72 protein-coding genes, 1 tRNA gene and 5 pseudogenes (1 of these 78 cut by a window edge) are annotated in these 81162 nt (G+C 67.2%); 20 read left to right on the plus strand and 58 right to left on the minus strand.

Annotation, left to right across the window (positions count from 1 at the left end):
- Nucleotides 1–850: the 5' end (the start) of a prolyl oligopeptidase family serine peptidase gene (locus Q1K09_RS00475; protein ID WP_300342280.1), read on the minus strand. The gene continues 1202 nt to the left of window position 1, outside the view; only the first 850 of its 2052 coding nucleotides appear in the window; the start codon lies at nucleotides 848–850; its stop codon lies beyond the left edge, outside the window.
- Nucleotides 851–908: 58 nt separating this feature from the next.
- On the opposite strand from Q1K09_RS00475, the gene Q1K09_RS00480 reads away from it, so the two are divergent.
- A complete protein-coding gene (locus tag Q1K09_RS00480; protein ID WP_300342281.1) occupies nucleotides 909–1709 on the plus strand; it encodes an aminoglycoside N(3)-acetyltransferase in 801 nt (266 codons plus the stop codon).
- Between the two features lie 9 nt (nucleotides 1710–1718).
- On the opposite strand, the gene Q1K09_RS00485 is transcribed toward Q1K09_RS00480, so the two are convergent.
- Together Q1K09_RS00485 and mca are read right to left on the minus strand one after the other, a co-directional pair.
- On the minus strand, nucleotides 1719–2120 hold the full coding sequence (locus tag Q1K09_RS00485; protein ID WP_300342282.1) for a hypothetical protein: 402 nt from the start codon (nucleotides 2118–2120) through the stop codon (nucleotides 1719–1721).
- Between the two features lie 90 nt (nucleotides 2121–2210).
- Nucleotides 2211–3224: a mycothiol conjugate amidase Mca gene (gene mca / locus Q1K09_RS00490; RefSeq protein WP_300342284.1), complete on the minus strand. Its 1014-nt coding sequence runs from the start codon at nucleotides 3222–3224 to the stop codon at nucleotides 2211–2213.
- 21 nt (nucleotides 3225–3245) lie between these two features.
- Between mca and Q1K09_RS00495 the strand changes: the two genes are divergently transcribed.
- Both Q1K09_RS00495 and greA read left to right on the plus strand, forming a co-directional pair.
- Entirely contained in the window at nucleotides 3246–3686 is a 441-nt protein-coding gene (locus Q1K09_RS00495) for a DUF4307 domain-containing protein (RefSeq protein ID WP_300342286.1), read from the plus strand.
- Nucleotides 3687–3913: 227 nt separating this feature from the next.
- A complete protein-coding gene (gene greA, locus Q1K09_RS00500; RefSeq protein ID WP_300342288.1) occupies nucleotides 3914–4417 on the plus strand; it encodes a transcription elongation factor GreA in 504 nt (167 codons plus the stop codon).
- A 139-nt stretch (nucleotides 4418–4556) separates the two neighbouring features.
- Here greA and ilvA read toward each other — a convergent pair whose 3' ends face one another.
- The 3 genes from ilvA to Q1K09_RS00515 form a co-directional block, all read right to left on the minus strand.
- Nucleotides 4557–5831, minus strand: coding sequence for a threonine ammonia-lyase (gene ilvA, locus Q1K09_RS00505; protein WP_300342289.1), 1275 nt, complete (start codon nucleotides 5829–5831; stop codon nucleotides 4557–4559).
- Nucleotides 5828–7336, minus strand: a complete 1509-nt coding sequence (locus Q1K09_RS00510; protein ID WP_300342291.1) for an AI-2E family transporter — start codon at nucleotides 7334–7336, stop codon at nucleotides 5828–5830. The genes ilvA and Q1K09_RS00510 overlap by 4 nt, the downstream gene beginning before the upstream one ends.
- A 157-nt stretch (nucleotides 7337–7493) precedes the next feature.
- Nucleotides 7494–8399: a Bax inhibitor-1/YccA family protein gene (locus Q1K09_RS00515; RefSeq protein ID WP_300342293.1), complete on the minus strand. Its 906-nt coding sequence runs from the start codon at nucleotides 8397–8399 to the stop codon at nucleotides 7494–7496.
- A gap of 173 nt (nucleotides 8400–8572) precedes the next feature.
- Between Q1K09_RS00515 and Q1K09_RS00520 the strand changes: the two genes are divergently transcribed.
- Both Q1K09_RS00520 and Q1K09_RS00525 read left to right on the plus strand, forming a co-directional pair.
- On the plus strand, nucleotides 8573–9199 hold the full coding sequence (locus Q1K09_RS00520; protein WP_300342295.1) for a biotin transporter BioY: 627 nt from the start codon (nucleotides 8573–8575) through the stop codon (nucleotides 9197–9199).
- Nucleotides 9196–9825, plus strand: coding sequence for a CbiQ family ECF transporter T component (locus Q1K09_RS00525; protein ID WP_300342296.1), 630 nt, complete (start codon nucleotides 9196–9198; stop codon nucleotides 9823–9825). Before Q1K09_RS00520 ends, Q1K09_RS00525 begins: the two co-directional genes overlap by 4 nt.
- Before the next feature lie 32 nt (nucleotides 9826–9857).
- Here the strand turns inward: Q1K09_RS00525 and Q1K09_RS00530 are convergent.
- The 9 genes from Q1K09_RS00530 to Q1K09_RS00570 all read right to left on the minus strand — a co-directional run bounded on the left by Q1K09_RS00530 (nucleotide 9858) and on the right by Q1K09_RS00570 (nucleotide 18475).
- Nucleotides 9858–9931, minus strand: a tRNA-Leu gene (locus Q1K09_RS00530).
- A gap of 53 nt (nucleotides 9932–9984) precedes the next feature.
- Nucleotides 9985–11364, minus strand: coding sequence for an FAD-dependent oxidoreductase (locus Q1K09_RS00535; protein ID WP_300342298.1), 1380 nt, complete (start codon nucleotides 11362–11364; stop codon nucleotides 9985–9987).
- Between the two features lie 67 nt (nucleotides 11365–11431).
- Entirely contained in the window at nucleotides 11432–12946 is a 1515-nt protein-coding gene (locus Q1K09_RS00540) for a S8 family serine peptidase (RefSeq protein ID WP_300342300.1), read from the minus strand.
- Complete coding sequence (locus Q1K09_RS00545; RefSeq protein ID WP_300342301.1) at nucleotides 12943–13935, minus strand: Ppx/GppA phosphatase family protein; 993 nt, start codon at nucleotides 13933–13935, stop codon at nucleotides 12943–12945. The genes Q1K09_RS00540 and Q1K09_RS00545 overlap by 4 nt, the downstream gene beginning before the upstream one ends.
- Complete coding sequence (locus Q1K09_RS00550; RefSeq protein ID WP_300342303.1) at nucleotides 13932–14528, minus strand: DUF501 domain-containing protein; 597 nt, start codon at nucleotides 14526–14528, stop codon at nucleotides 13932–13934. The genes Q1K09_RS00545 and Q1K09_RS00550 overlap by 4 nt, the downstream gene beginning before the upstream one ends.
- 11 nt (nucleotides 14529–14539) lie before the next feature.
- A complete protein-coding gene (locus tag Q1K09_RS00555; protein ID WP_300342305.1) occupies nucleotides 14540–15157 on the minus strand; it encodes a septum formation initiator family protein in 618 nt (205 codons plus the stop codon).
- Between the two features lie 381 nt (nucleotides 15158–15538).
- Nucleotides 15539–16813, minus strand: coding sequence for a phosphopyruvate hydratase (gene eno, locus Q1K09_RS00560; protein ID WP_300342306.1), 1275 nt, complete (start codon nucleotides 16811–16813; stop codon nucleotides 15539–15541).
- Nucleotides 16814–16869: 56 nt separating this feature from the next.
- Nucleotides 16870–17313: a MazG nucleotide pyrophosphohydrolase domain-containing protein gene (locus Q1K09_RS00565; RefSeq protein ID WP_300342308.1), complete on the minus strand. Its 444-nt coding sequence runs from the start codon at nucleotides 17311–17313 to the stop codon at nucleotides 16870–16872.
- Between the two features lie 22 nt (nucleotides 17314–17335).
- Nucleotides 17336–18475, minus strand: coding sequence for an adenosine deaminase (locus Q1K09_RS00570; protein ID WP_300342310.1), 1140 nt, complete (start codon nucleotides 18473–18475; stop codon nucleotides 17336–17338).
- Between the two features lie 240 nt (nucleotides 18476–18715).
- Here Q1K09_RS00570 and Q1K09_RS00575 point away from each other — a divergent pair, with 240 nt between their 5' ends.
- Nucleotides 18716–20101, plus strand: coding sequence for an NCS2 family permease (locus tag Q1K09_RS00575; protein WP_300342403.1), 1386 nt, complete (start codon nucleotides 18716–18718; stop codon nucleotides 20099–20101).
- A gap of 25 nt (nucleotides 20102–20126) precedes the next feature.
- Here Q1K09_RS00575 and Q1K09_RS00580 read toward each other — a convergent pair whose 3' ends face one another.
- From Q1K09_RS00580 to Q1K09_RS00600, 5 genes are read right to left on the minus strand one after another with little or no spacing between them, the layout of a single operon-like run.
- On the minus strand, nucleotides 20127–20864 hold the full coding sequence (locus Q1K09_RS00580) for a DedA family protein (RefSeq protein WP_300342312.1): 738 nt from the start codon (nucleotides 20862–20864) through the stop codon (nucleotides 20127–20129).
- 29 nt (nucleotides 20865–20893) lie between these two features.
- A complete protein-coding gene (locus tag Q1K09_RS00585; protein ID WP_300342314.1) occupies nucleotides 20894–22231 on the minus strand; it encodes a thymidine phosphorylase in 1338 nt (445 codons plus the stop codon).
- Complete coding sequence (locus Q1K09_RS00590; RefSeq protein ID WP_300342315.1) at nucleotides 22228–22629, minus strand: cytidine deaminase; 402 nt, start codon at nucleotides 22627–22629, stop codon at nucleotides 22228–22230. Before Q1K09_RS00590 ends, Q1K09_RS00585 begins: the two co-directional genes overlap by 4 nt.
- Before the next feature lie 26 nt (nucleotides 22630–22655).
- The gene (locus tag Q1K09_RS00595) at nucleotides 22656–23954 is read right to left on the minus strand and encodes an amidohydrolase (protein WP_300342316.1); all 1299 of its coding nucleotides are present in this window, start codon (nucleotides 23952–23954) and stop codon (nucleotides 22656–22658) included.
- Nucleotides 23944–25062 carry a mannose-1-phosphate guanylyltransferase gene (locus tag Q1K09_RS00600; RefSeq protein ID WP_300342317.1) on the minus strand — a complete coding sequence of 373 codons (1119 nt, stop codon included), beginning with the start codon at nucleotides 25060–25062 and terminating at the stop codon, nucleotides 23944–23946. The genes Q1K09_RS00595 and Q1K09_RS00600 overlap by 11 nt, the downstream gene beginning before the upstream one ends.
- 325 nt (nucleotides 25063–25387) lie before the next feature.
- Between Q1K09_RS00600 and sdhC the strand changes: the two genes are divergently transcribed.
- The 4 genes from sdhC (at nucleotide 25388) to Q1K09_RS00620 (ending at nucleotide 28945) form a co-directional block, all read left to right on the plus strand.
- Nucleotides 25388–25792, plus strand: a complete 405-nt coding sequence (gene sdhC / locus Q1K09_RS00605; protein ID WP_300342318.1) for a succinate dehydrogenase, cytochrome b556 subunit — start codon at nucleotides 25388–25390, stop codon at nucleotides 25790–25792.
- A 1-nt stretch (nucleotide 25793) separates the two neighbouring features.
- Complete coding sequence (locus Q1K09_RS00610; protein WP_300342319.1) at nucleotides 25794–26303, plus strand: succinate dehydrogenase hydrophobic membrane anchor subunit; 510 nt, start codon at nucleotides 25794–25796, stop codon at nucleotides 26301–26303.
- Nucleotides 26304–26369: 66 nt separating this feature from the next.
- Nucleotides 26370–28157 carry a succinate dehydrogenase flavoprotein subunit gene (sdhA, locus tag Q1K09_RS00615; protein WP_300342320.1) on the plus strand — a complete coding sequence of 596 codons (1788 nt, stop codon included), beginning with the start codon at nucleotides 26370–26372 and terminating at the stop codon, nucleotides 28155–28157.
- Complete coding sequence (locus tag Q1K09_RS00620) at nucleotides 28157–28945, plus strand: succinate dehydrogenase iron-sulfur subunit (protein ID WP_300342321.1); 789 nt, start codon at nucleotides 28157–28159, stop codon at nucleotides 28943–28945. Before sdhA ends, Q1K09_RS00620 begins: the two co-directional genes overlap by 1 nt.
- Nucleotides 28946–29063: 118 nt before the next feature.
- Here Q1K09_RS00620 and hutH read toward each other — a convergent pair whose 3' ends face one another.
- The 4 genes from hutH to Q1K09_RS00640 form a co-directional block, all read right to left on the minus strand.
- Nucleotides 29064–30614: a histidine ammonia-lyase gene (gene hutH, locus Q1K09_RS00625; protein WP_300342322.1), complete on the minus strand. Its 1551-nt coding sequence runs from the start codon at nucleotides 30612–30614 to the stop codon at nucleotides 29064–29066.
- A 43-nt stretch (nucleotides 30615–30657) separates the two neighbouring features.
- Nucleotides 30658–31863: an imidazolonepropionase gene (hutI, locus tag Q1K09_RS00630; protein WP_300342323.1), complete on the minus strand. Its 1206-nt coding sequence runs from the start codon at nucleotides 31861–31863 to the stop codon at nucleotides 30658–30660.
- A 61-nt stretch (nucleotides 31864–31924) separates the two neighbouring features.
- Nucleotides 31925–33259 (minus strand): YjiH family protein, encoded by a 1335-nt coding sequence (locus Q1K09_RS00635; RefSeq protein ID WP_300342324.1) that lies wholly within the window; start codon nucleotides 33257–33259, stop codon nucleotides 31925–31927.
- Nucleotides 33260–33310: 51 nt separating this feature from the next.
- Nucleotides 33311–35002 carry a urocanate hydratase gene (locus Q1K09_RS00640; RefSeq protein ID WP_300342325.1) on the minus strand — a complete coding sequence of 564 codons (1692 nt, stop codon included), beginning with the start codon at nucleotides 35000–35002 and terminating at the stop codon, nucleotides 33311–33313.
- A 154-nt stretch (nucleotides 35003–35156) separates the two neighbouring features.
- Between Q1K09_RS00640 and hutG the strand changes: the two genes are divergently transcribed.
- Both hutG and Q1K09_RS00650 read left to right on the plus strand, forming a co-directional pair.
- Nucleotides 35157–36173 carry a formimidoylglutamase gene (hutG, locus tag Q1K09_RS00645; RefSeq protein WP_300342326.1) on the plus strand — a complete coding sequence of 339 codons (1017 nt, stop codon included), beginning with the start codon at nucleotides 35157–35159 and terminating at the stop codon, nucleotides 36171–36173.
- A 13-nt stretch (nucleotides 36174–36186) separates the two neighbouring features.
- Nucleotides 36187–36837 (plus strand): helix-turn-helix domain-containing protein, encoded by a 651-nt coding sequence (locus Q1K09_RS00650; protein ID WP_300342327.1) that lies wholly within the window; start codon nucleotides 36187–36189, stop codon nucleotides 36835–36837.
- A gap of 54 nt (nucleotides 36838–36891) precedes the next feature.
- Here Q1K09_RS00650 and Q1K09_RS00655 read toward each other — a convergent pair whose 3' ends face one another.
- The 5 genes from Q1K09_RS00655 to Q1K09_RS00675 all read right to left on the minus strand — a co-directional run bounded on the left by Q1K09_RS00655 (nucleotide 36892) and on the right by Q1K09_RS00675 (nucleotide 41706).
- The gene (locus Q1K09_RS00655; RefSeq protein ID WP_300342328.1) at nucleotides 36892–37905 is read right to left on the minus strand and encodes a dipeptidase; all 1014 of its coding nucleotides are present in this window, start codon (nucleotides 37903–37905) and stop codon (nucleotides 36892–36894) included.
- Between the two features lie 35 nt (nucleotides 37906–37940).
- Nucleotides 37941–39053 carry a YihY/virulence factor BrkB family protein gene (locus Q1K09_RS00660; RefSeq protein WP_300342329.1) on the minus strand — a complete coding sequence of 371 codons (1113 nt, stop codon included), beginning with the start codon at nucleotides 39051–39053 and terminating at the stop codon, nucleotides 37941–37943.
- Between the two features lie 3 nt (nucleotides 39054–39056).
- On the minus strand, nucleotides 39057–40091 hold the full coding sequence (gene trpS / locus Q1K09_RS00665; RefSeq protein WP_300342330.1) for a tryptophan--tRNA ligase: 1035 nt from the start codon (nucleotides 40089–40091) through the stop codon (nucleotides 39057–39059).
- Nucleotides 40092–40207: 116 nt separating this feature from the next.
- Nucleotides 40208–41086 (minus strand): exodeoxyribonuclease III, encoded by an 879-nt coding sequence (locus Q1K09_RS00670; RefSeq protein ID WP_300342405.1) that lies wholly within the window; start codon nucleotides 41084–41086, stop codon nucleotides 40208–40210.
- Between the two features lie 56 nt (nucleotides 41087–41142).
- Nucleotides 41143–41706 (minus strand): hypothetical protein, encoded by a 564-nt coding sequence (locus tag Q1K09_RS00675; protein WP_300342331.1) that lies wholly within the window; start codon nucleotides 41704–41706, stop codon nucleotides 41143–41145.
- A gap of 75 nt (nucleotides 41707–41781) precedes the next feature.
- Between Q1K09_RS00675 and Q1K09_RS00680 the strand changes: the two genes are divergently transcribed.
- Nucleotides 41782–42120 (plus strand): hypothetical protein, encoded by a 339-nt coding sequence (locus tag Q1K09_RS00680; RefSeq protein ID WP_300342332.1) that lies wholly within the window; start codon nucleotides 41782–41784, stop codon nucleotides 42118–42120.
- Here Q1K09_RS00680 and Q1K09_RS00685 read toward each other — a convergent pair whose 3' ends face one another.
- From Q1K09_RS00685 to Q1K09_RS00700, 4 genes are all read right to left on the minus strand, one after another.
- Complete coding sequence (locus Q1K09_RS00685) at nucleotides 42121–43560, minus strand: MFS transporter (RefSeq protein WP_300342333.1); 1440 nt, start codon at nucleotides 43558–43560, stop codon at nucleotides 42121–42123. It abuts the gene before it with no gap.
- Between the two features lie 121 nt (nucleotides 43561–43681).
- Entirely contained in the window at nucleotides 43682–44302 is a 621-nt protein-coding gene (locus Q1K09_RS00690; protein WP_300342334.1) for a hypothetical protein, read from the minus strand.
- A gap of 99 nt (nucleotides 44303–44401) precedes the next feature.
- Nucleotides 44402–45709 (minus strand): ABC transporter permease, encoded by a 1308-nt coding sequence (locus Q1K09_RS00695; protein WP_300342336.1) that lies wholly within the window; start codon nucleotides 45707–45709, stop codon nucleotides 44402–44404.
- A complete protein-coding gene (locus Q1K09_RS00700; protein ID WP_300342338.1) occupies nucleotides 45706–46497 on the minus strand; it encodes an ABC transporter ATP-binding protein in 792 nt (263 codons plus the stop codon). Before Q1K09_RS00700 ends, Q1K09_RS00695 begins: the two co-directional genes overlap by 4 nt.
- Before the next feature lie 187 nt (nucleotides 46498–46684).
- On the opposite strand from Q1K09_RS00700, the gene Q1K09_RS00705 reads away from it, so the two are divergent.
- On the plus strand, nucleotides 46685–47683 hold the full coding sequence (locus tag Q1K09_RS00705; protein WP_300342339.1) for an ABC transporter ATP-binding protein: 999 nt from the start codon (nucleotides 46685–46687) through the stop codon (nucleotides 47681–47683).
- On the plus strand, nucleotides 47676–49460 hold the full coding sequence (locus tag Q1K09_RS00710) for an ABC transporter permease (protein WP_300342340.1): 1785 nt from the start codon (nucleotides 47676–47678) through the stop codon (nucleotides 49458–49460). The genes Q1K09_RS00705 and Q1K09_RS00710 overlap by 8 nt, the downstream gene beginning before the upstream one ends.
- Before the next feature lie 242 nt (nucleotides 49461–49702).
- On the opposite strand, the gene Q1K09_RS00715 is transcribed toward Q1K09_RS00710, so the two are convergent.
- The 3 genes and pseudogenes from Q1K09_RS00715 to Q1K09_RS00725 form a co-directional block, all read right to left on the minus strand.
- Nucleotides 49703–50554, minus strand: a complete 852-nt coding sequence (locus Q1K09_RS00715) for an alpha/beta fold hydrolase (protein WP_300342342.1) — start codon at nucleotides 50552–50554, stop codon at nucleotides 49703–49705.
- Between the two features lie 142 nt (nucleotides 50555–50696).
- A pseudogene (locus Q1K09_RS00720) lies at nucleotides 50697–51488 on the minus strand (LLM class flavin-dependent oxidoreductase); the annotation flags it as partial.
- A gap of 34 nt (nucleotides 51489–51522) precedes the next feature.
- The gene (locus Q1K09_RS00725) at nucleotides 51523–51912 is read right to left on the minus strand and encodes a heavy metal-responsive transcriptional regulator (protein WP_005464729.1); all 390 of its coding nucleotides are present in this window, start codon (nucleotides 51910–51912) and stop codon (nucleotides 51523–51525) included.
- Between the two features lie 107 nt (nucleotides 51913–52019).
- On the opposite strand from Q1K09_RS00725, the gene merA reads away from it, so the two are divergent.
- Nucleotides 52020–53444, plus strand: a complete 1425-nt coding sequence (gene merA, locus Q1K09_RS00730; RefSeq protein ID WP_300342348.1) for a mercury(II) reductase — start codon at nucleotides 52020–52022, stop codon at nucleotides 53442–53444.
- Between the two features lie 369 nt (nucleotides 53445–53813).
- Here the strand turns inward: merA and Q1K09_RS00735 are convergent.
- The 8 genes and pseudogenes from Q1K09_RS00735 to Q1K09_RS00780 all read right to left on the minus strand — a co-directional run.
- Nucleotides 53814–54353 (minus strand): annotated as a pseudogene (locus Q1K09_RS00735) (hypothetical protein).
- Complete coding sequence (locus Q1K09_RS00740; protein ID WP_300342351.1) at nucleotides 54304–55578, minus strand: relaxase/mobilization nuclease domain-containing protein; 1275 nt, start codon at nucleotides 55576–55578, stop codon at nucleotides 54304–54306. The pseudogene Q1K09_RS00735 and the gene Q1K09_RS00740 overlap by 50 nt, the downstream one beginning before the upstream one ends.
- Nucleotides 55575–56165 carry a hypothetical protein gene (locus tag Q1K09_RS00745; protein WP_366908791.1) on the minus strand — a complete coding sequence of 197 codons (591 nt, stop codon included), beginning with the start codon at nucleotides 56163–56165 and terminating at the stop codon, nucleotides 55575–55577. Before Q1K09_RS00745 ends, Q1K09_RS00740 begins: the two co-directional genes overlap by 4 nt.
- Nucleotides 56162–57586 (minus strand): annotated as a pseudogene (locus Q1K09_RS00755) (Rep family protein). The gene Q1K09_RS00745 and the pseudogene Q1K09_RS00755 overlap by 4 nt, the downstream one beginning before the upstream one ends.
- A 252-nt stretch (nucleotides 57587–57838) precedes the next feature.
- A complete protein-coding gene (locus tag Q1K09_RS00760) occupies nucleotides 57839–58087 on the minus strand; it encodes a hypothetical protein (RefSeq protein ID WP_300342359.1) in 249 nt (82 codons plus the stop codon).
- Nucleotides 58087–58278, minus strand: coding sequence for a hypothetical protein (locus Q1K09_RS00765; RefSeq protein WP_300342361.1), 192 nt, complete (start codon nucleotides 58276–58278; stop codon nucleotides 58087–58089). The genes Q1K09_RS00760 and Q1K09_RS00765 overlap by 1 nt, the downstream gene beginning before the upstream one ends.
- 272 nt (nucleotides 58279–58550) lie before the next feature.
- Nucleotides 58551–59926, minus strand: a pseudogene (locus Q1K09_RS13040) (recombinase family protein).
- 105 nt (nucleotides 59927–60031) lie between these two features.
- Nucleotides 60032–60283 (minus strand): annotated as a pseudogene (locus tag Q1K09_RS00780) (LLM class flavin-dependent oxidoreductase); the annotation flags it as partial.
- Between the two features lie 117 nt (nucleotides 60284–60400).
- Between Q1K09_RS00780 and Q1K09_RS00785 the strand changes: the two are divergent.
- Nucleotides 60401–61276: a hypothetical protein gene (locus Q1K09_RS00785; protein WP_300342363.1), complete on the plus strand. Its 876-nt coding sequence runs from the start codon at nucleotides 60401–60403 to the stop codon at nucleotides 61274–61276.
- Here Q1K09_RS00785 and Q1K09_RS00790 read toward each other — a convergent pair.
- Entirely contained in the window at nucleotides 61269–62165 is an 897-nt protein-coding gene (locus Q1K09_RS00790) for a bifunctional methylenetetrahydrofolate dehydrogenase/methenyltetrahydrofolate cyclohydrolase (protein ID WP_300342365.1), read from the minus strand. The genes Q1K09_RS00785 and Q1K09_RS00790 overlap by 8 nt on opposite strands.
- Nucleotides 62162–63436 carry a serine hydroxymethyltransferase gene (gene glyA / locus Q1K09_RS00795; RefSeq protein ID WP_300342367.1) on the minus strand — a complete coding sequence of 425 codons (1275 nt, stop codon included), beginning with the start codon at nucleotides 63434–63436 and terminating at the stop codon, nucleotides 62162–62164. The genes Q1K09_RS00790 and glyA overlap by 4 nt, the downstream gene beginning before the upstream one ends.
- Before the next feature lie 102 nt (nucleotides 63437–63538).
- Here glyA and Q1K09_RS00800 point away from each other — a divergent pair, with 102 nt between their 5' ends.
- Complete coding sequence (locus Q1K09_RS00800; protein ID WP_300342369.1) at nucleotides 63539–63982, plus strand: Fur family transcriptional regulator; 444 nt, start codon at nucleotides 63539–63541, stop codon at nucleotides 63980–63982.
- Between the two features lie 54 nt (nucleotides 63983–64036).
- On the plus strand, nucleotides 64037–66313 hold the full coding sequence (gene katG, locus Q1K09_RS00805; RefSeq protein WP_300342371.1) for a catalase/peroxidase HPI: 2277 nt from the start codon (nucleotides 64037–64039) through the stop codon (nucleotides 66311–66313).
- A gap of 88 nt (nucleotides 66314–66401) precedes the next feature.
- On the opposite strand, the gene Q1K09_RS00810 is transcribed toward katG, so the two are convergent.
- From Q1K09_RS00810 to Q1K09_RS00865, 12 genes are all read right to left on the minus strand, one after another.
- Nucleotides 66402–66731 (minus strand): hypothetical protein, encoded by a 330-nt coding sequence (locus tag Q1K09_RS00810; RefSeq protein WP_300342372.1) that lies wholly within the window; start codon nucleotides 66729–66731, stop codon nucleotides 66402–66404.
- 182 nt (nucleotides 66732–66913) lie between these two features.
- Nucleotides 66914–67132, minus strand: coding sequence for a hypothetical protein (locus Q1K09_RS00815; protein ID WP_300342374.1), 219 nt, complete (start codon nucleotides 67130–67132; stop codon nucleotides 66914–66916).
- Nucleotides 67133–67370: 238 nt separating this feature from the next.
- The gene (locus Q1K09_RS00820) at nucleotides 67371–68372 is read right to left on the minus strand and encodes a hypothetical protein (RefSeq protein WP_300342375.1); all 1002 of its coding nucleotides are present in this window, start codon (nucleotides 68370–68372) and stop codon (nucleotides 67371–67373) included.
- A gap of 24 nt (nucleotides 68373–68396) precedes the next feature.
- Complete coding sequence (locus Q1K09_RS00825; RefSeq protein ID WP_300342377.1) at nucleotides 68397–69320, minus strand: hypothetical protein; 924 nt, start codon at nucleotides 69318–69320, stop codon at nucleotides 68397–68399.
- A gap of 190 nt (nucleotides 69321–69510) precedes the next feature.
- On the minus strand, nucleotides 69511–71202 hold the full coding sequence (locus Q1K09_RS00830; RefSeq protein ID WP_300342379.1) for an alpha-amylase family protein: 1692 nt from the start codon (nucleotides 71200–71202) through the stop codon (nucleotides 69511–69513).
- Nucleotides 71180–72211 carry a TIGR03557 family F420-dependent LLM class oxidoreductase gene (locus tag Q1K09_RS00835; RefSeq protein WP_366908796.1) on the minus strand — a complete coding sequence of 344 codons (1032 nt, stop codon included), beginning with the start codon at nucleotides 72209–72211 and terminating at the stop codon, nucleotides 71180–71182. The genes Q1K09_RS00830 and Q1K09_RS00835 overlap by 23 nt, the downstream gene beginning before the upstream one ends.
- 119 nt (nucleotides 72212–72330) lie before the next feature.
- Complete coding sequence (locus Q1K09_RS00840; protein ID WP_300342380.1) at nucleotides 72331–72855, minus strand: gamma carbonic anhydrase family protein; 525 nt, start codon at nucleotides 72853–72855, stop codon at nucleotides 72331–72333.
- Between the two features lie 16 nt (nucleotides 72856–72871).
- Nucleotides 72872–75091 (minus strand): NADP-dependent isocitrate dehydrogenase, encoded by a 2220-nt coding sequence (locus tag Q1K09_RS00845; protein WP_300342382.1) that lies wholly within the window; start codon nucleotides 75089–75091, stop codon nucleotides 72872–72874.
- 108 nt (nucleotides 75092–75199) lie between these two features.
- Entirely contained in the window at nucleotides 75200–76534 is a 1335-nt protein-coding gene (gene mgtE, locus Q1K09_RS00850) for a magnesium transporter (protein WP_300342384.1), read from the minus strand.
- Nucleotides 76535–76669: 135 nt separating this feature from the next.
- On the minus strand, nucleotides 76670–78304 hold the full coding sequence (gene purH / locus Q1K09_RS00855) for a bifunctional phosphoribosylaminoimidazolecarboxamide formyltransferase/IMP cyclohydrolase (RefSeq protein ID WP_300342386.1): 1635 nt from the start codon (nucleotides 78302–78304) through the stop codon (nucleotides 76670–76672).
- 68 nt (nucleotides 78305–78372) lie between these two features.
- Complete coding sequence (locus Q1K09_RS00860) at nucleotides 78373–79053, minus strand: response regulator transcription factor (RefSeq protein ID WP_300342388.1); 681 nt, start codon at nucleotides 79051–79053, stop codon at nucleotides 78373–78375.
- Nucleotides 79050–80303: an ATP-binding protein gene (locus Q1K09_RS00865; RefSeq protein WP_300342390.1), complete on the minus strand. Its 1254-nt coding sequence runs from the start codon at nucleotides 80301–80303 to the stop codon at nucleotides 79050–79052. Before Q1K09_RS00865 ends, Q1K09_RS00860 begins: the two co-directional genes overlap by 4 nt.
- Nucleotides 80304–80470: 167 nt before the next feature.
- Here Q1K09_RS00865 and phoU point away from each other — a divergent pair, with 167 nt between their 5' ends.
- The gene (phoU, locus tag Q1K09_RS00870; RefSeq protein ID WP_300342392.1) at nucleotides 80471–81127 is read left to right on the plus strand and encodes a phosphate signaling complex protein PhoU; all 657 of its coding nucleotides are present in this window, start codon (nucleotides 80471–80473) and stop codon (nucleotides 81125–81127) included.
- Nucleotides 81128–81162 lie beyond the last annotated feature (35 nt).

The following is an 81162-nucleotide window of genomic DNA, read 5'->3' on the forward strand; positions in this document are numbered from 1 at the left end:
TCAGCCTCCAGGGATTCCACCACCCGCTGCGGTCGCTGATGTAGACCAGCTCCTGGTCAGAGCGCCATTCAGGGTTGAGTACCGAGGTGGAAGCATCGCCGTCCACTACGGATTCCTCGACGACGACGCCGTCACGCACCTGACCGATGTGCAGCTGGGTTCCGTCCCAGGGCATTTGGGGATGCTCCCAGCTGATCCAGGCCAGCTGCGTGCCTCCGGGTGAGAGGCGGGGGTGGGCGAGGAACCGGGAGGAGGCTGTGACGCGCCGCAGAGCTGTGGGGTCCTCGGCTGCGCTGCCGTCGAGCGGGACTGAGGCGATGAATCGTTCGATCTCGGGGGCGCCGTCGTCCCCAGTCCGGTCGTGGTGCTGCTCGCAGATCCACCACACCTCGCGGCCGCCGTCGGCGAGCCTCACGGCGGAGGGCTCGGCGAACCGCACGGATGGGCCGTGGGCGCTGGGAACCTCCGGTCCCTCGGGGCTGATCGGGACAGGGTCCTCACCCTCGCGGAAGGCGTAGATGCGCTGGTCGTCGAAGTGGACGAAGAGAATCAGCGGTGCGCCGTCGTCGAGCTCGAGGGCGGTCCAGCTGGAGCCGCCGTACTCGTGGACCCGGGAGCGGGCGTTGAAGGGAGCGGGAAGGACGGTGACGGTCTGGGGCGATTCGGTCTGGGCTGTGACGGCCTCAGCTGTGCGCACAATGGTCTGCCGGCCGCACTCTGCGGCGAGCGCCTCGGTCCACCAGAGCTGCTCGCCGACCCACTGGGGGCTGCCCAGGCGGTTGCCGCCGACTGCCAGCTGTTCAGCAGTGATGGGCGAGGGCCAGGTGCCGTACGGAAGCGTGTGCGTCATCACTTCAGTCTAGTGACTGACGACGACGCCTGGCAGCCCGCGGGCATAGACTCCGAGCATGACTCAGCAGGCCCCGCACACTGTGAACAGCCTCGTCCGCGATCTGCAGGCATTGGGCCTGGCAGAGGGTGATGTGGTCATGGTGCACTCATCAATGCGCAGCCTGGGGTTCGTCGCCGGCGGTGCGCAGGCGGTGGTCATGGCGCTGCTGCAGGTGCTCGGGCCGGCAGGCACTCTGGTGGTGCCCACGCACGATCCGGAGAACTCAGACCCCGCAGGCTGGTGCAATCCGCCTGTGCCCGAATCCTGGTGGGAGACCATCCGCAGGAACCGGCCCGGGTTCGATCCGGCGACCACCCCGAGCAGGTGGATGGGCGTAATCGCCGAGTGCGTCCGCACCTGGCCCGGCAGCCGCCGCAGCGGGCATCCGCAGGTCTCGGTGGCTGCCGTGGGCCGGGAGGCTGCGACCATCACGTCCGAGCACCCCTTGGACGACCCGCATGGTGAGCGCTCACCGCTGGCCAAGATCTGGGCGGCCGGCGGCAAGGTCCTGCTGCTGGGCTGCGGCCACAGCTCCAATACCTCCCTGCATCTGGCAGAGACCCGGCAGCCGCAGGCTCCCACCACTGTCACCGGAGCCGCTGTACGCAGTCCCGACGGCGGCTCCAGATGGGCCAGCTGGGAGCAGATCGTCGCTGACGAGAGCGACTTCCACACGCTGGGCAAGGCATTCGAGGCGACCGGAATGGTGAGACGCGGCCGCATCGGCGAAGCTGCGGCCCGGCTGATGGATCAGCGGGAACTGGTCGATTTTGCGACCGGCTGGCTGGCCGCGCACCGTGGGCCGGGGCAGCAGTGAGGGTCGCTGCTAGGGGCGTTCCGCGTCCGGCTCGGCATCGGCTGCCGGGTCGGCAGCGGTTCCGAAGCGGGCCTGGGCTGCGGCCGTGCGGGCGCGCTGCTGGGCCTCGGAGATTCCGGCCGGGCTGATCCGGCTGTGCTGAACCTCGTGGGGGAACTCCGGCTCCTCGCCGGAACGCTCGGCCTGCACCTGATCGTGGTACTTCATCCGGCGCATCCGCTTGACCATATCGCGCACCACCAGGATGGCCAGGCCCACCATCAGCGCGGTGAACAGGAAGCCAGCGATCCCTGGGGTTATATCGGCCTCGGTGAGCCCGGGACGCAGGTCCGGGGCCTCACCGCCGCCACCGCCGCCGCCTGGCCACCAGTTGGTCAGCGCGGGGGTCATAGCCGGGATCGAAGTGTGCACACCCCTATTCTACGCCCTGTGGAGGCACCGGCCTATCGCACGCGGGGTCGATTCCCGAGGACTCGACCGTGAGGCATCGCGCCGCAGGGTTCAGGACTGCTCACGCAGTCCGGCGAAGAGGTCGTACTCCGGCAGCTCGGTCTCCACTGCAGATTCCACCAGCACGAAGTCGTCATAGGGCCACACCTCGCGCAGAAAGTCGTTGGGAGTGGCGAAGAAGAAGCCCTCCGGATCCACCTGGGTGCGGTGGGCCCGCAGCGCGGCGTCGCGCTTCTCCAGATAGTCCCCCACCGGGACCTTGGTGGTGACCTCGTGGGTGGTCAGCCAGTCGGGCCGGTCGCCCTTCTCATAGCGCAGCAGCCGCTCTTCGTAGGGGGACTCGATGCCGGCTTCCACCAGGGCCTCGTGCAGCGCGCGCAGCCGGCCAGGATTGAAGGCGCGGTCGTAGTAGAGCTTCTGCGGGGCCCACGGCTGGCCGCAGTCGGGATAGCGCTGCGGGTCTCCGGCGGCGTGGTAGGCCTCCACAGAGATCCGGTGGCTCATGATGTGGTCCGGGTGCGGATAGCCGCCGGATTCGTCGTAGCAGGTGATCACATGCGGCCGGAACCGGCGGATGAGCCGCACCAGCGGAGCGGCGGCCTGCTCAAGCGGCAGCGCCGCGAAGCACCCGAAGGGCAGCGGCGGCGTCGGGTCGCCCTCCGGCAGCCCAGAATCGGTGAAGCCGAGCCAGACGTGCTGCACCCCCAAGGCTTCAGCGGCCCGGCGCATCTCTTCGCGCCGCACGCCGGGCAGGTCCCGGTGGCACTGATGGATCTCTGCAGCGGCGGGGTTCAGCAGGTCTCCGAGTTCGCCTCCGGTGGCCGTGGCGACCATCACCTCGGCCCCGGCGTCCGCGTAGGCGGCCATCATCGCCGCCCCCTTGGAGGATTCATCGTCGGGGTGGGCGTGGACCGCCAGCAGCCTCAGACCGGTGGAGTCCGGCAGGCCCTGCGGCTGCTGGGGCGCCCGGCTCTGCAGCTCATCGGCAGCGGTCTCCGCCCGCGGGTCCCCGCTGGGCACTGAGCCGACCGTCGCAGATCCGTCAAAGAGGGTGGTGTCAGACATGAACACCTAGAATAGTCGGTGATGGCCTCACCCGATTCCCCCACCTCGACTGAGCGCGACTCGCCGCTGGCTCAGCGCTACGGGACCCCGCGTCGCCGCCTCTCACCGGCTGGGCAGAAGTGGGCCGTCATTGCCGCGCTGGGAGCAGCGCTGGCCGCCGCCGTGTGGTTCACCATAAGCTTGGGCGTCGGCCAGGTGGAGTACAAGGACGTCGGCTACACCATCGAGTCCGATACCCGCGCCTCAGTGGACTATGAGGTGACCAAAGACTTCGACGCCACCGTGCAGTGCATGCTGCACGTGCTGGATGATTCCTACGCGATCGTCGGGGCCCGGATCGTCACCATCGGTCCGCATGAAGGCTCCACCGCCGACGAACGCAGCCAGTACTTCCGGAGCGAGCTGCGCACCGAGCACCGCGGGGTTACCGGGATCGTCGACTCCTGCTGGGAACTGGACTGAGCGGCTGACCCGCGGCACAGGGATGAGACCCTGTTCACAGTGGGCATAACCCGCCGGAATCGTTGAGTTTCCCGCCGAGAACGCACTAGCATGTTGCCACACGCAACGAACCCCGCCAGGGACTCCCCGGCGGGGTCTCTGTTTACGGCCGGCCCACTCGGCACTATTGGGGCTGCTAGCCCCTGACGCCCCGTGGCCGGCCTGAGCACTTTGAAGGAGAAGACATCGTGTCAACGAACACCACCGACGTCGACGAGAACGCCCAGTGGCTGAGCCAAGAGGCCTATGACCGCCTCTCGGCCGAGTTGGAGCATCTCAAGGGGCCCGGCCGCCAGGAGATCGTTGACCGTATTGCCGCCGCCCGCGACGAGGGCGATCTGAAGGAGAACGGCGGCTACCACGCGGCCAAGGAGGAGCAGGGCAAGGCCGAGGCCCGCATCGCCTACCTGTCCAATCTGCTGGAGAACGCGCAGGTCGGCGAGGCGCCGAAGGGCGACGGCACCGTTCGTCCCGGCATGCTGGTGCGCGCCGTGGTCGCCGGCCGGGAGATGGAGTTCCTCTTCGGCAACCGTGAGATCGCCGGGGACACGGACCTTTCGGTCTACTCCGACGCCTCCCCCATGGGCGAAGCGATCAGCGGCGCCGCAGAGGGCGACAAGGTCAGCTACAAGGCCCCCAACGGCAGCGATATTGAGGTGGAGATCCTCTCCGCCGAGCCCTACACCGGCTGAAGCTCAGCTGGTGACGGAAGGAGGCCGGCCCCAGCGGTGAGCAGATGCGCTGCTGGGCGCAGCCTTCGGCCTCCGGCGGTGATGCGCCGCGGCACAGCTGGCTTGCGAGGGCCCGTCCGGGCCCGCTCGTGCAGGGGCGTCAGTTCATCACCAGCGGCTCGTAGCCCTCACCGCGCAGCGAGTTCAGCACCAGCGAGGAGTGCTCCTGGCCCTTGGTCTCCATATTGATCACGATGGAGACATCCCCCATGGACAGCTGCCCGCCGATGCGGGAATGATCCACGCCGATGACGTTGGCGTCGGTGTCGGCGATGATCCGGGAGATGATCGCCAGCTCCCCGGGACGGTCCTTGAGCATGAGTTTGACGGTCAGGAACCGGTCAGCAGCAGAGAGGCCGTGCTGGATGACCCGAAGCATCAGCATCGGGTCGATATTGCCCCCGGAGAGCACCGCCACAATATTGTTGGCCTCGACGTTGAGCTCATCCAGCTTGCCCTCCATCAGCGCGGCGACGCCGACTGCACCGGCGGGCTCCACCACCAGCTTGGAGCGCTCCATGAGGAAGATCAGCGCCTTGGCGATGGCGTCCTCGCTGACGGTGACGACCTCGTCGACCAGCTCTTTGATGATCTCGAAGGGGATCTCCCCGGGCCGGCCCACTGCGATCCCATCGGCGATGGTGCGCACCCCCTGCAGCGGCACCAGCGCGTCGGCTGCCAGCGAGGGCGGGTAGGCGGCGGCATTCTCCGCCTGCACACCGATCAGCGTGATGTCGCGGCCTCGCCGCGCCGCCTCCTGCTTCAGGGCCACAGCGGAGCCGGCGAGCAGGCCTCCCCCGCCGATGCCCATGATGACCGTGTCCACCTCCGGCTGCTGATCTAGAATCTCCAGGCCGAGGGTCCCCTGGCCGGCGACGACATCAGTGTTGTTGAACGGGTGGATGAACACCGCCCCGGACTCCTCGGAGAAGCGCTGTGCCTCGGCGAGCGCCTCATCCACATTGGATCCGTGCAGCACCACTTCGGCGCCGTGGTCCCGGGTGGCGGCCAGCTTCGGCAGCGCCACCCCGCGCGGCATGTAGATGGTCGCCCGAATCCCCAGCTTCTTCGCCGCAAGCGCCACCCCCTGGGCGTGGTTGCCTGCTGATGCTGCCACCACGCCGCGGGCCTTCTCCTCATCCGAGAGCCGGGCCATGCGCACGTAGGCGCCGCGGACTTTGAAGGATCCGGCGCGCTGCAGGTTCTCTGCCTTCAGGTGCACCGTGGCGTTGAGCATGCGTCCCAGGGCGCGCGAGTGCTCCATCGGGGTGTCGACGATGACGCCGGAGAGCAGGTCGCGGGCAGCTCGGACGTCAGAGAGCTGGACGCTGAGGTCCTTGCCGGGGAGCTCCTGCTGCTGGACGGTCTCGGTCATGAATCGGGGTCCTTCGTCGTCTTCGGTCCACTGGCCGGATCGTCGCCGTCGTGGACTTCCCCGCCCGGGGTGTCCGCAGCCTCGGCCTCCGGGCGCGCAGAGGGCTTCGGCCCGTCGTCGTCCTGGTAGCGGCGCAGAAACCGCGAGCGTTCCGGGTCCAGGCCGGGGATGGTCTCGAACAGCCTCTGCTTGATGGTATCCAGGCTGGCGCGATCCTCGGCCTCCACCTTCTCACGGTGGGCGGCACGCATCAGCGCCTCCTCCTTCACCGCGCGCTCCATGGCCAGTGCCTCGTCGTCTCCGCGCCACTCCTCCTTCACCAGGTATTGGGTAGCCCGGTTGATGAAGGCCAGCACCGGCACGGCGAACAGGGCACCGGGGATGCCCATCAGCGTAGTGCCCGCCGTGACTGCCAGCACCACTGCCAGCGGGTGCAGCCTCACGGCCTTGCCCATAATGACCGGCTGCAGCACATTGGACTCAATCTGCTGGACCAGGATCACCACGCCCAGCATCATCAGGGCAGTGAAGAAGTCATGCGCGACCCAGGCCAGCAGCACGGCGACGGCGCCGGTGACCACCGCACCGACCACAGGGACGAAGCCGCCGAAGAAGACCAGCACGGCGATGGGCAGCGGCAGCGGGACGTTGAGGATCACCGCACCGATGAAGATGCCGAGGGCGTCGACGAAGGCCACGAAGACCTGGACCCGCATATAGGTGCCCACAGCGGTCCAGCCGCGCCGGCCGGCGCCGTGGATGGCCGGACGGTGCTTCGAGGGCACGAAGACCACCAGAAAGTCCCAGATGCGGCGGCCGTCGGCGAGGAAGAAAATGAGGGTGAACAGCACCAGCACGGCGCCTACGGTGATATTGGTGGCCGCAGATCCGAAGCCGACCGCCGAGGACATGATGGTGTCCTGGTTCTGCTGGATCCAGCCGACGAATTCCTCGATGGCCTGGTTGAACTGGTCCGGAGAGACTTCCAGACCGAATCCCTGCGCGGTGCGGTCGGCCCAGTCGATGAGGTCGTAGATGCCGGACATGACCTGGTCGGTCATCTCGGTGAAGCCCTGGATGATCTGCTGGCCGACGAGCATCAGCAGGCCCACCACGACGCCGAGGAAGAGCAGGATCGCTGAGACCGCTGCCAGGATGCGGGGGAACTTCAGCCTCCGGAAGGCAGTGTGCAGCGGCTTCAGCAGGGTGGAGAGCAGCCCTGCGACCATCAGGGCGAACAGGATCAGCAGGACGTGGCTGAGCAGCCAGATGGCCACTCCGGCTGCGACCAGAATCATGATCGCTCGCCAGGACCAGGCGGCGGCGATCCGCACGCCCCAGGGGATGTCGTCCTGGATGCGCTGCTCCTCGGCCAGCCGGGGCGAGGCGAACTGCCCGGGGGGCTGGTCCCCGACCGCGGCAGGCTCAGCCTCCGGATGGGCGACTGCGTAGGTGGTCTCGGAGGACTGAGAGGGCCTGTCCTCAGGTGTCTGACCAGTGCTCATGGCCTCTATCCTGCCACGGAGGCCCTGATGGTTCCTGAGGCTCGGGGTGAAGGTGTCTCTGCGCGGCACCAGTCCGCAGGCGCATACGACGACGGCGGACCCGCCGTCGCATCCGCAGATGCGTCAGGCGGGCCCGCCGCAGCAGAGCAGGTGTGGCCTATTCGGCCATGGAGCGCAGGATCACGATAACCCGCAGGATCTCGATGTAGAGCCAGACCAGCGAGACGGTCAGGCCGAATGCCGCGGCCCAGCCGTACTTCTGCGCCACTCCGGCTTCCACGCCCTCCTGAATATTGGTGAAGTCCAGCACCAGGGAGTAGGTGGCCAGCAGGATGGCGAAGGCGCCGATGGCTACGCCGAGCCAGCCTGCCCGCATGCCGAACATTCCGATGTCGGTGAACATCACCAGGCCGAAGTTGATCAGGCTGAATACCAGGTAGGCGATCAGCGCTGTGAAGAACATCTTGTTCAGCTTCGGGGTGGCGCGCACCTTGCCGGACTTGAACAGCGCCAGCACGGTGCCGAAGACCACCAGGGTGGCCGTCACCGCCTGGAACGCGACCCCTGGGTAGGCCATCTCCAGGATCCAGGTGAACGCTCCGAGGAAGAAGCCCTGGGTGGCGGAGTAGGCCAGGATCAGTGCCGGGTTGGGCTCGCGCCGGAAGGCGTTGACCAGTCCCAGGACCAGTCCGCCGAGCACGGCCACCAGCGCCAGTGTCATCACCAGCGACGGCATCATGGTGGCCAGGGTGACGGCAGCGCCAGCACCGATCAGCAGCACCGCAAAGCTGGTGACGGTCTTGCGGATGACGTCGTCGTAGGTCATCGGGGCGCCCTCAGCCCCGGCGGCCTCGGGCAGGTTGTACTGCTGCTGGAGCTGCTCCGCGCTGGGGGCCGGCACTCCGTACTGCTGGGCGTAGGTCTGCTCCTGCCGCGGCATCTCGCGCACAGTGCCGGCACCAGAGTTCATGTAGAAGCGGCGGCGCTTGTCCGCGTTGAACTGATCAGGCATAGCTCCGGACCGGAATACCGGGTTGCTCGAGCTGCCGAAGTTGCTGGCCATAGTGGTTCCGCTCTCCTTTGTGGGTTCGTCATCACGGCGAATCCGTTGGTCTGTACAGTCTAACGGCTCGGACACCCCCGTGATTCCCGTCATAGTGCCGATGGCGGCGTGTGTGACTTTTTGTGGAGAGTCTCCAGTCTCCGTAGCTGGCCACCACCCGTAGGCTCAGCACTATGGGCACCCACCAGTCTCCTGCTCCCGCCACCGAATCTGCCTCTGGGCGTCCCGCCGCAGCGGCCCCGGCCGTCCGCAGCATCTCGGAGATGGCGGTCTTCGCGGCGCTGGTCGCCGTGCTGGGGCAGGTGGCGGCAATTCCGCTGGGGCCGGTGCCGATCACCCTGCAGACCATGGGGGTCATGCTGGCTGGGGCGGTGCTGGGACCGTGGCGTGGAGCAGGGTCGATGCTGCTGCTGAATGTGCTCACCGCCGCGGGGCTTCCGCTGATGGCGCAGGGCTCCGGCGGCCTGGGAGTGTTCGCGGGCCCGACGGCGGGCTTTGCGCTGGGCTTCGTCCCCGGGGCGCTGGCGGTGGGCCTGATCGTGCAGCACCGCTGGCCCCTGCGTGGGTGGCGCACCGCCGCCGGAGTCCTGGTGGGAGGCATCGGGGTGATCTATGCCTGCGGCATCCCCGTGATGGCCTGGCAGCTGGGTCTGAGCCTTCCTGAGGCCGCTGCGGCCAATGCGCTCTTCCTCCCCGGTGATGCGTTGAAGGCCACCTTCGCCGTGCTAGTGACCCATTCGCTTGCCCGGGCATACCCTGCCGCGTTCCGCGGGGTCAGCCGCCGGAGGGCGACATTGTGATTCCGATCTACCGGCCGGGGAGCTCGGCGCTGCACAGAATGCCGGCGGGGGCAAAGGTGGCAGTGCTTCTGGCGGCAGGGATCGCAGTGGCTCTGTGGCGGGACAGCCCCTGGGTGGCTGTCGCCGCCTGGGCGCTGGCAGCGGTGGGGTACGTGCTAGCCTTCGGGGCTCGGGCCGGTGCCGCCCAGCTGGCGGTGCGGATGTGGAGGCTGAAGTGGCTGGTTCTGCTGATTGCGGTACCGCAGCTGCTCTTCCTCACTGCCGGAGAGGCGGCCATCACCACTGCCCGCATCCTGGCCGTGGTGATCCTGGCTGGCCTGTTCACCCTCACCACGCGGGTCAGCGATGTGATGGAGCTGGTGCTGCGGCTGGTCCGGCCGGCAGAGCGGCTGGGGCTGGGACGGTGGGGATTCACTGCCGAGCGTGCAGCCCTGGCGATGTCGCTGACCATGCGGTCGGTGCCGGTGATATTCGGGTTCTATCAGGAGATACGGCGGGCACGGCAGGCGCGCGGGGCTCGCACCGGCCCGGCTGCCGCAGCGGCAATGACCACTCCCCTGCTGGTGATGACCCTGCAGCACGCAGAGGAGACCGGCGAAGCCCTGGCGGCCCGCGGCGTGCGCTGAGCAGGTCTGGGCCGCGCTGTGCGCGGCACGGGTCCCCCCACTGGGATTCGAACCCAGACTTGATCGATTTTAAGTCGACTGCCTCTGCCGGTTGGGCTATGGGGGGATGACGAAGGGGCCGTGGATGCACGGCCCCTTCATCGTATCTGCAGCCTGGATTCAGCCCTTGGACTTGGACTTCTCGCCTCCGCCGGCCGCTTCGAAGAACGCCTTGGTGGGGTTCTCCAGATCGCGCAGTCCGGTGAGGTCACGGCCGAAGACCATCTCGCTGGCCCACCCGCAGAGCACGCGAGCCTTGCGCTCCACAGTGGGGATGGCGTAGCCGTGGTATCCGCGGTGGGCAGCCCAGGCGAAGACCCCGCTGAGCTTGAGACCCATCGGGTTGCCCACGCCCTTGTAGAGACCCAGTCCGGCCACCGCACCCAGGGACTCGTGCTTGTACTCGGTGATCTCCCCGGTGCCGTAGCGGGCGGCCAGCAGGTTCTTCACCAGGTGCTTGGCCTGACGCACGGCGTGCTGGGCGTTGGGGACGCAGAAACCGCCTGGGCCGGCGCCGGTGAGGTCCGGGATCGCAGCGATGTCGCCGGCGGTCCAGGCGCCCTCGATCGCCTGACCGTCCTCGTTGAGGATCTGCAGGGTGGCCGAGCCGGTGATCCGTCCGCGTTCGTCCACCGGGAAGCTGGATGCCCGGGCTACGGCGTTGGCGGCCACTCCGGCAGTCCAGACCAGGGTGTCGGCGGCGAAGCGGTCCACCTCCGACTTGTCCTCCATGGAGATCAGGGTCAGCTCGCCGTCGACGGCCGAGCCCAGGGAGGTGTTCAGCAGCACCTCGATTCCGCGGCCGCGCAGGTGCTCCACCACGCCGACGGCCTGCTCCTCGGAGACTTCGGGCATGATTCTGCCCATCGCCTCGACCAGGACGATGCGCACATCCGACTGGGCCAGCCGAGGATTCTGATCCACTGCGGCGCGGATGATGTCCTCCATCTCAGCGATGCATTCGATGCCGGCGAAGCCTCCGCCGATGACCGCGAAGCTCAGCGCCCGGCGCTTGGCGGCCTCATCGGTCATAGTGGAGGCGGCCTCGAGGCGCTCCAGAATGTGATTGCGCAGACCGAGGGCTTCCTCAATTGTCTTCAGGCCGATGCCGTTCTCGGCCAGGCCCTCGATGGGGAAGGTGCGGGTGGTGGCGCCGGCGGCCATGACGATGTCCTGGTAGGGGACCTCGATGCTCTCACCCTCGTCGAGGCCGACGACGGCGGTCTTGGCATCGTGGTCCACACTGGTGACCTTGCCGGTGATGATCTCGGTGTCTTTCAGGTGGCGCCGGTGGGGCACCACAGCGTGGCGGGCCTCGATGTGGCCGCCGACCACTTCGGGCAGGAACGGCTGGTAGGTCATATAGGGAAGCGGGTCCACCAGGGTGACCACACCGCCGGATGCCTTGACCTTCTTCTGCAGTCGTTGGGCGACAGTGAGACCGACGTAGCCGCCGCCGACAATCAGGACGCGAGGTTTGTCTGAGAGCTTGAGTGCCATGGGCTCCATCCTATAGGGATTTCAGAGGCGATTCTCACCGGCGAACTGCCCGCAGGCAGCCGCAGAACTACTGGTCATCGCTGTGCTCGTCGGACTCGGAGTATCGCGATACCAGGTGCACCGCAGCTCCGGTGAGAAGCACCACCAGGGCGAGTCCGCCGATGACCAGCGCTGCCGGGCCGGCCCAGTCCTGGACTGTCCGCGCGGAGGAGGCCTGCGGTGCCTGACGGGGCTCTCCCTCTGGTCCCGGCACCACGCCGGAGTCTTCGGGGATATCCTCATGCTCGGCCGTCTCAGTCTCGGCCCGCCGGTGGACGCGGATCCAGTCCTCAAGGGTCTGGTAGTCGGCTGGGTCGAACTCCGGGGCGCTGCCGTTGACCGCTTCGGCCACGTTGAGCACCCCGTGCCCGTATTCGGGGTCAATCCCCTCAGAGCCGGCGGAGTCTGCGGTGGAGACCAGCCGGTGTTTGACCTCTGCAGCGGAGAGCTCAGGGTGTGCGGCCATGACCAGGGCCGCCGCTCCGGCGACGATGGGGGTCGCTCCGGATGTGCCCTCCCACATGGCGTAGCCGCCGTCGGGCAGCGCCCCGACCAGCGGTTCGGATGCTGCCGCCACGTCGATCGCGATGCCCTGGGAGGAGGAGTCCTCGCTGATGCTGCCGGATTCGTCCACCCCGGCCACGGTCAGCACTCCGGGAATGGTGGCCGGGGCGCCCACGGAGAAGTGGCCTGCGGCCCGGTTGCCGGCGGCGGCGACCACCAGCACGTCGTTCTGCTCGGCATGGAGGAACGCCTCGTCCCAGCTCTCGGGCCATTCCTGGCTGCCCGAGCCGATGGACATATTGATGATGTCCGCCCCGTTGTCCACCGCCCAGGTGACTGCCTGGGCGATCTGGTCCTCGGTGTTGGGCCCATGCGGGTTGGGGTCCTCCAGCACCAGTGAGATCGAGAGCAGGTCTGCCTCGGGCGCGACTCCCACCACACCAGCTGGGCGGTCGGCATCGGCGCCGTCGGGAATCTCCTCCTCGAGGTCCTCGTCGAGCTCCTCATCGGCTCCGGGGAAGCGGCGGGTCTCGTAGAACTCGTCGATGAGCTCCTCGTCGATCTCCTCCTCCCAGTCCTCGCCGTAGGTGTCCTCGAGGTCTGCTAAGAAGTCGTCGAACCATTCGTCCCACTCCTCCTCAGACATCTCTTGAAGGTCTTCACCTTCGGGCGGCTCCTCGGCGGGCTGTCCGCGGCCGGCCGCCAGGGAGGCGACCAGGGTGCCGTGCTCAGTGTTGGTCTGCTCCACCGGTCCGCCTTCGGAGTCGCCGCCGCCGGAGACGTCGGTGCCTCCGACCACCGCGCCCTCCAGTGTGGGGTGGGAAGCGTCGACGCCGGTGTCGATGACGGCGATGGTCACTCCCTCGCCCCGTGTGGTCTCCCAGGCGTCGCGGACGCCGTAGTCCTCGAGCCAGTATTGGTAGTCCCGCCACATATCGGCCTGAGCCTCGGGGGCGTGAACCACCGAGGGGACCGCGGCAGCCGGAGACAGCAGCAGAGCAGCGGTGAGTGCGGTGAGCGCGCGGCGGCCTCGGATCACTTCTCAGCCCCTGCCGGTGCGTGAATGCGGGCCGCCATGGACATGGCGATGCCGTCGAGGATGTCGTGCTCGCTGGCGATTGCGGAGGTGACGCGTCCGCCGGTGTGTTTGTTCAGGTAATCCAGAATGGTCCCCCAGATCAGCGCCCCGGCACCGATGACGTCCACCCGGCCTGGGTGCATGAACGGCATGGCTGCTCGCTGTTCGCGGGTGGAATTCACCAGCTGGTCGACGGACTGCTGGATAGTGTCCAGGTCCAACTCTGCGCCGTGGATGGCTTCGGCGTCGTAGTCCTCCAGCCCCAGGGCGTGGGCAGCCACCGTGGTCACCGTGCCGGCGACGCCGATGACGGTTTCGGTCTCATGCAGCGGCATCACCTGCGAGACGTCCTCCAAGAAGGAGAGTGTCTCGAACGCGGCCATGGAGCATTCGGTCTCCTGCGGCGGATCCGAGCGCATATGCCGCTCGGTGAACCGCACGCAGCCCATGTCGGTGGAGATGGCGTGCTCGGCGGCCTGCGGGGTGCCCAGCACGAACTCGGTGGAGCCGCCGCCGAGGTCGACCACCAGCACCTTCTTCTCCGGGTCCCAGTCCAGCACGCTGGCTGCTCCGGCGAATGAGAGTCCGGCCTCCTCGGAGCCGCGGATCACCTCCGGGCCGGCGAAGTCAGGGCACAGCGGGCTCAAGCGCTGGTGGACGCCGGCGAAGAACTCCTCACGGTTGGTCACATCCCGGGAGGCGGAGGTGGCCACAAACCGGATCTGCTCGACCCGGTGCCGGCGGATGAGCTCCGCATAGTCCTCCACCGCGGCGAAGGTGCGCTCCAGGGCCTGGGGTGAGAATTCTCCGGTGGTGTCCACGCCTTCGCCCAGGCGCACCACGGTCATCCGGCGCACGACGTCAGTGACCGACCCGCTGCCGGGCAGGTCGACGTCGGCGATGAGCAGCCGGATCGAGTTGGTTCCGCAGTCGATGGCGGCGACTCTCATGATGGATCCTTCTCTCGCAGCCGGCGTTCGTGCCGGCTGAGCTCTCGGGTGGGCACCTCGGCCTGGTGGTCCCAGGCAGTGTCACAGGTGCAGGTCTGCGGTGTCCATTCGTCGCTGATGAGGTCCAGGGTCTCGTCGCCCAGCGGATTGATGCCGGGGCCCACGGCCAGCCTGTGGCCCAGCAGCACGTGGAGGCATTTGACGCGTTCGGGCATGCCGCCGGCGCTGACGCCGTCGATCTCCCACACCGGTTCCAGGCCGGCGAGCTGCCGGATGCGCTCGCGTTCGCTGAGGTAGTTCCGGTGGGCTGCGGCATAGGCCTTGGCCAGCTCGGGATCCTCAGTGAGTCGCTGCGTCATCTCGGCCATCACCCCGGCAGCCTCCAGGCGGGAGACTGCGGTGGTCAGGGTGGGGTGGGTGAGGTAGAAGGTGGTGGGGAACGGGATGCCGCTGCTCAGCCGCGGTGCGGTGGCGGCCACCAAGGGGCTTCCGCAGCGGCAGCGGGCAGGGATCTCGACGACGTCGCGCACGGGTCTGCCCAGCTGAAGGCTGAGCGTATCGAGGTCTTCGGGGGTGGGTGCCGCGTCGTTCACAGCGCACCAGCCTACTCTGCTGCGGACTCGACCACGGACTCCCACAGCTCGTCGGTCCAGGCGGGGTCCTCCGGATCGGCGACGTCGGAGGCGGACTCGACCTCGACGTCGCTGAGGTCGCCCATCACGTGGTAGCGACGCTCACCGGGCATCACCAGGTTGATCCGCTCCCGGGCCTGCTGCCGGACGAATTCGGGGTCGTCCCAGCGCTGCAGCTCGGTGTAGAGCTCTCCTTGGCGCTGCTGCTCGGCGGCGATCTGTTCGCGCAGTTCGCTGATCTCGGCCTGCTGCTGCAGATAGGTGCGCACCGTGGGCACCAGGAAGGAGATGACCACCAGGGCGACGATGGTCAGCACGATCATCCGTCCGGAGAAGGTCCGCTCCGGCACTAGGGTCCGGGCGGAGACCGGGGTGCGCGACGAGGGCGCCGGTGCGGCGGGACGGGGCTTCTCCGCGCGGCGGGCCCGGCGGGCGGTGATCTCATCCGGTGTGCGGATCTCCCCGGAGACCTGCTCCCGTTCGGCCAGCCGACGCTGTTCGGCTTTGCGTGCCCGTGCTTGGGCCCGGCGCTGGCGCGCAGACTGAGCCGGCGCGGCCGGGGCGCCGTGGCTGCGCGCGTGTCGGGCCACTGAAGTCACCGCCTTGGGGAAGCGTGCGGATGGTCTGTAGCAGGCTGCGGCCTGCAGGACTTCAGCGTAGTCCGCGCACAGGCTAAACCCTGGCCCTGACACGCGAACTGTCACCACAATGCGATCCGCCGCCCGCGGGCCGGGACCTGCGCCCGGCCGCGGGACCAGCTTCACGTGCGAAGGCAGGCAAGGCTTTGCCTGCCGAGAGGCGAGCGGGGTTTCCCCCGCCGCCGGGACCAGCTTCAGGCGTGAAGCTCGGCGCCAGCCGAGCGAGAGGCGAGCGGGGTTTCCCCGCCGCCGGGACCAGCTTCAGGCGCGAAGGCCGCTGCCACCGCACGCGGCCGAGAGCGGCCGGGACCTGCGCCCGGCCGCGGGACCAGCTCAGTAACGCGGGAACGCTGACCGTCCGGCGTAGCGGGCGGCGTCGCCGAGCTCCTCCTCGATCCGCAGCAGCTGGTTGTATTTGGCCACACGTTCGGAGCGGGCCGGCGCCCCGGTTTTGATCTGTCCCGCGTTGACCGCCACGGCGATGTCGGCGATCGTCGTGTCCTCGGTCTCACCGGAGCGGTGACTGATCATGGTGGTGTAGCGGCTGCGCTGGGCCAGGGCGATGGCGTCCAGGGTCTCGGTCAGCGAGCCGATCTGGTTGACCTTCACCAGCAGCGAGTTGGCGGTCTGGGAGTCGATGCCCTTGGCCAGCCGGTCCGGGTTGGTGACGAACAGGTCGTCGCCGACCAGCTGGACCTTCTCTCCGATGGCCTCGGTGAGGGTCTTCCACCCGGACCAGTCGTCCTCGTCCAGCGGGTCCTCGATGCTGACCAGCGGGTAGGCCTCCACCAGCTCGCGGTAGTACTCGCTCATCTGCTCGGGGGTCTTCTGCTCGCCTTCGAAGGTGTAGGCGCCGTCGGAGTAGAACTCGCTGGCGGCCACATCCAGGGCGAGGGCGATGTCCTCTCCGGGGGTGTAGCCGGCTCGGGTGATGGCCTCGGTGATCAGGTCCAGTGCGTCGCGGTTGGAGGGCAGGTCGGGGGCGAAGCCGCCTTCGTCCCCCAGCCCGGTGGACAGGCTCTTCTCCTTCAGCAGGGCCTTCAGCGCGTGGTAGACCTCGACCCCGGCGCGCAGGGCCTCGGAGAAGGTGGCCGCACCGATCGGGGCGATCATGAACTCCTGAATGTCCACATTGGAGTCTGCGTGGGAGCCGCCGTTGAGGATGTTCATCATCGGCACCGGCAGCAGGTGCGCGTTGGGGCCGCCGAGGTACTTGGACAGCGGCAGGTCGGAGGCATCGGCTGCGGCCTTGGCCACCGCCAGCGAGACGCCCAGGATCGCATTGGCGCCCAGGCTGTTCTTGTTCTCCGTACCGTCCAGGTCCAGCAGCACCTGGTCGATGACCCGCTGCTCGGTGGCATCCAGACCTTCCAGCGCCGGGGCGATGACCTCGTTGACGGCTTTGACCGCACCGGTCACGCCTTTGCCGAGGTAGCGGGACTTGTCGCCGTCGCGGCGCTCGACTGCTTCGAAGGCGCCGGTGGAGGCTCCTGAGGGGACGGCGGCCTGGCCGAAGCTGCCGTCGTCGAGCAGCACGTCCACCTCTACGGTGGGGTTGCCCCGGGAGTCGAGGACCTCGCGGCCGAAGACGCTGGCGATCAGGGACATGTTTTCTCCTTCGTCAGGGGTGGTGTGGCCGAAGTCGCCGTTGACTCGGCTCCAGCCTATCGAACCTCGGCGGCGCCGGAGCCGGGCTGTCTGTGCTGCTCCTCGGTCTTCTCCTCGGCCTTGATCCGCTGCCAGGCGGCGTCGATCTCCTCCACGGTGGCTTCCTTGGGCTCCAGATGACCTTCGGGGGTGAACACGTGGGGGTTGCGGCGGATGAGTTTGGCGCTGATCGCCTCCGCGACGCCGTCGATGTCGAACTCGCCGCGCTCGGAGGCGATGGCGGCATGCAGCACCACTTGGAGCAGAATGTCACCCAGCTCCTTGCGCAGCGGCTCGCCGGTGACGCCCGCTGCGATCTCCTCGGAGACTTCCTGGGCCTCCTCCAGCAGATAGGGCGTCAGCGCCTCGTGGGTCAGCTGGGCTGTCCAGGGGCAGTGCTCCCGCAGGTCCGCGATGATCTGGACCAGCCGGGACATGTTCGGCAAGGCGTCCTGACTCATGCATCTTCCCCGCTGAGCGGCATCACTGCCAGGCTTCCAGAATGTGGGCGGCCAGCGCCTCGCGCTCCTCGTAGCCTAGAAAGCTGGACTCCAAGGCGTTGATCTGAAAATCCGCCAGCTCAGCCGGACCGTAGCTGAAGGTCTCGGCCAGAGCCGCCAGCTCGCCGGTGAGGGTCACCCCGGAAACCAGGCGGTTGTCGGTATTGACACCGACGTTGAAGCCCAGCTGGTAGAGCATGTCGAAGGGATGGTGGGACATCTCCACCTCGGACTGGCCGGTCAGCGCGCTCACTGCCCCGGTCTGCAGGTTTGAGGTGGGTGCGACCTCCAGGTGGATCTGCCGGTCCCGGACCCACCGGGCGACCTCGCCGAGCTCAACCTCGATCAGCTCCTCGCCGCCGTCGCCGATTTTGGAGCGGGAGCTCTCCCCGGTGGTCAGCCGGATGTCTTCGGCCACCCGGATGCCGTGACCCAGGCGCTGGGCCCTGCCGGAGACCAGCGCGTCACGCACAGACTCGACGCCGTCGGCCTCACCGGCGTGCACGGTGGCGGGCATCATCTGCTCGGCAAGCCGGGTGAAGGCCGGTGCGAACTTCGCTGCCGGGAACCCGGCTTCGGGTCCAGCGATGTCGAATCCGACCACTCCGCGCTCGCGGTGGCGCAGCGCCAGCTCCACCACCTCGGCGGCCTGGTCGGCCTGGCGCATGGCGGAGACCAGCTGACCGACGATGATCATCTGGTCCTGCTCGGCCAGGGCCTGGGCGCCGTCGTCGAGCCCCTCCTGGACCGCTTCAACCGCTTCATCAAGACTCAGCCCGCCGCGGGTGTGCTGCTCCGGGGCCCAGCGGACCTCGGCGTAGACCACGCCGTCGGCTGCGAGATCCTCCACATACTCCCGCGCGATGCGGCGCAGCGCCTCTGGGGTCTGCATCACCGCGGTGGTGTGGGCGAAGGCCTCCAGATACTTCACCAGATCCCCGGAGTCCGCGTTGGTCCGGAAGATCTCGGCCAGCTCCTCCGGATCGCTGCTGGGCAGCTCGTGGCCGATCTGCCCCGCCAGCTCGATCAGGGTGGCGGGCCGCAGAGCGCCGTCGAGGTGGTCGTGCAGCGACACCTTGGGCAGGTCACGGATCTGGGCTTCAAGGCCTGCAGTATTCGTCATAGGCCCCAGCGTATCGGTCCCCCGCCGGCTGTGTCCCGGCTCGCATCTCGGCCGCCCGGACTCGCCGGAGCCGCCGCAGGGGCGATAAAGTTCCCTTCCGTGCACCCTGAGCAGACTCCGAAGAATCAGTCCCCCTCCGACGTCGACGCCCCCGCCTCCGCCGAGGCCGGCGCAGCTGACCGCGGCGCGCCCCGCGGCTGGCTCGACCGCTACTTCCACATCAGCGAGCGCGGCTCCACTGTGGGGCGCGAGATCCGCGGCGGGCTGGCCACCTTCCTGGCCATGTCCTACATCATCGTGCTCAACCCGCTGATCATCGGCGCGGCGGCCGACTCGACGGGCCAGTACCTGGGCGGCGGCAGCGAGCCGAACCTGCCGGCAGTGGCTGCGGCGACCTCGCTGATCTCCGGTGTGCTGACCATTGTGATGGGCGTGGTGGGCAAGTTCCCCATGGCGGTGTCATCCTCCCTGGGGCTGAGTGCGTTCATCACCTACGGCATTGTGATGCTGCCGGGAATGACCTGGGCGGATGCGATGGGCCTGGTGGTGATCGAAGGTGTGATCCTGCTGGTGCTGGTGCTCACCGGATTCCGCTCAGCGATCTTCAACGCTGTGCCGCCGCCGCTGAAGATCGCCATCAGCGTGGGAATCGGACTGTTCATCGCGCTGATCGGCATGATGAACGCCGGATTCATCCAGAACACCGGCGGCGCAGCCCTGGAGCTGGGAGTCGGCGGCTTCGTCTTCGGCTGGCCGCTGCTGATCTTCCTGGTCGCGCTCTTCGCCCTGTTCGTGATGTGGTCGGCCAATGTCCGCGGCGCGATCCTGTATTCGATTGTCGCCGCCACTGTGCTGGCAATCACGGTGGAGTCGGTCCTGCGGGTGGGGCCGGCCACCGAGGAGCAGCCCTACGGCTGGGATCTGACCGTCCCCACGCTGGATCAGGACTGGTTCACCCTGCCGGACTTCTCACTGCTGGGCGAGTTCAATCTGCTCGGCTCCTGGCAGTCGGTGGGCGTGGTCGCCGCCACCCTGCTGGTCTTCACTCTGCTGCTGGCCAACTTCTTCGACCTGCTGGGCACGATGGTGGGTGTCTCCAACGCCGGAGGCATCAAGGATGAGCAGGGCGAGATCCCCTACTCCCGACGGATCATGGTCTCCGATGCCATCGGCACCATCGGCGGCGGAATGGGCTCCACCTCGGTGAACTCCGGCTTCATCGAGTCCACTGTGGGTGTGGGCGACGGCGCGCGTACCGGTCTGGCCAATGTGGTCACCGGCGCGCTGTTCCTGGCCACGATTGTGCTGGCCCCGCTGGCGGCGGTGATCCCCACTGAGGCGGCTTCGGCCACGCTGGTGCTGGTGGGCTTCCTGATGATGCAGCAGATTGTGCGCATCGACTGGAACGACCTGGAGATCGCGATTCCGGCGTTCATGACCGTGGTGATCATGCCGTTCAGCTATTCGATCACCAACGGCATCGGCGCCGGATTCGTCACCTTTGTGGTCATCAAGGTGCTGCGCGGGAAGTTCCGCGAGGTCCACCCGCTGATGTGCATCACCGCGGCGATGTTCATCCTCTACTTCGTCTCCGGGCCGATCCAGGACGCCCTCGGGGTCAGCTGAGGGCGGGGCAGGCCGAGGACCGGCGTCAGTCCTGCGGGTCCCCTGCCCCCTCCTCAGGTCCGTGCCGGCGGCGCCGCAGGTGCAGCGGCGGCTCGACGTCGATGGCGGCAGTGTCCTGGTAGCCCTCGGGGTCCAGCTCATAGCCGCGCCGGTCCATCCATCGGGTGAACCGGCGGAACAGGTGGTCAAAGATCCACCCGAGCAGGGCCGCCACTGCTATGCCGACCGCCAGCGAGACCAGGGTGTTGTCGAAGATCGCTCCGCCGGCGGCACCGATGCCCACGCACCAGAACGCCCACACGATCGATGCGGCGGCATCAATGATCAGGAACCGGCGCACCGAGAAGCCGGTGGTCCCGGCCACAAAGTTGATCGCGACCCGGCATCCGGGGACGAAACGACCGATGAAGATGAGGAAGACGCCGCGCTTGTCCAGCCCGTGACGGGCCCACAGCAGGGTCCGCTGCATTCCGGGCCGCCGCATCCACCGGAACCGCTCGGTTCCGATGGCCTGTCCGATCCGGTAGGCGATGTAGTCACCGAGCACTGCGCCGGCGGCGGCGACCGGAACCACCCAGAACCAGGCGGGGGTTCCCGGCTCGGTGTGCACCGAGCCCAGTCCCACCACCAGCGAGTCTGACGGCACCACGGGGAAGAACCCGTCGATGACGCAGAGCACGAACAGCCCGATGAGCGTCCACCACCCGGAGGCGGCGTCCAGGATGAGCTCATTGAGCACCGACATCAGTTCGCTGAAGTGCATCGCGCCTCAGTGGTGGCCGTTGGGCCAGGTCACAGGTCTTCTGCAGTGATTCGGCGGTGGATCAGCGTCGGCGCCGGCAGCTGCGTGCCCTCCGGCTCCACGGAGACCGCCTCGGTCAGGGCCTCCTCGGCCCGGGGGATGCGGTGCTCCTGGTCCGTGCACAGGGTCAGCAGCGGCTGCCCGGCGGTGACGGTGTCCCCGGGCTTGGCGTGGATACGCACTCCCGCGGCAGCCTGCACCGGGTCCTCCTTGCGGCTGCGGCCGGCTCCCAGCCGCCAGGCGGCGACTCCCACGGCGTAGGCGTCCAGCCGGCTGAGCACTCCGGAGGCCGGAGCAGTCACGGTGTGCTGGTGCCTCGGCTGCGGCAGGGGCGCATCGGGGTCTCCGCCCTGCGCGCTGATCATCTGCCGCCAGGAGTCCATGGCCTGCCCGCCGCGCAGGTGCTCTGCGGGGTCCACTCCAGTGATGCCGGCACCGGCGAGCATCTCAGCGGCCAGGGCCACGGTCAGGTCGACGACGTCGTCCGGTCCTCCCCCGGCCAGCACCTCCAGAGACTCTTCGACCTCCATGGCGTTGCCGGCGGTCATGCCCAGCGGTGTGCTCATCTCGGTCAGCAGCGCAGTGGTGCGCACCCCGGCGTCGGTGCCCAGGGCCACCATGGTGCGGGCCAGCTCCTCGGCGTCGTCGTGGGTCTTCATGAACGCCCCGCTGCCGACCTTGACGTCGAGCACCAGGGCATCGGTGCCTTCGGCGATCTTCTTGGACATGATGGAGCTGGCGATCAGCGGGATCGATTCCACTGTGCCGGTCACATCCCGCAGGGCGTAGAGCTTCTTGTCGGCCGGTGCCAGTGACGCACCGGCTGCGCAGATCACCGCGCCGACGGTGTCCAGCTGGTTCAGGATCTCCTGGTTGGACAGCTGAGCACGCCATCCGGGGATGGACTCCAGCTTGTCCAGGGTGCCGCCGGTGTGGCCGAGGCCGCGGCCGCTCAGCTGAGGCACAGGGACCCCGAAGGAGGCCACCAGGGGAGCCAGCGGCAGGGTGATCTTGTCCCCCACTCCGCCGGTGGAATGCTTGTCCGCGGTCAGTCTGCGGGTCCCGTCGGCCCGGGTGAGGCTGCTGAAGTTCATGCGCTCGCCGGAGGCGATCATCGCCTGGGTCCAGTCGGCGATCTCGGCGCGGTCCATTCCGCGCAGCAGCACGGCCATGGCCAGGGCGCTCATCTGCTCCTCGGCCACGTCGCCGGCGGTGTAGGCGGAGATGACCCAGCGGATCTGGTCTCCGCTGAGCCTGCCGCCGTCGCGCTTGGTGCGGATCACGTCCACCGCGTCATAGCTGGTCGGGTCTGTGGCGGCGCGGCTCACGCGCTGACCTCCTGCAGGTCGCTGGGCCCGAAGGCCTCGGGCAGGATCCCGTCGATACCGGTGATCCCGCGTGGGGTGAGGATGCGGAACTCCTCGGCGGCGAATTCGTTGAGCAGCTGACGGCAGCGTCCGCAGGGGGTGATGGTCTCTCCATCGGCGTTGACGCAGGTGAAGGCGGTCAGCTTCCCGCCTCCGGTCAGCTGCAGCTGCCCCACCAGGGTGCATTCGGCGCACAGCCCCACACCGTAGGAGGCGTTCTCCACATTGCAGCCGGTGATCACCCGGCCGTCCTCGGTCAGTGCCGCCGCGCCCACCGGATAGCCGGAATAGGGTGCGTAGGCGCGCTGCATTGCCTCGCGGGCCGCCTGGGTCAGTGCGGCGAAGTCTGTCTGGGCCATGAGAGCAATCCTACGGCGAGCAGGGCTCAGCGCCGGGCTCCGAGCTCAGCCACGGCGGTCTCGGCCACGGCGGCCATGACCTTCACGCCCACTGCGATGGCCCGCTCATCGGGTGCGTAGTCGCCGCGGTGCAGATCATAGGACTCCCCGTCCGGGGTGCGGGTGCCCAGCCGGAACATGGATCCGGGAACCTCCTGGGTCATCCAGCCGAAGTCCTCCCCGCCCATGGACTGCTCGGCCAGGGTGAGGCAGTTGGTGCCCAACACCTGCTTGGCGGCGGCGTCGATCATGGCGGTCTCGGTCTCCGAGTTGATCACCGGCGGCACGCCGCGGACGTGGTCGAGCTGAACGTCGACGCCGTAGGCGGCAGCGGCCTGCTGCACCACCGGGCCGAGCACCCCGCCAGCTTCCTTCCACGCCTCGGCGTCGAGGATGCGCATAGTTCCGTGCAGGGTCCCTTCGGAGGGGATGGCGTTGGCAGCGTTGCCGGCGTGGATGTGGCCCCAGACCAGGGAGACGCCGCTGCGGGCGTCGATGCGGCGGGCCAGCACCGCCGGCACCATGGTGGCGATATGCCCCAGCGCTCCGACCACGTCCTCGGTCAGGTGCGGCCGGGAGGTGTGCCCGCCGCGTCCGGTGACATCGATGCGCACCAGGTCTGAGGCTGAGGTGATGGCTCCGATGCGGGTGCCAATCGCCCCGACGGTCAGCTTCGGGTCGCAGTGCAGCGCGAAGATCCGCGGGACGGGGTTGAGCACGCCCTGGGCGACCACCTCCCGGGCCCCGCCGGGGAACTTCTCCTCAGCCGGCTGGAAGATCACCCGGATGCGGGCGGCGAGCCGACCCTGCTGGTGCAGCCGCTGACAAGTCAGGGCCAGGCCCAGCATCACCGTGGTGTGGATGTCGTGGCCGCAGGCGTGGGCGGCGTCGTCGTTCTCGGAGGCGTAGGGAAGCCCCGTGGTCTCGGTGATCGGCAGGGCGTCGATATCGCCCCGGAAGGCTGCGGCGATCGGGGCGTGCTCGTCGCCGACGTCGACGAACAGCCCGGTGGTCTCCTTCAGCATCTGCGGCTGCAGCCCGGCGGCGCGCAGCGCCTCGGCGATCCGCTCGGTGGTGCGCCGCTCCTGCCAGGAGAGCTCAGGGTGGCGGTGGATATCGCGCCGGAAGTCGATCAGCTGCTGCTCCAGCTCGGCGATGATCTCCCCGGTGCCGGGGGCCGGCTCGGTGGCGCCTTCGACCTCGGCGTCGACCCGAGCGGTGGTGTCCGAGTCTCCCTGCTCCGGACTCCGCTGTCTGCCGTCGGTGCTCACTCGCTCAGAGGACATCGGAATCTCCCTTCTCCTTCAGCGCCTCCACGGCCTTCTTCACGCTTTGAGCGTGGTCGGTGGTGGTCACCAGCAGCGCGTCCTCGGTGTCGACCACCACGATGTTCTCCACTCCGATCAGCGCCACCACCCGCTGGGTGTCGGAGACCACGACGCCGGAGGCGTCCTCGGAGTACACACGCGGCTTGGTGCCCAGCACGGTCATCGACTCCTGGTGGGCGGCCGGGTTCAGCCGTGCGATCGCGGCGAAGTCCCCGACGTCGTCCCAGGTGAACTCCCCGGGGATGACGGCCACGTCTCCCGCCTCAGCGGCCGGTTCGGCCACGGCGTAGTCGATGGCGGTCTTCGGCAGTGTGGGCCAGACGCGCTGCAGCACCTCCTCGCGCTGCTCGGTGTCCCAGGCGGCGGCGATCTCCTGCAGTCCGGCGTGCAGCTCGGGTTCGGCACGGGCCAGGTGCTGCAGCATCAGCGCCACCGGGCCGACGAACATCCCGGCGTTCCACAAGTAGTTCCCAGAGTCCACATACTGCTGGGCTGCCTCTTCACCGGGCTTCTCCACGAACTCGATCACGTGCCGGGCGTGCGGTGCGCCGTCGGCGGGATAGCGCTCCCCCACCCGGATGTAGCCGAAGCCGGTGGCCGGGTAGGTCGGTTTGATGCCGATGGTCACGATCCGCCCGGTGGCTGCGGTGGCCACTGCCTCCCGCACCGCTTCCTGGAAGACGTCCACCGGCGCGATCACCTGGTCGGCGGCGAAGGAGCCCATAATGATGCGCGGGTCACGGCGGTGCAGGATGGCGGCGGCCAAGCCGATGGCGGCGGCTGAGTCCTTCGGCTCAGGCTCCAGCACCAGATCTGCGTCATCAAGCTCGGGGATCTGGGCAGTGACGGCCTCGCGGTGCTTCTGCCCGGTGACCACCAGGACGCGGTCCTGCGCCACTGGGGTCAGCCGTTCGAAGGTGGAGCGGATCAGGGTGGTGCCGGAGCCGGTGAGGTCGTGCAGGAACTTCGGGGCGTCGGCCCGGGACAGGGGCCAGAGCCTGGTGCCCACCCCGCCTGCGGGGATCACGGCGTGGAAGCGTTGGAACGCGTCAGAGCTTGAAGTCACCCCACCAGACTAATGCCCAGCACCCGGTGGTCCCGGCGTCACAACTGAGACAGAAGATTGCATTTCTTCTACATCGTGTAGAAGTCGTCGTCGGCTGCCGCCATTCCGTAGCAGCTGGGCCGAAGCACTAAGATGGTCGGCGGCCTGACAGGCCTGTGACCTGCGCCACACAACCGCGCGTGAGGCACGGCGTGCCGTAGGCTTGTCAGGAGATCGCTCAACGCACGGGCGTCACAACTGAACAGCTCCCGCAGGCGATCGCACCGCACCCGAGTCAGCGGGACTTTCACCCCATGCGACCGACGCTTCGAAAGGTTAAGGACAGGTGACGCAGACAAAGACCTCCCCCGGCGGCAGGGGAACTCTCTATAAGGGCCGCGAAGGCATGTGGTCCTGGGTCGGCCACCGGATCACCGGTGTCGGCATCTTCTTCTTCCTATTGGTCCACGTGCTGGACACCTCGCTGGTGAGAGTGTCCCCGGAGGCCTACAACGCAGTGATCGGAGCCTATAAGCACCCGATCATGGTCCTCGGCGAGATCGGCCTGGTCGGCGCCATCGTCTTCCACGCCTTCAACGGGCTGCGGATCATCCTGGTCGACTTCTGGAAGCAGGGCACCCGCTACCACCGGCAGATGCTGTGGGCAGTGCTGGTGCTGTGGTTCGTGACGATGGTCGGCTTCTCCGTGCGCCATCTGATGACGTTCTTTGAGGGCTGGGAAGGTTTCTGAGATGACGACGACTAACTCTGACGCAGTGCTGCCGGCTCAGGGCATCGAAGCCCCCCGGTCCGGCCGCATCGACCCGAAGTACCTGCGCTCCAATCCTTCGGCCGGCTCCTTCGAGATGGTGGCCTGGGTGTTCATGCGCGTCTCCGGCGCGGCGCTGGTGGTGCTGATCTTCGTCCACCTGTGGGTCAACCTGATGGTCGGCGACGGGATCCACCAGATCGACTTCGCGTTCGTGGCCGGCAAATGGTCCAACCCGGTGTGGCAGTTCTGGGACCTGACCATGCTGTGGCTTGCCATGCTGCACGGCACCAACGGCATGCGCACCATCATCAATGACTACGCGGAGAAGGACTCCACCCGGCTGTGGCTGAAGTCGATCCTCTACCTGGCCGCCACGGTGATCATCATCCTGGGAACCATGGTGATCTTCACCTTCGAGGCGTGCCTGGTCAACGAGGCCGGCGAGCTGCTGGAGTACGCACCGGCCTTCTGCGAGAACGTCACGCAGTAGGCGTCCCCCGCGCAGCAGAACAGAACCCCTGACGCAAGCATCTAAGAGAAGAGAGCCGAACTGACCATGCAGGTTCATAAGTACGACGTCGTGATCGTCGGCGCCGGCGGTGCGGGCATGCGCGCCGCCATCGAGTCCGGCCAGCGCGCGCGCACCGCCGTGCTGACCAAGCTCTACCCCACCCGGTCCCACACCGGCGCGGCGCAGGGCGGCATGTGCGCCGCCCTGGCCAATGTGGAGGAGGACAACTGGGAGTGGCACACCTTTGACACGGTCAAGGGCGGAGACTACCTAGTGGACCAGGACGCGGCGGAGGTGATGGCCAAGGAGGCCATCGACGCTGTGCTGGACCTGGAGAAGATGGGGTTGCCGTTCAACCGCACCCCTGAGGGCAAGATCGATCAGCGCCGCTTCGGAGGGCACACCCGCGACCACGGCAAAGCCGCCGTGCGCCGGGCCTGCTACGCCGCCGACCGCACCGGTCACATGATCCTGCAGACCCTCTACCAGAACTGCGTCAAGCACAATGTGGAGTTCTTCAACGAGTACTACGTGCTGGACCTGATCACCGTGGAGGAGGAGGCCACACGCGACGACGGCACCACCTACAAGCAGAAGCGGGTGGCCGGGGTGGTCTCCTACGATCTGGCCTCCGGGGAGATCCACATCTTCCAGGCCAAGTCGGTGGTCTTCGCCTCCGGCGGTCTGGGCAAGATCTTCAAGACGACATCGAATGCCCACACCCTCACCGGCGACGGTATGGCCATCGCCTACCGGGCCGGCATCCCGCTGGAGGACATGGAGTTTGTCCAGTTCCACCCCACCGGCCTGGCCGGCCTGGGCATTCTGCTCTCCGAGGCCGCTCGCGGCGAAGGCGGCATCCTGCGCAACTCAGAGGGCGAACGCTTCATGGAGCGCTACGCGCCGACCATCAAGGATCTGGCTCCGCGCGACATTGTGGCCCGTTCCATGGCCAATGAGGTTCGCGAGGGCCGCGGCTGCGGGCCGAACAAGGACTATGTGCTGCTGGATCTGACCCACCTGGAGCCGGAGCACATCGACGCCAAGCTGCCGGATATCACTGAGTTTGCCCGGACCTACCTGGGTGTGGAGCCCTACACCGAGCCGGTGCCGGTCTTCCCGACCTGCCACTACGCCATGGGCGGGATCCCCACCAATATCAAGGCCGAGGTGCTGCAGGACAATGAGACGGTGGTGCCCGGGCTCTACGCCGCCGGCGAGGTCGCCTGCGTCTCGGTGCACGGCTCCAACCGGCTGGGCACCAATTCGCTGCTGGACATCAATGTCTTCGGCAAGCGGGCCGGAATCTACGCGGCCGAGTACGCCTCCGGCGCGGACTTTGTGGAGCTGCCCGAGGCCCCGCAGACCTTTGTGGAGGACCAGCTGAGCATGCTGCGGGACTCCTCCGGCTCCGAGCGGGTCGGCGCGATCCGCGCCGAGCTGCAGGAGACCATGGACGCCAATATGCAGGTGTTCCGCTCCGAGGAGACCATCAAGCAGGCTCTGAGCACCATTGGAGAGCTCAAGCGCCGCTACACCAACATCACCGTGCAGGACAAGGGCAAGCGCTTCAACCTGGATCTGCTGGAGGCCATTGAGCTGGGCTTCCTGCTGGACATGGCTGAGGTGATGACCGTCTCGGCGCTGCACCGCAAGGAGTCCCGCGGCGGGCACTACCGCGAGGACTACCCGGACCGCGACGACGAGAACTTCATGCTGCACTCGATGCTGTACAAGGACGAGAACGCTGAGACTGAAGGCATCTCCGGCATTCGTTTCGACACCAAGCCGGTGGTCTTCACCCGCTACGAGCCGATGGAGCGTAAGTACTGATGAGCACTCCCACCGTTGAGCAAGAACCCGCCTCGAAAGTCGATCTGGCGGAGTCCGGTGATGGCGCCGGCGCCGTTCAGAGCTTCGACATCACCCTGAAGGTCCGCCGCTACGACCCGGAGCGCTCCGAGGACGCCTGGTGGGATGAGTGGCAGCTGACCATGTACGGCACCGACCGTGTGCTGGACGCCCTGCACAAGGTCAAATGGGAGATCGACGGCTCCCTGACCTTCCGGCGGTCCTGCGCCCACGGCATCTGCGGCTCCGATGCGATGCGCATCAACGGCCGCAACCGGCTGGCCTGCAAGACCCTGCTGAAGGATCTGGACACCTCCAAGCCGATCACTGTGGAGGCCATCAAGGGTCTGCCGGTTGAGAAGGATCTCATTGTGGACATGGAGCCGTTCTTCCAGTCCTACCGCGAGATCATGCCTTTCCTGGTCAACAATTCGCCTGCCCCCACCGCGGAGCGGCTGCAGTCCCCGGAGGACCGTGCGCGGTTCGATGACACCACCAAGTGCATCCTCTGCGCGGCCTGCACCTCCTCCTGCCCAGTGTTCTGGACCGACGGCCAGTACTTCGGCCCTGCGGCGATCGTCAATGCCCACCGGTTCATCTTCGACTCCCGCGACGACGCCGGGGATATGCGCCTGGAGGTCCTCAATGACAAGGAGGGCGTGTGGCGCTGCCGCACCACCTTCAACTGCTCCGAGGCCTGCCCGCGCGGCATCGAGGTCACCAAGGCCATCCAGGAGGTCAAGACCGCGATCCTGACCCGGTCCATGTGACCGAATGCCGGCCGGTGGACATCGGCCGAAACGGACGAAGGCGGCACCCCCTGCTCAGGGTGCCGCCTTCGCCGTCTCTGCGCCGGCTCAGATGCCGGCGTCGTGCAGCACCTGCGGATCAGTCCAGCGGCACGGTATGGCTCAGTTCGACCACGGAGCCTGCAGCCGCGACGACGCTGCCGGAGGCGACCAGCTCTGCGGCTTCTGCCAACTCAGGGGCCAGAAACCGGTCCGCCCCTGGGCCGGGGACGCGGGTTCGCAGCGTCTCCAGCACTGCGCCGGTGGCCGGTGACGGGGCGACCTGCCGAAGGTCGATTCCCCGGGCTGCTGCGCAGATCTCCACGCCGAGCACCGCGGTAAGGTTCTCCAGAGCCTGCCGCAGCTTCCGCGCGGCGGACCATCCCATTGCAACGTGGTCTTCCTGCATGGCTGAGCTGGGGATGGAGTCCACACTGGCAGGTGCTGCCAGTCGTTTGGTCTCCGAGACCAGTGCGGCCTGAGTATAGTGGGCGATCATCATGCCGGAGTCGACACCGGGATCGTCGGCGAGGAACGGTGGGAGTCCCTGGTTCCGGCTGGTGTCCATCAGCCGGTCGGTTCGGCGTTCAGCGATCGAGGCCACGTCGGCTGTCACGATAGCCAGAAAGTCCAGGGCGTGTGCCAGGGGCGCACCATGGAAGTTGCCGTTGGATGAGACACCCCCGGAGTCCAGGACTACCGGATTGTCGATGGCTGCGCGCAGCTCCCGGCGGGCCACCTGGTAGGCATACTCCAGAGCGTCCCGGGCAGCGCCGTTCACCTGGGGTGCGCACCGCAGCGAATAGGCGTCCTGCACCAGATGGTCCGAGTCTCGGTGTGAGGCCACAATCCCCGAGTCCCGCAGGAGGGCTCTCATATTGCCGGCGCTCAACGTCTGACCCGGGTGCGGACGCAGCGGTTCGAAAAGCTCCGGCAGGAAGACCTGGTCGGTTCCGTGGAGGGCCTCCACGCTCATCGCAGCCGAAATGTCTGCAGCGGTGAGCAGGTTTTCCATATCCCGGAGTGCAAGGATGAGCATCCCCAGCATGCCGTCGGTCCCATTGATCAGTGCCAGGCCTTCCTTCTCCGCCAGCTCGACCGGCGCGATGCCGGCCTCGGCGAGCGCCTCAGCGGCGGGCATCGAGCGCCCCTGGCTGTCCAGGACCTCACCCTCTCCCATCGTCACCAGGGCGCATGCCGCCAAGGGAGCCAGGTCACCGGAGCAGCCCAGGGAGCCGTGCTCGGGCACCACCGGTGTGATGCCGGCGTTGAGGATGTCCAGGTAGGTGGTCAGCACCTGTGGCCGCACTCCGGTCCGGCCGGAGGCCAGGGTCTTGGCGCGCAGCAGCATCAGAGCGCGAACCACTTCCGTCTCGACGGGCCGGCCGATCCCGGCCGCATGAGAGCGGACCAGAGACTTCTGCAGCTGGGCGCGCAGCGGCTGCGGGATGTGCCGTTGGGCCAGTGCCCCAAAACCTGTGGACACCCCGTAGACCGGGCGATCCTGACCGGCAAGGGATTCGACGGCTCCTCTGGAGTCAGCGACGCTGCGGAGCGTGTCCTGGTCGATATCTACCCGAGCACCGAATCGGGCCACTGCCACGACCTCCGCCGGGCTCAGCGTCTCAGGATTCAGAACGACGGCTTCCACAGGTTTCCTTTCGGGTAGGGGTTCTTCGATGGGAGTGGTTCCATCAGCGCAGGCGTTGCCCCTTGCGCCACACCGCATATGTCATCGGCATCCCTGGACGGTAGGCCAAATGGATGGCTCTGGGTGCATCCAGCATGTGCAGATCGGCACGTTTGCCGACTTCGAGAGAGCCGACTTCGTGGTGAGCCCCCAGCGAGACCGCGGCGCTGAAGGTGGCGGCGCGGATCGCTTCCTTCAGGCTCAGACGCATCTGCAGCACGGCTGTGCTGACATTGAAGTTCATCGAGGTGGTGTAGCTGGTGCCGGGGTTGCAGTTGGAGGCCAGCGCGATGGGGACTCCTGCGTCAAGCAGCTGCCGGGCCGGGGCCAAGGGCTGACGGGTGGAGAGGTCGCAAGCCGGAAGGCATGTGGCCGTGGTCCCGGGGGTGCCTTCGGCCTGTCCGGCGTCCCAGTCCGTCCAGGTGTCATGCAGTGCATCGATGTCAGCTTCGCTGAGGTAATTGACATGGTCGACGCTGGCTGCGCCGAGCTCCACGGCCAATTGCACCCCGGGACCCGGGCCGAGCTGGTTTCCGTGAACTCGCAGTCCGAGTCCTGCCTCTTTCGCTGCGCTGAGCACCTGCCGCGACTGGTCGGCGGTGAAGGCTCCTTCCTCGCAGAAGACGTCGGCCCATTGGACGTGCCGGCGGACAGCCTCCAACATGGGGCCGGCTGCCAGGGCGGTGTAGGACTCCGCCTCCTCGCCCGGAGGGACGAGGTGGGCACCCAGGTAGGTGACGGCGTCGACCTCACCTGCCTGTCGCAGTTCGTCCAGCAGCCGGGCGTGCCGGGCTTCCTCATCCAGGCTGAGTCCGTAGCCGGTCTTCGTCTCCAGGTAGGTGGTTCCCCCCGCGACAGCCTCAGCGATGCGTCGGCTCACCAGGGTCTTCAGTCGTGCGTCGGAGGCGCTCCTGGTGGCTTCCATGGTGGTGCTGATCCCACCTGCGACGTAGTCGGCCCCCGCCATCCGCGCTTCAAACTCTTCACTGCGATCGCCGTCGAAGACCAGGTGGGTGTGGGAGTCCACCCAGCCGGGCAGCACAGCCCGGCCCGCGGCGTCGAATCTCTCGTCGGCCGCTGGGGCCCGGTCGGCGGATCCGATCCAGGCGATGCGGCCGCCCTCAATGACGAGCGCCGCATCATGCAGCACCCGGTCAGCCTGGTCCACTGTGACCAGTTCCCCAATATTCGTGACGAGCGTGGTGGTCATAGCGAGCTCCTCTCGCTGCGAAGCTGTGATGTGAAGGGTGAGAGGGTTTTCTGGTCAGTCCTCATGTGAGAGCCACGACGAGGTAGGCCAGCGGGGTGGCGATCACCAGCGACAGCACAACGCGCTGGAGCCAAATGACAAGCATGTGCCAGAGCTTCACCGGAATCTCTGTAGCCAGCACAGAGGGCACCATCGCGGAGAAGAAGATCACTGCCGAGACGCACAGTACACCGATGACCAGTCGCAGAACCTCGGACTCATGGCCGGCTACGAGCGTTGCCGGCAGGAACATCTCAGCCACGCCGACTGCGGCAGCTGTGGAGGCCAGCCCCGGGTCGGGCAGTTGGACGACCCAGGCAAAGGGATAGAAGAGATAGCCGATCCATTCGAAGACCGGGGTGTGAAGTGCCAGCACGAGTCCGATGAGCCCTACCGACATAATGGAGGGCAGGATCTGCATCGACATCAGCAGACCGTCTCGGAAGTTTGTGAGCACATTCTTCCACAGCGGCGGAGCAGTGCGCAGTGCCTGACCGGCCTCGCCCCAGGCCGCGTTGACCCGATCGTTGGTGATCCTCTGCTCGGGTTTGGGCTCGACGCCGGGATAGTAGTCCTCACCGATAGTGCGCAGCGGCGGGATGCGCACCACGATAGCGGTGACTGCGAAGGTCACCACCAGGGTGAGGAAGAAGTACCAGAGCCAGATGCCCATCAGGTCCAGGGTATTGGCCACCACGATCATGAAGGTGGCGGAGACCGTGGAGAACCCCGTGGCGATGATCACCGCCTCCTTGGCGTTGTACCGCCCGGTTTTGTACACCCGGTTGGTGATCAGCAGCCCGACTGAGTAGCTGCCCACGAAGGAGGCCACAGCATCGATGGCTGAGCGTCCGGGCGTTTGCCACAGCGGACGCATCACCGGGCGCAGCAGCACCCCGAGGAACTCCATGAGCCCGTAGCCGACCAGCAGGGCCAGGAAGATTGCGCCGACAGGCACCAGCAGCCCCACCGGGATGACCAGGGCGTTGTAGAGGAACGGTCCCAGATCCGGGTCGAAGAGCCACCCCGGCCCGTAGTTGAAGACAATCATCGACCCGGCCGCCAACCCAAGGATGTTGAGGAAAGCGAAGACTGTCCGCAGCGGTGACTGCCGCCACCGGCCTGAGACGAACGGGTAGGCCGTGCCGGCGGCGATCAGGGTTAGTGCGACATACCTGTCGGCCTCGCCGAGCACCTCGCGCAGAAAAGTCACGAGGTGATCCAGGGGAATCGTGCTGTTCTCACCGATGGTGATCGGGACGAAAAACATGAAGACGCCGATGCCGCTGTAGAGGAAGAACCGCCAGACAGCCGGGGGCCGCGCAGGGGTGGTCGGGGGAGTTTCTGCTGCGGTCATGATCTCTCGCTTACGGTTTCTCAAGGGCAGGTTGGTGACGTGAGCCTGTCCTCACCCGGCCGGGCTCATCGGGATGCGGACTCCGCGCTCGGCGGAGACCTGAGCGGCGCGCTCGTAGCCGGCGTCGACGTGCCGGATGACGCCTGTGGCTGGATCATTGGTCAGCAGTGCCTCGAGCTTGGCGGCAGCCAGCTCGGTGCCGTCAGCCACGCCCACCTGGCCGGCATGGATGGACCTGCCGATGCCCACTCCCCCGCCGTGGTGGATCGAGACCCAGGTCGCCCCGGAGCTGGCGGCGGTCAGCGCGTTCAGCAGCGGCCAGTCTGCGACGGCGTCCGAGCCGTCGAGCATCGCCTCCGTCTCACGGTAGGGGGAAGCCACTGATCCGGAATCGAGGTGGTCACGGCCGATGACGATCGGTGCCTTGACCTTCCCCTCGGCGACCAGTCGGTTGAACAGCAGTCCGGCCTTGTGGCGCTCCCCGTAGCCGAGCCAGCAGATCCGGGCGGGCAGTCCCTCGAACTCGACGTACTCTGCTGCGGCGTCGATCCACGTGTGCAGGTGCTTATTCTCTGGGAAGAGCTCTTTGATGGCCTCATCTGTGACGCGAATATCCTCTGGGTCTCCGGAGAGCGCCACCCAGCGGAATGGCCCCAGTCCCTCGCAGAACAGCGGTCGGATGTATGCCGGGACAAACCCGGGGAAATCGAATGCTCTCTGGTAACCGGCAGCACGGGCTTCGTCGCGGATGGAGTTGCCGTAGTCGAAGACCTCGGCGCCGAGGTCCTGGAAACCCACCATGGCTTCCACATGACGCGCCATGGACTCCTGAGCTTTCTTGGTGAAACCGGTCGGGTCCTCTTCGGCCGCAGACTGCCACTCCTCCACGGTGTAGTCCACAGGCAGATAGGACAACGGGTCGTGGGCTGAGGTCTGATCGGTGACGATGTCGAAGGAGACTTCCCCGGCTTTCTGGCGCTGCAGCAGGTCTGGGAAAACTTCGGCCGCGTTGCCCACATACCCCACCGACAGCGCCCGCTGCTCCTGCTTCGCTGCGGTGACCTTGGCCAGGGCTGTCTCGAGGTCGGTCTCCACCTCGTCGAGGTAGCGTTTGGACTTTCGGCGCCTCAGCCGTTCCTCTGAGACGTCCACTATGAGCACCGCTCCCCCATTGAGGGTCACCGCCAGCGGCTGTGCCCCGCCCATTCCTCCGCAGCCGCCGGTGAGGGTCAGCGTGCCGGCGAGAGTGTTCTTGAAGCGCTTTCGGCCGATGGCGGCGAAGGTCTCGAATGTGCCTTGGAGGATGCCTTGGGTGGCGATGTAGATCCACGAGCCGGCGGTCATCTGCCCGTACATCATCAGCCCCTCGGCTTCCAGCCTGCGGAACTCGGGCCAGGTGGCCCAGTCGCCGACCAGGTTGGAGTTGGCGATCAGCACCCGTGGGGCCCACGTGTTCGTCCGCAGGACGCCGACCGGCTTACCGGACTGAACCAGCAGAGTCTCGTCCTCTTCGAGATCTTTGAGCGTCTCCACGATCGCGTCATATGCCTCCCAGCTGCGGGCGGCCCGGCCAGTACCGCCGTAGACGACCAAGTCCTCAGGACGCTCGGCGACCTCGGGATCGAGATTGTTCATGAGCATGCGCAGCGGAGCCTCAGTCTGCCAAGACTTGGCCGATCGTTGGGGTCCTCGCGGAGCCCTGATCTGCCGGGAGGGGTCGTGCTGGGTGAAGCCTGAAGTCATCGGGAGCCTTTCCGTGGCCAAGACGTGCGAAGATTTCACTGCATGACATGCGATTTTCACACATTACAACTATGATCTGGGTTACATGCAAGTCCTGGGTGGCAGAATCTTCTGTGATCACCCGTTCCCGAGACCGAAAATGGGGCGAGTTTCTATGAGCAGGTTCGTTTCGGCAGCACCATGGACAGGGCGGGACGACGGGGAGGGGCCGGAGCATGCGCGGTGGCATTCTGCTGTTCGTCCGGCCGAGGAGCTCAGCAGCGCCGATCCCGATGAGCCTCGGCTTGAACCGGCCCAGATCCGGGTGCTGGGGTTCTGCTCCGACGAAGGAGTGCGACGCAATGGAGGGCGCCAGGGCGCCGCGCAGGGGCCGGCTGCGCTGCGCAGGGCCCTGGGTGCTGCGGCAGTGCACGGTCCCCTGGCCTCCGGCGAGCTGACAGTTGCGGACCATGGGGATGTTGTCGTGGACGGCACTGGCCTGGAAGATGGTCAGGCGGCGGCCGGCCAGGCGGTTGCCTCGGCACTCAACGCGCCCGGCACGTCTCTGACCGTCATCCTTGGCGGCGGACACGAGACAGCTTGGTCGTCCTACCTTGGGCTCCGGAGGTCACAGCTGCTGGGGTCAGCCTCCAGACCGCTGCGGTGGGGTGTGTTGAACCTGGACGCACATTTCGATCTGCGCCGGGAGGATCGTCCCACCTCCGGCACTCCGTTCCTGCAGATGGCCCGGGCTGAAGAGGAAGCCGGCCACGCTCCGCTGAACTACGCAGTGTTGGGAATAGCGCAGCCTGCCAACACCGGTGTTCTCTTTTCTCGCGCCCGGGAGCTGGGGGTGCGGTGGATGACTGATGTGGAGTGTGCCGAAGCCGGCGCTTCAGGGGTGAGCGCCTTCGTGGAGGAGTTCGCCGCCGAGGTGGATGTGCTCTATCTCAGCGTCGATCTTGACGTCCTCCCTGCGGCAGTTGCCCCGGGAGTTTCGGCCCCGGCAGCGCTGGGTGTCGACACCGGTCTGATCGCGGCTGCTGTGCGCGCCGCGGCTTCCAGCGGAAAGCTGCGACTCCTGGACGTGGTAGAGCTCAACCCTGCGCTTGATGTGGATCAACGGACTGCCAGGACTGCTGCCCGGCTGATCGATGAGGCAGTCCGTACAATGTACAGCGTTCACATCTGATGAGAGAAAGTGTATGCCGGAGTCTTCCACTCGTACCGTTCAGCGGGCGCTGACTCTGCTGGCAGCGGTGTGCGAGCAGGGCACTGCCAGCTTGGCTGAAGCAGCTCGGGAGGCTGACCTCTCAGCCAGCACTGCGCTGCGGCTGATGCGGACCCTTGAGGCTTCAGGCTTCCTTGCCCGCTCTGAGGACGGGATGTTTCGGCCAGGCCCGTGGCTGATCAGATTAGGCGCCAAGACGTTGAGTCGCGAGATGCTGATTCCGCTGAGTCAAGAGCCGATGGAGTCCGTGGTGAACGCCACGGGGGAATCGGTCTATCTCTCGGTTCCCGGTCTTCATGAGACGGCGATGTACATCGCCATCGTTGAGGGAACTTTTTCTGTGCGCCATACCAACTGGGTAGGGCGCACAGTTCCCATGGAGGGCTCCGCTGCGGGACAGGTGCTCCGCGGTGAAACGCCGGACACCGGTTACGTGGTGCTGCAGAACACAGTGGAGGATGATGTCACTGCGATCTGTGCCCCCATCTCTGCAGGAGGACGCGTCGTTGCCGCAATGAGCACTCTGGTTCCCACCTATCGCTTGGACGAGCAGCGACAACGTGCCTGCGGGAACGCGCTGGTGGAAGCGACGGCACGAGTCTCTGAGGCATTAGGAGCAGAGTAGTGCCAGCACCGGGCTCTGGGTGTCAGCAGAGCAGGACCGGGGCTCGGCTCCCCTTCATACTCCGGCGTCGTGCAGCACACGCACGGTGTTCTCCCACGTCAGCTTGGCCAGGTCCTGGTTCGACCAGCCCCGCTCCACCAGTGCGCTGAGCAGGGCGGGGTACTCGCTGACCCGCTCCAGGCCCTTCGGGCCGGCCGGGACGCCGTCGTAGTCTCCGCCCAGGCCGATGTGGTCGATGCCGGCCACCTCGCGGGCGTGCTCCAGGTGCGCGACGACGTCGTCGATCCCCGCCTGCTCGGGCTGGCTGCTGATGAACTTCGGCACGAAGGTGACCATCTGCACTCCCCCGTTGTCCCGCAGCCGCTGCAGCACCTCATCGGGCACATTGCGCGGATGGTCGTGGACGGCGCGGCAGGAGGAGTGGGAGAAGATCACCGGCATGGTGGTCACATCCAGTGCGTCATGCATGGTCTGTTCGTGCACGTGGGAGAGGTCCACCAGCATGCCGATGCGGTTCATCTCGGCCACCACCTCGCGGCCGAAGCGGGTCAGACCGTAGTTCACCGGCTCCCCGGTGGCTGAGGCGGCCCAGGCGGTGTTGTCATTGTGGGTCAGGGTCATATAGCTCACCCCGAGCCGGCGGAGCATGCGCAGCACTGCCAGGGAGCCGGCGATGCTGTGCCCGCCTTCAGCACCCAGCAGGGAGGCGATCCTGCCGGCGGCCCGCGCCTGGTCCACCTCGGCGGCGGTGACCGCCAGCTGCAGGTCGGCCGGGAAGGCCGCTGCCAGCCGGTAGACGCAGTCGATCTGCTCCAAGGTCGCGGCCACGGCCTCCGGCTCGGACAGGCTGGAGGGGACGTAGACCGACCAGAACTGGCCTCCGACGCCGCCGCGGCGCAGCGAGGGGATATCGGTGTGCAGCTCGGTGTTGCCCTCCCCTACGGAGGCAGCATGAATGTCATAGTTCCACTTCTCACGCAGCGCCCAGGGCAGGTCGTTGTGCCCGTCGAAGACCGGTGCGTCCTCAAGCACCTGGGCCAGCGTCTGTGATGCAGTGTATTCAGCCATGGTCCCAGCCTACGGCGTGGCGGCCGCCGCCAGGCTCAGCGACGTCGCTCACCGGCATCCGCTGCGGCCACCGCACCCCACGCTGAGGCCATCAGATACACCAGGCTGAACAGGTAGAAGTAGAAGAACAGGCCCAGCACCGTGGCGAAGGGCGCCAGCACGGGGTTGTCCGTGTCTGCGAAGTTCTGCAGCAGCTGGGTGGAGCCCAGCCGCAGCAGGGAGGCGCCGATTCCGGCGATGAGGGCGGACTGCCACAGCGCAGAGATCGGCATCACCAAGCGCGAGGCCACCCGCATCAGCAGCACTGCTACGATCATGTCCAGCACAAAGGAGATGCCCAGGGTGAAGTGCCCCACCGCGGCGCGCCAGAATCCTTCCGGGTCCCAGTGCATGAACTCCCAGACGGCGTCGATGAAGACCCGGGTGATCAGTCCGGCGGCAGCGGTGCTGACGATCACCAGCCCCAGCACGAGCATCAGCCCCAGGTCCCGGGCCTTGACCACCACCACGTTCTCCGCCATCAGCGGTCGTTCCCAGATGCTGCGGATGCCTGAGCGCAGTCCGTGCATCCAGGACAGCGAGGTCATCACGGTCAGGGCCAGGGAGACGGCCAGCCCCAGGCCCAGGCCGGAGGTGGAGAACAGGTCTGCTGGGGCGGCAATATGGTTCTCCCCAGAGCCGAGCACCCCGGGCAGCACAGTGTTGACTGCACTGACGATCAGCTGCTGGTACTCCTCATTGCCGCCGATGATCAGCCCGGCGATGGAGAAGCTGGCGAAGAGCATGGCCGCCACGGAGAAGAACATCATGTAGGCCGCCCCTGCGGCCATGACGGTGCCGTAGTGGAAGAAGAAGAGGTTCAGGGCCCGCAGCACCCGGGTGCGCTGGGCGCGAGCCAGTCCCCAGCCGATCAGCGGGCCGACCAGCCCCAGGCCTGATTTCCCGTCCCGGCGCGCCCGGCCGTAGGCCATCCGGGCCTGCAGCTCCTGCTGCTTCAGGGTCTCGATCTGAAGCGGGTTGACCTTGGCGCGGACCTCCTGGCCGTCGTCGAGCTTCTCCACTGTGGACCGCGCCGAGTCCAGAATCCCCCCGGTGGAGGTCCGTTCGGCGTGGCTGCGCGGACGCAGGCGGGAGGGGTAGTAGTCCATCTCTCAGTGGGCCGGCAGGAACCCGACCTTCTCGTAGACTTCGGCCAGAGTCGCGGAGGCGACCTGACGGGCTTTGGCAGCGCCCTTGGACAGCAGGGCATCCAGTTCAGCAGGGTCGTCCAGCAGCTGCTCGGCCCGGTCGCGCACCGGCCGCAGCCGCTCCACGGCGATGTCTGCCAGGTCCACTTTCAGGTGCCCGTACATCCGGCCCTGGTACTCGGCTTCGATCTCTGCCACCGGGCGTCCGGTCAGCGCCGAGTAGATGGTCAGCAGATTGGAGACCCCCGGCTTGGTCTCCGGGTCGAAGCGGATCTCGGTGCCGTCGTCGGTCACCGCCGATTTGATCTTCTTGGCGATCTGCTTATCGGTGTCCAGCAGGTTGAGCACTCCGTTGGGCGAGGAGGCAGACTTGGACATCTTGGCCCCAGGGTTCTGCAGGTCGTAGATCCGGGCGCCGTCGGCGGGGATCATCGGCTCCGGCACCCGGAAGGTCTCGCCGAAGCGGTGGTTGAACCGTTGTGCCAGGTTCCGGGTCAGCTCCACATGCTGCTTCTGGTCCTCCCCCACCGGCACCCCGTGGGGCTGGTAGAGCAGGATGTCTGCCGCCTGCAGCATCGGGTAGGTGAACAGTCCGACGCCGGCGGAGTCGACTCCCTGCTTGGCGGACTTGTCCTTGAACTGAGCCATCCGGGAGGCTTCGCCCATGCCGGTCAGGCAGGTCATGATCCATCCCAGCTGGGCGTGCTCGGGCACATGGGACTGCACGAACAGAGTGGAGCGGTCCGGGTCGATGCCTCCGGCGATGTACTGCGCGGCGGTGCGGCGGATCCGGGTGCGCAGCTCCTCAGGGTCCTGCGGCACGGTGATGGCGTGCATATCAGGGATGAAGAAGAATGCGTCGTAGGTCTCCTGGGTGCGCACCCAGTGGATAAGGGCGCCGAGGTAGTTGCCCAGGTGCAGCGAGTCCCCGGAGGGCTGCATCCCGGAGAGTACGCGGGCTCCGGCGGCCGGCTGGCTGCTGTGTGTCCCCTCAGTCATGGCTGCCATCCTATCTGCGCTGTGCTGCGGCTGGGCGCACCGGTGCGCCCAGCTGCGGATTCGTCTGGGTGTGCGGCCGGGGGCGGCGGCCCCCGAGGCGGGAAAGAAGGCCTGGTTCAGGGCAGCTGGTAGTCGATCACCAGCGGGGCGTGGTCGGACCAGCGCAGCGAGTAGTCCAGGGCGCGGTCCACCTTCGGGTTGCTCGCCCGCTGGGCGAGGTCGCCGGTGGCCATGTGGTAGTCGATCCGCCAGCCGGTGTCATTGTCGAAGGCTTTGCCCCGGTAGGACCACCAGGTGTAGGGCCCGTCCACTTCGCCGGCGAGCGATCGGGCGACGTCGACGTATCCGAGCTCGCCGAAGTATTTGTCGAAGTAGGCCCGCTCCTCCGGCAGGAATCCGGAGTTCTTCACGTTGCCCTTCCAGTTCTTGATGTCCAACTCGGTGTGGCCGACGTTGAGGTCGCCCATCACCAGGACGTGGTCGGTGCGCTCAGCCAGCTTGGGCAGGTACTCAAGCATGTACTGCAGGAACCGCATCTTGTGCTCCTGGCGCTGGGTGCCCACCTCCCCGGAGTGCACGTAGACGCTGACCACGGTCAGGGTGGTCCCGTCGGCGAGCTCGTAGTCGGCCTCCAGCCAGCGCCCGTCGTCCTCCGGGTGGCCCTCGCCGATGCCGGCGCGGGTGGCCAGCGGCGCCTGCCGGGAGAGGATCGCCACCCCGGCCCGGCCCTTGTCGGCGGCCTCATGCTCGTGGATGTGCCAGGTCTCGCCTGTGGGCTCGGTCATCTCTTCGGCCAGTTTGGTGAGGATGTCGCCGGTGGCGCGGATCTCCTGCAGGGCCAGGATGTCCAGGTCCCGGTGGGCCAGCCACTGCCCCATGCCTTTGCGGTGCGCGGCCCGGATGCCGTTGACATTGACCGTGCCGATCCGGGTGACCCCGGTCTGCTTGGGGTCGATGATCCGGTGGGGGTGCTCCCCGAAGTCCTTCTCCGGCATGGGTGCCTCAGCCACGTGCTCTCTCCTTCTGTCCTCCGGTTCGGCTCGCGTCGCGCTCAGCGGACGATGTCGCCTTCGATGGTCTCTCCGCCGCCGTCGTCGTCCTCTCCGCCGCGGCGCTGGCGGCCCACATGGTCAGCGAGCATATCGCGTCCGTTGTGCGCCGTGATCTCCACGGTCTCCAGTGCCCGGGCCACCATCTCCGTGTCGGTCTCAGTCCCCTTGTCCAGCTCCTGCCGGATGACTCGGGCCTGCACCTGCACAATCTTGAAGGAGTGGTCCAGCTTCAGGTTCCGGGTGTGGGTGTCCTCGTCGACGACGACGGCGCCAGGGGAGTCCTCCGAGCGGCGGGCTGCTGCATCGGCTCGGGCTGAGTCCACCGCGTCGGAGAACTTGCGGGTACCGCGCCGCACGGTGAGGACCACAATGGTGGCCAGCAGCAGCCATCCGGCGGCGATGACGACCAGGATCCAGCCGATGACGTCATTCTGGTTGGCGGCGAACAGCAGCGCGACCAGCAGCACGGTGATCATCACCGCGAATGCGATGCCGGTGCCGCGGCGTCCGGCGTTGCGCAGGGCGGCCTGCGCCCGCTCGGGAGTGGGCAGGGAGTCTGTCATGGTGACGATTCTTCCAGAGAGTCACCGTAGGGTGGAAACGGTGTCCTTCACCGATCAGACCCGTCAGGAGAGACAATGCCCCAGCTTCCCGAAAGTGTTCAGCAGCAGGGCCCGGAGCGCACCACCTGGATGCGCCGCTACAGCTTGGATCCGGCCCTGGCCGATGACTTCATCCAGTTCCTGACCTCGAAGGTGATCCCGGCCCGCGAGGAGCTGGGCTTCACCGTGGAGTCGATGTGGATCAGCCACGACAAGGCCGAGCTGACCTGGTTCGTCTCCCGTCCTGGTTCTGAGCAGGAGTACGAGGCCGCTGAGCGGGAGTGGGAGGACTCGCAGGTGCGCGCCGAGATCTTCGCCGACGCGCCGGCTGCGGTGCAGGCGAAGGATCTGCATCCGGTCACCCGGCTGCGCTGATCAGCTGCGCTGAGCACGCCGGGCCGCACCGGCGGCGGAGGCGATGCACAGCAGCATGAACCCTCCGATGGTCAGGGCGCTGACTGTCATTCCGAACTGGTGGCCTGCCTGCGCGGTGACACCGAAGTAGACGGCGGTCACAGCGGCCAGGCCCATGGCTGTGACCACCCGCTGCGCGCTCTGGGCCACTCCCCCGGCGGCGCCGGCCATATGTTCGGGCACATCCTGCATGGAGAGGGTCTGCGCGCTGGGGATGATCAGCGCCTGGGCGAAGCCGTTGAACCCCATGGCCAGCGCCACCCACCACAGGGAGCCGTAGCCGGTGTCCATCAGCCAGGCCGCTGCGGCGAGCACCACCATGGATCCTGCCGCGCTGATGCTGCCCAGCAGCAGCATTCGCGGGCCGCTGCGCTCCACCCGCTTACCGACCTGTGAGGCCAGCAGCACCACCATGATGGCGCTGGGCAGGGTCACCAGGCCGGCGAGGAAGGCCCCGTGTCCCAGGCCCTGTTGGACGTAGATGGCCACCACCGCCCAGATCCCCGGCATACCGGCGAAGAACAGGATGAGCACCGCAGAGTTCCACGTGTAGCTGGGCAGCGCGAACAGCCGCAGGTTCACCATGGGTGCTTCCGGGTCCCGGTCGCCGGTGCGCTTCTCCCACCACAGCCACAGGCCCAGCAGCGCGCTGCCGGCAGCAGCGAGGACGCCGCCGAGCAGGTTGGGGAACTGGATGAAGGGCAGCATGATCAGCACGATGGCGGCAGTGAGCAGCAGCGCTCCCACTGGGTCCAGGCGCGCCAGGCCGCGTGCGGATCCGGGGGCTGAGGTGGTGGTCTGCTTGTCCTCGTCGCGGGGCAGCCACAGAAAGGCCGCCAGCAGCCCTGTGACCACCACCGGTACGTTGACCAGAAACACCAGCCGCCAGGAGTGCGGCGGGGGCGCCAGGTCGATCAGCGCGCCTCCGATCAGGGGTCCGGCGGCGACGGCGAACCCGATGACGGTGCTCATCAGCCCGTAGGCCCGCCCTCTGGCGCTGCCGTGGAAGAGCCGCTGGATCATCCCGATGATCTGCGGCACCAGCATGGAGGCGCCCAGGCCCATGACGATGCGCAGCAGGTTGAGCGCCCCGGGGGTGGGCGCAAAGGCTGCCGCCAGTGAGGACAGCCCGAACAGGCTCACTCCGGCCAGGAAGAAGGCTCGCCGTCCCCATAGGTCACCGGCGCGGCCTGCGGGCACCAGGCCCACGCCGAAAGCCAGGGCGTAGCCGGCAAGCACCCACTGCAGGTCGGAGGAGCTGGCCCCCAGCCCCTCCTCCATTGCGGGAAGGGCGACCATCACGGAGGAGACACTCATCAGTGCCGCAAACAGCGGCAGCAGGAGGGCGATCATGACCCGAGCAGTAGGTGCCTGCTGTGTCCCATCTCCCTGATCCGTCACTGTGTCACTGTATACCGGAGATGGCCCATCGGAACGGCGTATGGCCGGACCAGCAGATGCCGGTCCGGCCATACGATGTCAGATATTCGCGATGCTCAGTGAGGCAGCGCTCACCTGCTGCTCACCTGTGCTGCTCCATATAGTCCCGCACTGGGGCGCTGAAGGCCAGCACCAACCAGAAGATGGTCACTGCCGCCCAGGCCACAGTGATGACCAGGGAGACCAGACCCATGCCGGAGGCCAGCATGGAAGTGTCCATAGCGAAGCCGCCGATGGTGAACACCAGGCCAACGATGGCCAGCACAATACCGGTGATCCGCGCCCAGCCCTTCACTTTGGCCAGACCGAAGTAGACCAGCAGGTACAGCCCGATGGCGATGAGACCGATCACTGCTGCCAGCACGACGCTGAACATAATGGCGCCGTCGACCATTTCCGGAGTAGCTCCCGGCTGACCGGCGATCTCCTCCTCGACAGCGGCGCGGACGTCGTCGCTGAAGAACGCAAAGAGACCCACCAGCTGGCTGAGGACGTAGAGACCCAAGGACGCCAGGGTCATGGTCTTCAGCTGCGAGTATTGCCGCGGCTCGTCCATTGGCGCGTTGTAGCTGGTCGACGGATCGTATCCGGAGGTGCCGTACTTGCTGCCGGGCTGGCCGGCATACGGGTCACCTCCTGGTCCCGGGCCCTGCGCCCCGGCGGCGCCCCACTGCGGGCTGTTGTCATTCGGCGGGGTACTCATGACTCCTCCTTGATGTGGTGCCGACTTCCCATGGAATACGTTTCCAAGGGAACCTGAATATGTGCTGAATGCAGTTTTCCGGTGGAGACGGTGCGCGTTTTACTCGTAGCGCAGCGCCTCGATCGGGTCCTTCTTCGCCGCGCGGGAGGCCGGCAGGGTCCCGGCCAGGAAGGCGATGACGATGATCAGCGCACAGATGCCGAGCAGGCCCAGGGGGTCGACGGCGTAGAGCACCAGGCCCGCCACATTGCTGAGCGGGCCGCCGGTGAGCCATGCGTTTCCGACCAGACCGACGATCACGCCGGCCCCGGCGCCGATGATCGAGCCCATCACACCGATCACCACCGCCTCCATGGAGAACAGCCCAAAAACCTTGCCGCTGGACATGCCCAGGGCCTTCATCAGGCCGATTTCGCGGGTACGTTCCTGCACGCTCATCAGCAGGGTGTTGACGATGCCGAAGCTGGCTGCCAGCAGCGCGATCAGCGCGAATCCGGACAGCACCCAGGTGACCGTGTCGATGATGCCCTGAATGACTCCCAGAAGATCCTCCAGGGTCATGCCCGCCAGGCCTTCCTCCTGCAGGGCAGCCTTGATCTCGGCCTCGTTCTCGGCCAGGTTCTCCACGTCGGCCACCGCCTGGATATAGGCCTCCTCCTGCTCCACCTCCAGGCCGGAGGTCTGGATGTCGTAGAGCTCCTGGTTCAGCGCCTGGGAGGGCATCGGCGCTCCGCCGATGCCGGAGATTGCCTGTTCGGAGACGCCGACGATCTCGGCTTCGAGGGTGGACTGCTCGCCGAGCATATTGGAGATCCCGATCTCCACGGTCTCACCCAGCACCGAGTTCGGGTCGACGTCCTCATAGGCCTCGGTGCTGTCGTCGAAGGCTGCCAGCCAGGTCTCCGGGACGGTGATCTCCATGGCATCCCGGTCCGGTCGCTCCCCGGCTGCCAGCTCCATGGCTCCGGCGTCGGCCGGCAAGCCGAGTTCATTCAGTGCGTACTGGTCGCCGTCGGGAGTCTCAAGGTAGTCGGCGGTGACGAAGACGATGGGGTCCACGTTCGTGATGCCGTCGATGGACTCGATGGTCTCGATGTCCTCTTCGGAGAGCATCTGCTGGCCCCACATCTGCTCGGAGCTGCCTCCGGCGTCGGGGTCATACTCCTGAGGTCCGGAGGTGGCGGCCTGCCCGGCCTCCATGTCTCCACCGGGCATCACGTAGATCTGGTCCTCTTCGCCGAAGCCGGCGACCATGTCATCGACGTACTGGTTGATGCCGGCTCCCAGTCCCGTGGTCAGGGCCAGGGTGAATGCGCCGATAACGATGGCCAGCACGGTCAGCGCCGTGCGCAGCTTCGAGCGCAGGGTATTGGCGAAAGCGGTCAGGGTGAGGTCGACGACGTTCATGCTCGGCCTCCCTTCCGGCGTCCGAAGGGCAGCAGGCCGCGCCGGCGGGGCTGCGGTGCCGCGGTGGGCACCTGCGGGGCGGCGGCGGAGGCGGGGGCAGCACCAGTCTCTTCGGCCACGATCATGCCGTCCTGCATGATCAGCCGGCGCTGGCACTTGGCGGCCAGGTCGTCGTCGTGGGTGACCACCACCAGGGTGATGCCGCGCTCACGGTGCAGCCCGAAGAGGATCTCCTCCACCGTCTCGGAGGTGGCAGAGTCCAGGTTTCCGGTGGGCTCATCGGCGAACAGCACCGAGGGATTGTTGATCAGCGCGCGGGCGATGCACACCCGCTGTTTCTGACCGCCGGAGAGGTCGGTGGCCTTATTGGTGGCCTTATCGGCCATCTCCAGCTGCTCCAGGGCATCCATACCGCGCTGATTGCGCTCAGACTTGGAGACCCCGGCGATCTTCAACGGCAGCGTGACGTTCTCCAACACCGTCTGGTTGGGGTTGAGGAAGAACTGCTGGAAGACGAAGCCGAAGGTCTCATTGCGCAGCCGGGAGACTTCCTTGGGCTTCAGCGCGGTGACCGGGCGGCCCTCCAAAGCCACCACCCCGCTGCTGGGGGCATCCAGCAGCGCCAGCAGGTGCATCAGGGTGGATTTGCCGGAGCCGGACTTGCCGACGATTGCCACGGACTCGCCCTGGTGGATCTCGAAGGTCAGGCCCTTGAGCGCATCGAACCGCGCGGGGCCCCGACCGTAGACCTTGACCAGGTTCTCCGTCTCGAGAACAGGTGAAGACATAGGTCCCTCTCATAGTTGTAGGGGTAGCTGATAGTCAGTCTTGCGGATGACGGGCCCCGGCACATCCCTCCCAGGGATGATTGAGCCGAGATCAGGGAAGAATCCGGGGAGACTCAGGGTGACCGACTTCACACCGGCAGGCACGCTTGCTAGCAAACTACTTTGTTGAGCGTGTAAACTATCCGCTATGTCCATTTCCTCCGTGACGGAGACCAGTGTGCCCACCGATGCCCCCGCGACCCCTGCGATCGAGGCAGTTGACCTGGTCAAGCGCTACGGCGATTTCACCGCCGTCGACGGGATCAGCTTCACTGTCACTCGGGGAGAGTCCTTCGGCCTGCTGGGCCCCAACGGTGCCGGGAAGTCCACCACCATGCGCATGATTGCGGCAGTGGCCTCCCGCACCTCCGGCCAGATGCGCGTTGCCGGCTTGGATCCGGAGCGCCAAGGCCCTGAGGTGCGTGCACGCTTGGGAGTGATCCCGCAGCAGGACAACCTGGACGAGGAGCTCACTGTCCGGGAGAACATCATCATGTACGGCCGCTACTTCGGCCTGCCGCGCCGGTACCTGCTGGCCAAGGCCGATGAGCTGCTGGAGTTCGCCCAGCTGACCCATAAGGCAGGAGCCCGCGTAGAGGACCTCTCCGGCGGCATGAAGCGCCGGCTGACCATTGCACGCGCCCTGGTCAATGAGCCGGAGGTGCTGCTGCTGGACGAGCCGACCACAGGCCTGGACCCGCAGGCACGGCATGTGCTGTGGGACAGACTGTTCCGACTCAAGGAGTCCGGCACCACTCTGGTGCTGACCACACACCACATGGACGAGGCCGAGCAGCTCTGCGACCGGCTGGTGGTGGTGGACCACGGACGCATCATGGCCGAGGGCTCCCCGCAGCAGCTGATCCGCGAGCACTCCACCCGCGAGGTGCTGGAGCTGCGCTTCGGCATGGACCGCAACGCCGAGCAGGCTGCGGTGCTGGAGGAGCTGCTCACCGGCTCGCAGGCCGCCGTCGGATTCAGCCATATCGAGGTGCTGCCCGACCGTCTGCTGGTCTACGCGCAGCAGGCCGAGTCTGCGATGGAGGCTATTCACAGCGCCGGTCACCGCCCCATGACCTCTTTGGTGCGCCGCTCCTCCTTGGAAGACGTGTTCCTGCGGCTGACAGGACGGACTCTCGTTGACTGAGACAGCGCAACGGACGACGGCGGCTGAGAATCCCGCACTGAACAAGGATCTGGTCACCGCTAAGGCCAAACGGTGGGGCGCGATCTACCAGGCGGAGGCGACGCTGCGCTCCATGCGCGCCTACGGCGGAGTGATCCTCTTCGCCTCCACCTTCCAGCCGATCATGTACATCCTGGCGATGGGACTGGGGCTGGGCGTGCTGGTCGGCGCTGAGACGGACTTCTCCGCCTATGGGGCCGAGAGCTACCTGATGTACATCGCCCCGGCCATCCTGGCCTCCACGGTAGCGATGACCGCCGGCATTGAGTTCACCTTCCCAGTGATGGAGGGATTCAAGTGGCGCCGGAAGTACTACGGCGCTCAGGCCACGGCTCTGACTCCGCAGCAGATCGCCCTGGGACACATCCTGGGAGTGAGCTGCCGGTTCGGGGTGCACGCGCTGATCTTCACCGCGGTCCTCTTCGCCTTCGGGGCGCTGCGCTCCCCGCTGGCAGTGCTGATGGTCTTCTCCGCCATGCTGGGCGGACTGGCCATAGGACTTCCCATCATGGCCTACATCTCCACCCTGCGCGATGAGAAGGGCCATGCCTCGATCATCCAGCGGTTCGTGATCATGCCGCTGTTCCTGTTCTCCGGCACGTTCTACCCGCTGACGAACCTGCCTCAGTTCCTGCAGGTCATCGGCTGGATCTCCCCGATCTGGCATGCCAATGAGATCGGCCGGGTGCTGGCCTTCGGTCAGCCGACCCCGCTGTGGCTGCTGGCGGTGCACATCGGCTACCTCACAGCCGTCGTCGTTCTTTCCTGGCTGGCGGTGCGGCGCGTGTTCATCCGGCGCTTGGGCAACAGCGAGTGGCGTGGACGGATTCCGGGGCTGAAGGCGGATCAGCGGCGCCAGGCCAAGCAGGACATCAGGGAATCTCAGGCCGGAAGCTATCGGCGCAGCGACGCTCCCCCGGCGGCGAGCTTTCGCCGCGGGGTGGCGGCCAACTACTACTCCGGCAATATCCGGGCGGTCTTCGCCCGTGGTCTGACGGCCATCCGGAACAACCGCGGCATCATCTTCCTCTCCGGGTTCCTGGAGCCGGTGCTGTTCCTGACCAGCTTCGGGCTGGGCGTTTCCCCGATGATCTCCGGCATCGAGGCGGACCAGGCGGGGCTTTCCACCCAGGACACCGTCAGCTACGCCGCCTATATTGCGCCCGCGCTGCTGGCGGTCTCGGCGATGAACGGTGCGGTCTTCGACTCCACCTGGAATGTGTTCTTCAAGCTGAAGATCACCAAGCTCTACCGCACCATGATGTCCACCTCCCTAGGCCCGGTGGACGTCGCGGTGGGCGAGATCTGCCTGGCGCTGTTCCGCGGGGGGATCTACGCCCTCGGCTTCCTGGGCGTGCTGCTGGTCGCGGGGCTGGTCTCTCCGATCTCGGCAGTGCTGATGTGGCTCACCGCCCTGTTCATCGCGCTGGGCTTCGCCTGCATCGGTATGGCGGCCACCAGCTTCATGAAGCGCTTCCAGCAGATGGACTGGATGATGATGGTGCTGGTGCCGATGTTCCTGTTCTCGGCGACCCTGTTCCCCATCAGCGTCTACCCCGCCGGGGTGCAGGCCCTCATCCAGGCCCTGCCGCTGTGGCACGGGGTGGAGCTGATGCGCGATATCGCGTTCTGGGAGTTCAGCAGCCTGACGTTGGTGCACGTCGGCTACTACCTGGTGATGGTCACCGTCGGTGGTGTGATCGCCACCTACAGGATGAAGGCCCTCTTCCTGCGCTGATCCGGAGCCGATCTCGCTCCCCCACTCCCCTCAACGACTGGCGGATTTACTGCCGCTGAGAGCCGCCCAGGCGCGCTGAGCGGCAGTAAATCCGCCATTCAACAACGGGATCTCGGGCCCGCGGGCCGCTCAGCCGGTGCGCCAGCCCAGCGGTTCGGCCACATGCTTCAGGATTGACTCGATCAGATGGGCGTTGTAGTCCACACCCAGCTGGTTGGGGCCGACTAACGAAGCGAAACCCTTCAAGAGGTCACTGACTCCAGGATCTTGCGTGCATGGGTCCACAGCAACGCGCCGCCCGCATCGGGGAAGACGATTCGTGTGGCTCCTGGAATGCGCCCTGCTAACGTCTCGCCATGATCCGGTGAATGAGTGAGGTCTCCGGCGCCGAAGAGGACCTGCACAGGACAAGCGATTGCGTCGAGATCAAGATCCCACGGGCGCATGGCGATGAGTGTGTCTCGCACATAGCCCGCACCACCGTTGTTGAAGCCTTCCTCGAGGCTGCGACGGTAGAGCGATAGAAACGGCTCTCTCCGGTAAAAGGCAGCATCTTCCGCGCCGGAACCGCTCAACACCATTTCCTCCATCGCGCGTGCAGAGAAACCTGCGAGGATCGCTGTCGCTTCCTCGGGCTTTGTCTGGGCGAGGTCGGATAGCATCGTCGCGTCCGGGGGCAGCATCGCGCGGATGAGAGGATGGGCGATCTCATCTGCAGGCGAGACGAGAGTAAGGCTTTCAGCGCCGCCAGCGCGAGCGAAGGCGAGTCCGAAAACAGCTCCCTGAGAGTTCGCTACAACTGCCACCCGTCGTGAGTGATCGCCGAGAACTGCCGAAACGAAAACCTGGTAGTCCGTTGCCGTTGAGGCGAGAGTTCTGTCCGGATCAGGCGTTGACTCCCCGATTCCGGGCCTGTCCATAGTCAGCATCTGCACATTCAGGGTGGAGAGCAGATCGCTTCCGAAGGTCATCAGCTTGCTTGTCGCGGCGCCTGCGATGAACAGAACTGGACGTCCTTCGGCCGGTCCGTAGCTTGTCCCAGAAAGGACTCGACCATCAGCTGTTATGACTCGATGTTGCTGCTCACTCTGCATGGATCAAGCGTATAAGGGTTCAACCGATCCGCCCTTCGCGGAGACGGCTTCGACAACTCGCAGAGTCGAACTCGGACCACGAAGGGCGGGGGCGTTCTGTCGTCACCGGGATCGAGATCGCGTCTCCCGACAGAACGCTTTGTTAGTTGTTTGGCTTCCAGCCCAGCTCGGGCGCAACATACTTGGCGAACGACTCCAAGATATGAACACAAAAAGCAACACCGAGCTGGTTGGGAACCGTCACCAGCAGCGTGTCGGCCTCGGCGACGGCGGTGTCCTTTGCCAGCTCCTCCACCAGCTCGTCCGGCTCTGCGGTATAGGAGCGGCCGAAGACCGCGCGGGTCTTCTCATCGATCATGCCGAACTGATCCTGGCTGTCGCGCTGTCCCAGGAAGTAGGCGCGGTCCTGATCGGAGACGATCGGGATGATGGACCGGCTCACCGATACCCGGGGCTGCCATCCGTGGCTGTGCTTCTCCCACTCTTCGCGGAAGACGCGGATCTGCTCAGCCTGCTGAACGTGCAGCGGCTCTCCGGACTCGTCGTCCTTCAATGTGGAGCTCATCAGGTTCATCCCGCGCGAGGCCGCCCACCGCGCGGTGGCGTTGGACCCGGCTCCCCACCAGATCCGCTGGCGCAGACCTTCCGAGTGCGGTTCGATCCGCAGCAGGCCCGGCGGGTTCGGGAACATGGGCTGCGGATTCGGCTCAGCGAAGCCCTCCCCCTGGAGCACCTGCAGCGCCACCTCGGCGTGCCGGCGGCCCATATCGGCGTCACTCTCGCCCTCAGCGGGGTGATAGCCGAAGTAGCGGAATCCGTCGATCACCTGCTCCGGCGAACCGCGGGAGATCCCCAGCTGCAGCCGCCCGCCGGCGATCAGATCTGCCGCACCGGCGTCCTCGGCGAAGTACATCGGATTCTCGTAGCGCATGTCGGGGTTGTGGAGTTGGCGCGAACGGCTCTGCCGTTTACAGGTATCGGCAGACCTGGTCCGCGCTGCACGAGTCGGGGTCGGGCTGCGCGGCGTCGTGCCTGAGCTCGGCGATGGTGTCTCGGAGCGCTGTGAGCTGGGCGATCTGCTGCTCGATCTCGGCGAGGCGCGCGTCGAGAAGGTCGCGCACGTGCTCGCAGGGAGCAGCGCCGCCGTCGCGGATTTCGAGGATCTGGCGGATCTGGGCGAGGGTGAGGCCCGCGGCCTGGCCGCGGTGGACGAAGTCGATCCGGGCGGCCGTCTCGGGCGCGTAGTCGCGGTATCCGGACGGCGTGCGCTCGGCCGGGGGCAGCAGGCCCTGCTCCTCGTAGAACCGCAGCGTCTTCGCCGTCGTTCCCGCCCGCTCGGCGAGTTCCCCGATGCGCATCGCAGACCCCCTGTTCTTTCGGCAGAAGTCCTCTTGACCTTCCCCTGCACTGGAAGGTCCAGTATGGCTGAGATAGACCGGAAGTCCAAGTATTGACAGGAGCTGCGATGCCCACGAAGTACGACCTCGCCATCATCGGATCGGGCGGCGGTGCGTTCGCCGCCGCGATCCGCGCGACCACGCTCGGCAAGTCGGTGGTGATGATCGAGCGCGGGACGCTCGGCGGCACCTGTGTGAACACCGGCTGCGTGCCGTCGAAGGCCCTGATCGCCGCGGCCGACGCATGGCACTCCGCGGCCGACGCCGCCGACCGGTTCCCGGGGATCGAGACGACGGCGGGGCCGGTGGACATGCCCGCCCTGATCGCCGGGAAGCAGGCGCTGGTCGAGTCGCTGCGGGGCGAGAAGTACTCCGACGTCGCCGACTCCTACGGGTGGGCCGTCCGCCGCGGGGACGCCGCGTTCGCCGGCACCCCCGACGCACCGGTCCTCCAGGTCGCCGAGGACGACGGCAGCACCGAGACGATCGAGGCCGCGCACTACCTGGTCGCGACTGGCTCTCGGCCGTGGGCCCCGCCGATCGACGGCCTGGACGAGACCGGGTACCTGACCTCGACCACGGCGATGGAGCTGACCGAACTCCCTGAGTCCCTGCTCGTGCTCGGCGGCGGCTACGTCGCCCTGGAGCAGGCGCAGCTGTTCGCCCGGCTCGGCTCCCAGGTCACCGTGCTGGCCCGGTCCCGGCTCGCGTCGAAGGAGGAGCCGGAGGTGTCCAGGACGTTGCAGGAGGTGTTCGCCGACGAGGGCATCCGGGTGGTCCGCCGCGCGCTGCCGACGCGGGTGTCCCGCGACGCCGCGACCGGGCAGGCCGTCGTCACCGCGGACGTCGCCGGCGGCCGGGAGGAGTTCCGCGCCGACCAGGTGCTCCTCGCCCTCGGACGACGACCGGCCACCGACGGGCTCGGCCTCGACGCGGTCGGGGTCAAGACCGGGGACCTCGGCGAGGTGGTCGTCTCCGACCGGATGCAGTCCTCCCACCCGCGGATCTGGGCCGCGGGCGACGTGACCGGCCACCCCGAATTCGTCTACGTCGCCGCCCAGCACGGCACCCTCGTCGCCGAGAACGCGTTCACCGACGCCGACCGGGCCGTGGACTACGCCCGGCTGCCGAGGGTCACGTTCACCGGCCCGGCGATCGGCGCGGTCGGGATGACCGAGAAGGACGTCGTCGCCGCCGGGATCCGCTGCGACTGCCGCGTCCTGCCCCTGCACCACGTGCCCCGCGCCCTGGTCAACCGCGACACCCGCGGCTTCGTCAAGATCGTCGTGGACGCCGACACGGGGAAGATCCTCGGCATCACCGCCGTCGCCAAGGACGCCGGCGAGCTCGCCGCCGCCGGGGTCCACGTGCTCGGCAAGACCGTCGCCGAGGTCGCCGACGCCTGGGCCCCCTACCTGACCATGGCCGAGGGCATCCGGATCGCCGCCAAGGCCTTCACCACCGATCCGTCGCTCCTGTCGTGCTGCGCGTGAACGCGCACGCAGACAATCGGGGGGAACGCTCAGCTGGGAGAGGAACAGACGATGAGCGGCGATAAGGGCCACGACTCGCATCGCGCGGGCGTGCTTGTCGGTGCTGGGACGGGCTTGCTCCTGTTGGCATGCTGCGCGCTTCCGCTGCTGATCTGCTGCGGCCTGCCTCTCCTCGCCGCGGGCGGAGCCCTTGCAGGTATCGGAGGTTTCCTCGGCAACCCTTGGCTCATCGGTGCCGGGATCGCAGTCGGGGTGGCCGTCACAGCGGCGATCGTCCTCCGGCGACTGCCGCGGCACCGACGTCGCTCGACCGGCGGCTGCGGCAATCGTTCGACTACTGACCGGGGTCAGTAGTTCGAGTGGCTCCAGTCATCGTCGCCAGCTCGGCCACGTCGGCATCCGGCGACCCTTCCAGGTCTCCACGAGACCAACAACCTAGCGGACGGACGCGAAGACCCCGTAGCCGGCCGCCGCGAGGCCCACGGCGATCACGAGCCAGCGCCCGATCCCGAGCCACACGCTACCGTCCACGTCCAGCGCCCACTGAGCGCCGGTGATGAGCCCGGCGATGCCCATCCAGAGCCCAGCGATGACGACCACCACCGGCAGGAGCGCGAGGCACATCGCGGCGGCGGCCGACCACAGCTGCCGGGCCTCCAGCTTCGCGGTGGCGGCGATGATCCGTTCGGCCCGCTCGTTCGACGCGTCGAGGTTCGCCGTCATCGTGGCCGAGGCTTCCCCGGCGACCTCCTCGACGGCCTTCTCGACCCGCTCCTCGGTGCGCTTCTCGATCCGCTGCACCGCGCCGCCGACCTGGCTAACGAGCTTCTGGTTCGCCTCGGCCTGCACCTTGAGCCCGTCAATCGCCGAGGCCGTAGCCGCGTGATTCTTCTGCGCTTCGGCGATCAAGCTCTGCGAGGCGCTCTGCAGCCGCCTCCCGTCGAGACTTTGCACGAACTCGCTTAGCGTGCTCTCGATCTCGCTCAGCCTGCTCTCGACGCTCGCGATCTGCGGCGACGTGCTGACGGACGGCTGCGAGGTCGACGCCCGGTCGATGCGATTGCTCATCTCCTCGTCCATGACCTTGACGAACTCCGCGAGCTTCTTCTGCTGCTCGGCCAGCCGGTCGATCCTCGCGTTCTGAGCCTCGACGGCGGCGAGGATCGAGTTCAAGGTCTCCGTCGTCTCGGGACTGCCGAGCTGCTGCGGCGATCCGCTCTGCACGTTCTGCTGCTTCAGCCTGTCGAGCGCTGCGCTCATGGTCCTGCTCCTTCTGCTGCTGGTGGTAGTCGAAGAACGCCTGCGCACCCTCCGGGGTGAAGTCCGCCGAGAGAGCGCTCGTGCGCTTGCGGCGCTCGGCACGCCCGGACTCGCCGCGGCGGTCCTCGATGTAGAGCGTCCAGGTCTCCTGACCGGCGCGCTTGCCCCGCTTGCTGACGGCGGTGTGCAGACGCATCCGCGGCACCCGCTCGCCGTCATCGCCGAGCTGCTGGTTCTGCTCCGCGATCACCGCTTCGAGACCGGCCTTGTCCACCGCCCGGGGATCGGCCAGGGCGGCGCTCATCCGGTCGCCCATCTCGCGGTCGAGCCCGCCCTCGGCGAAGTCTTCGCGGCGCAGCTCCCAGTCCTTCGGCGCGTGCTCCAGCGTCTTCACGACCGAGAGTCCGTGCTCACGCATCAGTTCGTCGTTCGCCGACTGCACGCCCCGCTGGTTCCCGGCCTTACGGTCGTGAAACGTCCGGTAGTCGGACAATGCTTTACCTGTCGCATTGTTGTGGTTGATCACGAGGATGTGGTTATGCGCCTTACCGCCGCGACCATCGGTGTGCGTTACCACGAGACAATCCGAGTTAGGGTGCATCTTCTTTGCGAGCTGATACCCGAGATCGTTCACCCGCTGCACGTGCTCGGGGTTCTTCGGGTCGAACTCCTCGTCGCTGAAGCTCTGCCGATAGTGCAGCGCCTCGACATCTCGCTTCGTGTTCTGCGTGAGCGCACGGGCGCGCGCCGAGAACGCGCCTGGGCCTCCGGGCACGTCGCACGTGACCGCGACCCCGCGCTCGTCCTCCCTGCCCCGGATGTAGCGCTCCGTGTCCGCGGCGCTGGTGCTCGGACTGTAGTGCGTGGTGCTCACGATGCCGTCCGATCCCCGAGCAGAGCGCGGACCTCGCGCAGCAGCTCGATCAGCTCGGGCACCTCCGCAGACAGCGTCACCGTCTCACCGGCCCGCGCGCGGCGGTCCAGGTCGTTGACGTTGATCGCCAGCGGGCGCACCTGGGCGGCCAGCTCCCGAGCATCAGCAGACGCCTGCACGCGGGACTCGACCCCGAGCAGGTGCGCGGCCACGGCAGCGTCCAGCTCCTCGCTCCGGGAGGCGTGCAGGGCATCGCGCACGACGCTCCGCACCCACGTGCTCGGAGCCAGCCCGAGCCGCTTCGCACGAGTGCGAAGCGCCCCGAGCGTGGCATCATCGAAGCGAGTATCGAGCCGCCCGCCGCTGCCACGACGACGCTTCGCGCCGCCGTGACTCTGCCGCACAGCCTCCGCATCAGCCCGACCGGTGTTCACCTGGGAGGCGGTCTGCTGCTCCACCTGTACGCCAGAGTGGCAAGCAGTAGACATGTCGGACACATCGCTCACGCTCGTGTCCTCCATGCCTGCTTGCGAGGGGCCTCCGGCCCCCTCGACCCCCTGGAAAAGTGCGTACTGATCGGTGCTCATGCGGTACCTCCGATCAGCGCCAGCGGCACGTCCGGGCTACGCACCGCGAGCCCGCTCAACAGCTCGACGACCGCGCCCTCAGCGTCGTGCTCCGCGGAGGTCTCCGGGCCGTAGGTGAGCTTGCGCGACGGAGCCACATGCTGGTGGTAGGCGTTGCCGTTGACACCCGGCGTGTGAGCGGCAGCCGGGAGGCTGCACTGATGCCACTCGTAGGGCTCGACCTTCCCGATGTGCTGCACGAGGTAGCGGTTGATGTCGTCGGCCCGGTAGACCTTCACGACCGACGCCAGGCGGCGGATGAACTGGTCCAGCGCCTCGTCCACGTTGCCCTTCTGTCGGGCTTAGTAGAAGAACTCGACCGGTTCGATGGTGGCCGTGATGACGATGAGGCGCGGAGCCACCTCGCCCTTGTTCTTGTAGCGGGCCTTCGCAGGCGAGGCGTTGTACGGATCGAGCAGCAGCAGCCAGTCGTTCGCGTCCATCGCCGAGGCCCGCAGGTCGTCCAGCAGCAGCACCTCCTCACCCCGCCAGTCATCGAGCGGGTTCCCCGTCGCGGCCCGATAGACCTGCCACCGCTCGCCGTGCGCGTTCGCCGCATTGATCGCCTCGGTGATGAAGTCCGTGGCGAACCTGGTCTTGCCGATACCGGCATCCCCGTGGATGTAGACGACCATTGTCGAGAACTCACCCGCGCGCAGCTTCGCGGCTGCCCGGTACGCGCGGCGCTGGCCATAGGCCGACAGCGCGTCGTCGATCTCCTGCTGATACCGAGAGTAGATGTCGAACAGGTCATCGGTGAGCATGATCTGATCGCGCGTGATCTCGCCCTGGAGCACCCGCTCGCGCATGTCCTCGAAGTTCTCGGCGACGACCTTGTTCTTCACGTGGGCGCGGCCCTTGAGCCACGCCTCCCGGCGCTGGGCGTCGATGCCGAGGTAGTTCGGACCGCGCACCGTGGCAACCTCCGACGGCGCGTACTGGTGCTTGTCCGCGTACTTCACGTGCGTCAGATACGACAGCATGTTGTCGTAGGCGTACCGGCCGCGACCCGGCTTCTCGACGTACTGTGGCTCGACACCGATTGCGAACGCCAGCCGATCCAGCGGCGCGCTCTTCGCACGGCTGGCGAACTTGATGACCGCGTGCAGGTGCTCGGGCTTCGGCTCGACCACGAGGGCCTTCTCCGTGTCGCTCCAGACCTCGCGCTCGTCCTTGTCGTGCACGATGCCGTAGGCCTCGGTGACCTCGCAGCCGATGGCCTCGAGCCGCTGCACCACGTAGGCGAGGATCGTCCCGGCCCCCTGCTGGAGCAGCGCGGCACCGTTCGGATCCTCGGCGGCCCAGGTCCAGTACGACGGATCGAGGCGCTGCGTGAGGCCGATGCTCGTCGGGTTGTTCTCCTGCTTAGCCACGACGACCACCCCCGCTGCAGGCGGCGCGGAGGGTCTCAGAGGGGGTGCGGCGCCTAAATGACCCCCTATTGACCCCCAAATGAGACCCTAAATGAACCCGTGGAATCACAGGGGCAGTGGGATGCGGGATCCGCATGTTGGCGCGGAAGTTGGAGCAAAGCGCGGCAATCGACAAGCCCTTGCCGCGCCCGTAGGAACGAATTAGGCTCCCGAAACTCTTGGAGTACGAAACCCAGACGAAGTTGCGGGCGTCGGCGTGCATCAGCGACCACCGCCCCGACCGTAGCGCTTGATCACGGCCTGGTGCGTGACGCCGAGTGCGTCGCCGATCCTGGCCCAGGTCACACGGTCGGCGCGGGCGTCGGCGACGGCGATCTCGACGGCTTCCTCCAGCACGGAGCGGAGCACGCCAAGGTCGTACAGGCGAGCCTCGGAGTCGGAGAGGGCGGGATCGCCCTGACGCCAGCGGAACGCCTCGACGTGATCGAGGGCAGCGGAGTTCGCGCTCATCAGCGACCACCGCCCATCACGGAAGCGACAGCGGCGCGCTGGCACGGGGTCAGCGGGGTGTGCGCCAGGCGCTCACCGGCGCGGCGACCGGCGGCACGGGCGGTGGCGATGACGTCATCCAGGCCCTCGACCTGGGTAGGAACCACTCGGCCCTGATCGAGGTCAGCGGTGCGGGTGTCCGTGGTGGACATGAAAAACTCCCGAAGATCGTTCTTCGGGAGTTCCAGGAGCCCTCACGCCTGGCGACCTTTCGGTCGGAGCTTCGACGGTGGCCTGCCCGTCGGGGATAGCTTTCAGTTCACCGGGGGTGTCTCACCCTCGCTCACACGAGGTTCACTCCGTTTACCTGCCCGGGGACGTGCCACCTCGCTGCCCCCGCGGACCACGAAGCGCCGTCCATTCGCCTCTGCAACTTTTCTACCATGAGTCGACTCACCATTGCAATGACGAGTCGACTCATGAGTCAGTCGCGACGCGGCTCTATCCGAATGAGGTCAGGGTCGAACTTCACGTGACCGGGCGCGATGGGCTCGATGGTCACCGTCACCAGCTCGTCCACGAGCATCCGGCGGCGGTCCACGTCCAGCTCCTTCCACTTCGACTCGACGACCTCGCGGCGCTCCGCGGTGCCGACCGGCTCGTCCACGTCCGCGAGCAACTTCGCCGCCGCCGACACCGAGCGGTCGAGCAGCTCCGCGTCGATCTCGTCGATGCGGGCCTTCACGTCGTTGATCGCCGCGGTGATCTCCAGCACGGGCTGGTGGATGTCTCGCAGCAGCGGGCTCAGTTCCTTGACACGCTCGACCAGGGCGTTCCGCTCGGTCAGCAGTTCCTCGCGGTCCGGCCCAGCGTCATCCTGCGGCATCACGAGGTCGTGCACGTCCGCCGAGGACAGCCGGGTGAGCACCGCCTCGGTGACCATCGCATCGACGGGCTCCCGTTGGCGGGTGAGGTGGAACTGCTCGCCACAGCGGTAGGTCGGCTGCTTGCGGCTGTTCGTCCCCGAGACAAGCGTCGCGCCGCACCTCCCGCACAGGCCGATCGAGGACAGAAGGTACTTCGGCTGGTTGCCCTGCCTCGCCGACCTCCGCACGTTGTCCTCCAGCTTCGCCACCGCGGCCCGCCACGTCTGCTCGCTGACGATGGGCGGGAACGCCCCGCCCTGCACCGGGTACAGCTCGCCCGAGGCGTAGTGCTTGATGTAGCCGCGTAGAGCGGGTTCGCCAGCAAGTACCGCACGGCATCGACGGAGAACGCCTGTCCGCGCGCGGTGACGTGCCCGGCACTGTTCAGGTCCTCGCGGATGCGCCGGATCGACAGCGCCGGTTCACCGAGGAACGCGTCGAATGCCCGCCGAACGGCCTCGGCCTCCTCCTCGATCAGTTCCCCCTCCCTCGTCCAGCCGAACGCCTTCCAGGTGGACGCCGGGATGCCTTCGGCCCGGTGTCGCTCGTTCGACCTGATCTGACGCTCAGCCTTGCGTCGCGCCTCGAACCGGGCGAGAGCGGCGAGCATCGTCGCCCGGAACTCCCCGTCCGCCGTCGAGAGGTCGATCTCGCCGTCAACGGTGACGACACGCAGGCCGAGGTCGATCAGGGTGTTGAGGTCCTTCGTGCTGCGCAGGAGACGGTCCATATCCACCGCGACGACCATCGAGAACCGGCCCGCTCGGGCGTCATCCAGCATCTCGGCCCACCGTGTGCCAGCGCGGCGCTTCTTCGTCGCCGACACCGCGTTGTCCTCGTAGACCTCGACGACCTGCCAGTCCTTGGCCTCGGCCAGCGCCCTGATCTTCTTCAGCTGCGTGTCTACCGTCCAGCGGTCGCCCTTGCGGTCCATGGAGGCACGGACGTACGCCGCGACCTCGTTCGTCCCCTCAGCGGTACCAGATCGACCATGTCACGAAGCTTACGTGAACGGGTGTTACAACCTCGACATGCGCTAGCGCATGTCGATCACGCCGGTGCCGATCTCGATCCGGCTCGTCTTAGCCCCCACGGCGGCCAGCAGCGGGAACGGGCTGGCCAGCTGGCGGGCGAAGTGGTGCACACGGAAGTAGGCTCCGTCAGCACCGAGCTCCTCGGCGGCCACCGCCAACTCCACCGACTGCAGCAGCGCCTCCTGGGCCGACCGCGTGCGCGAATGCGGCGAGGGCGTCCAGTGTCCGAAGGAGAGGAATCCGATATTTTTGCTCACACCAGCGGAAACCTCATCCCAGCTGGTGCTATTCCGCCACCTCCGCTGCTGACATAGTCTGAGCTTGATCAGAGGCGTCGGCCGCCGCGGTGGTGACACCACGGCTGAAACGCAGAAGTGACGAAGGCACCAATGGTTGTATGGGTGCGCCTGGGCTCCGCAGCAGCGGCCTCCGTGCTGTGCGCCGCCGCGCTGGGATGGTTCTGGACGACGATGGGCCTCACCGCGCGCACCCCGCTGTGGGGATTCGCCTGGCTGTGGATTCCGCTGCTCTGCTGCGGCGCGGCGGCAGGTCTCGTCGCTGCCGTGGTGCGCACGCGGACCGCCGCATGGTGGCGCGGCCCCGGACCGATTCTGCTGCTGCCGCTGCCCATCGAGGCCTGCAGCATCGCACCGCTGATGCTTGCCGGGGCCGACGGCGTTGTCGCGGCCCTCAGCAGCCTGCCGGTGCTTGTGCTCATCTGCGCTGTGCTGGCTGCCGCAGCGCTGGCTCCGGAACTCGTCGGGCGCGTACGGCAGGCACCGCCGCAGGAGCTTCGCAACGCCGCCGCCCCGTCACGATCGGCCCTGCGCCGGATGATGATCTGTGCGGCCGCTGGCCTCGGCGCCGGACTGCTGAGCGCCTGCCTGCTGGTGGCAGCAGCGTCAGTCACCGAAGGCCAATACGCTCTGCTTCTTCTGGTGCCGTTGCTGCCTGCGGCCGCAGCCATGACGTGCTGCGCCGCGGCGGGGGGTCTGGCAGCCGCTGCTGTGCGCCGCCGCCGGTGGCACCCGGCACCCGCGGCCGCACTGGGAGGGTTGGTGTGCTTCCTGCTGCTGCTCTGCGTTCTCACCGCAGCCGCGCCGCTGTTCGCCGCAGACCCCTCGGAGCGAACCCTGGGCTCCCCGCTGCTGGGAATCCTCACCCTGGTGTCGGCGGCCGGCGGAGTCACCACAGCTGCGGCGAGTCTGCGAGCCGCGGACCGCGCCGATCGCCGCGTCCCGCTCAGCTGAGCTGCTGCTCGGCTGAGAGCACCACGTTCTGCAGCAGCTCCACGCGGGTCATCGGCCCCACTCCCCCCGGGTTCGGGGAGTACCAGCTGGCCACCTGCTCAATACCGGGGGCGACGTCGCCATAGATCTGTGCCTTGCCGGTCTCCGGGTCCACCTCGCGGGTGACTCCCACATCCAGCACCACGACGCCGGGGGCGAGGTCTGCCGGATCGATCATATGCTTCACTCCGGCGGCGGCCACCACGACGTCGGCAGCAGCCAGATGCTCCTTCAGCGATCTGGTGCCGGTGTGGCACAGGGTCACGGTGGCGTTGACGGCCCGGCGGGTCAGCAGCAGCCCAATGGGACGGCCGATGGTCACCCCGCGCCCGACGACGACTACGTGCTTCCCGGCCAGATCGATCCCGTAGTGCTCCAGCAGGTCGATGCAGCCCTTCGGCGTGCACGGCAGAGGGGAGGTGACCGGTTCGTTGACGTTGGCCACCAGCCTGCCCAGGTTCATCGGGTGCAGGCCGTCGGCGTCCTTCTCCGGGGCGATGGCCTCCAGGATCCGCTGGGTGTCCAGGTGCTTCGGCAGCGGCAGCTGCACAATATAGCCGGTGCAGGCGTCGTCGTCGTTGAGCCGCTTCAGCTGGGCCAGCAGCTCATCCTCGGTGATGCTCTCCGGCAGCTGCACCTGGATGCTGTGGATCCCCACCTGCTCACAGTCGCGGTGCTTGCCTGCCACATAGGACTGGCTGGCGGGGTCCTCCCCCACCAGCACAGTGCCCAGCCCGGGGGTGATGCCGTGGGCCTTCAGGGTTTCCACGCGGCGGGCGAGGTCCGCTTTGATGGAGGCCGCTGTGGCACGGCCGTCGAGGATCTTGGTCTGCGTGGTCTCGGTGCTCACCAGTTCTCCAGTCCCTCGTAGAGCGGGAATTCGGACGCCAGGGCCGCCACCCGGTCCCCCAGCGCGGCTGTGTCGGCTCCGGGTTTCAGGGTCTCGGCGATGATGTCAGCGACCTCGCGGAACTGCTCGGCGGCGAAACCGCGGGAGGCCAGTGCGGGGGTGCCGATGCGCAGCCCGGAGGTGACCATGGGCGGGCGCGGATCATTGGGCACGGCATTGCGGTTGACGGTGATCCCGATGGAGTGCAGCAGGTCCTCGGCCTGCTTGCCGTCCAGCTCCGAGTCGCGCAGATCCACCAGCACCAGGTGCACGTCGGTGCCGCCGGTGAGCACTGAGACTCCGGCTTCGGCCACATCGCGAGCCACCAGACGCTCGGCCAGGATCTGAGCCCCCTCCACCGTGCGGCGCTGCCGCTGGGCGAATTCCTCGGTGCCGGCAATCTTGAATGCCACCGCCTTGGCGGCGATGGCATGCATCAGCGGGCCGCCCTGCTGGCCGGGGAAGACTGCCGAGTTGATCTTCTTCTTATGCTCTTCGGTGCACAGGATCATCCCGGAGCGGGGGCCGGCCAGGGTCTTGTGCACGGTGGTGGTGACGACGTCGGCATAGGGCACCGGGTTCGGGTGCAGCCCCGCGGCCACCAGCCCGGCGAAGTGGGCCATATCCACCCAGAGGACCGCACCGACCTCGTCAGCGATGGAGCGGAAGGCGGCGAAGTCCAGCTGCCGGGGGTAGGCCGACCAGCCTGCCACGATCATGTCCGGCTTCTCCGCCAGCGCCAGGTCGCGGACCTTGTCCATGTCGACCACGCCGGTCTCCGGGTCCACCTCATAGGCGACCACCTCGTAGAATTTCCCGGAGTGGTTGAGCTTCATCCCGTGAGTCAGGTGCCCGCCGTGGGCCAGGGAGAGACCCATGAGCTTGTCCCCGGGCTTGAGGAACGCGGTCATCACCGCCACATTGGCCTGGGCGCCGGCATGCGGCTGAACGTTGGCGTGATCAGCTCCGAAGAGCTCCTTGGCCCGCTCAATGGCCAGGTTCTCGGCCACATCGACGAACTCGCAGCCGCCGTAGTAGCGCCGGCCGGGATAGCCCTCGGCGTACTTGTTGGTCAGCACCGAGCCCTGCGCCTGAAGCACCGCCCGGGGCACGAAGTTCTCGGATGCGATCATCTCCAGGGTGCCGCGCTGGCGCCCCAGTTCATCGGAGATGGCCTGGGCGATCTCCGGATCGACCTCCGCCAGGGCTGCAGTGTTGATGTCAGTGCTCAAGACGTCTCCTCCGGGGCGCGTTGCATACCGCGGACAGTCTAACGCCGCGCCCACAGAGCGGGTTTATTGTGAACTATTCAGATCTGGGGCAAGATGCTTTCTATGACGACTGCGAACGACTGGCCGGCGGCGCTGCGGGAGTGCGGACTGCGCGTAACCCGTCAGCGGCTGGCAGTTCTGGACGCCGTCGCCGATCATCCGCACCTGTCCGCTGAGGCAGTCCACGCTGAGGTGGCCAGAGTGCTTCCGGAGATCACCGTGCAGTCGGTCTACACCGTGCTGCACGACCTCACCGCGCAGCAGCTGCTGCGCCGCTTCGACCCTCCGGGGTCGGCAGCCCGCTATGAGACTCGCACCCGGGACAATCACCACCACGCCCTGTGCACCGCCTGCGGGCGGATTGAAGACGTCGACTGCGTCCACGGTGAGGCCCCGTGCCTCCAGGCCCCGGAGGGTCTGGGCATGACCGTTGAAGCGGCCGACGTCGTCTTCCGCGGTGTCTGTCACGACTGCGCAGCAAAGGGTGAGGCAGCCGCAGCAGCCTGAGCCCGTCACAGACTCTGACCCGTAACCAGATCCGCACTCAACGAAAGGACCTTGATGAGTGACGTAACGACCGGTTGCCCCGTCATCCACGACGGCGGCGACGAGGCCGAGCGCCCGACCTACAACCCGACGGCGGGCGGTCCGGCGCACCCCACCCAGGGCTTCGGCAATAGGCACTGGTGGCCCAATCAGCTGAATCTGAAGATCCTGGCCAAGAATCCTGAGGTCATCGACCCTTACCGCGGTGAGGACTATGACTACGCCCGCGAGTTCCTCTCCCTGGATCTCGCCGAGGTGAAGAAGGACATCAATGAGGTGCTCACCACCTCGCAGGACTGGTGGCCGGCGGACTTCGGCCACTACGGCCCGCTGATCATCCGTATGGCCTGGCACTCGGCCGGCACCTACCGCGCGGTGGACGGCCGCGGCGGCGGCGGAACCGGCCAGCAGCGCTTCGCCCCGCTGAACTCGTGGCCGGACAACGTCGGCCTGGACAAGGCCCGTCGGCTGCTGTGGCCGGTGAAGAAGAAGTACGGCCGCAAGCTGTCCTGGGCCGATCTGATGATCCTGGCCGGCAACGTCGCCCTGGAGTCCATGGGCTTCAAGACGTTCGGCTTCGCCGGTGGCCGCGCCGATGTGTGGGAGCCGGAGGACGACGTCTACTGGGGCGCCGAGGAAGAATGGCTGGGCAGCAATAAGCGCTTCACCGGCGACCGCGAGCTGGAGAAGCCCCTGGGTGCGACCCATATGGGTCTGATCTACGTGAACCCGGAGGGCCCCGAGGGCGAGCCGGACCCGGTGAAGGCCGCCGAGGACATTCGCGTGACCTTCGCCCGCATGGGTATGAACGACGAGGAGACCGTGGCCCTGATCGCCGGCGGGCACACCTTCGGCAAGACCCACGGTGCGGCTCCGGACTCCAACCTGGGACCGGACCCGGAGATGGCTGACCTGGAGGAGCAGGGCCTGGGCTGGAAGAACGGTCACGGCACCGGCAAGGGTGATGACCAGATCAGCTCCGGGCTGGAGGTCACCTGGACCTACCACCCCACCCGCTGGGACAACGAGTTCTTCCACATTCTCTTCGCCTACGAGTGGGAGCTGTTCAAGTCCCCGGCAGGCGCCTGGCAGTGGCGGCCGAAGAACGGTGATGGCGACGGCCTGGTTCCGATGGCCCACAGCGACGGCAAGCGTGAGCCGCGGATGCTCACCACCGACCTCTCGCTGCGCTTCGATCCGGCCTATGAGAAGATCTCCCGCCGCTTCCATGAGGATCCGGAGGCGTTCCGCGAGGCCTTCGCCCGCGCGTGGTTCAAGCTGACTCACCGCGATATGGGGCCCAAGGCCCGCTATCTGGGCCCCGAGGTGCCGGAAGAGGATCTCATCTGGCAGGACCCGCTGCCGCCGGTGGATCACGAGCTGATCGACGACGCCGACGCCGCCAAGCTCAAGCAGGCTGTACTGGATTCGGGCCTGAGCGTCTCTGAGCTGGTCTCCACCGCTTGGGCTTCGGCATCCACCTTCCGCGGCGGAGACAAGCGCGGCGGTGCCAACGGTGCCCGGATCCGCCTGGCCCCGCAGAAGGACTGGGAGGTCAACAACCCCGAGCAGCTGGCCAAGGTCCTCGGTGTGCTGGAGGGCATCCAGGAGAGCTTCAACGCCGGCGCCGAGGGCAGCGGCAAGAAGGTCTCGCTGGCGGACCTGATCATCCTGGCCGGCAATGCGGCCGTGGAGAAGGCGGCAGCCGAGGCCGGTGTGCAGGTGGAGGTGCCCTTCCACCCCGGCCGCACCGACGCCACCCAGGAGCAGACTGACACCGAGTCCTTCGCCTATCTGGAGCCCATCGCTGACGGCTTCCGGAACTGGACGGGCCCCGACGCCACTGTGGAGGCCGAGCGGCTGCTGCTGGACAAGGCCAACCTGCTGACCCTGACTGCCCCGGAGATGACGGTGCTGGTCGGCGGAATGCGCGTGCTGGGCGCCAACTGGAACGGTTCGGAGTACGGCGTGTTCACCGACCGGGTCGGTGTGCTGACCAACGACTTCTTCGTCAACCTGCTGGACCTGGGCAAGACGTGGAAGCCGCTGGACTCCGGCAAGCACGCCTTTGAGGCCACCGACGACGCCACCGGCGAGGTCTTCGGCCGCGGGACCCGCGTGGACCTGGTCTTCGGCTCGAACTCCGAGCTGCGCGCCATCGCGGAGGTCTACGCCTGCGATGACGCCCGGGAGAAGTTCGTCCACGACTTCGTCAGGGCGTGGACGAAGGTCACCGAGCTGGACCGCTTCGACCTGCGGACTCCGGCTGGGAAGAACGCCGCCGCGGTCTGAGACCGCCGTCAGGCATAGAACGACCCCCTCCCAGAGTCGATTGGGAGGGGGTCGTTCTTTGTGCTGTGGGGCGTCAGCGAGTCAAACGTCAGAGCTCGCCTTCGTCCTCGCCGCCCTCGGCGCCGGCAGCACCATCGGTGGCCGGCGCGTCAGTGGCACCGTCCTCGGTCTCAGTGCCGAGGCCTCCGCCTTCAGCGCCGCCCTCAGCACCGGCCCCCTCTGCGCCGGTGCCCTCTGCGCCACTTTCAGCGCCACCTTCAGCGCCGGTGCCCTCAGCGCCGCCCTCTTCGACGCCGCCGTTCTCCTCAGCGGGAGCCTCGGCGCCGCCGCCGTCGTCGCAGGCGCTGAGCCCGAACAGTGCCAGGGCTCCGACTCCGACGATTCCGGTGGCGGTCTGAAGCTTGTTCTGTGCTGCCATGGAAGGAAACCTCCGTGGTTGCTTGTCTGCGGTAGTGGTATCAGCAGTATTCGGTTATCGGCCGTTCGGCCACCCCGTTCACGGGGGAGCCCCCTTCCGGGGGCCCGGTTGTGGGACCCGAAAGGGGGCTCGCTCCTGGGGCGAACCGGGAGTCAGTTCGGCTGGAGGCGAATCAGAAAGCGTTACCCTTCGCCGCCTTCAGCACCGCCTTCCTCCATGCCGCCCTCAGCGCCGCCTTCCTCCATGCCGCCTTCTTCTTCGACGCCGGCACCATCGTCGGCGGGGGGCTCTTCGGCGCCGCCGCCGCCGTTGTCACAGGCGGTCACGCCCAGAAGCGCCACGGAGCTGACTCCGAGGATGCCAGCAATGGAGCGAAGCTTGTTGTCATCGGTAGTAGCCATGTGGTGGTTACCTCCGTACATCATCTGCATCTGTAGTGGGGATGCTGGGCGGGCTTTCCGCCTCTCACACCGGGTGACCGTAGTCACTGCTTCCGGGTGATCTGACTCCATCATGAGCACACCCTCGCCCCCGAGGGAAGCGAAAACGGCGGCTTCAGGGGAACTATGGGCAGACTCCTAGCCAACGCTCAGACCCAACCCGTCATGGCCCAGAGTCTTTAAGGATCTGTCCAGATATTCACATCAAAGATTGCAGCAGCGCCTCGACCTCATCGGGGGCGATGACCTCTTCCTCGGCCGGCTCTTCGGGCTCGGAGGTCTCATTCCAGTCGGTGAAGGTGACCTCGAACCGTTCGCCGTCGACCTCGAGGACCAGCTGCTGCAGCAGCGGCTCGCCCTCCTCGGCAGCCACTGCGATCTCTACGGCGGCGTCCTGCTCTTCGGTGGTGTACACCCACACATTCTCGCCCTCGCGGGTGTCCACCGAGCCCTGCAGGTCGGCCTCGGCCAGTGCGTCCAGCTCAGCGCTCTGCAGGAAGCCGGAGCGCAGGTTCTCGATGAATTCGGAGGGAGTCTCCACGTGCCCGCGCCCAGTGGGGCCGAAGTTCGCCCAGGAGCCTTCAGCCTCGAACGCCTCCCGGATCTCTGCGGCACTGGGCGCCTCGACCTCCTCCGGGGCCTGGTGCTCGTACTCGGCCACTACGGAGTCCACACTCTGGTAGACGTCGTCGTCGAAGATGAGGAAGTCCAGCACCTCGCCTACGCGGTAGACGGAGCCCTCGCCCTCGCTGTTGCCGGAGATGGTCAGCCGCACCGGCTCTGACGCCTGCTCCCCAGGATCGCCTGTCTCTTCCTGCGTTTCCTGGTCCTCCGGGTCGGCCGCGCCGGCCTCGTCCTCCAGGGGGCCGTCCAGCTCGGCGTCCGCCCAGCCCAGCAGTGCGGGACTGACCTCTCCGGTGATGTGCACGGAGTCCTGGCTGGCGGATTCCTCCCAGATCTCCTCCTCGATCTCGGCGAAGTCAGGCACATCGGATGCGGAGCCATCAGGCTGCGCGCCCTCCTGGTCCTCGCTGTCCTCCCCGGCGATCTCGCCCGGCCGGTTCCCCTGGTCCTGGGCGCCGGAGGGGTCCAGATCCTCCTGCCCGGGATCGTCTGTGGTCTGGTCCGCCGGCGGCTGGCACGCCGAAAGCGTCAGCAGGCCCACGGACAGAATCGCTGTGCTCCGCCAGATCGTGGTCATCGGGCTGTCCTCCATCGTCGTTGATTACGGGCCGCTATCCTCGTCCTGCTCGTCGTTCTGATTCTGCGCGTTCTCGTTGCGTCCGGAATTCTGGTTCTGTCCGTCCTCGTCGTCGTCCTCGCCGCCGAGTCCGTCGGTGGGCCAGCCCTGCTCCTCGGCGATGGCCTCGAAGATCTCGTCGAGAGTGATGACGTTCTCCGGGACTTGCGGAGGCTCGGAGGCGTTCCAGTCTGTGAACTCGTAGGTGGAGTCCTCATCGCGTATGGAGAGCAGATAGGGCTCCCCCTCAGCGGCGACGACGAACTCGCTGTCTCCGCCGTCGGCGGAGTAGACCCAGACCGGCTGGCCCTCCACAGTCTCGGATGAGGCCTGCATGGCGGCGATGTCCTCGCCGTCGAGCTCCTGGCGCCAGGTGGTGATGAACTCCTCGGCGGAGAACACCTGGGGGTCCTCGGCGTCGTCGAACTGGACCCAGGCGTTGGCGACCACCTCTTCGATGAAGGCCTCGTCGACCGCCTCGGCCACCTCATCATCGAGTTCGCTGACCAGCAGGGCGGCGAAATCCTCCCCGCGGAAGTACTCCTCGCCGTCGACGGCGCGCTGGGTGAAGCTGGAGCCTCCGGCTGCGAAGCTCATCTCTGAGGCGCGGCCGTCCAGCGCGCCGGAGATCTGCAGCTCGCCGCGCGTATCCTCATCGAGGCCGTCGAAGAGCTCATCCAGGTCAGCCTCTCCGGCCTGGACGTCACCGGTGATGGTCACCGAGTCTGCGCTGAGCATGGCATCGAAGATGTCCTGCCGGAGCTCGCCGAACTCGGGCGGGTTTCCCGCATTCGCCTCCGCGCGCTCCCCGGTGGTCCCGGCCGGCTCGAAAGGGTTGTATCCGCAGCCGGTGAGGGCGCAGAGGACGGCGGCGGCAGACAGTGTGGTGACGGCTGGTGATCGCCTCACGGGTAGGCCTCCTTCAGGTTGTGGCGAGACTAGCGCCGGTGGCTGGACACTTCCTTGGTCCGCGCCGCGCAGAGCATCGGAGTCCAGGCACCGTGTGCGCGGCCCGGGAAGTGGGCTGACGGTGGTCTCCAAGCGTAGAGCCACCTGGCGACTCCGGCGGCGCTGGGCGCGCCGGGAACCCCGGAGCTGCTCAGAGCAGCCGCGGGTCATCCTCGCGGGTCAGCCGCAGCCACCGGTAGCCGTAGCCGTCGAGCTTCATATGCCCGGTGCGTTCGGAGCCCAAGGCGCAGGCCTGCTCCGACATCAGATCCACCAATCCGGTTCCGGGTTCCTCGTCCTCGAGGGTGAAGCTCACCGAGGTCGGTTCCGGTGCGAGGTTGTGCAGCAGCACCATCGAGCGGTCCTCCCAGGTGATGCGGTGGACCAGGACGGCCGGGTCTGCGGTGGAGAGGATCTCCACCCGGCCCCAGCCCAGCTCCGGGGATTCGCGGTAGCGCTTCGCCAGCCGGGTGATGTGGTGCAGCAGCGAATCCGGGTCGCGCCGGGCGTCGGCCGCATTGACGTGCTCGGGACCGAATAGCCCCTCGGTGATAGCCCGGGTGAGCTGGGAGGGCTTGGCCGCGGAGAAGCCGCCGTTCTTCTCCCTGCTCCACTGCATAGGTGCGCGCATCGCCTCGCGTCCCTCCAGGTCCAGGTTCTCCCCCATGCCGACCTCCTCTCCGTAGAACAGCACCGGGGTGCCTGGCAGCGCGAACAGCAGGGAGTAGGCCATCTTCAGCCGCCGCGGGTCGCCGTCGAACATGCCCGGCAGCCGGCGGCGCAGCCCACGCCCGAAGATTCGCATCTCCTCCTGCGGGACGAAGGCCTCCAGCACCTCCTCTCGCTCATCGTCGGGCAGCAGGTCCAGGGTCAGTTCGTCATGGTTGCGCAGGAAGTTGGCGTACTGGGGCTGCACCGCCAGATCAGCGGGCCGGGATCTCAGCGCTTCAGCCAAGGGGGCCGCCTGCTGGCGGGCCATCGCCACAAAGAGCTTCTGGTTGGTGTAGGAGTCGAACTGCATGGTCAGCTGGTCGCCGTGGGAGCCTCCGAAGAACTTGGCCTGCTCCTGGTGGGGCAGGTTGACCTCGCCCAGCAGGATCGCTGAGCCCTGGCCGGCGGCCCGGCGCTGCAGGAAGGCCCGCAGCGAGCGCAGGTAGTGATGCGGCTCATCGAATTCGTGCTCGTCGAATCCCTGTAGGGTGGTCTGGTTGATGGCGAACGGGACGGCGTCGACGCGGAATCCATCGACTCCCAGCTGCAGCCAGAATCCCATCATTTTGGCGATCTCGTCGCGCACCCGGGGGTTGGCGGTGTTCAGATCAGGCTGAGTGCGCAGGAAGTGATGGAGGTACCACTGGCCGGTCTTCTCATCCTTGGTCCAGATCCCGTCCTCCTGATCGGGGAACATGGTCTGGTCCGAGGTGTCCGGAGGAGGATCCGCCCGCCAGACGTAGAAGTCCCGGTAGGGGCTGGAGGTGGAGCGGCGGGCGCTGCGGAACCACGGGTGCTGATCCGATGTGTGGTTGATGACCAGATCGATGATGACCCGCAGGCCGCGGTCGTGGGCCAGGCGTATCAGCTCTACGAAGTCCCCGTGGTCGCCGTAGCGGGGGTCGACTCCGTACATATCCGCGATGTCGTAGCCGTTGTCTCTGCGCGGGGAGGGGTAGAAGGGCATCAGCCACAGGCAGTTCACCCCGATCTCAGCCAGGTAGTCGATGCGTTGGGCTATGCCGTGCAGGTCCCCGATCCCGTCGGAGTCCGAGTCCAGGAAACTCTCCGGGTCGATGCAGTAGCCGATCGCGTTCTTGTACCACAGGTCAGCGGTCTCGGTGATCCTCATGCGCGCTGGTCACGTCCTCTCGTCTGGTTCGGCCGAATCGGTCATCGCAGAGCTGGGAGGATCTGCTCACCTGCCACGTCCAGCCATCGGCGCTGCTGCTGCCCGACGTGGTGGAGGTAGAGGGCGTCACACTGCTCAGCCTCCTGGGCAATCCACTCGGCGTGCTGCTGCGCGGATTCTGAGGTCCACACCGAATCCAGCACCGCCTGGAGCGGGATATGCGCTGCGGCGGCGTCGAAGTGCTGCGGTGTGGGCAGGTCCTGATCCACCGGGGCCCGAAGGTGTGGGTGCGCCATTGGTGGTCGGCGATCTCCTCCGCCTGCTGGCGGGTCTCCGCCCAGCTCAGGTGCACCTGCAGCATCACCGGGCCCGCTCCCCCGGCCTCACGGTAGGCGCTCAGGGTCTCCCGGTGGGCAGCCTCGGGCTGATTCACGGTGATCATGCCGTCGGCCCAGGCGGCGGCCCGGCGGGCTGATTCCGGGCTGATGCAGGCGGCGTAGAGCGGCACCGGGGTCTGCGAGCGGTCATAGATGTAGGCGTCCTGCATCTGAGTGTGGCCGCTGTGGTGGTGGATCCACTCCCCGGTGTGCAGCCGGCGAATCAGTTCGGCGCTCTCCTCCAGCCGCTGGCGGCGCACCTCCTCGGGCGGCCAGGGGTCCGCGGTGATGTGCTCGTTCATGTTCTGTCCGGCCCCCAGGGCCATCCAGTAGCGGCCTTCGAACATTTCGCCCAGGGTGGCGGCGGCTTGGGCGACGACGGCGGGGTGGTAGCGCTGCCCCGGAGCGCAGACCGAGCCGATGGTGAACCGGGTCGAGGCCAAGGCAGCTCCCAGCCAAGAGAAGGCGAATCCGGAGTGGCCCTGGCGCTGGGACCAGGGCATGAAGTGGTCGGAGCACATGGCAGCCTCGAACCCGGCCGCTTCGGCGTGCTGGACCGCAGTCAGCAGCTCAGAGGGGGCGATCTGTTCGTGCGAGGCGTGGAAGCCGAGGACCGCCATGCCATCACTCACCCATCGTCTGCTGCGAAAGCTCTGTACGGCTGACTATGGGTGCGCGCCCGGCAGAAGGTGGGTGGACCCTGGATTCCAGCTGATCGCGCAGCGCCTCATCCGGGCGCTGACCTGGGGGTTTACTGCTGGTCGAGGGCTTGCAGGTGCTCGGTCTTGATCTGCAGGTACACCGCCGCGTTGCTGTGGAGGTGGTCAATCTCCTCCTGGGTCAGCTCGCGGCGGACCTTGGCCGGCACCCCCGCCACCAGCGAGCGCGGCGGAATCTGGGTGCCGCCGAGGATGACGGCTCCGGCGGCGATGAGGCACTCCTGGCCCACCTCCGCCCCGGAGAGCACTGTGGCGTTCATCCCCACCAGAGTGTGGTCTCCCAGAGTGCATCCGTGCACCACGGCCCCGTGGCCCACGGAGACGCCCGCTCCGATGCGGCAGGGTGAGTCGTCGTCGACGTGGACGGTGACATTGTCCTGCAGGTTGGTTCCGGCGCCTACAGTGATCGGGGCGCGGTCGCCGCGGACGGAGACCCCGTAGAAGGCGCTGGAGTCCTCAGCCATCGTGACGTCTCCGGTGATGGCGGCGGTGGGCGCCAGGAAGACCCGCTCGCCGAAGCGAGGGGTCTTCCCGGCGATGCTCAGCACATGTGCCATGAGCGAGAGCTTACTCTCAGCCGGCCAGGCCGTCGATGATCGCGTTGAGGGTCTTCGAGGGCCGCATGACGGCGAAGGCCTTCTGCTCATCGGGCCGGTAGTAGCCGCCGATGTCGGCCGGGGAGCCCTGCACCGCCAGCAGCTCCTCCACGATGGTCTCCTCCTGGCTGGCCAGCTGCTCGGCCACCGGCCCGAAGGTCTGGGCCAGTTCGGCATCTTCGCTCTGCTGCGCCAGCTCCTGGGCCCAGTAGAGCGCCAGGTAGAAGTGGGATCCACGGTTGTCGATGGTGCCCAGCTTCCGGCCCGGAGAGCGGTTCTCCATCAGGAAGGTGGCAGTGGCCCGGTCCAGTGCGGAGGCCAGCACCTTGGCCTTCGGGGCGGAGGCCTGCTCGGCGTACTTCTGCAGGGAGGGCACCAGCGCGAAGAACTCTCCGAGGGAGTCCCAGCGCAGGTAATTCTCCTCCACCAGCTGCTGCACGTGCTTCGGAGCCGACCCGCCGGCGCCGGTCTCGAACAGCCCGCCGCCGGCCATCAGCGGCACGATCGAGAGCATCTTCGCCGAGGTGCCCAGCTCCAGGATGGGGAACAGGTCCGTCAGGTAGTCGCGGAGCACGTTGCCGGTGACGCTGACGGTGTCCTCCCCGCGGCGGGCGCGGGCCACCGAGTATTTGGTGGCCTCCACCGGGTTGAGGATCTCGATGGTCAGTCCGGAGGTGTCGTGATCGGCCAGGTAGGTCTTGACCTTGGAGATCAGGTTGGCGTCGTGCGCGCGGTTCTCATCCAGCCAGAACACCGCCGGCGCGCCGGTCTCGCGGGCGCGGGCGACCGCCAGCTTCACCCAGTCGGCGATGGGGGCGTCCTTGGTCTGGCAGGCCCGCCAGATGTCCCCGGCCTCCACCTCGTGCTCGATGAGCACATCGCCGGCGCTGTTGACCACCTGCACGGTTCCGGCCTGGCTGATCTCGAAGGTTTTGTCGTGGGAGCCGTACTCCTCGGCCTTCTGCGCCATCAGGCCCACATTGGGAACCGTGCCCATGGTGGTGGGGTCGAAGGCGCCGTGGGCCTTGCAGTCATCGATGACGGCCTGGTACACCCCGGCGTAGGAGGAGTCGGGGATCACCGCGAGGGTGTCGTCCTTCTCGCCGCTGGGGCCCCATCCCTTGCCGCCGTTGCGGATGACGGCCGGCATAGAGGCGTCGATGATCACGTCGGAGGGGACGTGCAGGTTGGTGATCCCCTTGGAGTCATCGACCATGTACATCCGCGGGCCGGCCTCCAGCGCCTTCTGATACTCAGCCTGGATGGCCTCTCCCGTCTCGCCCAGCTTCTGGGCTCCGGAGAGGATGGAGGCCAGTCCGTCATTGGCGGAGAGACCGGCCTCGGCCAGCTGGTCGCCGAACTTCTCGAACAGAGTGGGGAAGAATGCCTGGACGATGTGGCCGAAGATGATCGGGTCGGAGACCTTCATCATGGTGGCCTTCAGGTGGGCGGAGAACAGCACGTCCATCTCCTGGGCGCGCTGCACCTGGGCGCGGAGGAACTCGTCGAGCGCCTTGGCGGACATGAAGGTGCCGTCGACCACCTCGCCGGCCTGGACCTTCAGGTCCTCCTTCAGCGCGGTGACGGTGCCGTCGGCGGCGACATGCTGGATGGTCAGGGTGTCCTCGGACTCCATGATGACCGACTGCTCATTGGAGGCGAAGTCGTTCTCCCCCATGGTGGCGACCTCTGTCTTGGAGTCGCTGCTCCACTCGCCCATGCGGTGCGGGTTGGAGCGGACGTACTGCTTGATGGAGGCGGGCGCCCGACGGTCGGAGTTTCCTTCGCGCAGGACCGGGTTGACGGCTGATCCCTTGACCCGGTCGTAGCGGGCCCGGATGTCCTTCTCCTCCTCGGTCTCCGGGGACTCCGGGTAGTCGGGCAGCTTGTAGCCGGCCTCCTGCAGCTCGGCGATGGCGGCCTTCAGCTGCGGGACCGAGGCTGAGATATTGGGCAGCTTGATGATATTGGCCTCGGGAGTCTTGGCCAGCTCACCCAACTCAGCCAGAGCATCCGCCTCGGCCTTGTCCTCACCGACGTAGTCCGGGAACTGGGCGATGATCCGCCCGGCCAGGGAGATGTCCCGGGTCTCCACCTCAACCCCGGCAGTGGAGGCGAAGGCCTCGATGATGGGCTTCAGCGAGAAGGTTGCCAGCATCGGGGCTTCGTCGGTGTTGGTGTAGATGATCTTTGCCATGGGGCGGCAGCTCCCTTGAGGTCTGTTGTGCGGTCAGTTGATGTGCGGGTCTCAATCTATCAATTCCGGCACCGGCCGGGCGCCGTCGCCGACGTCGGCTCCGTGGGCTCAGATGCCCAGAATCGCCATGGCGATCATGAAGTAGACGATCAGGCCGGTGGCGTCGACGAAGGTGGCGATGAACGGGTTGGCGAACACCGCGGGGTCGGCCCCCAGGGCTTTGCCCAGCAGGGGCATCAGACCGCCGGCGCTGGCTGCCAGGGTGCAGATGGCCACCAGGGTCAGGCCGATCACGGTGCCGATGTCCCATCCGTAGACCACTCCGGCCAGCACGAATCCCATGGTCCCCAGAGTGGAGCCCAGGGTGAGCCCCACCCGCACTTCGCGCCAGAGCACTTTGAACACGTCGCGGGTGCTGACATCGCCCAGCGCCAGGGCGCGGGTGATGGTGGTGGCCGCCTGGTTGCCGGTGTTTCCGCCGGTGCCGATGAGCAGCGGGACGAACAGCGCGAGTATGGTCACCGCCTCCAGCTGCTCTTCGAAGGCGCCGAGCACTGAGACGGTCAGCGCCGCGCCGACCCCCAGCACCAGCAGCCACACGATGCGGGAGCGCATAATGCGCAGCACCGGTGTGGACAGGTAGGGCCGGTGCAGCGGCTCGGCACCGCCGTGGCGGGCGGCGTCCTCGGACTCCTCACGCTCAATGATGCTCAGGGCGTCGTCGACGGTGAAGATCCCCACCACGCGGTGCTCGGAGTCGGTCACCGGCATGGCCAGGTGCTTGCGGTCGGCGCAGCGGCGGGCGGCGTCCTCGGCGTCATGGTCGGCGTCGACGGAGTCGGCGTCGTTCATGATCGTCTCCACCACAGTGTCCTCCTCCGCGATGAGGAGGTCCCGCAGGGACACCACGCCCTTGAGCAGGCGCTGCCGGTCCACCACCGGCAGGGTGTAGACGGTCTCGGCCTCGGCCCCAGCCCGCCGGACCTTCTGCAGGGCCTGGGCGACGGTCCAGTGCTCGGGGATCGCCACGAACTCCGGGCTCATCGCGCGCCCGATGGTCCCGGAGGGGTAGCCGAGGATGATGCTTGTCAGGGAGCGTTCGCGCGGGCCCAGGTGGCGCAGCATCTTCCGCGCCACTGAGGCGGGCATCTCGTCCATGAGCCGGACCCGGTCGTCGGGGTCCAGGGAGGCGAAGAAGTGCGCGACGTCGCCGTCCTGCAGCCCTTCGATGATCTCGTGCTGCAGGGCCTGGTCGAGCATGTCGAAGACCTCGACGGCGGTGTCCTTGGGCAGCAGCCGGAATGTGACGGCGCGGTCTTTGACCCCCAGGCGCTCCAGGAAGTCGACGACATCTCCGGGGTTGAGCTCGTCCAGGGCCAGCCGCAGGTCGCGCAGCTTCGCGTCCCGGATCAGGTCAGCGAGTTCGTCGAGCTGCTCGGTCATGGGTACCTCACCCCTTGGAAGGTTCTCGGCTCTGCTGGACGCGGCGTGCCCCGTACGGCGGTGCCGCGCCCGGACCGGCGGAGCACCTCGGGGCTAGGTACTGGATCGACGCATAGGCTTCAGGGTACCGAAGTCTCAGTGGTAGAAGTGCCGGGCTCCGGTGAGGTACATGGTCAGCCCGGCCTCGGCGGCTGCGGCGATGACCTCGCTGTCCCGCTGCGACCCGCCGGGTTGGACCACGGCAGTGATGCCTGCGGTGATCAGGCTCTGCAGCCCGTCGGCGAAGGGGAAGAACGCGTCAGAGGCGGCCACCGATCCGCGGGCGCGCTCCACGCCGTCGCCGCCTAAGGTGTTGGCCCGCTGCACGGCCAGTCGGCAGGAGTCCAACCGGTTGACCTGCCCCATGCCGATGCCGGTGGTCGCCCCGTCCTTGGCCAGCAGGATCGCGTTGGACTTCACTGAGCGCACCGCGCGCCAGGCGAACTGCAGGTCCGCCAGTGTCGCGTCGTCGGCCGGCTCGCCGGAGACCAGCTTCCAGTTCTCCGGGTTGTCGCCCTCGGCCTGCAGCGAGTCGGAGGCCTGCAGCAGCATTCCGCCGGAGATCTGCTTGTACTCCACCGCGTCCCGGCGGTGCTCCGGGTGCAGCTGCAGCAGCCGGACGTTCTTCTTGCGGGTGAGGATCTCCAGCGCCTCGGCGGCGAAGCTGGGCGCGACGACGACCTCGGTGAAGATCTCGGAGACGGTCTGGGCCATCTCTGCGCTGATCTCCCGGTTGGCGGCGATGACTCCGCCGAAGGCTGAGAGCGGGTCGCAGGCGTGGGCGGCCCGGTGTGCCTCGGCCACGGTGGCGCCGACGGCAACCCCGCATGGGTTGGCGTGCTTGATGATCGCCACCGCCGGTTCGCTGAAGTCGTATGCGGTGCGCACTGCCGCATCGGCGTCGACGTAGTTGTTGTAGCTCATCTCCTTGCCGTGCAGCACGGTGGCCTGCGCCAGTCCGGGGGCGCCGTCGTGCTCGGCGTAGAGCGCGGCCGGCTGGTGGGAGTTCTCTCCGTAGCGCAGGCCGGCCACCCGCTCCAGGGCCAGGCCTGCGTAGGGCGGGAAGGGGCGGCGGCGCGAGCCGGAGAGCGTGACCGGGGCAGGAATGGAGGTGGAGTCGAAGTCGGCGTCGAACTCTGTGGAGGTCCAGCGGGCCACTGCGGTGTCGTATGCCGCGGTGTAGGCGAAGGCCAGCGCGGCCAGGCGTTTGCGCTCGGCGAGGCTGAAGCCGCCCTTTTCAGCGGCGGCGACGGTCTCCGAGTAGCGCAGCGGATCCACCACGACGGCGACTGAGGCGTGGTTCTTGGCCGCGGCGCGGACCATGGAGGGCCCGCCGATGTCGATCTTCTCCACGATCTCGGACTCGGAGGCGCCGGAGGCCACCGTCTCGGCGAACGGGTAGAGATTGACCACCACCAGGTCGATGCCGGCGATGCCGTGCTCCTCCAGGGTGCGCTGGTGCTCCGGGTTGCTGCGGTCGGCCAGGATGCCGGCGTGAATGCGCGGGTGCAGGGTCTTGACCCGGCCGTCGAGCATCTCTGGGAACTCGGTGACCTCCTCGACGGCGGTGACCGGGACCCCCGCCTCGGAGATGCGGGCTGCGGTGGATCCGGTGGAGACGATCTCGACCCCTGCGGCGTGCAGCCCCTGGGCCAGGTCGGTGATCCCAGTCTTGTCGAACACTGAGATGAGAGCTCGTCGGATGGGCCGGATGTCGTCTGAGCTGCTCATGCGTGCTCCTTAGATTCGTGCCGTGCAGAGACCGCGAACCAGTCTAGCGCCGTGGCAGCCGGCCGTGCTCAGGCGTCGAACTTGTAGCCGAGCCCGCGCACGGTGACCAGCAGGCGCGGCTTGCCGGGGTCGTCCTCAATCTTGGAACGCAGCCTCTTGACGTGGACGTCCAGAGTCTTGGTGTCCCCCACGTAGTCGGTGCCCCAGACCCGGTCGATGATCTGCCCGCGGGTCAGCACCCGTCCGGCATTGCGGATGAGCATCTCCAGCAGCTCAAACTCCTTCAGCGGGAGATTGACCATCCGCCCGGCCAACTCCACGATGTGGCGCTCGATGTCCATCCGCACCGGTCCGGCCACGATGGTCGAGGAGTCGTCGAACTCCGGCTCCACATGCCGGCGCAGCACCGCCCGCACCCGGGCCAGCAGCTCGCGGGAGGAGTAGGGCTTGGTGACATAGTCGTCGGCGCCCAGCTCCAGGCCCACCACTTTGTCGATCTCGGAGTCCTTGGCGGTGAGCATGATCACCGGAACCTTGGAGCGCAGCCTGATCTGGCGGCACACTTCGGTGCCTGGCTGACCGGGGAGCATGAGGTCCAGAAGCACCAGGTCTGCACCTTCTTTGTCGAAGATCTCTACGGCGTCGAGACCGTCTTCAGCGACGACGACGTCGTACCCCTCCTTCTGCAGGGTGTAGGAGAGCGCCTCGGAGAACGAGGCCTCATCTTCGACGATCAGAATCCTGGTCACGCGTTTCCTCCCTCGTGTTCCCCACCAGCGCGCGGCGCGGTGCGATTAGCTTCTGTGAAGTCTTCAGTGGCTGCCAGCTGGGCGTCCAGCTCCTCCTGGCTGCCCAGGCCCCTGAGGTCGCTGAGTCCCTCCTCCAGCTCCGGCAGCCGGACGGTGAACGTGGAGCCTCTGCCCTGCTGGGACCACAGGGCTACTTCGCCGCCGTGGTTCCCGATGACGTGTTTGACGATGCTCAGGCCCAGTCCGGTTCCGCCGGTCTGCCGCGAGCGGGCGGCGTCGACCCGGTAGAAGCGTTCGAAGATGCGCTCCTGGTCCTCCGGGGCGATGCCGATGCCCTGGTCAGTGATGGTCACTTGGGCGATGCCGTCGCGGGAGGACAGTCCGATGCCCACCCGGGTGCCCTCCGGCGAGTAGCGCACCGCATTGTCGATGAGGTTGCGGAACGCCATGGTCAGCTGGTCGGCGTCGCCGTGGACCCGCCGCGGCAGGTGTCCGCCGACTCTCAGCTCGATGTTCTTAGCCTCGGCCGGAAGTCTGGAACGGTCCACCGCCTCAGCGATCACAGAGTTCAGGTCCACCGGGACGCCGGCATGGACGACGTTCTTGCCTTGGACGCGGGAGAGCTCGATGATGTCCTGCACCAGCACGGCCAGCCGGTTGGACTCCTTGTGCAGGCGCTGGGAGAACCGGCGAACAGCCTCTTCGTCACCGGCGGCGTCTTCGATGGTCTCGGCCAGCAGGCTGATGGCACCCACCGGGGTCTTCAGCTCGTGGGAGACGTTGGCGACGAAGTCATTGCGGACCGCTTCGGTGCGGGAGACTTCGGTGCGATCATCGGCCAGCACCAGAATGTATTCATCCCCCAGCGGCGCCACCCGCAGGCTGACCACTATGGAGGTCTCCCCCTGCAGACCGCGGGGCAGCTCGAGCTGCTCTTCGATGATGACGCCGTCGCCGCGCACCCGGGCCGTGAGCGCCAAGACTTCCTTATGCACCACAGTGTGGCCGCGGACCAGGCCGAAGGCGTAGGCGGCCGGGTTGGCGCGGACGACGCCGTCGACGGTGTCCACCACTATGTAGGCCAGCCCCAGGGAGGCCAGCACCTCGGTGGCGCCCTCGGGCATCGTGGGTTCGTCCACGTCGATGCCGGCGGCACGCTGGCGCTCACTGACTCTGAAGGCGTGCATGCCCACCACACCGATGGCCAGGCCGACGGCGCCGGTGAGTACCGCGATGAGCAGGGGGTCCACGATCCTCCAGCATAGGCGGGATGTTCACCAGCCTGTTGCTCTATGGTGGGGTGACCGTCAACAGTTCATACGCTGTTCACCTTCCCGTTGCTTCCGCGCCCCGGACCTGTTCATCCTTGCCAGGGAGGATTGCCGGTGGACCTGCGTGAGGAAAGGACAACATCACTATGCGCAAGCTTTTTCAGGAGGACCTCCACAACCTGGGCGGCCAGCTGACCGATATCGCGGTGCTGGTGGCCGAAGCGATGGAGAAGGCCTACCGCTCGTTCGAATCCGCTGATGTGCAGCTGGCTGAGGAGGTCATCGCTGCCGATGCGCGGATCGATTCGATGCAGCACGATCTGGACGAGAAGGCCATCGAGCTGCTGGCACTGCAGGGACCCGTGGCCTCCGATCTGCGGCTGGTGGTCGGCGCCCTGCGGATGTCCACCTCTTTGGAGCGGATGGGCGACCTGGCCCGGCACATCGCCCAGCTGACTCGTCTGCGTTACCCGGACACGGTGTCCCCGGAGCCGCTGGTGCCGGTCTACCGGGAGATGGCCCAGATGGACGTGTCCCTGGCGCAGAAGCTCGTTCAGCTGCTGGAGACCCGCGAGGTCTCCCTGCTGTCGGAGATCTACGCACTCAATGAGGCGATCAACGAGCTGCACGCCGGGATCTTCACCACCATTGCCAGCCCCACCTGGGAGGCCTCCGCCGCCAGCACCGCCGATGCCACACTGGCCAGCCGGTTCTTCGAGCGCTTCGGCGACCACGGAGTCTCCGTGGCGAAGAAAGTCCACTACCTGGAGACCGGCGAGTGGGAGGCCGAGCCGGCCGTATAGGCCTGTTGCCGGACTCAACCCGGCGAGGCCGCACC

Source organism: Nesterenkonia sp. (genome assembly GCF_029265375.1).
In the GTDB taxonomy this organism is placed as follows: domain Bacteria; phylum Actinomycetota; class Actinomycetes; order Actinomycetales; family Micrococcaceae; genus Nesterenkonia.

Excerpts from the sequence above, each read along its gene's own strand:
- Q1K09_RS00760 (WP_300342359.1), bottom strand. The coding sequence starts at position 58,087 with ATGAGCGCGAACTCCGCTGCCCTCGATCACGTCGAGGCGTTCCGCTGG.
- trpS (WP_300342330.1), bottom strand. The coding sequence starts at position 40,091 with ATGACTGAGGGGACACACAGCAGCCAGCCGGCCGCCGGAGCCCGCGTA.
- Q1K09_RS00515 (WP_300342293.1), bottom strand. The coding sequence starts at position 8,399 with ATGGCCAGCAACTTCGGCAGCTCGAGCAACCCGGTATTCCGGTCCGGA.
- Q1K09_RS00640 (WP_300342325.1), bottom strand. The coding sequence starts at position 35,002 with ATGACTTCAGGCTTCACCCAGCACGACCCCTCCCGGCAGATCAGGGCT.
- Q1K09_RS00565 (WP_300342308.1), bottom strand. The coding sequence starts at position 17,313 with ATGAGTCAGGACGCCTTGCCGAACATGTCCCGGCTGGTCCAGATCATC.
- phoU (WP_300342392.1), top strand. The coding sequence starts at position 80,471 with ATGCGCAAGCTTTTTCAGGAGGACCTCCACAACCTGGGCGGCCAGCTG.
- Q1K09_RS00595 (WP_300342316.1), bottom strand. The coding sequence starts at position 23,954 with ATGTCCTCTGAGCGAGTGAGCACCGACGGCAGACAGCGGAGTCCGGAG.
- Q1K09_RS00480 (WP_300342281.1), top strand. The coding sequence starts at position 909 with ATGACTCAGCAGGCCCCGCACACTGTGAACAGCCTCGTCCGCGATCTG.
- Q1K09_RS00745 (WP_366908791.1), bottom strand. The coding sequence starts at position 56,165 with ATGAGCACCGATCAGTACGCACTTTTCCAGGGGGTCGAGGGGGCCGGA.
- Q1K09_RS00680 (WP_300342332.1), top strand. The coding sequence starts at position 41,782 with ATGCCCCAGCTTCCCGAAAGTGTTCAGCAGCAGGGCCCGGAGCGCACC.
- Q1K09_RS00650 (WP_300342327.1), top strand. The coding sequence starts at position 36,187 with ATGCCGGAGTCTTCCACTCGTACCGTTCAGCGGGCGCTGACTCTGCTG.
- Q1K09_RS00610 (WP_300342319.1), top strand. The coding sequence starts at position 25,794 with ATGACGACGACTAACTCTGACGCAGTGCTGCCGGCTCAGGGCATCGAA.
- Q1K09_RS00765 (WP_300342361.1), bottom strand. The coding sequence starts at position 58,278 with ATGTCCACCACGGACACCCGCACCGCTGACCTCGATCAGGGCCGAGTG.
- Q1K09_RS00690 (WP_300342334.1), bottom strand. The coding sequence starts at position 44,302 with ATGAGTACCCCGCCGAATGACAACAGCCCGCAGTGGGGCGCCGCCGGG.
- Q1K09_RS00820 (WP_300342375.1), bottom strand. The coding sequence starts at position 68,372 with ATGACCACGATCTGGCGGAGCACAGCGATTCTGTCCGTGGGCCTGCTG.
- Q1K09_RS00670 (WP_300342405.1), bottom strand. The coding sequence starts at position 41,086 with ATGCCGGAGAAGGACTTCGGGGAGCACCCCCACCGGATCATCGACCCC.
- Q1K09_RS00815 (WP_300342374.1), bottom strand. The coding sequence starts at position 67,132 with ATGGCTACTACCGATGACAACAAGCTTCGCTCCATTGCTGGCATCCTC.
- Q1K09_RS00700 (WP_300342338.1), bottom strand. The coding sequence starts at position 46,497 with ATGTCTTCACCTGTTCTCGAGACGGAGAACCTGGTCAAGGTCTACGGT.
- Q1K09_RS00845 (WP_300342382.1), bottom strand. The coding sequence starts at position 75,091 with ATGGCAAAGATCATCTACACCAACACCGACGAAGCCCCGATGCTGGCA.
- Q1K09_RS00545 (WP_300342301.1), bottom strand. The coding sequence starts at position 13,935 with ATGAGAGTCGCCGCCATCGACTGCGGAACCAACTCGATCCGGCTGCTC.
- Q1K09_RS00620 (WP_300342321.1), top strand. The coding sequence starts at position 28,157 with ATGAGCACTCCCACCGTTGAGCAAGAACCCGCCTCGAAAGTCGATCTG.
- Q1K09_RS00660 (WP_300342329.1), bottom strand. The coding sequence starts at position 39,053 with ATGGACTACTACCCCTCCCGCCTGCGTCCGCGCAGCCACGCCGAACGG.
- hutI (WP_300342323.1), bottom strand. The coding sequence starts at position 31,863 with ATGACCACCACGCTCGTCACGAATATTGGGGAACTGGTCACAGTGGAC.
- Q1K09_RS00535 (WP_300342298.1), bottom strand. The coding sequence starts at position 11,364 with ATGGCACTCAAGCTCTCAGACAAACCTCGCGTCCTGATTGTCGGCGGC.
- Q1K09_RS00705 (WP_300342339.1), top strand. The coding sequence starts at position 46,685 with ATGTCCATTTCCTCCGTGACGGAGACCAGTGTGCCCACCGATGCCCCC.
- Q1K09_RS00675 (WP_300342331.1), bottom strand. The coding sequence starts at position 41,706 with ATGACAGACTCCCTGCCCACTCCCGAGCGGGCGCAGGCCGCCCTGCGC.
- eno (WP_300342306.1), bottom strand. The coding sequence starts at position 16,813 with ATGTCCCTGATCGCCAGCGTCTTCGGCCGCGAGGTCCTCGACTCCCGG.
- mca (WP_300342284.1), bottom strand. The coding sequence starts at position 3,224 with ATGTCTGACACCACCCTCTTTGACGGATCTGCGACGGTCGGCTCAGTG.
- hutG (WP_300342326.1), top strand. The coding sequence starts at position 35,157 with ATGAGCAGGTTCGTTTCGGCAGCACCATGGACAGGGCGGGACGACGGG.
- Q1K09_RS00635 (WP_300342324.1), bottom strand. The coding sequence starts at position 33,259 with ATGACCGCAGCAGAAACTCCCCCGACCACCCCTGCGCGGCCCCCGGCT.
- Q1K09_RS00510 (WP_300342291.1), bottom strand. The coding sequence starts at position 7,336 with ATGAGCACTGGTCAGACACCTGAGGACAGGCCCTCTCAGTCCTCCGAG.
- Q1K09_RS00830 (WP_300342379.1), bottom strand. The coding sequence starts at position 71,202 with ATGAGGATCACCGAGACCGCTGACCTGTGGTACAAGAACGCGATCGGC.
- Q1K09_RS00695 (WP_300342336.1), bottom strand. The coding sequence starts at position 45,709 with ATGAACGTCGTCGACCTCACCCTGACCGCTTTCGCCAATACCCTGCGC.
- Q1K09_RS00810 (WP_300342372.1), bottom strand. The coding sequence starts at position 66,731 with ATGGCAGCACAGAACAAGCTTCAGACCGCCACCGGAATCGTCGGAGTC.
- Q1K09_RS00520 (WP_300342295.1), top strand. The coding sequence starts at position 8,573 with ATGGGCACCCACCAGTCTCCTGCTCCCGCCACCGAATCTGCCTCTGGG.
- katG (WP_300342371.1), top strand. The coding sequence starts at position 64,037 with ATGAGTGACGTAACGACCGGTTGCCCCGTCATCCACGACGGCGGCGAC.
- Q1K09_RS00800 (WP_300342369.1), top strand. The coding sequence starts at position 63,539 with ATGACGACTGCGAACGACTGGCCGGCGGCGCTGCGGGAGTGCGGACTG.
- Q1K09_RS00580 (WP_300342312.1), bottom strand. The coding sequence starts at position 20,864 with ATGCACTTCAGCGAACTGATGTCGGTGCTCAATGAGCTCATCCTGGAC.
- Q1K09_RS00570 (WP_300342310.1), bottom strand. The coding sequence starts at position 18,475 with ATGACGAATACTGCAGGCCTTGAAGCCCAGATCCGTGACCTGCCCAAG.
- purH (WP_300342386.1), bottom strand. The coding sequence starts at position 78,304 with ATGAGCAGCTCAGACGACATCCGGCCCATCCGACGAGCTCTCATCTCA.
- Q1K09_RS00715 (WP_300342342.1), bottom strand. The coding sequence starts at position 50,554 with ATGCAGAGTGAGCAGCAACATCGAGTCATAACAGCTGATGGTCGAGTC.
- Q1K09_RS00655 (WP_300342328.1), bottom strand. The coding sequence starts at position 37,905 with ATGGCTGAATACACTGCATCACAGACGCTGGCCCAGGTGCTTGAGGAC.
- mgtE (WP_300342384.1), bottom strand. The coding sequence starts at position 76,534 with ATGACCGAGCAGCTCGACGAACTCGCTGACCTGATCCGGGACGCGAAG.
- Q1K09_RS00725 (WP_005464729.1), bottom strand. The coding sequence starts at position 51,912 with ATGCGCATCGGGGAACTCGCCGAGCGGGCGGGAACGACGGCGAAGACG.
- Q1K09_RS00495 (WP_300342286.1), top strand. The coding sequence starts at position 3,246 with ATGGCCTCACCCGATTCCCCCACCTCGACTGAGCGCGACTCGCCGCTG.
- sdhA (WP_300342320.1), top strand. The coding sequence starts at position 26,370 with ATGCAGGTTCATAAGTACGACGTCGTGATCGTCGGCGCCGGCGGTGCG.
- ilvA (WP_300342289.1), bottom strand. The coding sequence starts at position 5,831 with ATGACCGAGACCGTCCAGCAGCAGGAGCTCCCCGGCAAGGACCTCAGC.
- Q1K09_RS00840 (WP_300342380.1), bottom strand. The coding sequence starts at position 72,855 with ATGGCACATGTGCTGAGCATCGCCGGGAAGACCCCTCGCTTCGGCGAG.
- merA (WP_300342348.1), top strand. The coding sequence starts at position 52,020 with ATGCCCACGAAGTACGACCTCGCCATCATCGGATCGGGCGGCGGTGCG.
- Q1K09_RS00590 (WP_300342315.1), bottom strand. The coding sequence starts at position 22,629 with ATGGCCCAGACAGACTTCGCCGCACTGACCCAGGCGGCCCGCGAGGCA.